This window comes from Gordonia sp. PvP123 (assembly GCF_040547295.1).
Lineage (GTDB): Bacteria > Actinomycetota > Actinomycetes > Mycobacteriales > Mycobacteriaceae > Gordonia > Gordonia terrae.
Genome location: NZ_JBEPPN010000006.1, coordinates 173015 through 288357 on the forward strand (window position 1 = coordinate 173015; position 115343 = coordinate 288357).

A 115343-nucleotide genomic window follows, 5' to 3' on the forward strand; every position below is an offset into this window, starting at 1 on the left:
CGATCCTGGCCGAGAAGGGCATCACCATCAACGCTGTGGCACCCGGCTTCATCGAGACCAAGATGACGGCGGCCATCCCACTCGCCACGCGCGAAGCCGGGCGCCTGATGAGCTCGCTGCAGCAGGGCGGCCAGACCGTCGACGTCGCCGAGACCGTGGCCTACTTCGCCAACCCGGCGAGCAATGCCATCACCGGCAACGTGGTCCGCGTGTGCGGCCAGGGATTCCTGGGGGCCTGATGGCGAAGACGATCACCCTCCCCGCCGCACCCGGCACCGCCGAGCTGTACGGCAAGGCGGTCACCGCGATGCTGCCCGGCATCGGCAAGCCGCCGCGGGTTCCGGCCGACGCCGTCGCTCCGGAGACCCGCTACCGACTCGACGGTGTGCGAGTGGACTCGGCTGCGCTGCAGGCGTATTGCCACGCGACCGGGCAGAGCTTCGGCGACACCCTGCCGCTGGCGTTTCCGTTCGTGCTGCAGTTCCCGGTGACCATGAAGCTCATGACCTCCGACGAGTTCCCGTTCGGCGCCGTCGGTTCGGTGCACATGACGAACACCATCGAGCGCAAGCGGCCCATCGAGGCCGGTGAGCCGCTCGACATCGTCACGCACGCGGAGAACCTCCGCGAGCACCGCAAGGGCATTCTGATCGATGTCGTCAGCGAGATCAGCGTCGGGTCGGAGCTGGTCACCACACAGACGGCGACGTTCCTCAAGCAGCAGCGCACCAGCCTGTCCGACGAACCGCGCGGTCCCGAACCGAAGTCGAAGACCCCGCCGCCGCCGGACGCCATCCTCGCCGTCGACCTCAAGCGGATCCGCGAGTACGCAGCCGCCTCGGGCGACCGCAACCCGATCCACATGGGCAACCTGCCCGCCAAGGCCTTCGGGTTCCCCAGGGCGATCGCCCATGGGATGTGGAGTGCTGCAGCGGCCATCGCAAACGTCGAGGCGCAGCTGCCCGACGCGGTCACCTACGACGTCAGGTTCGGCAAGCCGATCCTGCTGCCGGCCAAGGTGAACCTCTACACCCGCCGGATCGACGGCAAGGGCAACTTCGACATCTCGATCCGCGACCGTCGCAAGGGATTCCCACACCTCACCGCGACGACGCGGGAGGGCTGAGGGACTTTTCGCATTCCGTTCCCGCGGTCTCGTTTCCGTCCCGCTTATTGGATCCAATCAGCGGATAGGAAGCGGGGCCGCGGGAGCGTTTGCGTTGCACTGATTTTCGGCTCACCACAGGGAGCGGAAGGGTGGCCACCACGCAGGAGCTATGGGCGGGCCGGCTCAGGAGTCGGTACCGACACCCTTCAGGCCGCGCCAGGTGATGCCGACGAGGAGGTTGGTGGCCTTCTCGAGGTCGACGTCTCCTTCGGTGATGCGGTCGGCGACCGCCTCGGCGGCGCCGACGATCGAGACGGCGGTGAGTTCGAAGTCGATGTCGCTGGCACCTTCGACCGTGGTGCCCGCCTTGATCAGCTGGGCGACCATCTCGGTGACCCGCTGGCGGCTCTCGGAGACGATGCCGGCGAAACCGGCCGTGCCGATGGCGACGCGGTACAGCACCCGCCAGGACTGCCGGTGTTCGTGGACGAAGCGGAGGAACTCGCGGATCACCGTGACTGCCTGCTCGCGCTGCGAGAGCGAGGGATCGAAGCCGACGCTCATCGCGTCGATGAACAGGCCCGACTCACGGGCGATACACGCGCTGAACAGTTCGTCCTTGGAGCCGTAGTACAGATACAGCATCGGCTTGGAGATCTGCGCCTCGGAGGCAATCGCGTCCATCGAGGTCTCACGAAAGCCATTCTCCGAGAACACCTTGACGGCGGCATCGAGCATCTGCTGCTCGCGCACCGCGCGTGGCAGGCGCTTCGTTCCGCCCGACATGACCCCACCTCCGTTCACGACAACTGCTCCGACCGACGATATAACAACTTACCAATCGGTAAGGTGAAACCCCATTCACGGGGCGCAGCGGTCTCGGCGGTTCAGCAGTTCACCACACCCTTGGACCGCAGGATGCGCACGACCTTGTCATCCAGGCGGGCGGGCGCGAGGCGACCGGCCGAGACCGCGCGCTCGAGGTTGTCGAGCACGGAGGCGACACGGTCGGTGGAGAGCCACAACGCGACGTCGCCGCCCGCGAGGATGAACTTCTCGACCGCCTGCTCGATGGGGTACTGCGCGCTGATCGCCGCCATTCCCGACAGGTCGTCGGAGTAGATCGCGCCGTCGAACCGCGGCCCGTCGTAACCGACGCCGGTGCGCAGCATCTGGATCGCGGGCCGGCTGATGCTGGCGGGCAGCCCCTTCGTCAGGCCCGGGACGATCAGATGCCCGACCATCGCGCCTGCGGTCCCCGGGTCGCGCAGCAGGGTCCGGAACGGCACGAGGTCGCTGTCCTGGAGTTCCGCCAGCGACGGGACCGTCACGACACCCAGATGCGAGTCACCGGAGCCGTGGCCGTGCCCCGGAAAATGCTTGTACACCGGCGTGATTCCCGCGTCGGACAGCCCCGCGGCGTACGCACCCGCATACTCGGTCACGACCGCCGGGTCGTTGCTGAAAGACCGGTCGCCGATCACTTCGTCGTCCGATTCGTCGCTCACGTCGGCGACGGGGGCGAAGTCGACGGTGACCCCGAGACGCTTGAGCTTGCGGCCCACGTCGGCCGCGATCGCGCGCACCTGCTCGGGCGTCTTGGTCTGCGCCAGCTCACGCGGCGAGGCGTTGTCGATGCCGAGCGCGGACAGTCGCGACACCCGGCCGCCCTCGTGGTCGACGGTGACCATCAACGGAATCGACGAATTCTGCGAAATCCGTGCTGCCGCACCACTCGTCAGGATCGACTTGTCGGTCCAGCTCCCGACGAAGATGCCGCCGATCTCCTCGTTCTCGACGATCTGCTGCGCGTCGGCCGCCCCGGTCACGCCGACGACGATCAGCTGCGCCAGCTTCTGACGCACCGACAGCGTCGCGAGTTCGGTTGCGCCGCAGGAGTTCGCGACCGGTGTGGTGGTCGGCGCCGGAGACGACGACAGCGGCGACTCGGCGTTCACCGAGTACGAGGGCGTCGGCGGCGGCGAGTCCGTCGTCGAACCGGTGCAGGCCGCGAGCGCGACGCACAGAACCGTGACGGTTGCCGCGGTCAGCGTGTTCCGGTTCCATCGGGGTCTGCGAGTTGGGCCCATTCCCCGAGTCTGGCATGTAGTCTGAGCCAATGGACGTGGGGTCCGTTTCGTCCGGGTCCGCCACCGCCGGGAGCGGTAGCGGCGGTACCCGTGCCGCGCAAACTCTGATGATCGCCTACGACGGCTCGCCGAATGCAGACCGCGCCATTCGTTACGCCGGACACTTTCTCCGTGCGCAATCCGCGGTGGTCGTCACCGCCTGGCAACCCGGTGGCATGACGCCGGCGCGAATGTCCACCCTTGCCGGCGGGATGCAGCCGTTCATCGACGCCCAGCTCGACGCCGGCGTCGACCAAGCTCTCGAGGACGAGGCCGCCGCGATCAACGAGCGCGGCGTGACCCTCGCGGCCGAATGTGGGCTGACCGCTCGTGGGTCGCTCGTCGAAGTGGAGTCGACGGTGTGGGGTGCGCTCGTCGCCGCGGCCGAGGCGCTCGACGTCGACCTCCTGGTCACCGGCACGCGCGGGGCGTCGGGACTCAAGGCGCTGTTGCGCTCCAGCGTGGCGGAACGAGTCCTCAAACACTGCCACCGTCCGGTGTTCATCGTTCCGGCCAAGTGCGAGAAGGAGCCTCAGGTCACGCTGTAGGGGCCCTTTGCCGGCCGAGCGTCCCCCACCCGCCGGCCGAGCTTGTCGAGGTCACCAGGTGGCTTCGACACGGCGCCTCGCTTCGCTCGGAGCCGGCTCAACCAGCAGTGGGTCACCTCCCCTGCTCCGCTCGGAGCCGGCTCAACCCGTGGTGGGGGCTCAACCACAGGCGAGGCCGCCGCCCACCCCCTGCTGGCCGAGCAGCGTCGACCGAGCGCAGCGAGGCCGCCGCGCCCGTCGAGGTCACCAAGTGGCTTCGACTCGGCGCCTTGCTGCGCTCGGAGCCGGCTCAATCAGCCGGGGCCATGTCCTGATCTGTGGGATGCGTGGCCTGGACGCCACGCAGCGGGTCGGAAACGATGTGTTCATGAGTCGATCGGTGGTGATCCTGGGTTTTCCCGGGGTGCAGGCCCTGGATGTGACGGGTCCGGCCGACGTGTTCACCACCGCGTCGATCGCGCTCGCCGACCAGGGGTCGGAGGTGACCTACGACCTCCGCCTGGTGTCGAAGTCGGGCCTGTCGGTGGGCACCGGCGTCGGCTTGGAGTTCGTCGCGCACCCGCTGCCCGATCCGGCCGATCCGCTCGACACCCTGATCCTGCCCGGCGGCATCGGCGTCCACGACGCCGCGCGCGATCCCGAACTGATCGACTGGATCCGGCGGGCGGCGCACCGCGCACGACGGGTCGTCAGCGTGTGCAACGGCGCATTCCTCGCGGCCGAGGCCGGGCTCCTCGACGGCAAGCGCGCGACCACCCACTGGGCCGTCGCCGGACTCCTTGCCGAGCGTTATCCGTCGGTCCAGGTCGATGCCGAGGCCCTGTTCGTACGCGGCAGCGATCGGGTGTGGAGTTCCGCGGGCGTCACCGCCGGGATCGACCTCTCCCTGGCCCTGATCGAAGAGGACCACGGCACCGAACTCGCGCAGCTCGTCGCGCGATGGCTCGTCCTCTACATGCGCCGGCCGGGCGGCCAGAGCCAGTTCGCCCCGCCGGTGTGGATGCCGCGGGCCCGTCGCACCGCGATCCGGGAGATCCAGGAGCGCATCGAGGCCGAGCCGGCCCGGCCACACCGCGTCGACGACCTGGCCCGGGACGCGTCGATGAGTCCACGCCACTTCTCTCGCGTCTTCACCGACGAGACCGGCGAGGCGCCGGGCACCTACGTCGAGCGGGTCCGGACCGACGCCGCCCGTCGCGCGCTCACGCAGAGCGACGACACGATGCCGGTGATCGCCGGCCGATGCGGGTTCGGATCGGCCGAGACGATGCGCCGCACCTTCGTCCGCCGCCTCGGTGTACCGCCCGAGGCGTACCGCCGCACCTTCCGTTGAACGAGACAGAACGAGACATCCCGACAATCGAAAGGCCCTCATGACCCAGATCGCGATCGTCCTCTACCCGCAGTTCACCGCCCTCGACTTCATCGGTCCCTACGAGGTGCTGCGCGCCCTGCCCGACGCGGAGGTCAGATTCGTCTGGCACGAGCCGGGGCCGGTCGTCGCCGATTCGGGCGTGCTCGTGGTGGGTGCCACGCATTCGTTCGACGAGACACCGTCGCCGGACGTCGTCCTGGTGCCGGGCGGGCCCGGATTCCTGGCCGCGTCGCAGGACGAGAGGGTCCTCGACTGGCTGCGCGCGGTCCGGCCGGGCGCGCAGTGGACGACGTCGGTGTGCACCGGGTCGATCGTCCTGGCCGCGGCGGGTCTGCTCGACGGGAAGCCGGCCACCACGCACTGGTCGTCGATGGCCGGGTTGAGCCTGCACGGTGCGAAACCGGTGTCGGACGAACGCGTCGTGCGTGCGCTGCCCGACGGTGACCTCGTCACCGCCGCCGGCGTGTCCGCCGGGATCGATCTCGCGCTGTGGCTGTCCGAGCAGATCGCCGGGCGCGCACGCGCCGAGGCCATCCAGCTGATGATCGAATACGACCCGCAACCACACCTGGACTCCGGCATCGGTCCAAGGCGTCGGCCGGCACGATCGCCACGTCGACGATGCTGCTCAGCCGCGACGTCGACAAGCCCGAACTGCTGAAGACGAGTGCGCGCCTGCTGTGGGATCGCACCCTGACGAAAGTGCGGTCGCGTCGATGACCGCGGCCGGGTCGATCCGCTGGTGTCAGCGGGTGTCACCCGGAATCGGACTTCGGCGATGGTAGTTTCATCGCCATGACCAACAACCGCCTTGTCGCCGGAGCCGTCGCCGGGGTCGCCGGCATCCTGGTGGGACTCGGCGCGGTGTTCCTCGGCGGATTCCTGGCCTCCGAGAACAGCCCGTCCACCGACCTGAACAACATCAGCCCGAACAACGGATTCGTCCAGGGCTCGGTGGACTACGGTTCGCGCGGCGGAGCCGGCGAGACCAACTGACCCGTCCACGACGCCGCCGGTCCCGGCGTCCCCTGATCGACAGCAGCAGCAACTGAGTACCCCGCCTTCGCCACCGGATCAGTCCGTCCCGACCCGGTCTGGGCTGGGTCGGCGCGGCGTCGCCGTCGTCGCCGCGATCTCGCTGCTCATCTGTCTCCTGCAGTCACCCGGCCGCATCGCGGCGGACACCAAACTCGACCTCACCGCGAACCCGCTCGGTTTCCTCGCCCGCGCCGCGCATCTGTGGACGCCGAACGCGCCGATGGGGCAGGTACAGAACCAGGCCTACGGCTACTTCTTCCCGCACGGCGCGTTCTATGCGCTCGGCGATCTCCTCGCCGTCCCGCCGTGGATCGTCCAGCGTCTCTGGTGGGCGGTGCTGCTGACCGTCGGCTTCGTCGGCATCGTCCGCCTCGCCGAGACCCTGCGGCTGGGTTCGCCGGCCTCGCGGATCATCGCCGCCGTCGTCTTCGTCCTGAGCCCCCGGGTCCTGACCACCCTCGGCTCGATCTCGTCGGAGACCTTGCCGATGATGCTCGCCCCGTGGGTGCTCGTGCCGGTGGTGCGCGCGCTGGACACGCGCGCCGACGACGACGCCCCGCCGCTCTGGCGCGAGGCCGCCCGTACGGCGGCCGCGGTGGCGCTGATGGGTGCGGTCAATGCTGTCGCGACGCTGGCGGCCCTCGGGGTCGCCGTCCTGTGGTGGCTGCTGCACAGTCCGCGCGACCGTCGATGGCGGCGGTTCGGAGCCTGGACCACGGTCGGGCTGGCCCTGGCCTGCGCGTGGTGGGTGGTCCCGTTGCTGATCCTCTCGCGGGTGAGTCCGCCGTTCCTGGATTACATCGAGTCGTCCCGGGTCACCACGCAGTGGACGTCGCTCACCGAGGTGCTGCGTGGGGCGAGTTCGTGGACGCCGTTCGTGTCGGCGGAGCGCGTCGCCGGGGCGGTGCTGGTCACCCAACCCGCCGCAGTCCTGGCGACGGGGACGATCGCGGCCGCGGGTCTGGCCGGACTGTGTATGCGGCACATGCCGTTCCGCGGCCGGCTCGTCACCATCCTGGGCGTCGGTCTCGTCGTGATGTGCGTCGGCTACGCGGGCGAACTCGGATCGCCGGTCGCCGAGCAGATGCGCGCCTTCCTCGACGGGTCCGGCGCACCGCTGCGCAACATCCACAAATTCGAGCCGCTGCTCCGCATCCCCCTGGCGCTCGGCGTCGCGCACCTGCTGGCGCGGGTTCCCCTTCCGGGAACCGCCGGTCGCCGGGAGACGCTCTCCGCCTTCGCCCAGCCCCAGCGGTCGCGTCCGGTCGCCGCGGCGATCGTCCTGCTCGTCGCGGTGATCGGTGCCGGGTCGCTGATGTGGACCGGCCAGCTCGCACCGAACGGCACGTACGAGTCGATTCCGCGTCACTGGCTGCAAACCGCCGACTGGCTGGCCGAGCACAGCGAACGCGACGACGGCGGCCCACCTGCCCGCACGCTGGTCGTCCCCGGGGCGCCGTTCGCCGACCAGCTGTGGGGACTCACCCGCGACGAACCGCTGCAACCCCTGTCCGACACCCCGTGGGCGGTCCGCGACGCGATCCCGCTCACCCCGCCCGGCGCGATCCGGGCCCTCGACTCCGTGCAGCGCGAGATCGCCGCGGGCCGCGGCTCGCCGGGCCTGGCCGCCACCCTCGCCGGGCAGGGCATCGGATTCGTCGTCCTCCGAGCCGATCTCGATCCCGAGACCTCACGGTCGGCCCGCCCGCTGCTCGCCCAGCAGGCACTCGACGAGTCGCCCGGACTCCGCCGCGTGGCCGAGTTCGGTCCGCAGATCGGGCCGCCGAGTGTTCGAGGGGTGGTGCGCGACAACGGTCTGCGGCCCGCGATGCCCGCGGTGCAGATCTTCGCCGTCGACGCTCCCGGCTCGCCGGCCGCCGGCACCGGCCCCCGACTGGTCGACACCGCGGGACTCCCGCGGGTCGCCGGTGGCCCCGAGGCCGTCGCCGAACTGGCCGAGGTCCGAGCACGTCAGGGGCTACCGCCGCTCGGGCCGGTCGTCCTCGATGCCGATGCACGCCGCGCCGGGATCACCCACGGCCCGTTGATCGTGACCGACACGCCCAGCGACCGGGAGACCGACTTCGGCCGCGTCGACGATCACAGTTCGGCGATCCGGGCCCCGTCGGACCCGCGGCGCACACAGAACGCCGTCGCCGACTACCCCGTCGACGGTCAGCCGCTGGTCCACGGGGAGTGGTTGCTGGACAACCGGAGTGGCGAGGTCGAGGTGTCGACGTCGGGAGCGGCGGCCGACGCGGTCCAGCCCGGGCAGACCTCACCGGCCAACTCGGCGGCCGCGGCCTTCGACGGCAACCCGCAGAGCGCCTGGGTGAGCGGCGGGTTGGAGAGTGCGGTCGGACGATGGATGCGCATCGGTTTCACAACGCCGCGAACCGATCTCGCGCTGACCCTGACGACTGCGAAGGCACTCGGGCCCGATGTCACCAGCGCACTGATCACCACCGAAGCGGGCAGCACGGTGGTCTCGGGGCTCGAACCGGGTGAACCGATGACGGTGACCGCACCCAGTGGAGCCACCCGCTGGGTGCAGATCCGTGCGCTCCGCACCGACGACGGCTCGGCCGGAAACCAATTCGCGCTCGGCGAGGTCACGGTGTCCGATCTGCGGACGGCGACGCCTCTGCGAATCCGCCATCGCGTGGTGCTGCCCGAGCTCGAGGCCGGCACCGAGGTCGCCCAGTGGCTGCTCTACCAGGAGTTGTCCGGACGGGCGTCCTGCGTTTCCGACCCGGAGCGGCAGATGACAAGGTGCGCACCGGGACTCGGCCTGTCCCCGGAGACGACCGCGGTGTTCGGGCGCGCACTCTCGGTGCCGTCGGATGTCACCGTCTCCCCCACCGCGATCCTGCGACCCCGACCCGGCGATGCTCTCGACCGTCTTCTCGCCGATGATGATGGGGTCACGGCGCGCGGCCCGCGCCCGGTGACCGATCCCCGCGGCGGGCCCGCGGCCGCCGTCGACGGCGATCCCGGAACATCGTGGACCGCACCGGAGATCCCCGATGAGCGGACGTCGCGAGCGGGTGCCGCCGATTCCCCGGACGACGGGGACGCGGCGGCGAACGAGAACAGTCCCACCCTGGTCCTCGATCTCCCCCGGGCGCAACGGGTCGACGCGCTGACCCTCGTCGCCCCCCGGGGCTATCCCGCCGCACCCACCGAGGTCGCGGTGGACCTCGGCACCGGCGAGCAGATCCGCGAGGTCGACGAGAGCGGCATCGTCCGTCTCGATCCCGCGGTCACCGATCGCATCGAGATCACCATCCGCGCCCAGTCCGACCTCATCGACGTCAACAGCCTCGGGTTCGCCAGTCCCGCACCACCGGGGATCGCCGAGGTCCGCGTGTCACCGTCGCCTGCGACCGGTACGGACGCCGACCGGATCGTCGACATCGGTTGCGACGACGGAATCGGGCTGACCGCCGCGGGTCAGGTCGTCCGGATGTCCGTGCGCGCCCGCGCATCTGATCTGCGTAGCGGACAACCGGTGATCGGGCGCCCGTGCGGCGACGGTCGGCTCGCCCTGCCCGCCGGACAGCAGGAGGTGTCGGTCAATCCCGGCGACGCCTTCACCGTCGACGCCCTCTCGCTGGTGAACGGAGACCCGGTGTCGGCGCCGGCCTCGACGTCCCCCGAGGTGAGCGAGTGGTCGGCGGTGCGGCGCGCGGTGACCGTCGAGAGCGGACCGCAACGACTGCTGGTCGTGCCCGAGAGCACCAACCCCGGATGGCAGGCGCGGCTCGACGGGGTGTCGCTGCGGCCGGTCGTCGTCGACGGCTGGCAACAGGGCTGGATCGTTCCCGCCGGCGCTGCCGGAACCATCGACCTGACGTACCGGTTCGATTCGCTGTACCGCTGGTCGCTGGTGATCGGCCTGGCACTGATGGTGCTGTTGCTCCTCGCGGCCTGGTGGCCGTCGGCACGCCGTGCCCTGCCCGGGGAGCCCATCGTGGTCCCGGCCGGACGCGGCACCGTGCTCCTCGCCGGGGGTGCGGTGCTCGCAGCCGCGTGGCTGGTGTCGGGCTGGTGGGGGCTCGCGGCCGCCGTCGTGGTCGGCGCCGTCGCCGCCGCGCTACCGCGGAAGTCAAGCGTCACAACTGCATTCGTCGCGATGATGGCGGCGACGATCGGACTGGCGGCCGGACCGTGGCACGCCTCCGGCGGCTACCACGGCTCGCAGTGGTGGGTTCAGCTGCCGGCGCTGGTGGCGGTGTCGATGACCGCGTGGCTGGTGTTCTGGTCCGCCGTCGACGGTCGGTCCCCGACGGGTGGACTCGCGGCGTCGCGGCGCGAGCGGTTGCGACGACGACTCTCGCGGTTGCGCAGCCAGTTCCGCGTCGGCTCCTCGATGAAGGCGTAACTGGCCGCGGACACACCGATCGACAGGACGAGCGTGATCACCAGCACCAGGAGGGTGTCACCGCTGAACGGCACGATGCCGAACAGCGGGAAGACGACCGCCAGGACCGCGACGTGCCAGATGAAGATCCCGTACGACCATCTCCCGAGCGCCAGCATCACGCGCGAGGTGAGGATGCGGAACGGCCCCTCATTGCACACCAGCGGGGCGAGCAGCGCATACCCGCAGAGCGCGCCGAGCACCATCTTGGTGGCGAACTCGATCTCGGTGACGTCGCCGAGTCCGGTCGGTCCGGCGAGCCTGGTGCACGCCAGTGCATAGGCGACGGCGAGCACGCCCAGCATCAGCGGACGGTTGGCGCTGAGGCGGATCACACTCGCCATCCAGCGTCCCGAACGGGTGGTTCCGGACGCCCCGGAGGCCGAGTCGAGGACCCCGGCGATCTCGGCCAGGATCAGACCCGCGACGAACCACGGGAGGTGACCGAACACCCAGTTCTTGGTCTCCACACCGTCGGCCACCGGCAGCGAGGTACCGACCCAGGCCCAGCCCAGGCTCACCGCGCCCAGAACCACCAACGCCGGGACACGCGCACGCAGGCGACGACCACGCAGCCGCAGGAGCGCGAAGCCGATGAGCGGCAGCAGGGCGTAGAACGCGATCTCGACCGAGAGGCTCCACATCTGGGTCAGACCCGCGGTGAGCGTGAGTGGCACGAAGACCTGGGTCAACGTCAGGTTCGCCAACCAGACCTGGGCGTCGGCACCCTGCGCCTCGGGGAGCAGCAGGATCACCAGAACGACCACCACCACGTAGGCCGGCCAGATCCGCACCACCCGGTGGCGGAAGTACCTCGACACCGACGGATGTCCGCCACCGCGATGCGCGGCGTCGACCCACGGCCGCCACAGCAGGAAGCCGGAGAGCGCGAAGAACAGGGCGACCGCGAGGTCGAGGCGACCGAGTACCGGTCCGAGCACGGGGATCTCGACCGCCCGCGTCTGGAACGCCACATGGGTGACCAGGACCCCGATCGCGGCGATGGCCCGCATGCCCTCGAGCTGCGGATAGAACCGCCGGGCGGAGCCGGCGGCTGCCGGGGCGATGGGATCGGGGTCGGTGCTGGTCATGCTGCTGACAGGGTAGCCGGGACGCGTTGCGTACCCTCGCCTCCATGTCCTCGCCGTCCTCCTCGTCGCGATCAGGGCCGCCGTCCTCCGGGTTGTCGTCGGATACCGAGACCCGTCCGGAGCCGCATCGCTGGTCGGCCGCGGACCTCGCCGGCCCGACCCTGATCTTCGTCGGCGCGTTCTTGCTCGCGGTGACGATCGCCCTGCCGACGTTGCTTGTCGGCGGATTCCGCACCATCCCGCTGAGCACGGACTTCACCACGGTCGCCACCGCCGATGACGCGACGATCTTCGACCGGTGTTCGCTCGAGACCCGCTCGGCGCGCGCCGTCGACGCCGACCTCGTCCGCCAGCAACGCGTCGTCGCGGTGCAACCCTCCGACGAACACCGGGTGACCCTGCAGGCCGGGACGTCGATCCAGGCCCAGGCGCTGCGCATCGACGGCCGTGAGGTCGACCCGGGCGATCCGCGTCCCGGCGTCGACCCAGGGGGTTCTCAGGCAGATGATCCGGCGCAACCGTGCAACGACGCGACGGTCAACGCGATCAAGGACCGGGTGACGCTCGACCGGAAGAACGCGCTGCCCCGGCTCGCCGCGCGCGGGGCGTCGGAGATCCAGTACGACAGCGGTCAGGCCGCCGTCCTCGTCCCGGATCGGCGCGGCGTCACGTATCTCCTCCCGTTCGACACCGAACCGGCCGATCGGGAGTTCTTCGACGCCGTCACCCGCACCACCGTGCCGCTCGTCTACGACGACGACACCGAGGTGCACGGCCGCGACGTCGACCGGTTCCGCGCCGAGGTACCCGACACCGATCTCGCCCGCGCGGCGCTGGGCAGGCCGGTGGGCACGAATGTCACGATCACACGTCCGGCGTCGTGGTTCGGGGTCGGCGACACGAGTCGCCCGCTGACCGCGAACCTGCACCACCGCAGTTCGTGGGACCTCGCCGTCGATCCCCGGACCGGCACCATCGTCGACGCGACGATCACCGTCGACGAGGTGTACCGGTTTCCCGACGGCACGCCGGGTGTACCGGCCGACTTCGAATTGCCGCACCTGCGTGCGACATTCGCCTACGACGAGGACACCCAGACCCGGATGACGGACCTCGCCGACGATCTCGCGTCCCCGATCCTGATCTGGGGCAGGCTGGTACCGATCGGCACCGCCATCCTGGGCATCGTGGCGTTGGTGGCGGGGCTGGTGCTCACCAACCCGGCCTGGCTACCCGCCCGGTTCCGGCGCAGGGGCGCCGCGGGCGGGCAGCCGGAGTGACGAAGCGCTGCGTCAGGAAGCCGCCTCGGCGGCGAGCCTGCCGAGGGTGTCGTCGAGCTGGGCCTCGGTGACGAGCGGGAACTTCACCTTCTCGAGCAGGTCCTTGTCGGTGACCTTCGACCAGTCATAGGTGTGGCGCACGAGGGTTTCTTTGGGTCCCTGGGACTCCAGCTCCCACAGCCATTCCCACCCGGGCGGCTCGGTGCCCGCGGGCGCGGTCTTCCATGCCAGCAGCTTGTCCTTGGCGTAACCGGTGACATGATTGTCGGTCTTGTACTCGCCACCCATGTGGTCGCCGGCCATGTTCATCGTGAACACGTCCCCCACCTGCTGGATGCGGTCGGCGTGGTCGACGCCGCGGATGAAGCCCGACCCGTCGAGCGCCTGGTGCCGTTCAGGATTGGAGAGAACGTCGAACACCGCGTCGACGGGCGCCTCGATGATGCGTTGGACAGTGACCTGTGTGCTCTCGTTGTCGCTCATCACACAACACTGCCGAAACTTCGGGAACTCGGCAACGTCCGAGATGGACACGTGACTCAGCGCGCGACCGCCCACGTTCCCAGCGCGGCGATCGTGACGGCCACCGCCGCGGTCCCGGCCACCCCGATCACCGAGCCCGTGACCGTGACGATGACCAGCACCTCGACGGCGACCACCACCCAGGTGCCGAGCGCGACGCGCGTCCGGTCCCGCGCGATCGCCGACAGCAGGACGACCTGCAGGACCGCGAGTGCGGCGCCGATGTAGGCGAACAGCCACAGGATCGACACGAGGGCGTCGTAACCGTCCCCGAAGACGAACGGGACGATCGGACCGGCCGCACCGGCCAGCACGGTCAGCACCACTCCGATCCCGGCGACCACCGCGACCGCCTGTCGCAGCGAGGCCGCCGAACGCGCGGGATCGGCGAGGCGGGGATAGAAGACGACGCCGATGGCCTGCGGGAGCCAGAAGGCCACCTTGGTCGCGATCGCCCCGAGTGCGTACACCCCGACCGCCTCGGCATCGAGAACCCGGGGTGAGAGCAACAGGTCGATCGACGAGGCGACGATGAGCACCAGCTGGACCTGCGATGCGCGGACCACGCTGAGCACCCCGGCGGCACCCGACGGCGCGCCTGCGGGCCGCCCGACCGTCGCCACCGACCACACCACGAGCCAGACGACGACCGCCGAGGCCGCGGCACCCAGCGTCCCGGCCAGGAGTCCGCCCGCCGGCCCGGCGCCGGCCGCGAACGCCCCGATGATCGGCATCGACCGGGCGACACCGACCGCGGCCAGCACCCAGGACAGCACCTGGAACTCGCCGCGCCCCTGGAGAATCCCCTGACCTGCGGCGATGAGCGCGAGCAGCGGCGCCGAGGCGAGTGCTGCCGCCGTCGTCGCGACATCGGTGCGCAACAACAGCGCGACCAGCGGGGTGGCGACGGCGGTGAGCACGACGACCCAGAAGGTCGTCACCAGGCCCAGCCTGCGGAGCCGTCCTTCGTCGCCGCCGAGGACGATCTCCCGGGCGATCACGTTCTGCAGCGCCATCGCCGGCACGCCGAGCACGAGCATCGCCGACAGCAGGACCGCGAATTCGCCGTACTCGCTGACGTCGAGGAAGTGCGCACTCGCGGTGAGGTGCACCACGTACATGCAGACGTTGGCCACCATCGAACCGACCGCCACCGACCCGACGGCGCCGACCGTGCCCGTTCTCCGGCGCGTCTGCTGCATGGACCAAGTGTGCCGACCTCGACGTCGCGGCGTCGCACGGGGCGGGCACGAGGTAGCGCGGGGGACGCGGGCGATCTGCTTTGCACGTGCAGTCGTGCATAGGCAACGATGGGGCGGTTGCTGTTGCCGAGCGCGGGATCCACCGATCGCGCGTGTTCACCGGACCGAGAGACCCTGATGTACGACGACAACCCCACCTACGACGCCGAGTCGACCGACATCGGTTCGCGCATCGACCCGGTGCTGGCGCGGAGCTGGCTGCTGGTCAACGGCTCCCACTATGCGAAGTTCGAGCCGGCGTCCCGTTCGCGTGCCGACATCGTCGTGTTGGACATCGAGGACGCGGTGGCCCCCAAGGACAAGGTCGCCGCGCGCGACAACGTCGTCCGCTGGCTCGGGCCGAAGGACGGCACGCACGGCCCCGGCGCCGGAGACTGGGTCCGTGTCAACGGGTTCGGCACGCCGTGGTGGGCCGACGACCTCGACGCCCTGTCGCAGACCGCCGTCGGCGGCGTGATGCTGGCGATGGTCGAGTCCGTCGACCATGTCACCGAGACCGCCAAGCGCCTACCCGGCCTGCCCATCGTGGCGCTCGTGGAGACCGCGCGCGGACTCGAGCGCATCAGTGAGATCGCGGCCACGAAGGGCACGTTCCGTCTCGCGTTCGGCATCGGGGACTTCCGCCGCGACACCGGATTCGGCGACGACCCGCAGACCCTCGCGTACGCCCGTTCACGTTTCACCATCGCGGCGAAGGCCGCCCACCTGCCGAGCGCCATCGACGGGCCGACGGTCGGTTCGAGTGCCCTGAAGCTCAGCGAGGCGACCGCGGTGAGCGCCGAGTTCGGCATGACCGGCAAGATCTGCCTCACCCCGAGTCAGTGCGCCCAGGTCAACGAGGGCCTGTCCCCCTCGCAGGACGAGATCACCTGGGCCCGGGAGTTCTTCGCCGAGTTCGAGCGCGACGGCGGTGAGATCCGCAACGGTTCCGACCTGCCGCGGATCGCACGGGCGACCAAGATCCTGGACCTGGCCCGGTCGTACGGCATCACCGAATCCGACTACGACGACGATCCGGTGCACGCTCCCGCGCCGTCGGACACCCACCACTTCTGAAGGGGATCGCCGCGGTGACTCCCCGACGACTGCTGCCGGCCCTGTACGGCACCAGTATCGGTGCGACCGCGGTGATCCTGGCGCCGCTGCTGCCAGGGCTGATCGGCATCGGCGACCGGTATCTGCTGTATCGCGATGCGGTGTCCACGCCGCGCACCCACGTCACGGACACCACGCTCGGGATCGGCGACCTACCGCCACGCGCCGTGCCGCAGGACTGGTTCCTCGCGATGGCGAGCACCGTCGTCGACGGCGGCATCGTCGTGCTGGCGGTTCTCGCCGCGGCCCTGGTGTTCGCCGGTGTCGGCTACGGACGGCTGGCGGCCCGACTGGTCCCGGACGCCGGCCGCACGGGTGCCGCGGCCGCCGCGCTCGTCGCGGTGTGGAATCCCTATGTCGCCGAACGGCTCCTGCAGGGTCACTGGAGTCTGCTGGCCGGGTTTGCGGCACTGGGGTGGATTCTCGTCGCGGTCCTCGACCTGCGGGAACGCCCGCAGGGTGAGCCGGCACCAAGCGCAGCGAGGCGAGACAATCCGCTGGTTGAGCCGGCACCGAGCGAAGCCGCCGGGTCGAGTAAGCGACGAAGGAGCGCATCGAGATCGAGGAGCCGAGTCGAAGCCACCCGGCGACCGGACCCCCGAGCGCACACCGTCCGGCTTCTTCAGCTGGGCGGGCTGTTCGCCGTCGCCGGGCTGACGCCCACCGGTTCCGTCCTCGCCGGAATCGTCTTCGCGACAGCGCTTCTGGCACGACCGATCGGGCTGCGACCCACGGCCGTCGCCGTCGCGCTCTGGGTCCTCAGCGCCCTGCCCTGGTTGCTGACGTCCCTGATCACCGACGCCCCGACCACATCGGCGGCCGCCGGGGTCGAGGCGTTCGGCCTGCGGTCGGAGCCGTGGCTCGGGCCCGTGGGCACGGTCGGGTCACTGGGCGGGATCTGGAACGCCGACGCGGTGCCGGCGAGCCGGACCATCGGATGGGCCGCGGTGGCCACCATCTGCCTGCTCCTCGTCGTCGCGGTCGGCGCCGGCCACCTGTGGCGCCGTCGCCGGCAGCTCGATCCGCTCGTCCGCGCCATCGCCGTGCTGGCGTCGGTCACCGCGATCCTGTTGCTGCTGAGCACCTTCGGACCGGTCCGGGCCGGCCTGGGGTTCGTCGTCGAACACGTCGGTGGCGGTGGGCTCCTCCGCGACACCCAGAAGTTCTCGGCGCTCCTCGTCCCGGCGGTCGCGGTCTGCGTCGCGGCGGCCGTGGCGGCGGCGAGGCGGCGTGTCCCTTCGGGATTCGCGTTCGCCGCGGTCGCATTGCTCGTGGTGGCACCGCTCCCCGACCTCGCGTGGGGAGTCGGTGGTGCGGTGCGCGCGATCGACTATCCCGACGAGTGGCGGCAGGTCGCCGACATCGTCCCGCCGGAACGCGGTTCGGTCGCCCTGTGGCCGCCCGGCACGGTCCGCGAGTATCCCTTCGCTCGCGATCCGTCCCTCGATCCCGCCGCTCGGATGTTCCGCGCGCCGGTCGTCGAATCCGGTGAGCTCCGGGTCGACGGGGAAGTGATCGATCCCGCCGGAGAACACGCCGCAGCCGTGACGCGGGTACTGGAGTCCGGCGGGTCACCGGCCGCGCTCGCCGCGCTCGGCGTCGGGTGGGTGCTGGTCGAGAACGACGATCCGCCTGCGCAACTCGCCGTGTCGGGGCACATGGTCTTCGACGGGCCGTCGCTGCGGTTGTATCAGGTGACCGGCCCGGCGGATCGATCCGCCGACGACGCCGACCGCGCGATCGCGACCGGCGCGCACCTCGCGTGGGCCGCGCTGCTCGTCGCGGGCCTGATCAGCGCCGGCGTCGGCGTGGCGCGGACGACACGGCGTCGAACGTCGCCATGAATCCGTCGCACGTCGCCGACCACGAGTAGCGACTCGCCTTGGCTTGCGCGTTCCGTCCGAGCCGGCCCGACTCATCCGGATTGTCGATGAGTTTCCTCGTCGCACTGGCGAGTTCGTCGACACCGTCGACCAGCAGCCCGGTGTGTCCGTCGTCGATCGAGTCGGCGAGTCCGACCGCACTGCGATAACCGATCGTCGGGACACCGTGCTGAGCGGCTTCGACGACGGCGAGGCCCCATCCCTCCTTGCGCGACGGCATGAGGTGGACCCGGGCCCGGGCGAGGAGTTCGTGCTTGCGTCGTTCGTCCACGTGGCCGTGGAACGTGACCGCCCCGGTCACCGCGAGTTCGGCTGCGGCACGGTGCAGTTCGTCCGACCACCAACCGCCGCCGATGACATCGAGGTGGGCGTCGACCCCGTCGCGACGCAACCGTGCGAGCACGGTCAGCGCGTCCTCGACCTGCTTGTGCGGAACCAGCCGCGACAACACGCAGAGCCGAACCGGGTCGTCGAACATGGCGTCGCCGGCGCGATCGGGCGCCTCGATGCCCTCGGGCAGCGGATCGATCCCGTTGCGCACGACCGCGATCCGCTCGGCGTCCACCCCGAGTGCGACGAGCTCGGACTTCGACGGCGTGGAGACGGTGACGTACCGATTGCGACGATGGATCCGGGGCGACACCCGCGACTCGAGAAACCACCCGATGTGGCCGAGGAGGCGACCGGCCACCGGCCACTGCTCACGGTGACAGTGGTGGACGAGGACGACCGTCGGCGCCGGCGACACCAGCACCGAGAAGAACGGCACACCGTTCTGTGTGTCGACGACGACGTCCGGTCGGCACCCCGCCAGCGGTCCCAGACCGAACCGACCGCCGAGGATCGTCGCGAGCATGCGCGGATACACACTGATGCGTCCGCCGGCACGGATGAACCGCATGCCGTCCCGCTGCTCCTCGCGGACGGACCCGGGGTAGGCGGAGGTGAGGAAGGTGACGGTCGCGCCGCGTCGGGCCAGTTCGGCGCCCACGCGTTCCAGATAGGTCTCACTGCCGCCGCCCTGGGGGTGGCGGGTGTCCCGCCAGCACAGGAGCAGGACGTTCGACGGTGCGCGCATTGTCGGTCAGCCTACCGACCGGAGGGTGAACGCCGGTACCCGCCGCACTAGAGTGACCCGACGATGACGACTCCACTCTCCGGTGCGCGGATGGCCCGGCTCGCCACCCTGCGCCGCGCCGCGGGACTGCTGAACGACTTCCGCTTCGAGCAGTCCGATCCCGCGCGGTTCTACGGCGCGCTGGCCGCCGACACCGCGAGCATGGTCGAGGCGTTCGTGCCGGATCTCGCCGGCGCCGCTCCCGACGGGGCGGTGGTCCTCGATGTGGGCGGCGGCCCCGGGTACTTCGCCGACGCCTTCCGCGCCCGGGGCGCCCACTACGTCTCCGTCGAACCCGATCCCACCGAGATGCACGCCGGCGGGCTCGAGCATCGCGGGTCGGTCCGCGGATCGGGCCAGGCGCTCCCCTTCGCCGACGGTTGCGTCGACGTGTGCCTGTCGTCGAACGTCGTCGAACACACGCCGACCCCGTGGCAGATGGCCGACGAGATGCTGCGGGTGACGCGTCCCGGCGGCGTCGTGATCATCAGCTACACGCTGTGGTGGGGACCGTTCGGCGGTCACGAGATGGGCCTGACGCACTATCTCGGCGGCCATCGGGCGGCCCGGCTGTACACCCGACGCCACGGCCGCCCGCCCAAGAACCTCTACGGCACATCGCTGTTCGCGGTCTCGGCGGCCGACGGCCTGCGCTGGGCCCGTGCGGCAGCCGGCAGTGGTCGCGCCGAACTCGTCGCGGCGTTCCCGCGCTACATCCCGCGCTGGATGTGGTGGGTCATGCGCGTGCCGGTGCTCCGCGACGTCCTCGGTACCAATCTGGTGCTCGTCCTGCGGCGACGCTGAGGATCCGGTTGCGCTCGGTCCACTGCTGGTTGAGCCGGGACCGAGCGGAGCCGCCGGGCCGAGCAAGCGACGAAGGAGCGCGTCGAGGTCGAGGACCCGAGTCGAAGCCACCTCCGCACCCGGTGCCCGGACTACTCCGCAGCGAGGTCCGCAGTGCAGTTGAGGGTGCCGCCCTGGCTGGTGGCGGCGGCGAGCTGTTCACCGTCGGCGAGGATGGCGCACGACACCGGGCCGCGAACCACGATGGCGGACAGGCTCGCACGGGTCCCCTCGAGTTGCACCCGCTGCGACCAGGGTGACCCCGTCGCCGGGATCACGGTCGGCGACCCCGGGCCACGACGGAATGTGAGCGCGACGACGTCGCCGTTCCCGGTCAGCTGGTAGGTGATGGTTCCGGAGCGCTGCGTCGTCGTCGTGGTCGACGTCGTCTCCTCGGTGGTCGTGGTGCTCGACGGCGTCGTCGCGCTGGTCGTCGCCGGTTCGCTCGACTCGGTGATCGACGACGATGCCGCGCTGGTGGAATCACCATCGCCCGAGCGGATCACCAACACGACGACCAACCCGAGCACCACCAGCGCGATCAGGGCGGCCAGCGCCAGCCCGATCGTCCGCCCCTTCGATCCGGAGCCACGGGGCGGCTCACCACCGGCCGGCGCGTCGTACGGCGAGGACGCGTACGGCGCACCGCCGGTGTACTGGGGATCGGCGTACTGGGGATCGGTGTACGGGCCCGGATACGGCTGCCCGCCCTGGTGCGGCTCGGTGTACGGACCCGGTTGGTGCGGCTCGGTATAGGGGCCGGGATAGGGCTGCCCGGGCTGCTGCTCGGTGTAGGCCTGCGACGGCGGCGCCGACGGGTCGAAGTCCGGGTCGAACTGCCGGGTCTCCGGCGGGTCGTTGCGCGGATCGTTGGGATCGCCCTCAGGTGGTCGGGTCATGCGGACGATTCTGTCATCCGCGGATCGGTCCCGACCCGACCACCACGAACCTGCGTCAAATGTCGGCGATCGCTTCGAGCGGTCCGGTGCGCGCGGCACGAACGGCCGGCCACAGGGCGGCCAGCACGCCGACGATCGCCGACGCCACGAGAGTGATCACGATGAGCGACCACGGGATCACCGGTGCGCCCAGCCCCCATTCGGCGAGCGTGCGTACCAGCGCGACGCCGATGACGGTCCCCAGCAGCACACCCAGGACGGCACCGAAGATCGAGATCAGCACCGACTCGAGATAGATCGACCGCCGGACCTGGGCCCGGACCATGCCGATCGCCCGCAACATCCCGATCTCCCGTTTGCGTTCGACCACCGACAGCGCGAGCGTGTTGATGATGCCGAGCACCGCGATCAGCAGGGCCAACCCGAGCATCGCGTACAGCGTGCCGAGCATCTGGTCGATCTGCGACGAGATCTGACCCTTGAACTGGTCACGGTCCTGGATCTGGACCGTGAGGTATGCGGCCGTCGCCTCCTCGAGGTTGCTGCGCAGGGTGTCGAGATCTGTGCCCGGGGCAGCGTTCACGAAGAGCGTGACGTTGACCCGCGCGAAGGGCGGGACCAGTTTCTCGTAGACATCGGGACCCACCACCCACGGTTGCAGCGCCTCGTTGTCGGCGTAGACGCCGGCGATCGGAACCCGGACCTGATCGCCCGTCGCGGAGGTGAACGTGACCACGTCGCCTCGCTTCCAGCCGTTCGACTTGCCGGTCCGCTCGCTGATGAGCATCCCGTCGGCGGGCAGATCCGACGACGCGCCGTCCTGCATGTCCATCACGGTCACGCTGTTCAGCGGTCCGCCGAGCGCCGAGAAGCCGGTCTCCGACTTGTCGTCGACCTTGGCCTGGACGATGCCGAACGACACCACCTCGGCGACACCCGGCACACCGTCGATCGCCCCGGTCACCGCCGACGGCAACGGCGACTGGTTGGTGCCCGCGACGATGTAGTCGGCGGTGATACCCGCGTCGACGGCGTCGTCGACCGTGCCCTTGAACGACTGTCCGAGGGTGCCGATGATCGCGACCAGCATCAGTCCGAGCGTGAGCGCGAACGCCGTCGCGGCAGAGCGACGTGGGTTACGGACGGCGTTGGTCCGGGCCAGGCGACCGATCATGCCGAACGGTGCGCCGATGACGCGGCCGAGCACGCTGACGAACGGGCGGGCGATCGACGGGCCGATGAGGACGGCCGACAGCACCGCACCCGCGGCGCCGGCACCCACCGTGACCGCGGGACCCGCTCCTTCGCCCATCGCACCGATGACGATCGCGGCGATCGACGCGACGCCGATGACGGTCCCGAGGATGGTGCGGTTGCGCAACGAGGCCGACCCCTCGGCGGCCGATGCGCGCATCGCCTCCACCGGCGGCACCCGGGCAGCTCTCGCCGCGGGCACCCACGCGCTGACCATCGTCACCACGACGCCGACCAGGATGCCGGCCAGGATCGCTTCCGGACCGACGGCCAGCTCACCGTCGGGCAGGCCGGACGTCGCACTGGTGATCGCCTTCAGACCGGCGGCCAGCGCGATACCGATGGCGAGGCCGAGCGCGCCGCCGAGCACGCCGACCACGAATGCCTCGAACAGCACCGACCGCGACACCTGACGCTGGCTCGCGCCGACCGCCCGGAGCAGTGCGAACTCCCGGTTCCGCTGCGCGACGATCATCGAGAACGTGTTGTAGATGATGAAGGTGCCGACCACGAGACCGATCGCGGCGAACGCCAGCAGGATGTATTGGAAGATCTGCAGGAACTCGTTGACCTGCGCCTTCTGGTCTTCACGGACCTGATCGCCGGTGCGGACGTCGTAGAGATCCGCGTCGGCGCCGAGCGCGGCGATGATGCGTTCCTGCAACTGTTCCGGGGTGACCCCGGCGACGGCCGACATGTCGACGACCCCCACATGCTGACCGTCGGTGAACAACCGGGCCGACGTCGCGGCATCGAACTGCGCGTTGACGTAGCCGCCGGTCGAGCTGGGCGCGTCGACGAGACCGACCACGGTGACCTCGAGCGGTGTCGATTCGCCCTGGCCGACGACGACCTTCGTCTTCGACCCCACCGTCAGGCCGGCGGATTCGGCGGCCGACGTGTTCAACACGATCTCGCCGGCGTTCTCGGGGCCGCGCCCGCCCGGCAGGATCCGCGACTCGTCCGGGTCGAGGGCCTCCGCGGGCGGGATGTAGGTGCTGCCGACGCTCGGGGCGCCACCGGTCTGGATGGCCTTGCCGCCGGAGTCGGCGACCGTGATCAGGCCGTTGTTGTTGACGACGAGCTTGTCGATGCCGAACTGCGCGCGCTGATCCCGAAGTTGATCGACGATCGAGTTCGGCACTCCCGGTGACTGTCGGTCGGCGGGGGTCACCTCGACGGCCACGCCCTGGGCCGCGCTGTCGAAGATGTCGTTGAACGCCTTCGAGATGGACCCGGTGAACACCATCGACCCGGCCACGAAGGAAGTGCCGAGGACGATCGAGAAGAGCGTCAGGAAGAGTCGGAGCTTGTGCGCGCGCAGGTTTCGGAGCGAAACCCTGCGCATCACCGAGGAGGAGGCCACGGCTCAGTGCGCTCTGGCGGTGTCGGGCGCAGGCACGTTGTCCAGGTTCTTCATGACCTCGAAGACGTCGTCGGCGGAGGGCCGCGAGAGCTCCTGCACGATCTGGCCGTCGGCCAGGAACACCACGCGGTCGGCATACGACGCGGCGCGCGGATCGTGGGTCACGATGACGACGGTCTGCTTGAACTCGTCGGTCGCCGCCCGCAGGATCGACAGCACTTCGCCGGAGGACCGGGAGTCCAGGTTGCCCGTCGGCTCGTCGCCGAAGATGATCGACGGCTTGCCGATCAGCGCGCGGGCACACGCCACGCGCTGTTGCTGACCACCCGACAACTCACTCGGGAGATGTCCCAGCCGGTCGGTGATACCCAGCCGGGCCACCACGGCGTCGAACCATTCGGTGTCGACGGTCCGGCCGGCGATGTCGACCGGCAGCGTGATGTTCTCCTTCGCCGTCAGTGTCGGCACGAGGTTGAACGCCTGGAAGACGAAGCCGATGCGGTCGCGACGCAGCATCGTCATCGCCTTGTCCGACAACGCGGTGAGATCGGTGTCGCCGATGAACACCTTGCCGTCGCTCGCGACGTCGAGGCCGGCGAGGCAGTGCATCAGGGTGGATTTGCCCGACCCCGACGGCCCCATGATGGCGGTGAACTCGCCCTCTCGGAACGAAATCGAGACACTCTTCAGGGCTTCGACGGCGGTGTCGCCGACGCCGTACCGCTTGGAAAGGTTGTCGGCTCCGGCAGCCACCGCGTGCTTGGGCGCCCCGGAATCATCGCCACCGTCGTCTCGAGCGGCCACATCAGTCGTCGTCATGCCATCAACCGTGCCAAATCCTGCGCCGGTTGGCCATCAGGTATCACCCTGACCCCACCCTGAGGGCCAGTGACCTTGGGCACTACTTCGGGATCTGGACCTCGAAGGAGTGCACTCGGTTGGGCGATCCGACATTGTCCGACACCACGAGGAGGGTGCGGGTGCGGGTCTTGGCGAACGGGTTGTCGGGGTGCCAGTTGCCCCAGGCCAGACCGGACATGTTGCCGGTGAGCAGACGCGGGGTCGCGACCGTGGAGAAGATCCGACGCTTGGTCATCGCCTTCTCGCGCCCGCTCAGCTTCTTCTTGTTCGTCACCGAGGTGGCACCCCGGGTCGTCGTCCAGAAGATGTTCGCGAGGTTGCCCGGCCCGCGTTCGAGCACGAGGAAATCGGTCGAGTTGACGGCGAGCACATCGGCGGCCACCTTGTTGGCGTCGGTGCGGTAGACGAACTCGCGGTTGCTCTTGCCGAAGGTCAGCAGACGGGCCGACCGCGCGGCGTCCTGCCGGAGTCCGCCGGCCGTGAGGACGCTGACCTGCCCCTGGGGCCCGACGGCCGCGCCGGTCAGCCCGCGCTGGCCGGCCAGACCCGACTTCGGCGACGGGCGCCATGCCGACGGGAGGGGGAGGTCGCGGATGACCTGCCCGATGGGGCCGATCTGACGGACGAACTGGTTGTTGCCGCCGCTGACCACGGTGTAACCGCCGGCCGACTGCCGGATGCCCTCGAACTGGGCCTGGCCGGGCAGCAGCGGGAGGAACCACGGGCCGAGGACGGTGCCGCCGCCGTTGATCCGCGGTTGCCCGACAAACGACGCGTTGACCGATGTGTAGCCGATCGAGGCGGTGAAGAAGCGCGCAGGCAGCACGTCTTCGGCGATCAGCACGTAGCTGCCGTTACCGGTCCGGTCGATTCCGGAGATCCGGTTCACCGTGGGGAGGCCGTCGCCGATCGTCGTCGAATCGGTGAAGAACGCCGACACACCCGCCCCGGAAGGCGGTGTCGCCGAAGCCGGTTGGACCGCGATCGGGGAGGCCAGACCCAACACGCAGGCACCGGCGATCGAGGCGCCCCACACACGTAACTTCATGAGGGGCACGATACCTCAACCGTCACTTCTGACCCATCTGTTCATTCGGCCTCGGACCGCGGGCTGCAGTTCGGGTGTCAGGCCAGACGCTGCTTCAGGCCGTCCAGCTCGTCACGCAGTGAACTCGGCAGCTTCTCGCCGACGAAGTCGAAGAGCTCCTCGATCGACGGGATCTCCTCGCGCCACTCCTCGGGCTTGAAGGCGAGCGCCTCGGCGACGTCCTCGGCCGGCACGTCCAGGCCGCTGACGTCGATCGACTCGGGCTTCGCGACGATGCCGATGGGGGTCTCGATGCCCTCGGCCTCACCCTCGATGCGCTCGATGATCCACTTCAGCACGCGGCTGTTCTCGCCGAATCCGGGCCACAGGAAGCGCTTGTCGTCGCCGCGGCGGAACCAGTTGACGTAGAAGACCTTCGGCAGCTTGGACTCGTCGGCGTTCTTGCCGATGTTCACCCAGTGCTGCAGGTAGTCGCCGACGTGGTAGCCCATGAACGGCAGCATCGCCATCGGGTCGCGGCGCACCGTGCCGACCTTGCCCTCGGCGGCGGCCGTCTGCTCGGAGCCGACGGTGGCGCCCATGAAGACACCGGTCTGCCAATCGCGGGCCTCGGTCACCAGGGGCACGGTGGTCTTGCGACGGCCACCGAACAGGATCGCCGAGATCGGCACGCCCTTCGGGTCATCCCACTCGTCGGCCAGCGACGGGCACTGCGAGATCGGGGTGCAGTAGCGCGAATTGGGATGCGCGGCCTTGTGATCGGACTCCGGGGTCCAGTCGTTGCCGAGCCAGTCGGTGAGGTGCGCCGGCGCCTCACCGTCGATGTCCTCCCACCAGATGTCGCCGTCGTCCGTGCGAGCAACGTTGGTGTACAACGTGTTTCCGGCTTCGATGGTCTTCATCGCGTTGGGGTTGGAGTCGTAGCTGGTGCCGGGGGCGACGCCGAAGAAACCGAACTCCGGGTTGATCGCGTAGAGGCGGCCGTCGTCACCGAAGCGCATCCAGGCGATGTCGTCGCCGACGGTCTCGGCCTTCCAGCCGGGGATGGTCGGCTGCAGCATCGCGAGATTGGTCTTGCCGCAGGCGCTCGGGAACGCCGCGGCGATGTAGTAGACCTTGTTCGCCGGGCTGGTCAGCTTGAGGATCAGCATGTGCTCGGCCATCCAGCCCTCGTCACGGGCGATGACCGAGGCGATGCGCAGTGCGTAGCACTTCTTGCCGAGCAGTGCGTTGCCGCCGTACCCCGAACCGAACGACCAGATCTCGCGGGTCTCCGGGAAGTGGGTGATGTACTTCTCGGTGTTGCAGGGCCACGGGACGTCGGCCTGGCCGGGCTCGAGCGGCGCGCCGACCGAGTGCAGCGCCTTCACGAAGAAGCCGTCCTCACCCAGGATCTCCAGGACGCGGGGTCCGACGCGGGTCATGATCTTCATCGACAGCACGACGTACTCGGAGTCGGTGAGCTCGACCCCGAGCTTGGGGTCGTCGGAGTCCAGGGGGCCCATGCAGAACGGGATGACGAACATCGTGCGACCGCGCATGCTGCCGCGGTAGAGCTCGGTCATCGTGGAGCGCATCTCGGCGGGGTCGACCCAGTTGTTGGTGGGGCCGGCGTCCTCTTCGGCCTCCGAGCAGATGTAGGTCCGCGACTCCACGCGAGCCACGTCGGCGGGATCGGAGCTGGCGAGGAACGAGTTCGGCTTCTTCTCCTCGTTCAGCTTGACCAGGGTGCCGGCCTTCACGAGGTCGGCCGTCAGGCGCTCCCACTCCTCGTCGCTGCCGTCCGACCACACCACCCGGTCGGGCTGGGTCAGCTCGGCGACCTCGGCCACCCAGGCCAGCAGTCCCGCGTGCTTCGTCGGAGCGCTACTCGGGTCCAGTCCGGGAATGGTGGCTGCGGTCATCGTTGGGGCCTCCTCCGAGGTGGTGGCCGTTTGGAATGGCCACCTGTCAGGTCGTCTCGTCGTCCAGGATACGTACACCGAACAGGCGCTAGGTCACGGGGTTCGCGAGGTGCGGTCTACGCCACACTTGGGCAACAGATGACCAAAGTCCCTGGTGATCGCACGCGCTCCGGTCTCGGCGCGACGCGGACCGGTTCGAGGCGCGAGTCACCGGTCAGCCGATCCGTCCCGAACCGCCGGAGATCCAGTCGCCGGTGTCCGGGTCGAGCACCGCGGAACGGAACTCGCCGTCCGCACCGATCTCGGTGATCTTGTCGACCTGCCCATCCCGATCGCTGTCCGTGTACACGGTAAACCCGTCGGGACCGTTGCGGGTCAGGGAGTCGTTGATCCCATCATTGTCGGTGTCGACCTCGGCGGGCCCGAGATCCCAGATCCGGCCGTCGTCGTGCATCCACAGATGGTCGTCGAGGTCATCGACCACGGGTGACTCGTGCAGCGCGGCCACCGACTCGACAGATCGGGTGTCGTCGGCGGCCCCCACCCCACCGAACAGGGACGACTCGTCCGGACGATCCGGTTCCGGGGCGTCGTCGGGGAACATCGGGTCCATCGGGATCACTGCTTTCCGTCGTCGTGGCCGGCTCGGGCGGCCGTGACCGGTCCGTCGTCCGGCCGTCGGTTCTCTGGGCGCTCGGGAGTTGTGGGGTCCTCGGATTCTCGTCCCGGATCGGATTCTCGTCCCGGATCGTCGCCTCGGGCGGGGGACGCCCACAGCCGTCCCGACTGCGCCGCGAGGTCGCGGCGAACGGACTCGGCTCGCTCGCGCCGGACCCGGGCCGCGCGGACCTCGACCCCGCTGCGCAGCCGACGGATCTCCTCGTCGAGCCGCGCGATCTCCGCCGACACCTCTCGGCTGCGGCGTTCGTGGGCTCGGGCGATCTGCCCGGCGATCCGGGTCTCGGCCGCGGTGACGCGCAGGGCCAGCTGGTGATCGAGCGTCGCCCGCGCCTCGGCGAGGAACTCGGTGGCCCGCGCCGCCCGCTCGGAACGGTTCACCGCGGTCCGCCGGACGCGGATCACCCACGCCGCGACCGCCACGCCCAGGAGCAGGGCGAGCGGCATGCTGATCCACTGCAGCGTCTGGACCGACGCCATCGGTGCCACGACGAGGCGTCCGACACCGAGACCGGTCGACGCGCCGATGACGACGAGCAGCGCGTCTTCGGCGCCCGCGCGTCGCACCCGGGTACTCGGCCGCCCGGTGTCGAGGTCCACCGCGGGCCACGGCTCGTCCGGCGTCGGCTCGGCGTCCAGACCCACCAGCGCGGTCGCCCGCACGGCGTCGACGCGCTCGTCGGCACGCTGACGGATGCGGTCGGCAAGGGCTGCCCACCCGCTGCGGATCCAGGTGTCGTACTCGATGTCGGCGCTCGGAGCTCGGTCGGCGGCGGTGGCCGACAGATCCCGCACCGCGGCCATGAGCTCCGCCGACGACTGGGACCGGACACGGGACAGGCCCGCGCGGACGGCCGCCAATCGATCCGTACGCCCCCGATCGCGGGTGGCGACCAGCCGCCGGCGGGTGGCCAGGAGGCCATCGGCGTCGGCCTGCCCGGACGCCAGGTCGTCGACGTCGGTCCCACCGGACCGGAGAAGATGCTCGACCGCGCCCAAGCCCGCCGCCGTGCGTGCGCGCTCGCCGCGGAGCGCATCCGGCGCAAGGGTCACCTCGCGTACCCACTCCACGAGGGCCTCGACGCCCGACTCGTCCACTGCACCCCCGAGGGCCGCGACCGCGGACACCCCGAACAGCGGCAGCGTCGCGAACGGGTCGAGCGCGGCTCGGTGGGCACGCACGGTCCGCGGCCACTCCCAGAACGCGTCGATCTTGGTGCACACGATCGCGACCGTGCCCACCTGCGCACGCACCTTCTCCACGAGGAGTCGCTCCTCGTCCCCGACCGCCGACGACGGGTCCACGACCACGAGGGCGGCACCGGCCGGGGCCGCATCCCGGGTGGCGCGGGCGACGATGTCGAGATCCGGGGCCAACGCGCGACAGGCCTCGACCAGCGTGCGGACACCGACCCCGTCGGTGCCGACGACCAGCACGCCGGAGCCGGTTCCGACGCGGTCGGCGTCGAACCCGGTCAGCTCGCGTGCGGCATCCAGTGCGGTGTCGGTCATGGTGCGGCACCTGCCCCCGCGAGGAGTCGTTCGGCCCCGGCGCGGTCGAAGCCGGACGCGGCTGCCTCCTCCAGTCGGTTGCGCAGCTCGACTTCGCGCCAGTGCCGGATTCGTGCGACACGCTCCCTGATCGGTCCCGCCAGATCGGGCACCCCGGAGGCGCTCTGCAACGCCCGGCTCAGGTCGGTCGCGGTGGCGGCGACGGGCGCGCCGGACTGGATGAGGGCGAGCGCGGTGTCGATGCCGTAGGCGTCGATCCGGCGCAGCAGTCCCTGCCGCAGGAGCCGTTCGTCCGAGCCCGGGCGCCCGACCAGGAACCGGCCCGCCATGGACGGCATCCCGACACCCGCGGCCGTCATCGTCGTCAGCGCTGCGAACTCACCGTCGTCGAGGTCGGCGCAGGCCAGCAGCTGCGAGACGGGGTACACCGGCGTGCCGAGGGACGTGGCGCACGTCGATGCGACCGCGACCGCGGAGTCCCAGTCGCCGTGGGTGTCGGCCTTGCCGAGCACCACCAGCACGCGATCGGACGGAAGTGAGGAGAACAGTTCGTGGTCGGCCTGCCGGGGCAACCCGGCCAGGACCAGGAGCCACAGATCGGCGTCGGCGGCTTCCTGCGCGTCCTCGCCGGGCCCGATCACGCTGAGCGACAGTCGTTCTCGAAGCGCACGCACCATGGTGTCGCGCCCGGTCCCGGGCCGGCCGACCACCCGGACGTGGAGCGGACGGAGGAACCGTCGGCCCGCGACGGTCAGGATCGGTGCCAGCGGCGAGCTCGGCTCGACGAGGTCGGTGAGACGCCCCTGCTCGGCCGCGAGCGACAATTCGTCCCCGCCGCGCACGTCGCGCCACCCTCGGTTCACCGGTGCCCCCACCGCAGCCTCCTCGTCATCGGCCCCCTGCGCGTCACGCCACCGTCCGCGCGCACCGACGACCTCCGGGCCATCAGTACACGTGAACCGCGGCAGGGCCGAGACTAATCGGGATCCGCGCCGACGGCGGAGCCACCTCCACACCCCCGTCAGGGGCGGATCCGGCCCACGCCCGAGCCGGCCCGGATGCCCGTGACCGCAGCCGCAATCCGCCCGCGACTTCGTGGAAACGGCGCGATGCGCAACCATGGACGCGTGAACAACAGCCCCGACAGGTCCCGGTTGTACCCCCGCGTGACGAGCTTCCGCTTCCGCCGCGGCACGTTGACGACCGGTCAGCAGCGCAACTGGGAGACGCTGTGGCCGGTCCTGGGCCGCGACCTGGAGATCGGGCCCGAGCGGATCCCCGAGCCGCGACTCGACCTGACCGACCTGTTCGGGCGCGACGCCCCGAAGGTCCTCGAGATCGGCAGCGGGACCGGCATCTCGACCGCGGCGATGGCCGAGGCGGAGCCCGACGTCGACGTCCTGGCCGTCGAGGTCTACAAGCCGGGCCTCGCGCAGCTGCTCGGCCTCGTCGACCGCAACGGGCTCACCAACGTGCGCCTGATCCGCGGCGACGCCGCCATCGTCCTCACCGAACTCATCCCGCCGTCGAGCCTCACCGGTGTCCGGCTGTTCTTTCCCGATCCCTGGCCCAAATCGCGTCACCACAAGCGGCGCTTCGTCCAGACCGGCACACTGGAGCTGATCGCCGACCGTCTCATCCCGGGCGGAGTGCTCCACATCGCGACCGATCACGCGGGTTACGCCGAGTGGATCGCGGAGGCGCTCGCCACCCAGGACGCCGATCGTCCGCACGTCGTCCAGCTGACCCGCGAGTCGCCGATCCTGCTGGAACGGCCGACGACGAAGTTCGAGGGACGCGCCGAGCGCGACGGCCGCTACGTCAGCGAGTTCGTGTACACGCGGCCCACCCCGCCGGTCAGCTCGACCGGCGACACCCCGACGGGAGCCCGCCATGAGTGACCACAGCCCGACCGGTTTCGCCGACACCATCGCCGGCCAGACCGGGACGCGCCGCATGCTGTTGGTGTGGGACGCGCCCAACATGGACATGGGTCTCGGTGCACTGCTCGGCGGGCGCCCGACCGCCGCACACCGCCCCCGATTCGACGCTCTCGGCCGGTGGTTGCTGCAACGGACCGCAGATGTGTCCGCTCTCACCGACGGCGGCGCGGTCGAGCCCGAGGCCACCGTCTTCACCAACATCGCCCCTGGTAGCGCCGACGTTGTCCGGCCGTGGGTCGACGCGCTCCGAAATGTCGGTTTCGCCGTCTTCGCCAAGCCGAAGCTGTCCGACGACAGCGACGTCGACTCCGACATGCTCGACCACATCGAACTTCGCAGGCACACTGTGGGACTAGCCGGCGTGATCGTGGCGTCCGCCGACGGCCAGGCATTCCGCGAACCACTCCTCGACGTGGTCGGCGACGGCGTGCCCGTCACCGTCATCGGATTCCGTGAGCACGCCAGCTGGGCACTGAGCACCGAAGAGCTGGAGTTCATCGATCTCGAGGACATCCCCGGTGTGTTCCGCGAGCCGCTGCCACGCATCGGCCTGGACTCCCTGCCCGACGAGGGTGCGTGGCTCACGCCCTTCCGTCCGCTCAGCGCGCTGCTGCGCTGACCTGCGGCGTCGTCGTTCGCGGGTGTCACCGGACGGCTGTCGGCGACCCGTGGTCGGGCGCCGGCGTGGGGATGCCCGCGGGTGATCCGAGGCCGACGCCTCAGGGATCACTCAGGCAACACTGTCAGGATCTTTCGGGAAACTGACAGAATCGCCACCGGCGCTCCGCAACGGCGGGCGACCAGAGTGCCCGACTCGACGTCGTACACGAAAGGACATCAGCGTGTTCCGGTTCATCGGCACATTCGTCTATCGAATGCGCTTCCTCGTCATCGCGGTGATGATCGCGATGATGGCCGGACTCGGACTGTACGGTCTCGATCTCGGCAAGCACCTCAGCCAGAGCGGATGGTTCGACCCGACATCGGAGTCCGACACCGGTGCGCGGTACGCCGACCAGGCGCTGGGACGCGACCACACCTCCGACGTCATCCTGATGATCACGCCGCCCGAGGGCACCCGCGTCGACGACAAGGCCTTCGGGACCAAGGTGGAGACGTTCGTCGAGGACCTGATCGCGACCCATCCCGACATCGTCGGTCGCGCCGATCCGGGCCTGTACGACCCGTTCCTCGTCCAGCCCGCCCAGAGCACGCTGCAGGACCGGCTGTTCACCGAGGACGGCCGACACGCCTTCATCAGCATCGGCGTCGCCGGCAACGACGACACGACGGTCTTGAACAACTACAAGACCATCGAACCGTTCTTCGACGACATTCCCGAACGTTTCGATCTACCCGGTACGACCTTCGAGCTCGCCGGCCTGCAACCGGTCGCCGGTTCCATGGCCGAGGGCATGGACAAGGACATCCATCGGGCCGAGGTGCTCGCGCTACCGCTGGTGGCGATCATGCTGTTCTTCGTGTTCGGCGGCGTCGTCGCCGCCTGTCTCCCGGTCCTCATCGGCGGTCTGACGATCGCCGGCTCGCTGGGCATCATGAAGATCCTGGCGCTCACCACCGAGCTGAACATCTTCGCGCAGTCGGTGGTCACGCTGATCGGCCTCGGCATCGCGATCGACTACGGCCTGTTCATCGTGTCGCGTTTCCGCGAGGAACTCGGTGAGGGGTATTCGACGAAGGCCGCGGTCCGAAGAACCGTGATGACCGCCGGCCAGACGGTGGTCTTCTCCGCGACGATCATCGTCGCCGCCCTGGCGTGTCTGCTGATCATGCCGCAGGGCTTCCTCAAGTCCGTCGCCTACGGCGCGATCGCCTCGGTGTCCCTCGCCGCGATCCTGTCGATCACGGTCCTCCCGGCGATCCTGGGCATCCTCGGGCCCCGCGTGAACATGCTGTCGATCAGCACGATCATGAAGTACACCGCGGTGCCGCTGGCCCGCCGCTTCTCCGGCGACGAACGTGCCGCGGCGATCGAGAGCCGGTTCAGCGGCCGCATGAAGACCAGCCAGGAGGTCGAGAACGGCTTCTGGGGACGCCTCGCGACCTGGGTGATGAAGCACCCGGTCCGGACCGCCGTCCCTACCGTGCTCCTGTTGCTCGCGCTGATCATCCCGTTCGGCAGCATCCAGTTCGGCGGTATCAGCGAGAAGTTCCTGCCGCCGGACAACCCCAACCGTGTCGCGCAGGAGAAGTTCGACGAGTACTTCCCGCAGGAGCGGACCGAGGCCATCAAGCTCGTCATCGTCTACGACGAGTCGAGCCAGGCCGACCAGAACAAGCTCGACGCGATCGCCAAACGCGCCGACGAGGTCCCCGGCTTCACCAACAAGTTCAGCGACGCCGACAAGTCCGACTTCGGCTCCTTCGACGCCGAGCGGTATCCGAACGTGGGCGTGTACCAGGTGTCTGCGGGTCTTCAGGACCGGAACACCGCAGCCAAGGCGATCGAGCAGTTGCGCGCGATCGACACCGAGGGTCTCACCATGTACGTGTCGGGCACCCCGGCACTCACGCAGGACTCGATCGACGCCCTCATGCAGCGACTTCCGTTGATGGCGGTCATGCTCGTCCTGATCACCGGCTTGTTGATGTTCCTGCAGTTCGGCTCGATCGTGCTGCCCATCAAGGCGGCACTCATGACGGCCCTTGGCCTCGGTGCCACGCTCGGTATCCTCACCTGGATCTTCGTCGACGGCCACGGCGCCGAACTGGCCAACTTCACCCCGGGCCCGCTGTTCGCCGCCGTGCTGGTGCTGATCATCGCCATCGTGTTCGGCCTCTCGACCGACTACGAGGTGTTCCTGCTCTCTCGAATGGTCGAGGCCAGACAGAAGGGCGCGAGCACGACCGAGGCGATCCGCAGCGGCACCGCGCACACCGGCGGCATCATCACCGCGGCCGCCGCTATCCTCGTCGTCGTCACCGGCGCGTTCAGCCTGTCCGAGATCGTGATGATGAAGTACATCGCGTTCGGCATGATCGCCGCGCTGATCCTCGACGCCACGGTCATCCGCATGCTGCTCGTGCCGTCCGTGATGAAGTTGCTCGGCGACGACTGCTGGTGGGCACCGCGATGGATGCGAGTGGTCCAGCGCAAGATCGGTCTCGGCGAGACCGTTCTCGACGACGAACCCGACGAGCAGCGCGACGCCGGTGCGGGCGCCCGTCCGATGAGCGCGGGCACCGTGGTGGCCGAGGCCCCGACCTCGGTGATGGCCGCGGCTCGCAGGCAACCGGTCCCGGCGGGCGCCGTCCCCGGCCGGGGTCGGGCACCGGCCGGCACCAGTCGGTCCGCCGCACCGGCCCGGTCCGCTCCGGACCGACCGCTCGGCACCGCCCGCCCCGGACCGGTACCGGGCCCCCAGGGCGCCCCGGTGGGTCCGCCGACGACCACGGGACGCCCGAACCCCGGGCCGACCCCGCCGCGCACCCCGCCGGCTCGTGTCGGACCGTCCCCCGCGCCCACGGCGCCGAGTCCCGAACCGGCCGAACGCCGTCCGGCGACGCCGTATCGCCGCTCCGCGCTGTCGAAGAGCGATCGTCCCGACACCGGCGGCTGGAGTTTGGGCGAGGGCGGAATCCGACTCGGTGACGCCGCACCCAGGTCGACGAACGGCGACCGTCCGACGGTCACTCCCCCGTCGGGCCCGTCACGGGTGCCGGAGACCGGTGGGCGGCCGAACCCGACCCCGCCCCCGGGCCCGGTCCGCCCGAACCCGGAGCCGACCGGACAGCGGTCGCCCCTCGGCCGCCGACCGGCCCTCGACGAGACCGGCCGCCGCCCGCTCGCGGCGTCGGTGAGTCCGGAGACCGCGACCCCCTCGTCGCGTGGGCGTCGCAGCAACGGTCCGTCGCCGATGGAGCGCGGCCTCAGCGCCGACGCCACCCCGGCGGCCGCCTCGCGACCCGACGCAGGCCCCGCCTCGGGCGAACAGGACCGTCCGGCGGACGAGTCCACCCGGCGCCGTCGCCCCCGCACGGACCGGCACGCACGGTCCGACGAGACCGGTGACGACGGTCAGATCAGCGTCCAGGAGCTGCTGAAGCGGAGTCGCTCGCAGAAGTGACCGTTCGGTCGAATAGCGTTGGTACGGAACCGAACAGAGTGACCACGGCCTCGAGGGAGTTCACTCCTCCTCGAGGCCGTGTTCGATGACGTAGCGGGTCAGTTCCACCCGGTTGCCGAGCTGGAGCTTGCGGAGCGTGGCCTGGACGTGGTTCTCGACCGTTCGGTGACTGAGGTCGAGGCGCCGCGCGATCTGCTTGGCGCTCAATCCTTTTGCGACCAGACGCAACACCTCGGTCTCACGCTCGGTGAGCACGGGTGCCGCGGGCGCGGCGTCGGGCTGCTGCGACATGCGTCGGTACTCGCCCAGCACCAGCCCCGCGAGCCCCGGCGTGAAGACCGCCTGGCCGTCGGCGGTGGCGCGCACCGCCTCCACCAACTCTTCCCGGGATGACGACTTCACCAGATAGCCACTGGCCCCGGCCTTCACGGCTTCGAGCACGTCGTCGCGCTCGCCGGAGGCCGACAAGACGAGGATGCGCGTGTGGGGCGAGACCGCGAGGACCGCGGCCGTCGCCTCGGTGCCGGTGCCATCGGGTAGTTGCATGTCCATCAGCACGACGTCGGGCGTGACGGCGGCCGCACGCCGGCCCGCACTGCCCACACCGTCGGCGGTGGCGACGACGTCGAATCCCTCGTCGGCGAGATCACGGGCCACCGCCTCCCGCCAGATCGGATGGTCGTCGACGACCATGATCCGCAGCGGCGCCTGTTCTCCGTCACTCCGGCCTGCACTCATCCCGTTGCTCCCCTCGACCTTCCGCTCTCGTCCCGCGGGACCGTGAACTCCCACTCCGTGCCCGCACCCGTTTCGGTGTCGAGTCGCGCTGTGCCGCCGAGGGATTCGATCCGCCCGACGATCGACTTCGACACCCCGACGCGTCCCTGCGCGACCGCCTCGGCGAGCCTGCCGTCCGGGATGCCGATCCCGTCGTCGCGCACACTCACCACCACATCCGATCCCAGATCCTCCACCAGGATGTACGCACGCGCACCGGGACCGGCGTGATTGACCACGTTGTCGAGTGCGTTGACGACCGCCGCACGGATCTCGGCACCCCGATGCGCCGGGATCATCACCGGGTCGGCGGGAGCACTGACCGACACCCGGCCGTCGCCGAAGACGCGGAGGGCGGCGGCCAGATCGACGCTGCGTTGCGCGTCGGGGTCGCTTGCGACGGGGTCGTCGGTATCCGAGATCAGTCGACGCAGCGCTCGCTCCTGCTCCGCCGCGAGCCTGGCCAGTTCGTCTGTCGGACCGCCGATCTCGCGACCGCGTCGAGCGATCAGCGCCAGGACCTGGAGGACACCGTCGTGAACCTCGCGCGAGAGCCGCTCGCGTTCCTCGGCGGCTGCCGCGATACGCGCGGCCCGCGACAGCTGCTCCTGGACCCGGCGGGCGTTCGCGGCCGCGAGTCCGACCGCCATGCCGGTCGCGACGATGACGATGATCGTGGCGTTGCGCCCGAAGTCGAGGTTGAGTTCGCCCTTGACGAAGGTACTGGTGCCGCCGACGATCAGACCCGCCACGATCCCGCCGACCGGGCCGGTGAGGATCGCGACCGAGATGACGGCGTTGGTGGCCCACAGGGTGGTGGGCCAGGTCTGGTTGTGCCACGCCCAGTCCGCGCCGGCGACATACGACGTCGACAGCATCAGCGCGCAGACGACGACCACCTCGGCGCCGACCCACACCCGGTTGCGCGTGAACCCGACGAAGTAGCCGATGCCGCTGACCAGCGTCCACGCGGACAGGAGACCGAAGAGGACCCAGGCGACGCCGCTGCGGTCGAGGTCGGGGTTGACGGCGATCTGGAAGCCGAGCGCATACAGGTACGACAGCAACCGGAAGATCTGCGCACCCCGCCACAGTGGGCCGACCGGATCGTGGTCGACGACCCGCGCCGGTCGGGCCGGTTCGCGCGTCCGGTCCCGCTCGGTGACCGCACCCGGCAGCGGCCGGCGGGTCACGTCGCGCCGCCCCCGTCGCGGTCGGGTCCCGCCCGGTCCGGCCCGGTCTGCTCGCTCCGGGTGAGACCCGGCTCGGAATCCGCCTGGTCGCCTGGTTCGGCGTCCCGGCGCGAGTCGGTGCTCGACACCTCCTGCGCGAGCGTCTCGGCCGCGGCGTCGGGATCGTCGGTGTCCCAGACCGGCGGATCCGGCTCGGCGACAACCCCCGGGCGTCGGTCGTCGTGGGCGCCGTCGGCCTCGCTCCCCTTCAGACGCCGGATCGCGGTGTTGAAGAACGCGATCAGGGGCACGGCGAGCAGGCCACCGATGATGCCGGCCGACACGAGGCCGGCCGCGATGCCGAGCACCACCGCGACCGGGTGCAACCGCACCGACCGGCCCAGCAGGAACGGCTGCAGCACATGACTTTCGAGTTGCATGACGCCGACGACGATGGCGAGGGCGACGACTGCCGCGATCCAGCCCTGGGTCACCAGGGCCACCAGCACCGCCAGGGTGCCGGTGACCAGGGCGCCGACGATCGGGATGAACGCGCCCAGGAAGACCAGCGACGCCAACGGGAGCGCCAGGGGTACTTGCAGGATCGCGAGTCCGATGCCGATGCCGCAGGCGTCGACGAAGGCCACCGCGACCGTCGCCCGGACATAGCCGACGAGGGTGCCGAACCCGGCGATACCCGCCTCCCACACCCGATTCCGGTTGGCCTGCGGGATCAGCTTGACGGAGAACTGCCAGATCTGGCCCCCGCCGTAGAGGAAGAAGATCAGCAGGAACAACGTCAGAAGTGCACCGGTGATGATCTCGCTCGCCGTGGTGGCCGTGGCCAGCGCGCCGCTGGTGACACGGTCCTGGTTGTGCTGGATGAAGTCGAGGGTGTCGGTGCCGAAGTTGCGCACCTGGTCCCGGTCGAGCCCCAGGGGCCCGTTGATGAGCCATTCCCTGGTCTTCTCGACGGTCACCCGAACCTGCTCGGCGAGTTCGGGGACGCCGTCGATGAACTCGCGGACCACGAACGTCATGACCGCCGCGAGCAACCCGATCGCCAGGACGAGGTTGACGATCACCGCAAGCGACCGCGGCAACCCACGCCGGTCGAGTGCATCGACTCCGGGGACCAGCATGGCCGCGATCAGGATGGCGAGGGCGACCGGGACGAGGACCTCTTCGAACTCCCGGAACACCCTGGTGGCGACGTATCCCGCCGCAACCAGGAGCAGCAACCGCCACGCCCATTCCGCCGCCGCCCGTACCTGGGGGTGCACCTTGGCCCGGTCGATGGACGCAAGGTCGCGGACATCGCGCGGCCGCTCGGCTCGTTCGGCTTCGGTCACGACAGTCACACTAGACAGTGCAGGTGGCCGACGGGGGTCGTCATCGACACCGGGCCCCCTACCCTAGGGTGGCACGTATGTCGTCGGAGGATGTTGGCTCGCCGGGGGGCGCGGCAGCCCCGGCCACCCGTCCTCGGTTCTGGTGGGTGCGTTGGGTCCTGCTCGCCGTCGTCCTCGTCATCCTCGCCGTCGAAGTCGTCCTCATCTGGCCCGAGCTCAAGGGCGCCTGGTTCCGCATCGGCGAGATCCAGTGGCACTGGGTGGCGGCCTGTCTGGTCGCCGCGATGCTGTCGATGGACAGCTTCGCGCAGGTCCAGCGCGCCCTCTTGCGGTCCGCGGGCCTGCGCGTCACGCAGTGGAAGTCACTGTCGGTCATCCTGGCGGCCAACTCGCTGAGCCAGACGATGCCGGGCGGCCAGGTGCTCGCCCCGGCGTTCACCTACCGCGAGACCCGCAAGTGGGGTGCGACGCCGGTCATCGCGTCGTGGCAGGTCGTGATGTCGGGCCTGCTCGCCGGTATCGGTCTCGCCGTCCTCGGATTCGGCGGCGCCCTGCTGGCCGGCGCGAAGACCAGCCCGTTCTCGGTCGTCTTCTCCGTCGCCGGGTTCCTCGCGGTCGCGGTGGTGCTGCAGTATCTGGCCAGCCACCCGGAGTCGTTGAAGAGCACCGGGATTCGTGTCCTCGGCTGGGTGAATCAGCTCCGCAACAAGCCGGAGGACCACGGGACCGAGCGCCTCTTCGAGACCCTCGAACAGCTCCGGGCGGTGCAACTCACCAAGCGCGACACCTCGGTGGCCTTCGGCTGGAGCCTGTTCAACTGGGTCGCCGATGTGGCCTGCCTGATGTTCGCCTGCTGGGCGGTCGACGCGCACCCGAGCATCTCGGGCCTGATGGTCGCCTACGCGGCGGGCAAGGCCGTCGGTTCGGCGATCCCCCTGCTGCCGGGCGGTATCGGTGTCGTCGACGCGGTGCTGGTGCCCGCACTCACCAGCGCCGGGATGCCCGCGGCCGACGCGATCACCGCGGTCCTCATCTACCGTCTGATCAGCTACGTCATCGTCTCGGCGATCGGCTGGGTGGTCATCGGCCTGATGTTCCGCAACCGCATCAAGCGCGACGACACGTTCATCGACGAGGTGGAGCGCGACGCCGAGGTTCTCGAACGCGCGGCCGACGAGCCGTCGCCGACGATGCCCGACGGCCCCACCCGGCCCGACCCCCCGCCTCCCGACGGCATCGGCCCCGACACCTCGGGCAGGTCGCCCGCCGACGAGCCCGACGGCCGGTTTCCCGGGGACTCCGGCCGAACGTCCGACACCGATCCGCCGTCGGACCCGGTACGGTAGTCCACCATGCTGAGCTCGAAGACGGATCGGGGCTCCGACACGGCGGAGACGGGGACCTCGCCTGCGCGCGGAACGGCGACGGCTCCCGTCGCAGCCCTGTTCGACGCCGTGGCGATCGCGGTCTTCGTCCTGATCGGCCGGGCCAGCCACGAAGAGGGGTATGTGCTGACCTCGGTGCTCCACACGCTGTGGCCGTTCCTGGCCGGCTGCGCGGCCGGTTGGTCGATCACCTACGTGTATGCGCACGTGCGGTCGAGCGATTTCTTCGGGCACGACTACCGTCCGGACCGGGTCGTCCCGGTCGGCCTCGTCGTCTGGTTCTGCACGGTGACCGTCGCGATGATCCTGCGGTTCATCCTCAGCCAGGGGGTGGCGGTCAGTTTCGTGATCGTCGCGGCCGTGGTGCTCGCCGCCTTCCTGCTCGGCTGGCGAGCCGTCTTCGCCGTGCTGGGTCGGCGCGCCGCCGCCTGACCGACCCCTGACCTGGCGGGGAGCTACTTGATCGTGAAGTACTTCTGCGCGACCTGGAGCGCGGCGGTCCCCGACTTCGGTCCCTCGGTGTAGATCACGACGACCTGGCCGCCCTGCAGACCCACGAACCATCCCGGCCCCTCCGGACCGTTGGTGCCCACCAGGGCGCGCAGTCCCGGGGCCCGGGTCAGGTCACTGGCATCACCGGTGGCGGCCGTCGAGGTCATCGCCTGGAGAACCGGCCGGACGACGGCCGGGTCGAGGCCGCCGAGGTCGCCTCCGGAGACCTTCGTGGGCACGTTCTTCAGTACGAACGGCGGTACCGAGGACGTCTGGCCGGCGGCGCTGCGCGCCATGGCGACACCGAAGGCGGCCATGTTCGTCATCGACATCATGCTCTGACCGGGCCGGAAGTCGATGGTCGCGATACCGGGACGATCCGGGGTGGGAACGCTTGCGCCCGGCACCGTGAACTGGACGCCGAGTCCGAGCCGATCGAGGAGTTCGTCGCCGCGCTCGTGCTGCGGCCCCGCAGCTCGCCCGATCGCGTCGAAGACCGGGTTGAGCGTCGTACCGACCGGATAAGGGCGGTCGATGTCGACACCGTTGTCGATCGCGTACGAGTTCTGCGCCATCCCGAGGATCGCGCCGGTCTGCGCGTCGAGGGTCAGGATGGTCGCCGGCTGGCCCACCTCGACGGCCGCATCGCCCAGGGTCAGCTGGATGCCCTGATCGACGGTCGTCGGCACGTCCGGCCCGGGCGGCCCCTGCTCGCCCGCCAGTTTGCGGGGTGCCGCCCCCGGACCCAGCATCTCGACCTGCCACCCGGCGGTGGCATCGCGGATGGCCTGCCAGTAGTTGGTCAGTCCGTCCTCGAGGGGCGAGGAGAGCCGCCGGTCGGCCATCACGAGCTGGTCGGACCGATTGACCGTGACGCCGGGTACGCGCCGCGGGTCACCCGCGAGGACCTCCATGTCGGAGTCACGCAGTCCGACCGCGGTGATCGCCTTGCCGGGGGTCGCGTCGAGCTTCTCGCGGATCACCTGCCCGGTGATCATCGGGGCGATGGGTGCGATCACCCCGGCCAGCGCCCGCACCGAGGCGTTCAGATCGGCGGTGCGGGTGGGGTCGAGGACGATCTCGTTGACCGGCTGGGCGTACATGAAGACCTTGCCGGAACGGCTACGCACGGTCGGCGCCGGCTTCGCATCGGTGCGGATCTCGCGGAGGGTGCCACCGGCGGTGAGACCGGCATGCAGGATCGCGGGGTCCCAGGTGACCTTCCAGCCCGATGAGAGTTTGCGCGCGGTGCCGCCGCTGGTCGACTCGTACTCGCGGCCCTTGTCCCAGTTCCAGGTGGTGGTGACCGAGAACGTGGCCGTCCCGTCGCTGTATTCGACGGGGTTCTCGACGTCGACGTCGACCCGCTGCGCGGACATCTGTTTCAAAGTGGTGGTGAGACTGTCACCGGCCTGTCCCGGCGCGGTGGTGAACGTCGCGGCCCCGCCGGCGTCCTGACGGCTCAGTGCGGCGGCGAATGCATCGATGGCGGCAGCGGCACCCGTGTCCGACGAACCGGCGAATCCACAGGAACTCACCATGACCGCGCACGTGACCGCGGCGCAAGCGGCTGACGTCGCGCGCTTGACCCAGATCTTCATGACACCAATTTTCACTCGTGTAACACTCGAAATCGACGCCGCGAGCTTCCATTCGGGGATCAAGCCGGTCACGAACTCATCTCGTCGCCGGGACCTTTGACACTTCGCGAACGTGCGAGATCGTCGTCCGGCTTCGGCATCGACACCGCCGGACCCGGTCGTCCCCGACCGTCCTCAGCTTGCCGGACTGCGACAATGAATACATGGTTTTCACCGTGTTCCGCAGTGACGATCGTGCCGTCACCGCCACCGACTGGCTGACCTCGCGGCACTGCTTCTCGTTCGGCGACAACTACGACCCGTCGAACACCCATTTCGGCGCATTGCTGGCGGTCAACGACGAGGTCGTCGCGCCGGGCGCTGGCTTCGACCTGCACTCCCATCAGGAGAGCGAGATCGTGACCTGGGTGGTCTCGGGGACGCTGGTCCACCGCGACTCTGCGGGGCACTCCGGGGTCCTCTACCCCGGCCTGGTCCAACGGATGAGCGCGGGTACCGGGGTGGAGCACTCCGAGCGCAACGACGCCTGGCCCGATCTCGCCGGTTCCGGCAGCGAGCCCGTCCGGTACGTCCAGATGTGGTTGATGCCCGACCGCCACGGCCTCGCTCCCTCGTATGAGCAGGCCGACGTCCGCGAGCGTCTCGCCGCCGGTGGTCTCGTACCGATCGCGTCCGGCGACCCGGGCCGCAACCCGGCGATCTCCGTCGCCAACTCGGGCGCCACCCTGTACGCGGCTCGACTCCGGTCGGGCGAGACCGTCGAGGTACCCGGTTGCCGGTTCACCCATCTGTTCGTCGTGGACGGACAGGTCGGCACCGACGAGATCGGTGTACTCGGTCCGGGTGACGCCGTGCGGGGCGCCGACGCGGAGCCGTTCTCGATCACCGCCGACACCGACGCCGAGGTGCTGGTGTGGTCCATGGCTGCCGGGCTGGGCGGTGGCTAGCGCCGGCTGATCAGCTCGACCCGCCGCCGAGCCGGCGCGCCATCTGCGCGTACCCCTCCCACACCGAGTGATAGTGCGGCTGCCATCCACCGGCCGACCGAAACCGCTTGTTGGACACCCGGAGCGATCGGGTCAGCGACGTGGTGCGCTCGCCGAGCAGCAGTGCAGCACGACCGGGTCCGGTCACCACGGGATGCCTGCCGACCGCGCCGGCCAGGGCAGCCGTGTGGTTCCGCTTGGTGACCGGTAGATCGTCGACGATGTTGTAGGTGCCGGAATCGACGTGGAGCGCAGACACCACGGCTGCGGCCGCATCGGCGAGATGGATCGAGGAGATGTAGGCATCGGGACGGCCCGCCCGGAAGCCGACCCGACGCCGCGCGAGCGACATCAGTTGTTCGCTGTGAGCGGCGCCGGCACCGTAGAACAGTCCGAACCGGAGCACGACGCCGGAGCCACCGGAATCGGTGAAGCGATGGGCCGACGCCTCGGCGGCATGATTGCCGGTCGCGATCGGATAGTGATCGACGGGCGATTCCTCGTCGATCCAACGGTCCCCGGAACCGGTGTACACCATGACAACCGACTCCTGCAGCACTCGCGGCACGCCGGCGGCGATGGCCGCATCGACCACCGCTGCCGATCCCTCCCGTCGGATGCGGTGGCAGTCCGTCCAGGCCGACAGCCGGACGAACGACGCCGTACCCGGGAGCGCCGAAGCGAGATTGACCACCGCGGCGCAGTGGTCGAAGCTCTCGGCGAGGCCGTCACGATCGAACAACGACACCCGAACCGGGGTGGCGCCGTGAGCACGCAATGCGGACGCGGCGGCATCCGTTCGCGCGAGGGCGCGCACGTCGTGTCCGGCGGCGATCATTGCGGGCACCGCGTATCCCCCGATGGCCCCCGTACCGCCGGTCACGAATACCCGCATGCGCGAAAGTCTCCCGAATCAGGTTGCGCTTTGTCCCGGTTACCGGGACAAAGCGCAACCTGACGGAGTTCCCGGTCAGTCCCCCGACTGCGTCAGCGCATGTAGATCTTTTGCGGTGGGGGACTTCTCGACCGTCTCGGGGTCGGGATAGGTGTGCAACAACCGGTCCGCGGTGCCTGCCGTGGTGACCGCGAACCAGTAGTGTTCGTTGCGGTAGTGGTGGAAGCGATGATTCCGCCACAGCCGGCGATAGTAGGCGTGGCGCGGCCGGTAGTCGGAGTGGATCAGATAGTGCGTCCATTCATAGACCAGTCCGATCGCCGCGAGCGTCACCATGAACGTGAGACCCCGTTCTGCACTGGCGAATACGACGAGCCCCACCGCGACGGCCGCGAGGACGACCGTGACCAGCACCTGCCACGGAATGAACACCAGCGGGATGTTCCGAGGGTTCGCGTGATGTTCCCGATGCTTCCGCGCGACCAGGGGATCGATGGTGATGGGACCCCACCGCTTCGGCCGCCAGTGCAACACGAAGACGTGGATCAGCCATTCCGCCAGCGGGAAGGTCGCGATCATCACGACGGGGACCAGTAGGTCGGCAATACCCCAGCCGCTCAACCACAACCGCGCCGCGAGCGAGGTCAGGAAGAAAGCGGCGATCATCCAGGGCGATGGGTGTCGCAGGAACTCGGCGAATGCGCCGCGCAGGGTCGTCGATTTGCGGGACCGCATGCGTCGTTCTTCGGCGGCGACTTGCCTGCGGGCGGTGGCGTCGATGTCGTCGGCAGACATCAGCTCTCCTCTCCGGGAACGGATTCGGTGTCTTCGAGCGCCCGGCAGAGGTCGAGTAGGGACGCCGTCGCGGGAGCGAGCAGTTCACGAGCGGCGGTCGCCGCGCGTTCGGGATCGTGTGTACCGACCGCATCGACGACCGCTCGATAGCCCTCGATGTTCCCCACCTCCGGCTCCAGCATCGATGCGAGCGCGGGAACCGCAGGCTCGTACGCGGCGCGGAGCGAGTTGTACATGAGACGGAAGGCGATGGAGTCGGCCGCGTCGACGACCGTGCTCCAGAATTCGAGTGCGACGACCTGTTGGGCGACCGGGTCCGGTTCGACGGCGAGGTCGGCGAGCACCGACGACAGCCTCTCGATGTGGTCGCTTGTCGCCCGCTTCGCGGCGAGACCCGCGACGTCCGGCCCCACCGCCGCGCGCGCCTCGACGATCGAGCGCGCAACGCTCGGCACAAGCGCACCGCCCCGGATGAGCAAGCGCGGCAACAGATCGAGACCGCCCGTGCGTGCGATGTCCTGGACCCGTGCGCCATCGCCCTGGCGGATGGAGACCAGGCCTGCGGCTGCCACCCGCTTCAACGCTTCCCGCACGGTGGGCCGCGACACACCGAGGATGCGCGCCAACTCGCGTTCGCTGGGCAGAGCCTCACCCGCCGGCAGATCACCGGACAGGACACCTTCGACGATCTGGTCGAAGACGATCTCGGGGGCGCTCTGCTGGGACACGGGCTCGAACGGCATGCGCCGACCGTAAACCGCCGCAGGCCTGGTGGTCAAGTGGTCAGACCAATGCTCTGGCGGTCATGGAATGATCGGCCGCCGCGCGGGTTGTACCGACCATGAGCGACACCACTGCGATCTCCTCGGACACCCTCGGCACCGACGACCTCGAGTTCCTGGCCCGCCCCCTCCTCGGCTTCTTCTCGACGGCCACCGGCCCGACTCCCCCGCAGCCCCGCCCCGTCTGGTTCGAGGCGACGCCAGAGGGTGAGGTCCAGCTCTTCACCGGCCCCGATTCGCTCAAGGTCCGCCGACTCGCCTCCGACCCGCGCGCCTCGATCGTGGTCGCCACACCGGCCGACGAGCGCGAACGCTGGATCGCCATAGCCGGTCCGGCGCGGGTCGAGACCGACGGCGACGCCGCACGCGACCTCGCGACCCGACTCGCCGACCGCTACTGGGACCTCGACGACCCCACCCGCGCCCAGGATCTCGCCGAGATCCTCGCCGATGACTGGGTGCGGATCGTCATCCGGCCGGACAAGATCCGGCGACTGAGCTTCTGACCCGCGGATCGGGCCCCGGCCTCAGCCCACCGGGCCGCGGTTCATCGCAGCTGATCGAGCAGCCGCAGCCACACCTCACTGATCGTCGGATACGACGGGACCGCGTGCCACAGCCGCGACAGCGGGACCTCACCGACGATCGCCACGGTCGCCGAATGCACGAGTTCCGCTGTCTGCGGCCCCACGAACGTCGCCCCCACGAGGACGTCGCGGCTCGCGTCGACGACGAGACGGGCGTGGCCCGAGTACTCCGGATCGGTCAGATACGACCCCGCGACCGAGATGTCCCCGTCGGCGATCCGCACGTCGACCCCGGCGTCCTTCGCCTGTCTCTCGGTCAGGCCGACCGCTGCGATCTCCGGCCGGGTGAACACCACCTGCGGAACCGCGCCATGGTCCGAGGCCGCGGCGAACCGTGGGCCGTCGAGGCCGCGGCCCTCCGCGCGCGCGGCGATCACGTCGCCGGCCACCCGCGCCTGGTACTTGCCCATGTGCGTCAACGCATTACGGCCGTTCACATCTCCCACCGCGTAGAGCCACGGATGGTCCGCCACCGTCAGGTGGTCGTCGACGCGGAGCGGGCCGCCCGCCTCGAGACCCACCGACTCGAGACCCAGATCCCGCGTCGCGGGCGAGCGTCCCGCGGCCACCAGGATCTCGTCGACGACGATCCTGCCGGCCCCGTCCCCGGCCAGGTGGACGGTCGCGGGCCCGCCGTGGATGCGTCCGTAGCCCGTGTCGGCGACGTCGGGCCGATCGACGGACTCGATCGTCGTGCCGAACCGGATGTCGACGCCGCGACGGGTGAACGACTCCGCGATCAGCTGCGGGACGAACGACTCCATCTTGGGCAGTAGCCGGTCGCCCCGGATGGCCATCACGACCTCACGCACCCCGAGATCGAGCAACCAGGTCACCGCCTCGCAGGCCACCACGCCGCCGCCGAGGACCAGGACGCGATCCGGTACGTCGACGAGATTCGTCGCGTCGCGGGACGTCCAGGGGAGCGCGTCCGCCAGACCCGGCGTCGGCGGGATCGACGCCGTGCTGCCGGTTGCGACGACCACTGCCTCGCGCGCCGTCAACACCGTGTCACCGACGGTCACCTGGCGCTCCCCCGTGATCCGCCCGTGTCCGCGGATCACGTCGATCCCCGCACCTTCTGCCCACCGCACCTGACCGGCGTCGTCGTGCGTGGCACCGGGTCCCTCGCGGCGCCCGGTCACGGTGTCGCGCCACCCGAGAACGCCGGCGGCGTCGGGCAGTTCCCCGCTCACACGTTCACGCGCGCCCGCCAGGGCACGAGCCTCCTCGAGCGCCGACCCCGGACCCAGCAGCGCCTTGCTCGGCATACACGCCCAGTACGAGCACTCACCGCCCATGAGTTCGTGCTCGATGACGGCAGCGGTTCGATCACTGCCCCGGATCGCGTAGTCGGCGACGTTCTCGCCCACCGGACCGCCACCGATCACGACGACGTCGAAGGTTGACTCCATGGGTTCAGCGTAGGCGGATTCGTACCCGCGATCGCCGAGTCTGCGGAGACGACGCCGGCGGGTTTCGCCTACGGCGGAGGCGGCTGACGAATCGCCGATCCGGTGACAGGATGGAGCGCGTGACTGCATCGAATACTGACCTCAACTCCGGACTCGACCTCGAGTGGGTCGACGATTCCGTCCGCATCCAGGACGATCTGTTCGCCCATGTGAACGGTAAGTGGCTCGAGTCGCATGTCATCCCCGAGGACCGTTCGGTCGACGGCGCCTTCCACGTCCTCCGCGACAACTCCGAAGAGCACGTGCGCGACATCATCACCGAGTGCGCCGCCTCGAGCCCGGAGAGCGGCTCCGACGCGCAGAAGATCGGCGATCTGTACGCCTCGTTCATGGACACCGACCACATCGAGGCCCTCGGGATCGGCCCGATCACCGGCGAACTCGAGAAGATCGCCGCCATCGACTCCATCGAGGCACTCGCCCGGCGGATCGGCCGGCTCCAGCGGCACGGCACGGGTGGTCTGTTCGGCTACTACGTGGACACCGACGCGAAGCAGTCCGACCGTTACCTCGTGCACCTGACACAGTCCGGCCTCGGACTTCCCGACGAGTCCTATTACCGGGAGGACAAGCACGCCGAGACCAGGACGGCGTATGTCGCGCACGTCGAGCGCATGTTCGCGCTGGCCGGGTTCGACGACGCGGCCGCTCGGGCAGCAGTGATCCTCGACCTCGAGACAGCCATCGCCGGCCGGCACTGGGATGTGGTTCGACGCCGCGATGCCGAGCTGACCTACAACCTCATGTCGCTGAACGAATTGGCGTCCACCGCAGATGGATTCCCCTTCTCCGAGTGGTTCGGCGGGCTGGGCACCAGCGGCGATGCCACCTTTGCCGAGGTCGTCGTCGCGCAGCCGTCCTTCGTGTCGGGCGTCGGCGAGCTCGTCACCAGCCGCCCGCTGGACGAGTGGAAGACCTGGCTGACGTGGCGCCTGCTGCGCTCGGCGGCGCCGTACCTGTCGTCGCCGTTCGTCGACGAGAACTTCGACTTCTACGGCCGCACCCTCACCGGTGCGGAGACGAACCGGGACCGGTGGAAGCGCGGTGTCGGCTTCGTCGAAGGCGCGATGGGCTTTGCGGTCGGCAAACTCTATGTGGCCAAGCACTTCCCGCCCGAGGCCAAGGCTCGGATGGACGAACTGATCGCCAACCTGGTGGAGGCCTACCGCCGCAACATCTCCGACCTGCCGTGGATGACCCCGGAGACCCGGGAGAAGGCCCTTGTCAAACTCGGCAAGTTCAACCCGAAGATCGGCTACCCGGCCAAGTGGCGGGACTACAGCTCGCTCAGCGTGGACCGTGGTGACCTCATCGGGAACGTGGCGCGCGCCTCGTCGTTCGAGCAGGATCGCGAGTTCGCCAAGATCGGTTCGCCGGTCGACCGCGACGAATGGTTCATGACGCCGCAGACGGTCAACGCGTACTACAACCCCGGCATGAACGAGATCGTGTTCCCCGCCGCGATCCTCCAGCCGCCCTTCTTCGACCCCGACGCCGACGACGCGGTCAACTACGGGGGCATCGGTGCGGTCATCGGTCACGAGATCGGGCACGGCTTCGACGACCAGGGCGCCAAGTACGACGGCGACGGCAACCTCGTCGACTGGTGGACCGACACCGACCGCACCGAGTTCTCCTCGCGGACACGCAAACTCATCGACCAGTACGGGGAGTTCACGCCGACCGGGCTCGATCCCGAGCACAAGGTCAACGGCGACTTCACCATTGGCGAGAACATCGGCGACCTCGGCGGGTTGTCGATCGCTCTCGTCGCGTACCAGATCGCGACCGAGGGCGCCGGGAGCGAAGCGAGCGGGCCCGATGGCTCCGGCGCCGGCTCCGAGCCACCGGTCATCGACGGCCTGACCGGGACGCAGCGCGTGTTCTACAGCTGGGCGCAGATCTGGCGGACCAAGACCCGTGATGCCGAAGCCATCCGGCGCCTCTCGATCGACCCGCACTCACCGCCGGAGTTCCGCTGCAACGGCGTCGTCCGCAACATGGATGCGTTCTACGACGCCTTCGACGTCGAGCCGGGGGACGCGCTGTATCTCGACCCGGCCGAGCGCGTGCGGATCTGGTGAACGACGTTCCCGGCGGCACGGGTCCGCGAGACACGCCTGCGCCGGGCACGGCCGCATCACTGGGTCTGGTGCGGGGGCGCGATCTCACGATCGCGCTGCTGCGGCCGATCGGCGCGGCGGTCCTCCTGCTGACGGGTTATTTCCTGCTGCCCATCAACAAGGCCAGTGACGTCAACTACCTGGGTCTGATCATCGGTGCCGTGGCGTTGATCTGGTTCTGCGTCTGGGAGGTCCGCCGGTTCAGCCACTCGGACCGGCCGGTCGCGACCGCGATGGAGATGCTCGTGGCACTGGCGAGCTTCTACATCGTCGCGTTCGCGACGACCTATTTCCTGTTCTCCGAGTACGACACCGGGAGTTTCAACGAGTCCCTGACACGCGTCGATGCGCTGTACTTCTGTCTGACGGTCTTCACCACGACGGGGTTCGGCGACATCGCACCGGACTCGCAGGGCGCCCGGGTCGCGGTGTCGATCCAGATGGCCAGCACGCTGGTGCTACTCGGACTGGGACTGCGATTCCTCAACCTGCTGATCAACGAGCGACGCCAGACCACCGTGCGGTGATCTGGCGTCGCTTGCTCGCCGTGGCGATGTCGTGAACCCTGGCCGGTCGGCTCAGTAGTCGTCGTCGCCGTAGACGATCATGCCGCGGATGTTGTTGCCCGCCAGCATGTCGTCGTATGCCTCGTTGATCTGATCGAGACGGTAGGTCTTGGTCACCAGATCGTCGAGATTGAGCTTGCCGGCGCGGTATTCGTTGAGCAGCGCCGGAACCTGGGTGCGGGGGCTCGCTCCACCGAAGATCGCACCCTGCACGCGCTTCTGCATGAGGGTGAGGTCGAAGAGGTTCATCTGGGCGTCCATCGACTGGAAGTTGCCCATACCGACCACGACGACCTGCCCGGCCTTACCTGTGAGGGCGAGGGCGGGAGCGATCATCGAACCGTCGATCTCGCCCACGGTGAGGATCGTGGTGTTGGCCATCTTGCCCCACGTGATGTCGCCGATCGCCTCGAGCGCAGCCTCCATCGACGGGAACGTGTGTGTCGCACCCAGCTTTTCGGCCATCTGCAACTTGAACGGCACCGGATCGACGGCGATGACGTTGCGTGCGCCGGCGGCGGCCGCACCCTGGATCGAGTTGATGCCGACACCACCGATGCCGACGACCACCACGGTGTCACCGGCGTGGGTGCCACCGATCTCGACGGCCGAACCCCAACCGGTCGCGACACCGCAACCGAGCAGCGCGGCCGCCTGCAGCGGGATGTCGTCTTCGATCTTGACCAGCGACGCCTGATTGACGGTGATGTAGGGCGCGAATGTCCCGAGCATGCACATCTGCACGAGGGGTACCCCGTCGTGCGTGTACGCGCGGTTGGTGTCGTCGGCGATGGACAGACCGGTCAGCAGGCGAGCACCCTCGTCGCAGATGTTCTGCTGACCGCGCGAGCACGGCTCGCATGTTCCGCAGGCCGGGATGAACGCGGTGACGACGTGGTCGCCCTCCTTGAGGCGGGTGACACCGGGACCCACCTTGGTCACGACTCCGGCGCCCTCGTGACCGCCGAGTACCGGCATCGGCGCCGGGCTGTCGCCGGTCCGCAGGTGGTGATCCGAGTGGCACAAACCCGAGCTGACGAGTTTGACCTGGACTTCGCCCGCCACCGGATCGCCGAGCTCGAACTCCTCGATCTTCCACTCTTCGCCCGGATTGCGCAGAACTGCACCTTTGGTCTTCATTCGTGCTCCTCGCTCGTGCTGCCCCGGCACCGGGGCGTCAGATATCGCCGTCTGCTTATGCGACGTAGGTCACATGGTGGTCCACCGCCGACACTCTCGCAGGCGTTTCACGCGATCCATGGCACAGGATTGCGGTGACGTTCCAGGCCGGGTTCGAGCGGTCGTCGACCCAAGCTCCGGACAGTCTCGGTCACGACCGCACACCCGACGAGCCAGGCCGCACGGTCGACGGCGTCGGCCGCACAGCCGACGCCACCGGGTTCGACGATGACGACATCGCCCACCGATCGGCGTCAGGCCGGAAACCACTCCGCGACAACAGAGTTGGTCGATCTCATATCTCCGGATCGAGGAAGGGGTTAGCGTCGGGGTACTCCACTTCCGAAGTGTCTGGCTGGTGATCTCATGACTCTCATCGAACACAAAGCGGAGGGCCGGGCCGACTTCTCGTCATTGCGACAGGGCGGTCTCAACTGGGACTCGTTTCCGTTGCGGCTCTTCGTGAAAGGCAATGCTCGGTTCTGGGATCCGATCGCCATCGACTTCTCGCAGGACGCACAGGACTGGGCCGAGCTCACCGACGAGCAGCGCCGGAGCGCCACCTACCTGGTGAGTCAGTTCATCGCCGGCGAGGAGGCGGTCACCCAGGACATCCAGCCGTTCATGAAGGCGATGGCGACCGAGGGCCGGTTCGGCGACGAGATGTACCTGTCGCAGTTCTGTTTCGAAGAGGCCAAGCACACCCAGGTGTTCCGGCGGTGGATGGACGCGGTCGGCCTCACCGGCGACCTCCAGAGCTTCGTCAGCGCGAATCCCTACTATCGCCAGTTGTTCTACGAAGAGCTGCCCGCGTCCCTGCACGTCCTCGACCACGACCCGTCGCCCCGGAACCAGATCCGCGCCAGCGTCACCTACAACCACGTGATCGAGGGCAGCCTGGCGCTGACCGGCTACCACGCGTGGCAGAAGGTGTGCACCAGGCACGGGATCTTCCCGGGGATGCAGAAGCTGATCCGGTTCATCGGCGACGACGAGCGGCGGCACATGGCGTGGGGAACCTTCACGTGTCGCCGGCACGTCGCGGCCGACGACTCGCTGTGGGACGCCGTCGGCGAACGCATGAACGAACTGTTGCCGCTCGCGCTGGGCATGATCGAGTGGGTCAACCAGCAGTTCGAGGTCCAACCCTTCGGCCTCGACAACGACGAGTTCCTCGCCTATGCGGCCGACCGCGCCCAGCGTCGGCTCTCGGCCATCGAGTCCGCCCGAGGACGCCCGGTCGCCGAGATCGACCTCGACTACTCCCCCGAGGTGCTGGAAGACCAGTTCGGCGAGGACGACGCCGTCCGCCTGCAGATGTGACGGGGCATCACCCCTCCGCTGGTTGACACCACCTCACCGAGTGGCCTCGACGGACGCGGCGTCCTCGCTACGCTCGGTCGACGCTGCTCGACCAGCAGAATCCCCGTCCACCGAGCGAAGCGACGCTCCTCTGCTGGTTGAGCCGGCACCGAGCGAAGCGACGCCCCTCCGCTGGTATGAGCCGGCACCGAGCGAAGCGACGCCCCTCCGCTGGTTGAGCCGGCACCGAGCGCAGCGACGCCCCTCCGCTGGTTGAGCCGGCACCGAGCGCAGCCGCCGGGCCGAGCAAGCGACGAAGGAGCGCGTCGAGGTCGAGGCGCCGAGTCGAAGCCACTCGGCGACCCGAACAGCGGCCGCAACCGTCAGCGCCGGTCGAGGTCGATGACGTCCCGGCTGCGCGATTCCACCAGCCGTCGGTCGTGGCTCACCAGCAGCAGGCCCGCCCCGTCGGCGACGAGGTCGTCGAGCAGCGACGTCACGGCCCGAGACGCGACCGGATCCAGCATCGCGGTCGGTTCGTCGCACAGCACGACCCGCGGCTGCTGCACCACGAGCCTGCCGAGGCACGCGCGCTGGAGTTGACCGTCGCTCACCTGTGACGGATAGCGATCCAGCAAGGCCGGATCGAGGCCGACGCGATCCGCGGCTCGTTCGACGTCACAGTCTCGTCTCGCGATCGTCGCGGGTTCGGCGACGATCCGGCGCAGCGTCCACCGTGGGTTGGCGACGAGGCGCGGATGCTGGGCGAGGAGGGCGATGTCGCCGGGGCGACGCCCGGCCGGCCACGCGACTCTTCCGGCAGCCGGCGCGGCGAACCCCGCGAGGACGCGCAGCAGCGTCGTCTTGCCGCTCCCCGACCGCCCGACCACTCCGGTGACCGTTCCGGCACCGACACCGACGTCGAGGCCCTCGAACACGAGGGTGTCGCCGAAGCGGGCCGACAGGCCCGTGCCGACGAGAAGGTCCCCCGTGGTCACGGCACTCTTTCGAAGAACCCGGCGACATAGGCGTCGTCGGAGGCAACGATCTCTTCGAGCCGACGATGATCGACGATCCGTCCCGCGCGCATGACCGCCACCGAATCGCACCCGCGCCGCATCGTCTCGACGTCGTGGGTGATCACGAGCACCGCCGCGCCGGCACTCGCGGCTTCGGCGAGGAGCTCCCAGATGTCGGCTGCGAGTTCGGCGTCGAGCGCCGAGGTCGGCTCGTCGGCGACGATCGTGTCCGGATCACCGGCCAGGGCTGCGGCGATCGCGGCGCGCTGCGCCATCCCGCCGGACAGCTCGTGCGGATACAACCGGAGTGCGGCGGGGTCGAGGTGCACGCGTCGGCACAGCTCGACGGCATCGTGTGACCCGCCGACAATGCCGATCACCTCGTCCAGCTGCGCGCCGACACTGCGCACAGGCGTGAACGAGGTCGACGCCGACTGGGGAACGGAGCCGATGCGGCGCCCGCGGAGTCCTCGCCACCGGCGGTCCGCGCCGGCGAGTTCACGATCGGTGAACACCTCGCCGCCGATCCGCAGTCGACCCGTCGGCACGGACCCCGGCGGGAGCAGACCGGACAGGACCGACGCGACCATCGACTTGCCGCAGCCGGACTCACCCACCAGTGCGGTCATCGACCCGGCCGGCAAGGGCAGCGTCACATCGTCGAGCACTCGGACTGCTGCCCGGTTCCACCGATTCCGGGCCACGATCTCCACTGTCACCCCGTCGAGCCCGGCGTTCATCGCCACACCTCACCGGCGGGCGGCGACGTGGCACGACGCAGCGACGACGCCGCGGCCGCACACGCGAGCGCGGTGACCATCAGGGCGACACCGGGCACGACCAGCGTCCACCACGCGCCGGTGAGGATGTCACCGCGCGCCTGCCCGAGCAGCGTGCCGAGACTCGCGGCGTCCGGGGAGAGCCCGACACCCAGGAACGACAGCGTCGTCTCGTGCCAGACCGCGTGCGGCAGCAACACGGTCATCGCCACCAGCACCTGCCCGCTCACTGCGGGCAGCAGATGGCGGACGGCGACGAAGGTGCGGGACGCACCGGCCAAGCGGGCGGATTCGACCCACCCCGACGACGTCGCCTCGAGTAGTTCGGCGCGTACCACCCGCGCGACGGACGGCCAGTGGGTCAGCGCGATCGACGCGATGATCGCGACCGGCTCACCGCGCCACATCGCGGCGATGACCACTCCGACGACGAGGTGCGGCAAGGCGTTGACCCCGTCGACGACGCGCATCACCACCGCGTCGAACCACCCGCCCATCGTCACCGCACCGATTCCGACGAGGACGCCGAGGGCCGTCGCCAGGACCGCGCACGCCGCGGCGATCAGCAGCGAGATCCGCAGTCCGGCAGCAGTTCTGACACCGAGGTCGTACCCCGAGTGGTCGGTCCCGAGTGCCGCACCGGAACCCGGAGGCAGCAGTGAACGCGCGAAGTCGGCGGTCTGTTCGCCTGCGAGAACGGGCCACCCGACCGCCATGACGACCATGACCGTCAGCACGACCCACGGTGTGACGAGGGCGGCGCGGTGACCGATCGCGGCCCGACGGCTCACGACCCCGACGCCCGTCGTGTCACCGATGGTCGTCATGCGGTCAGTCCGATCCGCGGATCGATCCACACGGCCGCCGCATCGGACAGGGCCGACCCGAGCAGCACGAGGACGGCCGATCCGACCGCGAGCGCGGCCAGCAACGAGAAATCCAGTGCCACGGCCGAATCCACGAGCGCCGCGGCGAGGCCGGGCCAGCCGAAGACGGTCTCGACGATGGCGGCGCCGGCGATGATCTCGGGCAGGCGGGTGCCGAGGAGCGCGAGGGTGGGCAGTACCGACACCGGCACCACGTGCCCGCGCAGGAGCGCCCACCCGTCGACACCGCGGGCCCGGGCGGCCCGGACCGCATCGGAGGCGGTGGCGTCGACGACGGCCGCGCGCATGGTCAGCAGCAACCACGGGACCATCGACACGGTCAGGGCCAGGTACGGCAACACGGCGTGGGTGAGCAGACCGTCGAGGGAGTAGTCGTCGCCGGGGCGTCTAGCACCGGAGGTCGGAAACCACCCCAGCGTCACCGCGAAGATGCTGACCAGCACCAGTGACACCACGAAGGGCGGGGTCGCGGCCAGCATGGCCGCCAACGCCGTACACGCCCGGTCGACCAGCCCGCCCCGCCGCATACCGATGACGGCCCCTCCGACGACGGCGAGCAACGCAGCGGAGGTCAATGCAGCCGTCGACATGCCGAGGGTGAACGGAAGACGTTGCGAGATCACTTCGTCGACCGCGCGGCCCTGGGTCGAGGACCAACCCAGATCACCGTGGAGCAGCGCACCCCACCAGTTCCACCAGGCGCTCAGCCAGTACTGGTCCACGTCATAGGCGGCCGCGGTCGCCGCCCGCTGGGCGGGGGTGGCCGACTGGTAGTTGTCACCGAGATGAGCGGTGAGCGGATCGAACGGCGACGCGGCGGCGACGGCGAAGATCCCGAGCGACACCAGGATCGTCGTCGGGATCATCAGGAGGACGCGCCGGAGCAGGAGTCGTCCGGCTCGCCGCGTGCGCGAGTCCGGCCGCCTCGTGCGCCGGCGCCGCGGGTGCCGCCTGTCGGTCCGATCGTCGGCGTCGGTGCCGGCCGGCCGGATCGACCGCACCGACGAGGCGAGGGAGGTCATGAGATCGGTTGCCACGACGGCACGTTCCACCACGGACCCCAGGTGACGCCGTGCGAATGCGGTTCGAGGATCGGGTCGTCGTGCCGCCAACCCTCGCCCCGAGAGGCGTAGGTGTGGTGCAGGAACGCCAGGAAGACGTACGACGGCGCAGCCGCGTAGATCTGCTGGATGCGCTGATACCGCTGGTCATTCGCCGGCCCGGGCGCGCTCGCACGTGCCTCGTCGAGAAGGGCGTCGAGCCCGGGGGCGGTGAGGTCGCCCGGGTTGGAGTACGGCGACGAGTTCGCGACGCGCGTGTGCAGGGTGTCGTAGACCTGCGAGTCGATGCTGTACGGCGTCGCGCCGCCACCCAGAAGCACCGCTGCCGAGGTCAATTCGGAATCGATCTCGTCCCAGCTGGTGCCGCGGGTGAGGACCTCGACACCGATCCGTTTCATCGACGCGGCGAACGCCACCGCCAGATCACGGCGAAGAGTGTCCTCGGCGTTGTAGAGGAGGGCGAACGACGCCCGGTCGGCCCCGCGGGCCCGGATACCGTCGGGAGCCGTCCGCCACCCGGCGGCGTCGAGTGTCGCCCGTGCACGATCGGCGTCGAAGCCGAACTGCGCCTGCTCGTCGTAGACGTCAGCCCCGTATACCGAGGCGATCGGCGTGCTGGCGGGTTCACCGTCGCCGGTCAGCACGTCGTCGACGACGGCCTGCCGGTCGATGCCGAGGTTCATCGCGAGGCGAGCGGCCGGGTCGGCGGTGAACGGGTTCGTGCTCGGCAGTGAGATGCCGCGCCAGTCAGCGGATTTCACCGACACCACGTCGATGCCGTCACGCCCGTCCAGGCTCTCGGCGAGCCTCGGTGGCAGGTTCGCACCGTCGATCTCACCGGCCGCGATCCGTTGCGCGCGGGTGTTGTCGTCGGGAACGTGGGTGTAGACGATGCGTTGTACCGCCGGCTGGTTTCCCCAATAGTTTTCGCGCGCAACGAGAACGGCCTGGTCCGGCTCGAGCGAATCGAGCCGGTACGCCCCGGTGCCCACGGGCTCGGTGTTCAGGGCCCACTCCGCCGCCGGCGCATCCTCCACCCGCTCGGCGGGCACGACACCCACGAGCAGGTACGGCGACGGGTCCGCGTCGGTGTTCATCCGAACGGTCACCGCCCCGGGCCCGTCGGCCTCGACCGAGACGATCGGCTCGAAGTCGGTCGAGATCTGCGACGCGACCCGTGGATCGACGACGGCCCGGTAGGTCGCGACGACGTCGGCGGCGTCGAAGGCGGTGCCGTCGGAGAACGTGACGCCACTCTTGAGCGGCACCCGCCACGTCCGCGGCGCGACACGCTCGGGGCGGGACGCAGCGAGCGCCGGGACGAGGTCCGGAACGCGGTCGTCGCCGTCGGCGGCCGGGATGAGGAGGCCGTCGTAGATGGGCGAGACGCCGAGCTGTGCATAACCGAGCATCGGGTTGAAGTCACCGAGGTCCTGTCCCTCGCCGAGGACGATCTGGTCGGTCGCCGTTGCCTGATCCGACACCGAGCAACCCGCGAGGGCGACCATCGCGAGAAGAACGGCGGCTCCGACCGTGGCGACTCCGCGAACAGCCGACGACGCTCCCTCAACACGTGTGTGCACAAACATATGTTCTCTCAGACACACATTTGCCGCCACCGGGGCCGTGAGGAACGATGAGCTGGTGTCCATCGACGAAGTGACGAGGAGGGGCCGGTGACCGACTTCGACCCACACTCATTTCACGCGGACTCGTTCGACGCGGACTCCTGGGCCGCACGTTTCATGCTCCTGAGCGACCCCAACCGCCTCCGACTCGTCGCGGAGATGCATGCGCGGCCGGGTTCCACGGTCGCCGAACTGGCCACCCGTATCGGCATCACCGAGAACGCCGCCTCCCAGTCGATCCGCAAGCTGCGCGACCAGGGGTGGGTCCGTTCGGAGAAGGTCGGCCGGATGGTCCACTACGAGGTCGTCGGCGACGCGATAGTGCATCGCATCCTGCACGACATCATCGGTGTCGGGCACCTCACCTCCGCAGATCGGTCGGATCACGCCCACCCGGTGACAACGGATTAGAACACGTTCTAGTCTGGTCGACGTGGATGTCACCTTCGATGCGACCAAACGGGAACTGACGACCGATCAGGGCACACTGCGCTATCACGAGGCCGGCGACGCCGACGCACCGCCGCTGATCCTCTTGCACGGATCCGGGCCCGGCGTGACCGGCTGGCGCAACTACCGCGGGAACCTCGGGCGCTTCGCGCAGACACACCACTGCTTCGTCATCGAATTCCCCGGCTTCGGGGTGAGCGACGCCGTCGAGGGCCACCCGGTTCTCACGGCCGGCGGCTCGGTGCTCCGGTTCATGGATGCACTCGGCATCGACAAGGCCGCGATGATCGGCAATTCGATGGGTGGGGTCGTCGGCGTCAACCTGGCGATCAAGAAGCCCGAGCGCGTCGAGAAGCTCGTCACCATCGGCGGTATCGGCCCGAATGTGTTCAGCCCCAGCCCCAGTGAGGGCCTGCGCCTCCTCCAGGAGTTCACCGACGCCCCGGACAAGGACAAGCTGGTCCGCTGGCTCACGTCGATGGTCTTCGACCGCTCGCTGGTGACCGAGGAACTCATCGAGGAACGGTGGCAGGCCGCCATCAACCCAGACGCGCAGAAGACGGCGCAGATGATGTACGGCTCAGCGGCTTTCGAGATGCAGCAGCAATTCATGGCCGCGTCGGACAACCCGCCGTACTGGGCGTCGATGCACAAGGTCGCCTGCCCGACGCTGCTGACCTGGGGCCGCGACGATCGAGTCAGCCCACCCGACATGGCGATGGTCCCGATGCGCCTCATCCCCGACGCGGAGCTCCACATCTTCCCGAAGTGCGGGCACTGGGTGATGATCGAGGCCAAGGCCGCCTTCGAGGCGACGGTGGGGGCCTTCCTCGCGCGATGATCCACTAACCTCGCCACCATGGATGGTGTCGACGTCATCGTGTCCCACTGGGCCGTCGCCCGGCCCGAGCTCGACGTCTCGGCGCTCAAGGTGTTCGGCCGGCTCCACCGCAGCTTCCTCGTCTACAAGGCGCGTATCGCCTCGACCTTCGACGAGCACAACATCACCGACTCCGGCTTCGACGTCCTCGCGTGTCTGCGCCGAGCCGTCCCCGACCATCGCCTGACGGCAGGCGAACTCGCCGAGCAGACACTTGTCACCACCGGCGGTCTGTCCCTGCGCGTCAAACGCCTCGAGGACGCCGGGTTCGTCACGCGCACCCGAGATCGGGCCGACGCACGAGTGGTCTACGTCGAGCTGACCCCCGAGGGCGCGGCACTCGTCGACCGCATCGCCGACGAGCACTTCGCGAAGCTCCGCGTGATGCTCGCCGAACTCTCCGAGGACGAGGCAGCCGACCTCGCCCGACTCCTGGGCGCGCTCGAGCACTCCGCTCGTTTCGCGGTGCTCGGCGATGGCCTCGATCCCGGCGAAGCGGACCCCATCGCCGCGGTCTGACGCTGCGATCGAAACTTTTTCCGCGGCGGTCGTGATGGCCGACACACCGTGTGTGACCTGCATCTCTTCCATTTCGGACGCGTAAATCCCACGTAACGAGGTCCTGTAGTGGGGTTCTTCGAGGTTGACCTCTTAGCGCTAAGGCTTTACAACTGTCTTAGCGCAAAGATATTTGGTTCGGCCCTCGGCCATCACCTCCGAACGGATTCACATGACCCTCGTGACGAGCACCTCCACCCATCCCGGGATCGACGCCCGTGACCTCGACGACCGCATCTTCGTCGGCGGTCACTGGGAGGTCGGCGCCGGAGATCTGATCGAGTCCGTGAACCCGGCGACGGGTCGGGTCTTCGCGACCCTGCACGGGGCCACTCCCGCCGACGTCGACACCGCGGTCCGCACCGGGCTCCGCGCCGCCCACGAGAGCGGCTGGGCGAGTGCGCTTCCCCACGAGCGCGCGGCAGTCCTGCACCGGATCGGCGACGGTATCGACGCTGCGCGAGATCGCATCGCGCGGCTGCAGACCCTCGACACCGGCAAGACCCTCGGCGAGACATCGGCTTTGGCGGCGAGTGCGGCGAACACCTTCCGGTACATGGCGGCGGCGGCGGAGACCTCCGACGGCACGCTCACGACCCCGCGCGGCCCGTGGCTCACGATGTCCACGCACCGCCCGATGGGTGTCGTCGGTGCCATCACCCCGTGGAACTCGCCGATCGCCTCCGACGCGCAGAAGTTGGCCCCCGCGCTGGCCGCGGGCAACGCGGTGGTCAGCAAGCCGCCGGTGTGGGCGCCCTGGGTGACCTTGCTCCTGGCCCGCATCTGCGAAGAGGCCGGCCTGCCCCGCGGTGTCCTGTCCGTCCTCCCGGGCCCGGGCCGGACCGTCGGCGAGGCCCTGGTCCGCCACCCCGACGTCGCGAAGGTGACCTTCACCGGCGGGACGAGCACCGGGCGTCACCTCGGCCGGATCGCCGCCGACAAGCTCATGCCGATCACCCTGGAGCTGGGCGGCAAGTCACCGACCATCGTCTTCGCCGACGCCGACCTCGAACGCGCCGTACAGGGCGTGCTGTACGGGATCTTCTCCTCCAGCGGCCAGAGCTGCATCGCCGGATCACGAGTGTTCGTGCAGCGCAGCGTATTCGATGCTTTCACGGACGATCTGGTGGCACGCGCCGGCCGGTTGCGGATGGGTCCCGGCACCAACCCGGACACCGACGTCGCCCCGATGATCTCGGCCGCGCACCGCGACTCGGTGGCCGACACGGTAGCCCGAGCGGTGCCCGACGGTGCCCGAGTGCGGTGCGGTGGCGCGGTTCCCGTCGACGGTGCGCTGGCCGACGGCTGGTACTACCCGCCGACCGTACTGACCGGCGTCGCCAACACCGACCGGATCAGCCAGGAGGAGATCTTCGGGCCGGTCGCGGTGGTCATCCCGTTCGACGACGAGGCCGACGTCATCGCGCAGGCCAACGACACCGTCTACGGCCTGGCCTGCGGCGTGTGGACCGAGGACTACCGGCGTGCGCTGCGGATCGGTGACGCCGTGGACGCCGGAACCGTCTGGGTCAACACCTACAAGCAGTTCTCCATCTCGACCCCGTTCACCGGGCTCCGCGACAGCGGGCTGGGCACCGAGAAGGGCCGTGAGGCGATCCGCCAGTACTCCGACCAGAAGAGCATCTACCTCGACCGCAGCGACGAGCCGATCGCGTGGGGTCGCCATCCGTGACCGGCCGGACCGTGCACGCGCCCACTTCGACGAAAGGAACCACATCCATGACCGCAACTGCCGCAACCGACTTCGCCGCACAAGACCAGAGCACCGCGCACCCGTACAGTCCCGCATTCGCCGTCGCCGGTTTCGGCTTCGTCTCCGGCGCACTGTCGGTGGATGAGAACGGGGTGGCCGTACCGGGTGTCGACGCCGCCCTCGACGCGGCGATGGCCCGGCTCGGCGAGCGCCTGGCCACGATCGACATGAGACTCGCCGATGTCGTCAAGACCACCTACTTCGTCACCGACGTCTCGCTGCGCGACGCCGCGAACCGGCACTACGAGAGCGTCTTCGCCACGCCTCGTCCGGCCCGCTCGTTCGTCGAGGTCGCCGCGCTGCCCTACGGCGCGACCGTCGAGATCGAAGCCATCGCCCACACGTCCTGACCGCACGCCCGCCACCCCACGAACCCGCCAGAACACCGAGAGGAACCGCCATCATGACCGCACCAGAGAAGACCATCGCCGATCTCGAGCAGCAGATCGACTCCTGCATCGCCAGCCGCGAGACCCGGCACGAGGACTGGGACACACTGGGTTTCCAGGCCGCCGCCGGCGGCGATCGCTTCAAGCGTGCCCAGATCCGCTACATCGGCTCGGGCGCCACCGGCAACCACGAGAACGACAGCCGGACTCTTCCGTCGGATCACTTCACGTTCTCCAACATGCGTCTGCCCGCCGGTGCCGTCGGTCCCGAGCACACCCACCACGACGTGGAAGAGGTGTTCTTCGTCCTCGAGGGCGAGCTCGAGGTCGCCGTCCATGACGTGGAGGACGGCACCAAGAAGGCCGTTCGTCGCCTCGGCTACCGCGACCTGATCCGGGTGCCCGCAGGCGTCCCCCGCAGCCTCGCCAACGTCGGCGACACCGACGCGCTGTTCTGCGTGATCATCGGCGCCGAGAAGCCGCAGCTGCCCACCTACCCGCCGAGCTCGGAGATGTTCGGCGTCACCCGCTGAACCTCGTTCCACCCGAACCGAACCCGAGAGGTGTCCACCATGTCCGCAGACACGACGAGAGTCCTTCGCGTGCACCAGAAGACCTGGGAGGCCGACGGCGTCACGAGCATCACCCTCGTGGATCCGTCCGGCGCCGAACTCCCGCGCTGGGAACCGGGATCGCATGTCGCGCTTCGTCTGCCGGACGGACTCGTTCGGGAGTACTCGCTGTGCTCGGCGCCGGAGGACTCGTCACGGTGGTCTGTGGCGGTCCTCCGGGCCGAGAAGTCGCGCGGCGGTAGCAGCTACGTGCACGATCGGCTGTCCATCGGCGCCGAGATCGAGGTCGACGGCCCGCGCAATGCCTTTTCGATCGACCCCGACGCCGCGCACCACATCCTGATCGCCGGCGGCGTCGGTATCACCCCCATCGTCGCGATGATGCGCCGGCTGGAGTCCGAGGGCCGATCGTGGCAGATGCTGTACGCGGGCCGGTCCCGACGGTCGATGGCCTTCGTCGACGAGGTGTCCGCGCACTCGACGTCCGTCATCCACGCCGACGACGAGCGAGGCGGGTTGCCCGATCTGTCGGCGCTGTTCGCGGGAGCGCCATCCGGGTCGGTGGCGTACTGCTGCGGCCCGGCCGCCCTCCTCGACGCCGTCGCCGGCGTCGTCCCGCCGGAGATCCCGCTGCGCAGCGAACGTTTCGCCGCACCCGTCGTGGAGGTGGACCCCGGCGGGGACACCGCATTCGACGTCGTCCTCGAACGGACCGGACAGCGCATCGCAGTACCGGCCGACATGTCCGTGCTCGACGCCCTGGCCGACGCCGGCGTCGACGTGCCCAGCTCCTGCACGGAGGGCATCTGCGGCACCTGCGAGATCGGGGTCGTCAAGGGCGATCTCGACCACCGCGACTTCGTCCTCACCGACACCGAACACGCGAGCGGTCAGACGATGCTTCCCTGCGTCTCGCGTTGCCGCTCAGCCGAACTCGTACTCGACCTCTAGGGGAACCCCGTGCTCTACTCCCAGCTTCCCGTACTCACCGAGCAACCGGTGTGCCGTCTGCGCAGCCTGCGCTCGGTCACGCTGAGCGTGCCCGATCCCCTGGCCTCCCGGGACTTCTATCACGAGGTGTGGGGACTGACCACCGTCGAGGAGGACGGTGACCGGTTCTGGCTGCGCGCCACCGGCACCGAACACCATGTCCTCGATCTCCGCCCCGGTGACGCGAATGCCCTGGGCGGCTTCAGCTTCGCACTGGGGACGCCGCGGGAGGTCGACGATGCCGCCCGGGCACTCGAGCGGATCGGCGTGCCGCTGCTCCGTGAACCCGGACCGCTCGACGACGCCGGGGGCGGATACGGCCTGGCCCTCGTCGACCCGGAGGGGCGCACCGTCGAATTGTCGGCGGACGTGCACGCGGTGTCGTCGCAGGAACCCGCGGGTCGTCGTGCCATCCCGCGCAAGATCGCGCACGTCGTCCTGAACACCACCGACATCGAGCGGATCACGGCGTTCTACACCCAGGTCCTCGGGATGCGGGTGTCGGACTGGTCCGAGCGCCAGATGTCGTTCCTGCGCTGCAACTCCGAACATCACGTCATCGCGCTGAACCAGGCGCCCTGGCCGGCCCTGAACCACGTCGCCTACGAGATGACCTCCATCGACCACTTCATGCGCGGCATCGGCAACCTGCGCTCCCACGGGATCAGCCCGCAGTGGGGACCGGGCCGCCACGGCCCCGGCGACAACACCTTCTCCTACTTCACCGATCCGGCGGGTCTGGTCTGCGAGTACACCTCCGAGGTCGCCCAGATCGACGAAGACGCCTGGCTGTGCCGGACCTGGCGCCGCACACCCGAACTGTCCGATCAGTGGGGTACCGCGGGCCCGCCGACGACCACCGTCCGCACGGCCATGGCCGGCATCCCCGACCACGGCGCGAGCTCCCTGGTGACCCCGCGCGACCCGGACTACTTCATCCATCTGCCCCAGACGGTGGGCGTGGCATGACCACCACCGTCACCGTGCTCGACCGCGTGCACGTCGTCGCGCACCCGTCGAGCCGCGAGATCCGGAGCCGGCACAGCGTGGTGCTGCTCCACGGGATCGGCGGCGGCGCCACGTCGTGTGGCCCACTGGCCGCACGGCTGGCCGCCGCCGGTCGCGACTGCTGGTGCCCCGACGCCCCCGGTTACGGGCGTTCGGCCGATCCCCGGCCGGGTATCGGCCCCGTCGAGGAGATGGCCGAACTGATCGAAGCGCTCGCCCCCGGACAGCCCGTTGTTCTCCTCGGCACGTCCTGGGGCGGTGTGATCGCCATGGATCTGGCGCTGCACCGGCCCGATCTCGTCGCCGCGCTCGTCATCGCCGACAGCACCCGCGGTTCCGGGGTCACCGCCGAGCGGGCCGCCGGCATGCTCGCCCGCATCCCCGACCTCGTCGACCGGGGTGCCGCCGCAGTCGCTGCCGACCGCGCCGACGCGCTCACGGCACCCGACTGCGACCCGGCGGTCACCGCCGAGGTCCGCGCCACCATGGCGGAGGTCCGCGAGCCCGGCTTCGCCGCCGCGGCCCGGTACATGGCCACGACCGATCTCGGACCCGACCTCGCCCGACTCGCCCGCCCGGCCCTCGTTCTCGTCGGTGAGCGCGACACCATCACCGGCGTCGACGAATCACGACTCCTCGCCGACCAGATCCCCGGCGCTCAGCTGCGGATCGTCCCCGATGCCGGCCACGCCGCGATCCAGGAACAACCCGACGTCGTCGCCGGCCACGTCCTGGACTTCGTCGGGATGCTGTCATGAGCGCCGGGACGATGGTGGTGACCGGCGGCGGCCGCGGACTGGGCCGTGCCATCGCCGAACGTCTCGGCGCCGACGGGCACCGACTGGTGATCGCCGAACGGGATCCGGAGACCGCGTTCGCGGCCGAGGCCGCATTGCGCGACGCCGGTCACGACGCCCGCGCGATCGTCACCGACATCGCCGACGTCGACGCCGTCCGCGCACTCGCCGACCGTCTCGACGCTGACGGCGATCACGTGATCGGCCTCGTCAACAACGCGGCGATCGCCGACGGCGTGGGCGGCGCGACGTTCTTCGAGCTCGCCGACGACGAGTTCGGGCGGCTGACCGATGTCAACGTCCGCGGCACCTGGTCGGTCACGAAGTACCTGTGGCCGTTGCTGTCCCGCTCGCGGGGCGCCGTGGTCAACATCGCCTCCGATGTCGCGATGTACGGGTCGCCGCGACTCGTGCACTACGTGTCGTCCAAGGCGGCGGTCATCGGGATGACGCGCTCGATGGCCCGCGATGCGGGGCCGCACGGAGTTCGCGTGAATGCCGTTGCGCCGGGCCTGATCCGGGTCGAGGCCACCGAAGGCGTTCCCGAAGACCGGTACCGCACCTACGCCGCAGGGCGTGCACTCGACCGCGAACAGACCCCGCAGGACGTCGCCGGAGTGGTCCGCTTCCTACTGTCCGAGGACGCCGCCTTCGTCACCGGTCAGACCATCGTCGTCGACGGTGGATTCATCTTCCGCTGAGCGACGCATCCACTTCGACTCCAGCCCCCAGCCCCCAGCCCCCAGCCCCCAGCCCCCAGCCCCACCGAACACCAGCCCCGAGGAGTACCCATGGACCTGCAGCTCGCCGGTCGCCGAGTGTTGATCACCGGCGCGAGCTCCGGGATCGGCCTCGCCACCGCCCGGTTGCTCGCCGAGGAAGGCGCCCGCCTGGCGCTCTGTGCCCGTGACGAGGACCGTCTTCGTTCCGCGACAGCCGATCTCGCCGCGATCACCGACGTGGTCACCGCGTCATGCGATGTCACCAGCCGCGCGTCCGTCGATGCCTTCGTCGCCACCGCCGTCGACCGGCTCGGTGGTCTCGACGGCGTGGTCTGCAACGCGGGGCGGTCGCTCATGCGCACCCTCGACGAGACCACCGACGAGGAGATCCGCGACGAGTTCGACCTGAAGATCTTCGGTGCGCTGCACGTCATACGCGCCACCCGCGCCGCGCTCGCGGCGTCGGACCGCGGTGCCGTGGTGATCGTCAACGCCATCCTGTCCCGGCAACCCGAAACCCGCCTGGCCGTCACGTCGGCGGCCCGGGCGGGCCTGCTGAACCTGTCGAGCTCGCTCGCCGAGGAGCTCGCGACCGACGGGACACGGGTCAACTCGGTGCTGCTCGGCCTCATCGACACCGGACAGTGGCAGCGCCGGTTCGTCGAGAGCGGCGCCGACGACTTCGCGGCCTGGAGTGCCGAGATCGCCGACGACCGGGGAATCGCACTGGGCCGCTTCGGTTCCGCCGACGAACTCGCATTCCCCATCACCACCCTGCTCTCGCCGCGGAACAGCTACACGACCGGCGCCACGCTCGAGGTCGGCGGCGGGGTGCACCGCTATGTCTGACCCCGGCAGAGCCCGACCAACCCAGCCCAGCAACAGGAGAACCAGCCGATGACCGAACACACCGGAAGCCGCCGACCGACCGGCGGTGACGTCCTCGTCGATGTGCTCCGCCGGCACGGCGTCACCACCGTCTTCGGGGTGATCAGTATCCACAACCTTCCGCTCGTCGAAGCCGTCGACCGCGACCTGCGGTTCGTCGAGATGCGGCACGAGGCGGCCGCGGTCAACGCCGCCGACGGATTCGCCCGTGCGTCCGGCGGTCTCGGCGTTGCGCTGACCAGTACCGGTACCGGAGCAGGTAACGCTGCCGGTTCGATGGTGGAGGCCCTGACCGCGGGCAGTCGCGTCCTGCACATCACCGGCCAGATCGAGAGCGAGTTCCTCGCCCCCGGGCGTCCGGCCGCGAGTCGCGGTGTCATCCATGAGTTCCCGGGTCAGCCGCAGATGCTCGACGCGATCTCGGCGTACTCCACGACCATCACCGAGGCCAAGGACGTCGAGGCCGAACTCGAGTCCGCGATCGCGCATGTCCTCGCCGCACCCACGGGACCGGCCAGCGTCGAATGGCCCACGGACCTCCAGTATCTCGCCTCCCCGGACGCCCAGCGACCGGCGCCGTCGGTCACGGTGACGACGCCCGTCGCCGACGCGGAGTCCGTCGCCCGCGCCGCCGATCTGCTCCGCACCGCCGAGCGGCCCCTGCTGTGGCTGGGCGGCGGTGCGGCCGGCGCCGGTGAGCAGATCGCCGAGTTCGCTCGATTCCTCGGCGCGGGCATCGTCACCAGCAACTCCGGGCGCGGAATCGTCGCCGAGGACGTCCCACTCGTCATCGGCAACTTCGCGACCACCCCCGCGGTGCGGGCTCTGCTCGACGACGCCGACGTGCTCCTCGCCGTCGGTACCCACTTCCGGTCGAACGAGACCGCGTCCTACTCACTCTCACTCCCGGAGAACATCATCCAGATCGACGTCGAACCGACGACGATCGGGCGGGTCTACCCGGCCGCGGTCGGACTCGTCGGAGACGCCGCACCGACGATCACTGCTCTGCTGGCCCAGCTGGACGCGGTCGCGACCGCCGACGAGTGGCCGCGCCGCGTGACCGCCGTGCGCGAGGAGGTCCGCGACGATCTCACGACCTACATCGGTGGCTACGCCGAGGTCTGCACGGCGATCCGCGATGCGCTACCGCGTCGCTCGGTGATCGCCCGCGACGTGACGATCCCGTCGAGCCAGTGGGGCAACCGCCTGCTCCCGATCTACGAGCGCGGCACCAACATCTTCCCCCTCGGCGGCGGGATCGGACAGGGACTCGCGATGGGGATCGGTGCGGCCCACGCCCGGCCCGACGCCCCGACCCTCGTCGTCGCCGGCGACGGTGGGTTGTCGGTGCACCTCGGCGAGCTCGCCTCCCTGGCCGGCTCGGGTGCGCACGTCATCGTGCTGGTGTTCAACGACGGCGGGTACGGGGTGCTGCGGAACATGCAGCAGAAGAACGGTTTCCGGCGCTCCGGCGTCGACCTGCACACGCCGCGCTTCGACCTGCTCGCGGCAGCGATGGACATCCCCTACCGGCTCGTGCGCGGCCCGGGCGTCATCGCCGACGCCCTCGAGGCCGCGGTCAACCGCGGCGGCCCGTCGTTCATCGAGGTGGATGTCGAGGCCGTCGACCCCGCCCCCGGGCCGTTCGTCCCGCCGGTGCACGTCCCGTCTGAGCTCCATTCCTCTGGGCTCGATTCCTCTGGGCTCGATTCCTCTGGGGCCCACTGATGACCGCCCCGGCCCTTTGGTGGGACGACGACATCGCGACGCGGGTCCGGTCCGGGGACCAGGCCCATGTCTTCGCCTCCGGCACCGACGTCGCCGACGCGATCGCCCTGGCCGTCGAGAACCCCGACCTCGTGCTGAGCCTGATCCTGGCCGAGCCCGCGCCGCTCACCGCAGAGACAACGAATCTACTCCCGTCCGTTCGGGTTCCGACCCTGGTTCTCGCGTCGGCGCCAAACGCCGACACCGATCTCGATGCGGCGCAGACGCTCGCCGGCGACATTGACAACGGCGTCTTCGTCGTCCTCGACGGCGCGCCCGTCCCCGCGCATACCGAGTGCCGGGAGTCCTTCGAGGAGTGGACCGTCTCGTTCGTCGCGATCGCCGAGGGCCTCGCCGCCCGTGACGGCCGCCTCCTCGCCCAGCCCACACCACTCATCGACGAAGGAGTACTCCGATGATGACTCGCCCAGCCCGCGAGCCCTACCTCGAGACACACCAGACCCATCCGGAGCCGCTGACACCGTATGAGCTCAAGCTCGCCGGGTCCGTCACCGAGATCTTCACCGCCGGGGCAACGACTCTCGACGAGGTCACCGACGGCCTGAACGCCCTCGGCCTCCACGGACCCGACGGTGGTCCGTGGACCGCCGAGGCCTTCCGCGCCGAGATGCGCAGATTGGGGAAATGACATGACCACCACACAGCCCACCCCCGGCACCCGGTCCGCAACCCGCGAACGTCCCGCGCGACGCACACCGACCTACGCCGTCGGCACCCGTCGTCACCTCGACGCCGACGAGATCGCGGCGACGGGCCTCCGGGACCGCTGGTACCCGATCCTCCCGTCGCGCATGCTCGAACCCGGCGCCATGGTCCCGGTCCGCCGACTCGAGGTCGACTGGGTGCTGTTCCGCGACGCCCAGGGACGGGTCCGCATGCTCGAGGACCGGTGCCCACACCGCAGCGCTCCGTTGTCGGTCGGCCAACACCTCGGCGACCGCATCGCCTGCGCGTACCACGGCGTCCAGGTCGACGGCGAGGGCACCGTGGTGTCGGTGCCGGGCATGCCGGGATGTGCCCTCGAGGGCCGCCGGGCGACGGTGTCGCTCGAGGTGGTCGAGGCCGCCGACACGATCTTCGCGTTCCTGCCGCTGACCGCGGATTCGGTGCCGACCCCGTTCGTGTTGCCCGACCGGCTGTCCGATCCCGAGGTGTCCTGGTTCGGCAACTTCGCCGAGTGGGCGGGCCCGTGGCGGTTCTACATGGACAACGTCCTCGACCCCATGCACGGCGCCTTCCTGCACCGCAACTCCCATTCGATGTTCGGTGGCGACACCTCCGCACGGTTCCGCATCCGGGAGACCGACCGCGGCTTCTTCTTCGAGAAGACCGACCAGCGCGGCGTGAACTTCGACTGGGTGGAGTTCGTCCGCGGATCGATGGACTACGTCGACCTCGAGATCCCGTACGGCCCCGGCGCCGGCCCCGGCGGTGTGTTCGGGATCGTCGGGATGAGCACGCCCATCGACCGGTCGACGTCGGCCATCTTCCATTGGCGCACCCGGCGGGTGAGCGGATGGGAACGTGAGACCTGGCGGTTCCTCTACCGCACGACGCTGGAGGCCAAGCACTGGGAGGTCCTCGAACAGGACCGGCTGGTCCTCGAGGCGCTCGCCGGTGACGCCGATCGTGAGGAGCACCTGTACCAGCACGATCTGGGTGTCTCCCGGATTCGACGGATCTACCGCGCCGACGCCGTCGCGCAGGCCGAACAACTCGTCGCAGCGAACGCATGAGCACCGACGGGTCGATGCTGCTCACCGTGGTGCTGCGCCACGATCAGAGCCAGAACCTCGACCAGTTGCAGGGTCGGCTCGACGAGAACGACTGGTGGCACGGCTTTCCGCCCGAGGGATGCGAGGTCGTCTCCTGGGTCGTGGCCATGGGTATCGGTCAGATCGTCACCCTCCGCCTACCGGCGGACCGGCTGCCCGCGGTGAACGTCGAACTGGAACGCCGGGCGTGGGGCACCTTCGCCACCGACTTCTACCCGACGTACGACTTCCTGCCGGTCCGCGAACGACTGACGCGTGAGTCCGATGCGCGACGTTCGGCGGTGACCTCATGACCCGGGTCGGACACCCCGACGTCGCGGAGCCGCCCCGTCGGGACATGTTCAGCAACGCCCGCGTCGTCGGCGACCAGTTCTTCCTCTCGGGGATGCACGCCGGCGGGCCGGACGGTCCGGTGGGTGGCGACGACACCCACGCGCAGGCGGTCGAGACCTTCCGCCGCGTGCGCGCACTGACGGAGGCGTGCGGCGCTTCCGTCGACGACATCGTCGTGTTGCGCATCTACGTCACCGACATCGCCGACAAGGCAGCTGTCGGACGCGCCCGGAGCGCGGTTTTCTCCGGGGACTTCCCGTGTTCGACCCTCGTCGAGGTGTCGGCACTGGTCGAGCCTGGCCTCAGCGTCGAGGTCGAGGCACAGGGATTTCTCCCGAAGGCCGCGCCCGCGGCCGACTAGTATCACTCGAACCGGCGTCAGCCACGCCGACTACACCCCGAGGACGCCATCGTGAGCGGACCAACTCTCAACTCCAGCCCGAACAACTCAGCACCGGCCGTCGACAGACCCAACTGGCCGGTCCTGATCCTCGCCTTCATCGCCGTCGTGCTCGACGGCTACGACACCATCGCCCTCGGCCTCTCCGTGCCGGCGCTCAAGGAGGACTGGGGTGTCCCCGCCTCCCACTTCACCCCCGCCCTGTCGCTGACCAGCCTCGGTGTCGCCCTGGGTTACATCGCGGTCGGCCGGCTCACCGCACGGTTCGGCTGCCGCAAGGTCATCCTCGCCGCGGTCATCGTGTTTACGATCGGCAGTCTGCTGACGGCATGGGCCGGCAACATCGTCGAGCTGAGCGCGCTGCGCCTGATCACCGGCTTCGGTCTCGGCGCGGTCATGCCGGCGGCCGTGGCGCAGGCGACTGCACTCAACCCCGCCCGGCACCGGCAGTCGATCGCGGTGTTCGTCACGATGGGCATCTCGATGGGTGCGCTCATCGCCGGACTGCTGGGTACTCGGCTGGTGTCGGCATACGGTTGGCCGTCGGTGTTCGTCGCGGGCGCCATCGCCTCTGCGGCCCTGTTCCCCTTCCTGTGGGTGTGGCTGCCCGACGAGCGCACGCTGACCGGTGTGACCCCGGGCTCTGAGGCCCGCCACCACGCGGCCGTGGCACGGTTGTTCGACCCCGAGGTCCGCGGTCGGACCCTGCTGCTCTGGGGCTTCGCCTTCATGGTGTTCTCGGTCTTCTACATCTTCTCGTCCTGGCTGCCCACCCTCCTGACGAGTTACGGCTTCAGCACGGGTCTGGCACCACTCGGGTCGGCGGCACTGGGCGTCGGCAGCATCGTCGGTGCGGGTGTGCTGATCCTCGGCGCGACCCGGTACCGGATGAGCTCGATCCTCGCCGGCACCACGGTGGCGGCCATCGTGTTCCTGATCCTGTCCGCGTTCCTCGGCGCCGACAAGGCGTTGCTGCTCTTGGTGTTCGGCGGCGTCGGGCTCGGACTGCAGGCCGGCATGATCGGGCAGGCCGCCGTGGCGGTGTCGATCTACCCGCAGGCCACCGCCGCGACGGGAGTCGGTTGGGCCTCCTCGATGGGTCGCCTCGGCTCGGTGGTCGGCCCGATCGTCGGCGGCGCCCTGATCGGACTCGGTCTGTCGACGAGCGCCATCGTGCTGATCGCGTGCGCCCCGGTCGCGGTGGCGCTTGCACTCGTCCTGCTGCTCCGCCGCACGGAATCGAAGGTGCCCGAAGATGCCGCCGCGACGGGACGGCTCGACGGTCCGGAAGCCGGGGACCGCACGACGGTCGGCGGACCGGCGATGACCAGCCAGACGATGAACGGCCACGCGATCGGCAGGCAGGCCTGACGCGTCGAACCCATTCGACGAGCGGTGCACCGGGTATCACCCCGGTGCACCGCTCGTCGTCCCACCCACGTCGTGACGGACCGGTCGCCGAACGCGATCAGCACGCGCGCGACCACAGCAGATAACCGACCGCGAGCGCGAACACGCCGGGACCGAGACACACCAGGTGATCGCGGGTCACCGCCTCGTCGAGGTCGGCATCGGAGAGTCCGGCACGCACCGCGTTCTCACGCAGGATCAGACCGGAACGATCCGTGGGTATCGGGATCACGAACACTTGGACGTGTCGCGGCGCCCATCGGTTCCATCGGATTCGTGGCGGCCGATGATCCGTTGCACCCCAGCGTACGACGCCCCACCCAGGTGCCGAAGCCGAGGATGCGCGCCGAGTAAGTGCTCGGGCCCGCGACCGGTGCGTGCGCCGCCCCTCCGCTCCCTGAGGAGCGCCCGGAGCTTGCGGAGGGCGCGTCACGAAGGGTCTCCCACGCATCTCACCAGGACCCTTCGTGACGCTCGCAAGCTCGCTCCTCAGGGAGCGAGGCGATGCTCGATAATCCGTTGCGCCCCACAGCACGACGCTGGCATAGTGCCCGTTCGGCACGAGGACCAGCAGACCGGAGCGGGATACCGCGAAGTGTTTCTGCGCGTCGGAATCCTCGTCCGCCTTCAGATGGCAAGGGATACCTCCCGAGCAGGTTCGAGTCCTGACACGGCACTGCTCCCGGGAGCACGGGCCCGGTCGGTTCTGCGGTCGTCGTCCGGGTCGTGCGCGACCCCGCGTCGCACCCCATCGGCCGGCCCGCCCGCGAGCGGTGTCGCCATCCGAATCCTCACACCCGACAAGCATTGCGACGCAACGGAAAGGAGGATCGCCATGCTGTTCCACAATCGAATCACCGTCCCACCGGGCCACACCGTGCTGGCCTACCGGGGTACCGAGGTCCAGACGCTCCCCACCGGTCGTCACCGCGTGCGCAAGCCCGACGCCACGCTCAGCGTCGACCTGCGAGAGCGCCTGATCCAGGTCTCGCCGCAGGAGATCCTCACCGCCGACTCGATGGCCGTCCGTATCTCGATGACGTTGCGCGCCCGCGTGATCGACGCAGTCGCCTTCGTCGAACGAGCCTCCGATCCGATCGGCGCGGTCTACCTGGCCGCCCAGATCGCGCTGCGTGAGGTCTGCGCCGGCGTCGAGTCGGACGACCTCGTGCGTCGCGGCGACTCCGTCGACGTCGAGCCGATCCGCGTCGCAGCGGCCCGGGCCGCGGGCACCGTGGGCATGGACGTTCTCGAAGCGGTCGTCCGCGACGTCATCGTCCCGGCCGAGGTCCGCAGTGCCGCACTCGAGGTCATCACCGCCAAGACACGCGGTCTGGCCAAGCTCGAGGCGGCTCGCGCCGAGACCGCCGCGCTGCGCGCGCTGGCCAACGCGGGCCGGTTGCTCGACGCCCACCCGGCGCTGGCGCAGCTGCGCCTCGTCGAGTCGGTGCCATACGGCGCCCGCGTCGTGCTCAGCGTCGGGGGCGCCGAGGCGCCGCCGGACGACTGAGCTCCCGCGGCCTCGTTTCCGTCCCGCTTATCCGATCCAATCAGCGGGACGGAAACGGCGACGCGGGAGCGACATTGGTGGTCCGGAGAACACAAGAGCCCCGGCCGGAACGAATCCGGCCGGGGCCCTTGTTGTCTGCTGGTCACCCAGCGAAAGCCCTACTTCGCAGCGAGGTTCTCGTTGGTCAGCTTGGTGACACCCTGCTCGGCCTTCTCGACCAGCGAGGCCGGCGGCTCGAAGTGCTTGCCGTACTTGCCGGCGAGGTCCTTGGCGCGCGCGACGAAGCCGGGCACGCCACCCTCGTAGCCGTTGATGTACTGGATGACACCACCGGTCCACGCGGGGAAGCCGATGCCGAAGATCGAACCGATGTTGGCGTCCTCGACCGAGGTGAGCACACCTTCGTCGAAGCACTTGACGGTCTCGAGCGACTCGGCGAAGAGCATGCGCTCCTTCATGTCCTCGAGCGGGATCTCCGTGGTGCCCGACTTGAAGTGCTCACGCAGGCCCGGCCAGAGCTGGGTGCGCTTGCCGTTCTCGTCGTAGTCGTAGAAGCCCTTGCCGTCCTTCTTGGCAGTGCGACCGTTGTCGACCATCCAGTCGACGACGGCGTTCGAGCCGTGCTGCGGGAAGTCCTTGCCCTCGGCCTTGGCCGCTGCCTCGGTCTCCTTGCGGATCTTCTGCGGCAGGGTCAGGGTCAGCTCGTCCATGAGCTGCAGCGGCGCGGCCGGGTAGCCGGCCTGGGTGCCCGCGTGCTCGATGAACGCCGGCTCGACGCCCTCGCCGACGGCCGCGATGGCCTCGTTGACGAAGGTGCCGATGACGCGGCTGGTGAAGAAGCCACGGCTGTCGTTGACGATGATCGGGGTCTTGCGGATCGCCAGCGTGTAGTCGATGACCTTGGCCAGCACGGCATCCGAGGTCTTCTCACCCTTGATGATCTCGACCAGCGGCATCTTGTCGACCGGCGAGAAGAAGTGGATTCCGATGAAGTCCTCGGACCGCTTCACACCCTCGGCGAGGATGGTGATCGGCAGGGTCGAGGTGTTGGAACCCAGGACGGCATCGGGCTCGACGATGTCCTCGATCTCCTGGAACACCTTGTGCTTGACCTCGACCGACTCGAAGGCGGCCTCGATGACGAGGTCGACACCCTTGAAGTCGGCGGCGTCGACGGTCGGGTGGATGCGGGCGAGGAGTGCGTCGCTCTTCTCCTGGGTGGTCTTGCCCTTGGCGAGAGCCTTCTCCTCGAGCTTCTCCGAGTACCCCTTGCCGCGCTTGGCAGCGTCGAGGTCGATGTCCTTGAGGACGACCTCGATGCCGGCCTTCGCCGACACGTAAGCGATTGCCGCGCCCATCATTCCGGCGCCGATGACGCCGACCTTCTTGGCGGTGAACTTGTCGTAACCCTCGGGGCGCGAGCCGCCGCCGTTGATGTGCTGGAGGTCGAAGAAGAACGCCTTGATCATGTTCTGCGCGACCTGACCGGTGACCAGCGAGACGAAGTAGCGGGTCTCGATGATGTCCGCGGTGTCGACGTCGACGTAGGCACCCTCGACCGCGGCGGCCAGGATGGCACGCGGCGCAGGCATATTGGCGCCCTTGATCTGCTTGCGCAGCAGGGCCGGCAGCGCCGGGAGGTTGGCCGCGAACGCCGGGTTGGTGGGAGCACCGCCCGGGATCTTGTAACCCTTGACGTCGAACGGCTGCTGGGCCTCGGGGTTCTCCTTGATCCAGGCCTTGGCGGCGGGGATCAGTTCCTCGATGGAGCCGACGACCTCGTTGACCAGGCCGGTCTCCTTGGCCTTGGTCGGGTTGAAGCGCTGACCCTGGAGCAGAACACCCATGAGGGCGTTCTGGATACCGAGCAGACGGACGGTACGCACGACGCCACCGCCGCCGGGCAGCAGGCCGAGGGTGGCCTCGGGCAGACCGATCTGAACACCCTTGACGTCCGCGGCGATGCGGTAGTGGGTGTGCAGCGCGATCTCCAGGCCGCCACCGAGTGCGGCGCCGTTGATCGCGGCGACGACCGGCTTGCCCAGGGTCTCGAGCCGACGCAGCACCTTCTTCATGCCGTTGGTCGTCTCGGTGATCTGCGTGGCGATCTCCTCCTTGGAGACACCCGTGCGATCGCTGGTCATGTCCTTCAGATCGCCACCGGCGAAGAAGGTCTTCTTCGCAGAGGTGAGCACGACACCGGTGATGTCGTCCTTCTCGGCCTCCAGGCGGTCGACGGTCGCGGCCATCGACTCCTGGTAGAGCGCGTTCATCGTGTTGGCGCCCTGGTTGGGGTCGTCCATGGTCAGGATGACGACGCCGTCGGCGTCCTTCTCCCAATTGATCATGTTGTCACTCATGGTGATTCGCAGAGTTCTTTCTCGTGAAGTGGTGGTCGCTGCCCCCTGAGGAGCGAGCGAAGCGAGCCGTTCACTGCCCCCTGAGGAGCGAGCGAAGCGAGCCTCGAAGGGTCAGAGACGCTCGATGATGGTCGCGACGCCCATGCCGCCACCGATGCAGAGGGTGATCAGGCCGTAGCGGCCGCCGGTGCGCTCGAGCTCGTCGAGGCAGGTGCCGTAGATCATCGCGCCGGTTGCACCGAGCGGGTGACCCATGGCGATCGCGCCACCGTTCACGTTGACCTTCTCGTGCGGGATCTTCAGGTCCTTCATCCACTTCATGACGACGGAGGCGAAGGCCTCGTTCAGCTCGAACACGTCGATGTCGTCGACGGTCAGGCCGGCCTTCTTCAGCGCCAGCTCGGTGGCCGGGGTGGGGCCGGTGAGCATGATGGTGGGCTCGGAGCCGATCTCGGCGAAGGAGACGACGCGGGCACGCGGGGTGAGGCCGTTGCGCTTGCCTGCCTCTTCGCTGCCGATGAGCACGAGGCCCGATCCGTCGACGATGCCGGAGCTGTTACCACCGGTGTGGACGTGGTTGATCTTCTCGACGCTCGGGTACTTCTGCAGCGCGACGTCGTCGAAGCCGGCCATGTCGGCGAGGGCGGCGAAAGCGGCCTTCAGCTTGCCGAGGCTCTCGACGGTCGAGCCCGGGCGACGGTGCTCGTCGTGATCGAGGATCGTGACGCCGTTGATGTCCTTGACGGGCACCACGGACTTGGTGAAGTAGCCGCTGTTCCAGGCCTTTTCAGCGCGAGCCTGCGACTCGGCGGCGTAGGCGTCGACGTCCTCGCGCGAGAAGCCCTCGATGGTGGCGATCAGGTCGGCGCCGATGCCCTGCGGGACGATGTAGTGGTCGTATGCGGTGGCCGGATCGGTGAAGAGTGCGCCACCGTCGCTGCCCATGGGTACGCGCGACATCGACTCGACGCCACCGGCGAGAACCAGGTCGTCGAAGCCCGAGGCGACCTTGGCCGCGGCGAGGTTGGTGGCTTCCAGGCCCGAGGCGCAGAAGCGGTTGATCTGGGTGCCGGGGACGGTCTCGGGGAGACCGCTGTTGAGGGCGGCGGTGCGCGAGATGACCGCGCCCTGCTCGCCGACCGGGGAGACGACACCGAGGATGACGTCGTTGACGTCGGCCGGATCGAGGCCGCCGTGACGCGACAGGACCTCGTTGATGAGACCGGAGACCAGGTCGACCGGCTTCACGCTGTGCAGCGAACCGCCGCGCTGCTTGCCACGAGGCGTACGGATCGCCTCGTAGATGAATGCTTGATCAGGCACGAAAGTGTTCCTTTCACACGAACCACTGGTTGGTTACCCACCGAGGCTAACGCGGAATAACTTATTTGGCTATACCCGGTGGTCAAGAGGTCTGGCGTTCTGTCGAATGTGCGCTATGGTCTGTTCACCATGCCTGACCGGAAACCCACCTCTCGCACCCGGGGCGCCGACCGCAAACGACAGCTTGTCGACTCCGCGGCCGCGCTCTTCCTGCAGCGTGGGTATGCGCAGGTCTCGCTTGCCGACATCGCGCGCTCGGCCGGCGTCACCGCGCCGTCGGTGTACCGGCACTTCGACGACAAGCAGTCCCTGCTGGCGGCCGCGGTCCTGGCCGGTGTCGACGACCTCGAGTCCTGCACCGATCGGGCGCTCGCCGACGGCATCGACGCGAACTCGCTGATCTCGACGGTCTGCGACCTGGCCGTGCAGCGACCCCAGGCGGCGTCGTTGTGGCGATGGACCAGCAACTACCTCACCACCGAGCAGAACAAACTGGTCGCGGTTCGTACTCGCGAGGTGATCGGCCACTGGGCGTCGGCGCTCGCGGCCCGTCGGACGGATCTCTCCGAGCGCGAGGCCGTGCAGTTGGCATGGGCCGTGTTGAGCGTGAGCGGTAGCCTCACCGTGCATCACACCCGCATGTCCGGCGCGCGTGCCCGCGACGAGATCGAGAAGCTCATCCGACGGATTCTCGCCCTGAGCCCCGCTGCGGCACCGCCCTTCGCGACCTCGCCGACGGTCAGCTCCGTGCCGGGTTCGCGTCGCGACGAGATCCTCGACGCGGCAGCCGAACTGTTCGCCGACCGCGGGTACACCGACGTCGGCGTCGACGAGATCGGTGGAGCCGTCGGTATCGCGGGTCCCAGTGTCTACAAGCACTTCCCGTCGAAGCTCGCCATCCTCGTCGCGATCGGCCAGCGCAGCGGCGCCCGCCTGGAGGCCGGGGTGATGGCCGTGTACGGGGCGACGTCCGATCCTGCGAAACTCCTTGCCGGTCTGGTCGATTCCTACGTCGAGACCATCACGAGCACCCCGGATCTGTCGGTGAGCTTCAACAACTCCCCCGCGCTCGCCGGCCAGGCCAGCGCCACCGACCTCGTCGATGTCCAGCGCCGCTATGTGGCGCGCTGGGTGGATCTGCTCATGCAGGTCGACCCGGAGATCAAGCGCGATCAGGGTGCGGTCGCCGTGCACGCGGCACTCTCGATCGTCAACGACGCCGTGCGCATGCGACGCGGCTCGGAGAGTCCGCAGTTCGCCGCGCGGATGGCCTACCTCATGAAGGGCGTGCTCGCGCTCTGATCCGCGCCGACGGGTATGCGCCGGTTCCTTTCCCACGAACTGAACTTACTTCACTTTAGTTTTGCGGTCCACTCCGCCGTCGGGCGTTGACCCGGCGACAGACGCCTGGTGTACTGAACTGATATCAGTTTGTTGACCGATGCGATGGAGCCCTGATGAGCCACACAGACGACCTGTCGACGAAGCCGTGGCTCGTCGACAGCTCGGTCCCGGTGCTGCCCTCCGAGGAAGAGGAGGATCTGCGTGCGGCCATGCGCGATCTCCTCGGAACGGGCGACATCGACGAGGTGCGACGGGTTGCCGCCACCGCGCTCGGATACTCACCGGAGATGTGGTCCGCTCTGACCGGGTCGATGTCGGTGACAACCATGGCGGTACCGGAACCGGTCGGTCTCGGATACGGACTCGCCGAACTGTGCACGGTGATCGAGGAGTGCGGCCGGGCGCTGCGGCCCGAGCCGGTGGTCTTGTCGGCCGCGATCGGTGTCCACGCGCTACTCCTCGGATCCGGTGAGCAATCAGGCGAATTCCTCACCGGCGCTCTCGACGGCAGCCGGATCGTGACGACGACCTCGCTCACGCCGGAGTCCGACGACCTGACCGCCGCATCCAACGGTGAGCGGTGGCTCGTCACCGGGCGTGCACCGGCCGTCGCCTCCGGGGCCGCCGCCGACATCGTTCTCGTGACGGCCGAAACCGGCGCCGGCCGAATGCTCTTCGCGGTCCCCACCGACGACCACGTCGAGCGGACGTCGCTGGATTCCCTCGACCCGACCCGACCGATCACCGCTCTGCGCTTCGACGACGCATCGGCGATCGCGCTCACCGATCCCGACGAGCCCCCCCGAGCCGTGGCGACCCTGCGCGACCGCGCCGTCATCGCCCTGGCGGCCGAGAACGTCGGGATCGCCGGCGCACTGGTGGACATGACGCTCAACCACACCAAGACCCGCAGGCAGTTCGGGCGGCAGATCGCGTCCTTTCAGGCGATCAAGCACCGACTCGCGGACATGTACGTCGACCTCGAACGGGCACGGTCGGCCGCCCGATACGCCGCCGCCCTCCACGACATCGATCCGGCCCGGGCCGGACTCGCCGCGGCGGTTGCCGGGGCGGTCTGCGGAGACGTCGTCGTCCGCGCGTCCACGGAGGCGATCCAGTTGCACGGCGGCATCGGATTCACGTGGGAGCACGCCGCGCACAACCACTATCGGCGTGCGCTCACCAACGAGACATTGTTCGGCGACACCGCTGCTCACCGGCGGCGGATCGCGCAGATCCTCGCACTGCTCCCGTCCGCAGCTTGACCCGAGTTCAGCTCATTCGACGTATACTTCGGCAACGAACAGAAGGGGGTCACCATGCCAGTGGCTACGGAGGTGCGCGAGGACGGTCCCCGTTCCAAACGCGCGCGAATACTCACCGTCGCGATCGAGCAGTTCGGCAGAGTCGGTTACGAGCACACGAAGTGGGCCTCGGTCGCCGGCGAGGTCGGCATCGGCCAGACGGCGCTGTATCACTACTTCGAGTCGAAGGCGCACTGCCTGCTGACCATCATGCGGCTCGAACTCACCGACTCGGTCGAGCGATTCCGCGTGGGCACCGCCGGAATCCCCGACCCCGCACAAGCTCTCCGATCGGCCATCGACGCCTCGCTGCGCGGCGAGCCGATCGACGCCCTGCAGCGTCGAATCCTGCAAAATCACATGGACATCCTGAGCACCCCGCGTCAATCGGACAAGGAAGAGGCCGAACGTCTCCGGTCGCGGGAACTCGTCGCCGAGATCGAGAAGAACTGGGCCGACCTGATCAAACGCGGCATGGACGAGGGCAGCTTCGTCCAGGGCGACCCGGTGGTCTATTCCCGTCTCGTCCTCGGCGCCCTGGTGAGTGTGTGGCGCTGGTATCGCCCCGGCGGTCCGCTGTCGCTCGACGACCTCATCCGCACGGTCTCCGACTCGGCGATCCGGATGGTGACCGCGCCCTAGCGGCTTCTCAGACCGTGAACCGACCACCGTTGCTCAGCAGCACGGCCCCCACGACGTTCGCCGCGCCCGGGGACGCGAGGTAAAGGATCGAGTCGGCGAGTTCCGCCGCGGTCGCGTATCCCCGAGCAGGTCCCGACGCCATCGCGGCTCGCAGGTGGGCCGGGGTGCGCGCGGCCATCCCCGTGTCGACCGGACCCGGCGCCACCGTGTTGACCCGAATCCCGAAGGGCAGGACCTCTTTGGCGACCGACTGGGTCAGTGCATGCACGGCTGCCTTCGACGCCGAGTAGTGCGGGTAGCCGATCAATGTGTCGAATGCCGACGACGAACCGACGGTGACGACGGATCCGCCGCCCCGGCCCCGCATACTCCGGACCGACTCGCGCAGAACGTGAAACGTGCCGTCGAGGTTCACCGCCATCACCCTCCGCCACGCCTCGTCCGACAGTCGCGAGAGAACGTCGACGGGATCCCCCGATTCGGCGGCCTCCTGTATCCACGCCTTGCTCACCGGATCGTCGACGCCGGCGGCATGCACCACGACGTCGACCCGCCCGGTGTCGGCGATCACGGTGTCGAACACATCGGCCACCTGTACCGGATCGGCGACGTCGACGGCCACCGGGACCGCACCGGTGACGGATTCGGCAATTGTCCGCGCGCCGGTCTCGTCGAGATCGAGGACGTATACCCGACTCGCGCCCCGCCGGCCCAGCGCGTGGGCCGTTGCCGCGCCGATCCCCGACCCGGCGCCCGTCACGACCGCGATGGCACCCTGAAACTGACCGTCCACCAGCATCTCTCCTGAATTCGGGGAATCAGATCTCACAACCGGCGCGATAGCCCTCGGCGATGGCATGCCCGATACGGCGAGGGGTCACGCAGTCGCCGACGAGGTCGATCGTCTCGTCGGCGGCGTGGACCCCCAGGTCGAGTACCGGTTGCCGCGGCCCGTGCCAGACGATCAGGGACTCGTCGAGAGCCGTGGCCTCGCCGCCGAAGACCGGTTGCAGCAGTGGCGATCTCCCATCTGATCCGGCTACGACGGCGTGCGCCACCCGCAGCCGAACTCCGGCGTCACCGAGCCTGCTGAGCAGGGGACCGACGCTCTCGGCGGGCACCCGGGAACACAGCGCGGTGAGCGGAGTGGCGAGTGTGACCTGCCATCCGCGCAAAGCCAGTGCCTCGGCGGCGTTGTACGCCGGCCAGAAGCCGTCGCCGTCGTCGACGACGACCGCCTCGCCCGCCGAGATCCCCGCCGGATCGCCGATGATGACCTCGTCGACGGTCGCGGTCGGGTGTCCGTCCAGCCATTCCGGTGCGGGCGCCGTCCGAGAACCGGTCGCCACCACGACATGGTCTGCGATGGAACGGATCTCGGCGAAGTCGTCGGCGTCGATACCGGCGGCGAGGTTCACCTCGACCTTGAGTCGGCGCATCTCGTTGCCCAGGTAGTCGATGACATCGATCAATGTGCTGCGGTGCGGCGCGGCTGCCGCGACGCGCACCGATCCGCCCAGTGCGGTGTCCTTGTCGAAGACAGAAACGCGGTGCCCCCGTTCTGCAGCGACGCGCGCCGCCTCCAGTCCAGCCGGGCCACCGCCGATGACGTAGACGTCCTTGGTCACCGGCGCCCTGACCCCCGCCTGCCGATGCCGGCCACGGCCGACCTCCGCGTTCACCGCACAGTGCAGGTGTGGATCGAACGCCCGGCAGTCCTGGTTGACTCCGAGGCACCCGCGGATCTCGAGCAGTCGGTTCTCGGCCGACTTGTTCGGCAGTTCCGGGTCGGCGATCAGCGCGCGAGCCATGCCGACCAGGTCGGCATGGCCGTGCTTGACGATGTGCTCGGCAGTGGCCGCATCGCGAATCCGCTGTCCCACCAGTGTCGTCAGCCCCGTCACCGCACGCACACGGGAGGCGGAGGGAACCGCCACGGCATCGGGCTGGGTGGAGTCCTTCACATACGCACCTCGCGTGCCGTGGGTGATGCTCAGGTAGTCGATGCCCAGCCCGGCGTAGAACTCGGCGATGGGCAGGCAGTCCTCGATCGTCATACCGCCGGGGATCTCTTCTTCCCCGCTGAGCCGGACGCCGAGGATCTTGCCCGCAGGCATGGCCGAGCGCATCGCCTCCACTATCATCCGTCCGAAGCGCATGCGGTTGTCGAATGATCCACCGAAGCAGTCGCTCCGACGGTTCGTCAGCGGAGACATGAACTGTGCGACCAGGTATCCGTGCGCGGCGTGGACCTCGAGGCCGTCCACCCCCGCGGCGATCAGGTTCTCCGTGGACACCCGCCAGCCCTCGACGATGTCCTCGATCTCGCCGATGGTGAGCTCATGCGGTGGGTAGGCGTCGCGGACCGTCTTGACAGGCGACGGCGCTACCGGGGGTGAGTCGGACTCACCACCGATGAACTCCCGCCCGAGGTGGACCAGCTGGGTGACCAGCCGAGAGCCGTGACGGTGTACCGCCTTGACCTTCTCTGCGGTCGCGGGGATGACGGCCTCCTGGTAGGCCTCCACCAGCTTTCGCGAGCGAAGCGTCGTGGTCGGATGGACGACGGTCGCCCCGCCGACGATCATCCCGACGCCGCCCGCGGCAAGCCGCTCGAAATGCTCGACGTCACCGTGGCCGGGAATCCCCTCCTGCACCAGGCTGGTGCCGGCGGGCAGCGCCACCAGGCGGTTCTTGAGTGTGGTGCCCCCCAGTGCGAGCGGACTGAACAGTTCCGGGAACGGGGTAGTCTGCGACGTCACGGCATGAACTGCTCGCGCCAGTCCTGCTGGAATCGCGAGACCGAGTCCGCCGTCAGGGTGTTGGTGTCGGGCAGCGGTATGTCCTGCGCCCGCGCGACCGCCCCGGGGATGTTCGGCAGAGCCGATCCATATCCCGTGGACAGCGCCGTCTGCCCCTTCTCGGTCACCAGAAAGTCGGCGAGAACCTGGGCGGCGTTCGGATGCGGCGCCGACGTGAGCACGTGGCTGTACCACGGGGTCCCCCAAGCCGGTTGCGGCAGAACCCAACCCACCGGAGCGCCGGCCGCCTGCTCCCGGACCAGTGGCTGCACCATCGGTGTCGCCGCGATCTCGCCGGAGTTCAGCGCCTGCGCGACACCGAGCGCACTCGGATAGACGCGCGGCTGCAGCGCCGCGAGGCGGCTGTTGAAGTCGGGAGACCAGTTCTCGTCGAAGAACCGGTACTCGTCGACCACGGCCGCGAATCCAGCCGGGTTGACGACCCCGATCTTCCCGCGCAGCGACTCCGTCAGCAGGTCGTCCGGTGTCCGCAGACCTCCCGGCAGTGCGGTGGTGTTCCACCCGAGGGCGAAGACAGCAGCGCTCACCAGGAAGAACCGATCGTCGAGGACACTGCGATCGCGTTCGTAGGCAGGAGCATCGAAGGCGGGGCCCACGACCGGCATCGAGTACGTGCCCGATTCGGCGGCGGTGGTGATCCAGGCCGGATCGGACGTCATGTGCACGTCCGCCGTGCCCTTGCCCGTCCGGTTCTCGGTCTCCACGCGAGGATTGATCTCGACGTCGGTCCCTCGGACGAAATCCAGCGTGATGCCCGGGTATTCGGCCTCGAAGGCGGTCTTCAGTTTCGCAAGGTTGTCGGGGTGTTGCGTCGAGTAGAGGAAGACGCTGCCCTCGTCCTCGGCGGCCGCAACCACCTCGGACCAGTCACCCTCGACCGGGCCGGTGGGGGCCGACGACGAGCCACACGCGGCGATCGCCATCGATACGACGGCCGCCATCGTCGTTCCGACCAGTGTCTTCACGCGCATGTCCAACCACCGTCCACGAACAATTCGGTCCCGGTCACGTAGCGGGCATCGTCCCCGGCGAGGAATGCCACTGCGGCAGCGACATCCGCAGCCTCACCCAGTCGCCCCATCGGAGTGTTCGCCACCATCGCCGCGTACCTCTCCGTGCCCTCGTACCTTTGCCGGAGCTGCTCGGTGCCGATGAACCCCGGGTGCACGGAGTTGACGCGAACGCCCCGCTTCGCCCAGTGGAGCGCGGCGTTCTTCGTCATGGTCGCCACCGCACCCTTTGCGGCCGCATAGGCCACGCTGTTTCCCAGTCCGCCAACGCTTCCGAGGATGGAGCAGAGGTTGACGATCGACCCACCGCCGGAACTCTCGATCAGTGCACCAGCGTGCTTCATACCGAGCCATGTGCCGGTCTGACTGATGTCGACAACCCGCCGGTAGTTGTCGAGTGTCTCGTCGACGACGCTACCGAGACTGCCGATGGCCCCGTTGTTCACGAGGATGTCGAGGGTGCCGAAGCGTTCACCCGCCTCGGCCACCACTCTCTCCCAACCGGATTCGTCGGCGATGTCCAGGTCGGCGATCGCGTGCCGGTCCGGGTCGCCGAGGCCGTCCCTCAGTTCGTCCCCGGGTGTACCGGGAACGTCGGTGATCATCACCGCGGCCCCCTCGTCGGCGAGTCGGCGGACGATCTCGACGCCGATCCCGCCCGAGGCGCCGGTCACCAGCGCCACCTTGCCCGCCAGGCGTGACGTGCCCACGCTCATCTGGATGTGTCTCCGTTCCTAGAGATTGCTCAGGACGTTGCGGCCACCGACGACCATCGCGGCACCAACCCCGACCGTGGTCACCGCGGTCATCAGCAGAGCCATCGCGGCGACCTGCGGGTACGAGCCGTTCTGCCACATGTCGTAGAGCAGCGTGCCCATCACCTGCGTCGTCGACGCCCGGACCAGCAAGGAGGCGGCGAACTCGTGGGTCAACAGAATGAACATCAGCGCGACCGCCGAGAGGATCGCAGGGCGCATGAGCGGCAACATGATCCGGAGGTTCGTCACCATCGGTGACGCACCGCTCGTGGCCGATGCTTCGGTGTAGGCATTGCCCAGTGAGAGCATCGCGGTCATCTGCATGCGGGTGGCGAACGGCAACATGAGCACCACATAGACCAGGACGATCACGGTACGGGTGCCGTACAGGATCAGCGGCGGTTCGGTGTAGGTCAACAGGAATCCGACGCCGAAGATAACGGCGGGGATACCCAACGGCAGCGCGGTGATCAGGTCACCGGTCAGGGATAGGACCCGGAAGCGCCTGCCCCGCACCAGGAGATTGGCCATGATGTAACCGATCGGCACACAGATCAGCACCGCGCCGAACGAGGTCACCACGCTGGTCACCACGGATTCGATCACCGCCGTGGTGGCGAAGAGCTCGCGGAAGTTGTCCAGTGTGAACAGACTCCATGACAACGCGCCCGACCAGTAGGGGGTCAGCGACACGATGATGAGTCCGACCAGCGGGATCACCAGGGCGACCAGGGCGTAGATCACCAGTGTCGCCGTCGCCCAGCGCGCACGGCCGCCACTCGGCGCGAAGGCCTTGCCCCCGTGGGTCACGAAACGGTTCTGGTTGCCCAGCAACAGCTTCTGGATGAGGACGACCGCGATCCCGAGGATCACCAGCGGAGAGCCGGCCGCGGCGGCGGCAGCGAAGTCCGACGGGGATTCCGACACACGCCGGTACATGTCGGTCGTCAGGACGTTGACGCCGGTGTTCTGGCCGAGCAACAGCGGGCCGGTGAACTGGCCCAGCCCGAGCAGCAGAGCGATCCCGCCGCCGTAGATGAGGGACGGGCGGAGCAGCGGCAACACGACCCGGAAGAAGACACCGATCGTCGACGATCCGCTGACCTGCGCCGCCTCGAGGTGCTCGGAACTGATGTTCTGCATCCCCGCGCTGACGAAGAGGTAGACGAAGGAGGTCAAGCCGAAGCCGGTGAGGATGATGATCCACGGCACGGTGTAGACGTCGATCGGACCGCTGTCGCTCCCACTCCACCATGGCAGCTTGCGCAACAGGACGTTGAGATACCCGGGGCCCGGTGACAGCAGGAACGCCCAGCCGACGATGTTGGCCACCGCGGGCATGACGATCGGCAGGATGGGCACGATCTTCAGGAACCCCATCCGGGCCGGCAACCTGCTGGCCGCGAAGGCCAGCAGGGTCCCGAGCACCATGGCGATCACGAGCGACCCGATCGCCAGCGCGATCGTGGTCCGGATCGTCTCACCGATGTCGAATCGCCCGTATTGGCTCTGATACCCCTGTGCACCGTTCTCGAAGGCGAGTGCCTGCAGCCTGATCATCGGCAGCACGACGAGGTAGGCGAGCAGCGCGAGGAGCGCCAAGTAGCCGATCCGCGCGCGCCAGTGGGCGGGAATCGTGAACGAACGCATCGACTCCGACGCCATCGGCCCGGCCGGGACGGTCGCGGTCATGATGGCGACCCCGCGCGTTCTGCCTCGATCACCGGCGCGTCGTTCCGCCCGGTGGCACGCGTCTTGGCCGAGTTCGACACCCGGTCGACGGTCGCGCCGGCCTCGTCGGCGAACACCCGCAGCGCCGACGGCGCGAAACTCACGATCATCTTCTCACCCGGTCGGCTCTTCTTCAGGGTGCTGCCGTGTTCACCGGCCGGTGTGCGCAACATGAGCGTGTCCTCACCGCTGCGAACGGTCACGTCGTAGTAGCGACCGCCGTATTCGTGGTCGACGAGTTCGGTGTGCAACAACACGTTTCCGGAGGGGACCTCGTTCTCGCCGACATGCAGCAGCAGATCGTCAGGCCGCAGACGGGCCACCGCTTCGGTCCCGCGGTCGGGTACGCCCCGGACGACGGCGCGCGACAGATCGACGGCGTCGCCCTTCGTCGTCTCCCAGCCACGCTGCCCACGACGCAGTTCGATGCGGTTCGACATGCCGATGAACGCCGCCACGTACTCCGACACCGGGAACTCGAAGACCTGGTCGGGTTCGTCGTACTGTTCGATCTTGCCCGCCTTCATGATCGCGATCCGGTCACCGAGGGCGAACGCCTCGGACTGATCGTGGGTGACGAAGACCGCCGTGAAGCCCAGTTGCCGGTGCAGTTGATGGATCTGCGAGCGCACTTGATCACGAAGCCGCGCATCCAGATTGGACAGCGGCTCGTCGAACAGCACCAGGTCGGGCCGAGAGACCAGACCGCGGGCGACGGCGACTCGTTGCTGCTGTCCGCCGGAGAGCTGCGACGGGTAGCGATCGAGGAGACCCTCACAGTCGACCATGCGAGCCGCCTCGTCGACCGAGCCGTCCCGCAACGCGTCACGCATCTTGCGGACCTTCAGCGGGTAGCCGATGTTCCTGCGTACGGTCATGTGCGGCCAGAGGGCGTACGACTGGAAGACCATCCCGATGTTGCGCTTGTGCGCAGGAACATTCAGTTTGCGCTCGGCATCGAAGACCACCTGGTCCTTGAAGCTGATGGTACCGCCCTGCGGCGTCTCCAGGCCGGCCAGACAACGCAGCGTCGTGGTCTTGCCGCACCCGCTCGGTCCGAGCAGGACCAGGAACTCGCCGTCCTCGATGGGCAGATCCAGATCGTCCACGACGGTGTTGTCACCGTATTTCTTGACCAGTCCGGATACCGCGAAATGTGATGTCACGTCAGACTCTCCGCATTCTTCTTCGGGGTGCGGACGCCGGCCCCGGTGCCGCCGTCCACGAGCAGGTCCACGCCGGTGATGTAGCTGCTGCGCGGATCAGCCAGGAACCGGATCACCTCGGCGACCTCGGTGGGCGATCCGCGTCGTTGCATCGGGATGCTGCGCACGTAGCTGTCCACGTCGTCGGACGCGAAGTCCGGCACCGCGGTGATCTCGGTCTCGATGCTGCCGGGGCACACGTCGTTCACGCGGATTCCTTTGTCGGCGAGTTCGATCGCCGCGACCCGGGTCAGCGCCCGCACACCGAACTTCGACGCTCCATAGGCGCCGAGTTCCGCGGTGGCGAGCACGCCGCGCAGCGAGGAGATGTTCACCACCGCGCCGCCGGGCCGCATGTGTCGGGCCGCGGCGCGCACGCCGAGGAACGTCCCGACCAGATTGAGTTCGAGCATGTGCCGGAAGCCGTCGAGTGTGGTCTCGGCGAGCGGCGCCTTGATGGCTGCGCCCGCCGAGTTGACGAGGATCTGCAACGGCGCCCCGTCGGCCGCCATATCGGCCACGACGGCTTCCCAGGCGTCCTCGTCGCGGACGTCGAGCACCCGGAAGCGTTCGGCGGCACCGTACTCCGCGGCCGATGCGACCCCGGTCACCGAGTCGACGTCCGTCGGGTAGACGCGGGCCCCGTGCTGGGCGAGCAGCGCCGCCGTCGCCGCGCCGATACCCTTCGCGGCACCGGTGACGAGGACACCCGCGCCGTGGAAGTCGTCGGCCGAGGTCACGGCTGGAACTCCTTGGCCCAGTCCTGTGAGTACTCACGGACCTTGTCCGGAGTGAGGTCGGCCGTCTGGGGCAGCGCGATGTCCTGGGCGCGGGCGACGGCGCCGGGGATGTCGGGGAGCACGGCGGCGTACCCGGAGTTGAGCGCCACCTGTCCCTCTCGACTGATCATGAAGTCGACGAGCACCTGCGCCGCGTTGGGGTGCGGTGCGACCGACAGCGCCTGGGTGTACCACGGTGTGCCCCAGGGCGTTTCCGGGAGACTCCAGTTGACGGGGGCCCCGGCCTCGACCTCGGTGACGAGGGGTTGCACGGACGGTGTCACCGAGATCTCACCCGAGGTGAGTGCCTGCGCCACGCCCAGCGCGCTCGGGTACACCCGCGGCTGGAGTTCGGCGATCTGCTGCCAGTAGTCCTCGCCGTAGGTCCTCGCGTAGTAGCGGTACATGTCGACATACGACGCGATTCCGGTCGGGTTGACGACGCCGATCTTGCCCCGGTACGCGGGATCGATGATGTCCTGCGGTGACTTCAGACCACCGGGGACGGCATTCGTGTTCCACCCCAGGCCGAACACGGCGGCGCTGGTGAGTGCGAACTTGTCGGCGATCACGCTCTTGTCGCGGTCGTAGTCGGGCGCGTCGAGGGCCGGACCCACGAGATCGGTGGAGTAGGTACCCGATTCGGCGGCGGTGTCGATCCACGCCGCGTCGGTGAGCATGTGAACGTCGGCGATGCCCTTACCGGTCTTGTTCTCCGTCTCGACCTTCGGGTTGATGTCCGGGTCGGTACCGCGGACGAACTCGAGGGTGATCTCGGGGTACTTCTGCGTGAAGGCGGTCTTGAGCGCTTCGAGGTTCGCCGGCTTCTGGCTCGAGTACAGCATGACGCTGCCCTCTTCCTTGGCCGCCGCGACGACGTCCTCCCAGGTTCCGTCGACGGGTCCACTCGAGCCGGAGCCACCCCCACCACAGGCCGCGAGCACGGTGGCCGCCGCCGCGGCGATGGCCACCGCCGTCATTCTCTTCAGGCTCTTCATCTCTCACATACCTTTCGTGCGGCCGTCGGCCGTGGAATCGGTGGTGGCTCGCCGACCGGCGATCTGGTTCAGCAGATCGGCGAGCTGTTCGGGGATCGACACCATCGCCATGTGCCCGGAGTCGAGGTGCGCGACGTCGCCGCCGACAAGGGCGGCCGACCGTTCTTGGAGATCAGGTGTGTAGCAGTGGTCGTCGGTCAGGCGGATGTAGGTGCGGGCGACCGGCGCGGTCAGGCCACCGAGGTCGACGGGCTCCTCGAGCAGCGCCGCCGAGTCGTCGACGACCTGCTCGGCGGTCCACGCCGTCTGGGACGCATCCATGTCGTTGCAGAGCATCGCCTCTACCGCGGCCCGGTCCTGGTGATAGATGCCGTCACCGATGGATGCCCGAACCGCTTCTCGGACGCCCGGATCGATCTGATCGAGAACGCGGGTGCCATCCGGCGGAACGACGGCCGAGAGGAAGACGACCGCTCGCAGCCGTGGCGCGAGGACCGGCATGACCCTGGGCACCGACACACCGGCGAACGAATGCGCGACGAGGACGATCTCGTCGTCGAGCCCGGCGGTGTCGACGTCGTCCAGGATGGCCTGGGCGCAGTCGCCGAGGGTCACCCCGCGCAGGTCGATGTCAGCTCGCCGGCCGCGGCCGGGGAGATCGACGGCAACCGCCGGTCCGTCGAGTAACGGGACGAGGCGGTCCCAGCACGAACTCCCCATCCCCGCTCCATGAACCAGGACGACACTCATGTGAACCCCTCCGGACCGAACTGAACTGATCTCAGTTCTGCAATTTAGTGAGATATGCAAGTGATGTCAATCACTAACGTGTTCGAGTCTGTGACCAGGACACCCGCCGAGAACGCGAGGTGCCCCGCGCCCACACGACGGCGGACACGGGGCACTTCGACGGACAACTCAGCCGAACGAGACCTCGGGAGTACGCGCGATGAGCAACCGACGCACCGAGCCGGCGGCGTCGACCTGTGCGATGGCGGAGAACGATGCCTCGAAGGCGCCATTCCTCGTCGTGCGGCCGAGCACCATCTCGTGACCGGCCTCGGTCACGCCGACATCGATGTTGTGGACCAGCGTGCTCTTCTCCCGCTGTGCGAGGTAGCCGACGAGGCCGGCCCGGTCCCCGACGAATTCGGCGGACTCCCCGCCCCCCTTGGAGAACTGCACGGACATCACGAAGTCGTCGGCGATCATGCCGAGCACGCGGTCCGGGTCATCGGAATCCATGTACTCGAACCAGCGGGCGAGAGTCGGGGTCGGGGCGGTGGTCATCGTTCCTCCTGCTCATCGGGAATCAGGGCAAAGTCCGGACTGAAGGTCACCTGATAGCGGGCGACGAGTCCGTCGCCGTCCAGATGCATGACACCCACGAAGAAACCCGTTGTGAGGCTGCCGTTCTCGGTCACCTTGCCCTGGGCGAACTCGAGATCGCGGTCACCCGCGGTCCGCTGCACGACGTGCTTGCGGTTGACCGGTGGCCGATTGCGCAGATACTCGAGCATGCGGTCGCGGCCACGGCCGCGGTTCTCGCCACCGGGCAGGACCATCGTGAACTCGACGTCGGCGGCGAGCAGGGCCATCGCATCCTCCAGCCGCCCGCTGTCGACCGTGGCGTAGTACTTTTCGATCACAGTCATAAAGTGAACTTAGTTCAGTAGGCTTTCCGGTGTCGAGTGTTGACTTCCACCCTGCTCGGCCGATAAAACTGAAGTGAATCCAGTTCAACTTGCTCGTCCGTCAAGGAGAAACTCAATGATCGACACCGACCACATCATCCTCGAGAAGGACGGTCCCGTCGCCCGCGTGTGGCTGAACCGCCCGCACAAGAAGAACGCCGTAACCCCGGAGCTGCTGCACCGTCTCGACGAGATCATCGTCGAGGTCGACAACGACCCTGATCTGCTCGTACTCGTCCTGCGCGGCAAGGGAAACCAGTTCTGCTCCGGATTCGACCTCGACATCCTGCTCAGCGACTTCGTCGGCACCACCAACGCCATGGACGTCGCCGTGCTCTCGGCCAAGGTGTGCGACCGCCTGTACTCGATGAACACCCCGTCGGTCGCGGTCCTCGAGGACTACGTCACCGCCGGCGGTTTCGAGCTGATGATCTCGTGCGACTTCGCCATCGCCGCCGACGACGCCCGGATCGGCGACTTCCACATCCGCCGTGCGCTGTTCGGCGGCGCAGGCCCGATCTACCGCCTCCCCCGCATGATCGGCATCCGTAAGACCAAGGAGCTCATGCTCACCGGCAAGCTGCTGTCGGGCAAAGAGGCGACCGACTGGAACCTGATCAACGCCTCGGCGCCGGCTGCCGAGCTCGACCAGCTCGAGGCCGACTTCATCGCGCCACTCATCGACAAGAGCCCGTTCGCGATGAAGCTCACCAAGATGACCATCGACCGTGGTCTCGACGCCGACATCCAGTCGCTCATGGTCATGGAGCACCTCGCGGTCGGCAACGCGCTGCAGTCCGAGGACGCCAAGGAAGGCGTCAACGCGTTCCTGAACAAGCGTGAGCCGAAGTGGGTCGGTCGCTGACCGGTTCGGCCGACTGATTTCTCGAGACGGAACGGATGGGAGGGACATGACGGAGAACGATCGCGTACTCATGGGTTCCGAGTGCAGTACCTGCGGCACAGTCGGTTTCCCGGCCACCGCGCACTGCGCGCGGTGCGCGACCGCGACGGCGGCGCCCCGGGCACTGAGTACCCAGGGCACGGTGTGGACCTACACGGTCCAGCGGTTCGCACCGAAGTCGCCTCCGTATGTCCCCCCACCCGAGGGCTTCTCGCCCTTCGCGATGGGTTATGTCGAACTGCCCGAGGGCATTCGCGTCGCGGGCATCCTCGACTGTGAGACCTTCGACGGACTCATGGGTGCCCCTGCCGTTCTCATCGCCACCGAACCCGTACCCCGTTTCGCCGTTCACGCGGACGAATCGGCTGACGCGACGATCCAGGAAGGGGAGACCCGATGAGCGACGTGAACATCATCGGCGCCGGGCTGTCGAAGTTCGGACGCCAGCCCGGGACGAGTGGCCGGCAGATGGCCGTCACCGCCATCGGAACCGCCCTCGACGACGCCGGGATCTCCTGGCCCGACGTCCAGGTCGCCTTCGGCGGCAGCGACGGAGCCGGTTTGGCCGACACCCTCGTCGCCGAACTCGGTTTCACGGGAATTCCGTTCACCAACGTCAAGAACGGTTGCGCCACCGGCGGGAGCGCCTTGGTGTCTGCCGTGAACGCGATCCGGTCCGGCGCGGCCGACATCGCACTGGCGGTCGGTTTCGACAAACACCCACGCGGCGCGTTCGATCCGATGCCCGCGGAATGGGGCCTCGACGACGGTTACGGCGACGCGGGCCTGATGGTCACCACGCAGTTCTTCGGCTCGAAGATCGCACGCTACATGGGCATATACGGCATCACCCCGCCCACGCTGGCGAAGGTCGCCGAAAAGGCCTACCGCAACGGCGCACTCAACCCCAACGCGTGGCGGCGGGAGCCGATGACCGCCGACGAGATCGCCGGTGCCGCGATGGTCAACGATCCACTCACGCGATACATGTTCTGCTCCCCGGGTGAGGGTGGCGCGGCGGTCGTCGTCGCGAGCGCCGAGGCCACCCGCCGCCTGGGCGCCCGTGGCGTGCAGGTCCGCGCGATCAGCCATCGGACACGACGCTTCGGATCGTTCGAGGTCTTCAGCCCGGCCGTGCAGGGCACGGGCGAACCGGTCAGCGTCACCGCCGATGCCGCGACCGCCGCCTTCGAACAGGCCGGCATCGCTCCCGGCGACGTCGATGTCGCGCAACTCCAGGACACCGAGAGCGGTGCCGAGATCATGCACATGGCCGAGTGCGGCTTTTGTGAACATGGTGCGCAGGAGCAGTGGATCACCGAGGGGCGCACCGAGATCGGGGGTGCCTTCCCGGTGAACACCGATGGCGGTTGTATCGCCAACGGTGAACCGATCGGCGCGTCGGGATTGCGTCAGATCCACGAGATCGTCACTCAGCTCCGCGGCGACGGCGGCGACCGTCAGGTACCCGGAGCGCCGAAGGTGGGTTTCACCCACGTCTACGGGGCACCGGGCATCAGTGCCTGCACTGTGCTCACCGTCTGAACCACAGCACTCGCGATCGGATCGAGATGACCACCACCCTCCCCGACCTGGCCACCTTCACCGCCGAGGCCCGGACGTGGCTGCGCACCGTCGCCTCGCCGACCACCGACACCGGGTGGGGCGAGGGCAGCGACTCCGTCGCGGTCTTCGAGAACTGGACCACAGCGGAGGAACGAGCGCACACCGACGCGGTCGCGGCCTACGAGAAGGCGAAGTTCGACGCCGGATGGGGCGCGCTGACCTGGCCCGAGACATTCGGCGGCCAGAACCTGCCGGTCGCCCACGAGCTCGCCTTCCGCGCCGTCGAGGAGGAGTTCGATGTCCCGCGTCGGACCGAGATGTTCTCGGTCACCCAACAACTCGTCGCCCCCACGATCGCGCAGTGGGGAACCACCGACCAGCAGGACCGTTTCGTCCGGGCGATGCTCCGCACGGATCTGATAGCGTGCCAGCTCTTCTCCGAGACCGAGGCCGGTTCGGACCTGGCGGCGGTCCGCACCCGGGCGGTCGCACGCGACGGCACCTGGGTTCTGAACGGACACAAGGTCTGGACCTCCGGAGCACGCGTCGCCGATTACGGGGTGGCCGTCTGCCGCACCGATCCGGCCGCCCCCAAGCACAAGGGACTGACCGTCTTTCTCGTTCCGATGGACGCACCCGGGGTCACCGTCCGGCCCATCAGGCAGATGACCGGCGGTACGTCGTTCAACGAGGTCTACCTGGAGGACGTGCGACTCACCGACGAGCACCGACTGGGGCCGATCGGTTCGGGTTGGCCGGTTGCCCTGACCGTCCTGGCCGCCGAGCGACTCGACGGTGCCGGTCTCGGTCTCGCCAACGCCGATCGGGCCGTCGAACTGGCCCGGCAGCTCGGCCGGCCTCTGACCGACTTCGAAGCAGACCGGGTCGCCGACCTCGTCACCCGGGGATTCGTCCAGCGCATCGCGGGCATGCGCGTCGCGCAGACAATGGTGAGTGGGGCCGAACCGGGTCCCGAGGCGTCGATGGGCAAGCTCCTCGCCACCGACACCATGGCACGTACCTCTGAGGTGGTCCGGTTACTACTCGGACCCGAACTGGTCGCCGATCACGGCGGATGGGGTCGATATGCATGGACCGAGCACGTACTCGGCGCGCCCGGTTATCGCATCGCCGGCGGTACCGACGAGATCCAGCACAACATCATCGCCGAGCGCGTGCTCGGACTCCCGAAGGAACCGCGACTGTGACCCTCTACACGACTACCTCTCTGGAACAGCGCGTCTCGACCCGACTGCGGACGGCACACGGACTGGCCGTGACGTCGTTCGCCACCCTGCCCGGCGGTCACTCCGGCCTCACCTACCGGGTGGAGACCGACGGCGGCAACTTCGTCGTCAAGGCGGTACCCGAGGGACAGCGGTCGGTGGGCCGCCACGACATGATGCGGCAGGCCGCCATCCTGGCCGCGCTCGCCGACACCGACGTACCGGTGCCGAAGGTCCTGCAGATCGACCGCGACGAGCCGGCCTGGTTCGCCATGGAACTCGTGGCCGGCGAGTCATTGGAACCGGTTCTCGACGACCCGCCGGTGCTCCCCGATCTCGCTGCCGCCCGGATGTTGCGGGCTGCGGAGATCCTGCCCCGACTGCACGCCGTGGATTACCGACGCATCCCCGACACCGGTGATGTCCTCTCTCCCGCAGACGAACTCGAGCGCTGGGCTCGCACGCTGCGCGCGGTGCCGGCCGAACTGGTCGACGGCGGCGAGGAACTGCTCGCACTGCTGACCCGGTGCATCCCGAAGGCGATCGATCCGGTTCTGGTCCACGGCGACTACCGCCTGGGCAACATCATCTCGGCCGGCCCCGAACCGGTCGCCCTCATCGACTGGGAGATCTGGAGCATCGGAGACCCCCGCGTCGAACTCGGATGGTTCCTCGTCTTCGCCGACGGGGCCAACTTCCCGGGTGTGGGACGCGAGGTCGCCGGCCTCCCCTCCGCCGGCGACCTCGTGGCCGCCTACACACGGGACGCCGGAGTCGAGCTGCCCGATCTGACCTGGTTCGACGCCCTGGGCCGTCTCAAGATGGCGGCGATCATGGGCCACAACCTCCGTCGACATCGGGAGGGGCGCCATCACGATCCAGATCAGGAGAAGCTGCCGGACACCATTTCCCGTCTCATCGAGACCGGCACCGAACTGATCCCCCGACAGCGTTGATCCCCAGCCGATGACACCGATCTCCTGACCGGATTCGTCCGGCATCACCGACCACCCAGCCTGGAGGCTTCACCGTGGACTTCTCCTACTCCGAACGGACCCGCGAGCTCGCCGCACAGCTCGAGGAGTTCATGACCGACCACGTCTATCCCGCCGAGCGGGTGTACGACGAGCAGATCGCCGAGAACTACAACCCGCACGAACAGCCACAGATCATGCGCGACCTGCAGAAGCTCGCCCGCGATCGCGGCCTGTGGAACCTCTTCATGACCCACGACGGACTGGGCGCCGGGCTGACGAACCTCGAGTACGCACCGCTCGCCGAGATCGTCGGCCGGTCCATCATCGGCAACGAGGCGATCAACTGCTCCGCGCCCGACACCGGCAACATGGAGATCCTCGCCATGTACGGCACCAAGGCGCAGAAGCAGCAGTGGTTGAAGCCGTTGCTGGACTGCGAGATCCGGTCTGCCTTCGCGATGACCGAACCGGCCGTCGCATCGTCGGACGCAACGAACATCACGTCCACGATCGCGCGCGACGGTGACGACTACGTCCTCAACGGCCGGAAGTGGTACACCTCAGGCGTTCTCGACCCCGACTGCAAGCTCATCATCTTCATGGGCAAGTCCGATCCCACGGGTCCCACTTACCGTCAGCAGAGCATGATCCTGGTGCCGTTCGACACCCCGGGTATCGAGGTGCTCCGCGATCTGCCGATGTTCGGTTTCACCGACCGCCTCGGTCACGGCGAGGTGCAATTCACCGACGTGCGCGTGCCGGCCGAGAACATGCTCGGCGCGGAGGGCGACGGGTTCGCCATCGCCCAGGGGCGTCTCGGCCCGGGCCGCATGCATTATGCGATGCGAGCGGTCGGCATGGCTGAGCGGGCGCTCGACATGATGTGCAAGCGTTCGCTGGAGCGGCACGCGTTCGGAGGACCGCTCGCCCACCGCGGGGTCGTCCGGGAGTGGATCGCGCGCAGCAGGATCGAGATCGATCAGATCCGGCTGCAGGTCCTGTACTCGTCGTGGCTGATGGACACCCAGGGCAACGCCGCCGCAAGGTCCGAGGTCGCCGCGATCAAGGTCTCCGCCATGGAGGTCGCGCACCGCGTCGTCGACCGCGCCGTGCAGACCTTCGGCGCCGCCGGGGTCAGCAACGACACCGTCCTCGCCCGTCTCCACGCGATCACGCGTGCCCTGCAGATCGCCGACGGCCCCAACGAGGTCCATCTCCGCACCATCGCCCGACTGGAGGTCAAGAAGCACTCATGAGTACCGATCTCACCGGGAAGGTCGCCCTCGTCACCGGCGCGAGTCGCGGACTCGGGCTCGCGATCGCCCGCGGCCTCAAAGAGGCCGGCGCGACCGTGATCGTGTCCAGCCGCAAGCCCGACGCCTGCGCCGACGCCGTCGACGCTCTCGAGGACGTCCCCGGACAGGCCCACTCCCTCGCCTTGCACGTCGGTCGTTGGGACGAGCTCGAGCCCGCCGTCGACGGCATCATCGAACGTCACGGCAGCCTGGACATCCTCGTCAACAACGCCGGGATCGCCCCGCTCGCCGACAACCTGGTGTCGGTTTCGGAATCGCTGTGGGACAAGACCATCGAGGTGAACGTGAAGGGGCCGTTCCGACTGATGGCCGTCGCGGGCGATCGGATGCGCGCCGCGGGAGGCGGTTCGATCATCAACATCTCGAGTATCGGTGCCGTCCGGCCCAGTCCCGCGGAGGCGATGTACGCCGCGGCGAAGAACGGACTGAACGCCCTGACCCAGGCCTTCGCCCAGGAGTACGCGCCGACCGTCCGCGTGAACTGTGTCATGCCGGGCAGTTTCGCGACGGACATGGCCGAGAACTGGGATGACGAGTTCATCGGGCTCGTCACCGACCGTCTGCCTGCCGGCCGGCTGGGACGGCCGGAGGAGATCGCGGGACTCGTCACGCACCTCGCGAGCGACGACGCCGGTTACACCACCGGCGCACTCATCCCGGTCGACGGCGGCCGCACCGCGGTCTACTGAGGAGGCCACAGTGACCACCACGACCACCACTGAACACGCTCTGTCGGACCTGTTCGGACTCGCCGGGCGCACCGCGATCGTCACCGGCGCGTCCTCCGGACTGGGCCTGGGCTTCGCCACGACGCTGGCGTCCGCCGGCGCAACAGTTTTCGCGGCCGCGCGTCGCCTCGATCGGCTCGAACAACTCGCAGAGAAGTACCCGGCGATCGTCCCTGTCCGGTGTGACGTCACCGACGATGCGAGTCGCCGCAAGCTCGTCGACGAGGCCTTCCTCGCCACCGGGCGGGCCGACGTGCTGGTGAACAATGCCGGGATGGCCGGTCCGCCCGACGCCGAACAGGAGACGCCGGAGGGGTTCTCGGCGATTCTCGATCTGAATCTGCTGGCCGGTTTCCACCTCTCGACGTATCTCGTCGGCCGGCTCGACGAGGACGCCACGACGTCGATCATCAACATCGCGTCGGTCATCGGCCTGGTCTCGACGGCCCCGATCGGTGGCGCCTCCTATGCCGCGTCGAAGGCCGGGACCCTGGGCATGACACGCGAGCTGGCGGGGCAGTGGGGCCGGCGCGGCATCCGTGTCAACTCCGTCGTGCCCGGCTGGTTCGACACCGAGATGACCGACGGATTGTTCACCAACGACAAGTCGGCCGGGTGGGTCCGGCGCAACACGATGTTGGGACGCGGTGGTCGCGACGGTGAGGTCGACGGGGCGGTCCTGTTCTTGGCGTCCGACGCCGCCTCGTATGTCACCGGCCAGACCCTCGTGGTCGACGGCGGCTGGACGGCCCGATGACGGCAACCCGGATCGGCTCGGGCCCGAGAGGTCGAAGAGTTACGTTGGAGATGTTCGGAGGTGAGGTGAGATGAGGACACTGGCAACAGAACTGATCGATCGTGCCGCCACGGCGCCGGACCAGGTCGCGGTCATCGACCGGTTCGGGGAGCACCGGCTCGGCGACGTGGTCGACACCGCCCGGGCGATCGCCGATGCGCTCGCCACGCACGACGCGGCCGCACCCACCGTGATCGTCCAGGCCGACAACACCTGGCACACGCTGGCCTGCGCGGTCGGCGTCGGTCTTCGTGGCGGTCTCGTCGCCGTGTTCAGTCCACATGCCACGGCGTCGGAGTTCGACCTCGCGGTGGAGGACATCGCCCCCGACGTCGTCATCGCCGACGACGATGTGCTGGCGCACTGGGGTGCCGACGACGGACGTTTCGGTTCCCGACTCGCCGCTGGGTCGCATCGCACGGTACTGGCTCGACCGGACTTCGGTCCCATCGCTCGCTGGTCGGGCGGCACCGCCATCGCGATGACTTCCGGTTCCACCGGACGGCCGAAATGCGTAGTGCAGTCCGAGGAGGCGATTCGGTACGCGGCCCAGAGCACCATCGACGCAGTCGGTCTCCGTGCCGGCGACGCGATCGGTGCCTTCGTGCCGCTCTCCTCGGTCGCGGCCTTCTGCTTCGGTATGTACCTTCCCGCGTTCCTGGGCGGCACGATGGTCTGTATCGATCGGTGGACACCGGCGGGTGCGCTGACCGCCATGCGCGACCACGAGGTCGCCTGGACCATGCTCGTTCCCACGATGGCACTCCAGTTGTCCATCGCCGATGGTTCCGACACTCCCCTCACGGCGCTGCGGGCCATGACCGTCGGGGGCGGACCCATGAACGTCCGCGCACTGTCCGAGGCCGAGGAGACACTGGGCACGACGTTCCTCCGCGTGTTCGGGATGTCGGAGTGCCTCGGGCACACCACACCACTCCCCTCCGACCCTCGCGAACGCCGGCTCGGCAAGGACGGCAAGCCATTTCCCGGTACCGTGGTCCGCGCCGTCGACGCATCCGGCGCCACCCTGCCCGCCGGGGAGATCGGCGATGCACAGGTTCGCGGACCGTCGTTGTTCGTCGGCTACGCCCGGGACGGGAAGCCGCACCCGCCGGAGCTGACCGCGGACGGATTCCTGCCGACGGGCGACCTCGTGGAGGTCTCCGACGACGGTTTCATCCAGGTCATGGGACGCCAGAAGCAGATCATCATCCGCGGTGGGCGCAACATCGACATCAACGAGGTCGAGAGCGCCATCGCCGGCATCCCGGGTGTCGTACAGGTCTGCGTCGTACCCGTACCCGATGACATGCTCGGTGAACGCGCCGCGGCCCTCGTCGTGGCAGGCGGAGCCGAGATGACCCTGGCGGCGGTCACCGACGAGCTCGACCGATCCGGTTTCCCCAAGTTCAAATGGCCCGAGTACGTGTTCGCCGTCGAGGACCTTCCCCAGAATCGAGTCGGCAAACTCTCGCGGCCCGACGCCATCGCGCTTGCCACCCGGCTCGCCGGCCAGGCCGTGTGAAAATCTTCAAGAGGAGCAACAATGTTCAACCTCATGGTGCTGGCATCGCGCCCCAGCGACTGGACCCACGACCAGTTCATCGAGTGGTGGCGCGACGAGCACGCCGACGTCACCTACCCGTTGCCGGGTCTGCTCCGATGGCAGCACACGGAGATCGTGGAGGGTATCGACGAGAAGTCGTCGGGATGGGACGGATTGTCGGTGCTGAGCTTCGAGTCGCGAGAAGCACTCGACGCCGCACTCGCGAGCCCTGAGTGGAAGGCGGCCGTCGCCCACGTCGGCAGCATGCGCGGGCGTCGGATGATCTGGTACGGCGACGAGATGACCATGGTGCCGCTGACCGAACCGACGTCGTGACCGTCGGGAGTTCCTCGACGACGTGGCTCGAGGCGGGATGCCACCCCGTTGTCGATGGCGTTCACCGGATCCCGCTGGCTCTACCGCAGGACGGCCTGCGAGCGGTCAACATCTATGTGCTCGAGACAGATTCGGGTATCGCGCTCATCGACGGCGGCTGGCACCGGCCGGACACCCACCGCGAACTCACCGAAGCACTGTCCGTCATCGGGCGTACACCCGACGAGATCCACGACGTCTTCGTGACCCACATCCATCGCGACCACTACACCTTCGCGGTGGAGCTACGTCGACGACACGGATGTCGTGTCCACCTCGGGGCGGCCGAGGCCCCGGGCCTGGCCGAGATCGCCCGCGTCGACAGCAACGTCCCGACGTCGTCCCTGCGTGAGGTCCGGCGGGCCGGTGCTCTCGAGCTTGCCGACACCGTCCACGCGATGACGATCGACGAACCGTTCTCCATCGCGGACTGGGAGCAGCCCGACAGTTGGCTCGAGCCAGGGCTCCTCCCTCTTCCCGGCCGACGTGTCGAAGCGGTTCACACGCCCGGCCATACCAAGGGACACATCGTCTTCCACGATCACGATCACCGGCTGTCGTTCACCGGCGATCACATCCTGCCGACCATCACGCCCTCGATCGGTTTCGAGCTCGGCGACTGGGAGATGCCACTCGCGAAGTTCCTCCGGTCTCTCGAACTGCTCGTCGACGATCGCGATCACACCATCGCGCCCGCGCATGGCGCCGTGGGTGGCCAGATCCGCGCTCGCGCAGAGGTTCTCCTCGCACACCATGAGCACCGGTTCACCCAGATCGTCGATCTGCTCGCGGGTCACGGACGACCACTACCGGGACATGCGGTGGCACAGCGTCTGCCGTGGACTCGACACAATCGCCCCTTCGGCGCACTGGACACGTTCAATCAACTGATCGCCGTATGCGAGACGATGGCGCACCTCGATGTACTGGTGGACCGCGAGGTGGTACGCGTCGATGCTCGCGACGGAGTGGAGCACTTCGGCGTCCGCGGCTCCCACCGCAGCGAAACCCCGACCCCGCTCTGACCGGACTCACGTCCGGCCGCCGCAGCTCACCGTAGGAGAACGCAGGAGATCATGGCCAACCGACAGCTGTGTCTGGCACGCCGGCCGGAGGGCGCGCTGCGCGTCGACGACTTCGACATCGTCGAGACACCGGTGCGCACGCTCGCCGACGGCGAGGTCATGGTCCGCAACACCTGGCTGTCGATCGACCCGTCGCTACGCATCCGGCTGGAAGCCCAGACGCCGGACGGATATCTCCCGCCGTTGGCCATCGGTGAGCCGCTGGCGGGTCTCGCCCTCGGCGAGGTCGTCGAGTCCCGGTCCCCCGATTTCACGGTGGGCGATCTGGTCTCGCACACGCAGGGGTACCGCGACCTCGCGATCCTCGGTGGCGACGCCGGCACCCTCGGTGGGTACGGCGCCCCCACCCGGATCGAGCCGAGCGGCTTCCCCGACCACTGGTTCCTCGGTCCCCTCGGTAGTTCCGGCCTCACCGCCTACGTCGGCGTGACCGTGATCCTCGACGTGGAGGCCGACGACACGGTCTGGGTGTCCGCGGCCGCGGGGGCGGTCGGCAGTCTGGTCGCGCAGCTGGCACGGCAGCGCGGTGCCACCGTCATCGGATCGGCGGGCAGCCCGCCGAAGGTGGATCATCTGCTCTCCCAGCTCGGCCTCGACGCGGCGTTCGACCATCGCGCGCGGCCTCTCGCCGAGTCACTCGCCGAGGCTGCTCCCGCGGGCATCACCGCGTACTTCGACAGCGTCGGCGGCGCCCATCTGACCGCCGCGCTCGACGCGATGCGGGCCGGCGGCAGGATCGCCGTGTGCGGCGCCATCTCCGGTTACGACGCCGGGGACCCGGTTCCCGGCCCCCACAACCTGTTCCAGTTGGTGGCCAAGAGCATCCGCATGGAGGGCTACCGGGCCGGCTCGTTCAACCACCTCACCCCGGCGATGCAGGAGGAACTCGGCGATCATCTGTCCGCCGGACGGATACGGTTCGACGAGAAGGTCTTCGACGGCCTGGAGTCCGCCCCGGCAGCCATGATCGCGATGCTGCACGGCGATCACCTCGGCAAGACGCTCGTGACGCTCGACGAGAGGAACTGATCATGCGCGCCGTTCAGCTCGTCGAATGGGGAACGCCACCAGAGGTCCGGGAGATCGACGACCCCGAACCCATCGGCGCCGAATTGGTCCTGCGCGTCGACGCGGCGGGGCTGTGCCTGTCGGACATTCACGTGATGGACTCCGGCGCGGGCATTTTCGACTATCCGCTCCCACTCACCCTCGGCCACGAGACCGCCGGCACGGTCGTCGGGGCTGGGCCGTCCGCGGACTCGTCCTGGCTCGGCAGGCGCGTGGTGGTGCACGGCATCTGGGCCTGCCGGCGATGCCGCAATTGCCTTCGCGGACGGGAGAACTACTGTCTGCACCTGGCGCGGGTCCCGGGCGAGCCCCTACCGCGTATCGGAAATGGCCTGGGCCACCATGGTGGACTCGCCGAGAAGCTGCTCGTGCCGTCGGATGAGGTCCTCGTCCCGACCGGCGACCTCGACCCGGGGCTCGCCGCTCCCCTCGCCGACGCCGGATTGACGGCCTTCCACGCTATTCGGATGAACCTGGACGTCGTGGACGAGTCGACCGTCGCGGTCGTGATCGGCGTCGGCGGGCTCGGCCACATGGCCGTGCAGATCCTCTCGGCATTGGGCGTCTCCGCGGTGATCGCCGTCGATCAGCGTCCGGACGCGCAGGCCCTCGCGTCGACGCTGGGGTGTATCTCCGCCCACGCCTCGGTCGACGAGGCTCATCCGACTGTGCGCGGTCTCGGCGGCGCCGACCTCGTTCTCGACTTCGCCGGCGCACCATCGACGGTGGAGACTTCCCTGGAGCTCCTCGGACCCGGTGGGCGGCTCGTGGTGGTCGGCACGGCAGGCGGACGCGTACTCGTGGGCAAAGACCTCGGACTCGCCCAGGGATGGCAGGTGGGTGCACCGTTCTGGGGCACGCGATCGGACCTGTCGGCGGTGGTCGAGCTCGCCGCTGCCGGCCGTTTGTCCGCGGAGACGGTGGAATTCACGCTCGAGGATGCGCCGAGGGCTTACGAGCTGCTTCGGCGTGGGGAGGTCGCCGGGCGGGCCGTGGTGCGTCCGAACGGATGACCCTCTCGGGGCGCCTGCGGCCCGCGACTCCCCGCCCGTGACCGCTAGGCCGAAGCAGCGGTGTCGGCCGCGGCGAGACCAAAGACCAGGGCTGTCGCCAACCCGCCGCCGTAGGCGCGGTACCACAGACCGCCGGTGTCCGACCCGGCGGCGAGCAATCCGGGGATCGGATCACCGGACCCATCGGTCACGCGGGCGTTCTCGTCGATCCGGATGCCGACGAACGGGAAGGTGACCGCCGGGACGGTCTCGATGACGTAGTACGGCGGCTCGTCCAGCGGCATCGGGTCCAGCGCACGCGGGACCGATAGCGTGCCGTCGCGCACAGCCGTGTTGTACGACTCGATCTCGGCGGCGATGACCGCGCCGTCATAACCCCATTCCTCCGGGAGATACTGCAGTTCGTCGAGGGATTCCGCGACCCCGACGCGGCCGCCTCGCTTGCTCGCCAGCGCGAACTTGTCCGGTGCGATCGCACCTTCGACGTACGCCGTCGTCATCCAGTCGCGATGGACTCGCGCGTCGCCGATCAGCAGGCCGCGCGCCTCCGGTTGCGCGAGCAACTCCATCGTCGTCAGGTGGTCGGCGAGCGACTCGTCGGTGAACCGCTTGTTGTCGAGGTTGAACAGCAGCGCGTGCTCGCTGTAGTACAACGCCAGTTCGACGTAATCCGCGTCGGTGAACGTGATCTCGCTGGGGATGAGATGGCCGTAGAAGCCCGCGCCGGCGGTGCCGAAAGCCGCCCCGGCCGCGGCCGCGAGACGCAGCCCGCCGCCGCGGCTGTTCGGATTCGATCGAAGTGCGGTGTTTCGCGCCGATGGATGTAGGTGACGCGCACGCAGATCCGGGTCGGCCTGGAACCCGCCGGTGGCGATGAGCGTGTGCCTCGCCTCGATCTCGCGGGTCCACTCCCCGGGGCGCCGGACGACGGCACCGACGACCGCGCCCGCCGACATCAACAGTTCTTCGATGTCCGTGCCCAGGAGCATCTCGCCACCGTGGTCCGTCACGGTCCTCCGACACAGGTCGACGTAGTGGTTGGTGTCGAACCGATGACCGCGGCCGTAGCTCAGAATCCGCTGCGCGGGACCGACATCGGCGCCGAACTCGCGCAGCCAGTGGACGGCGGGACCGAAGCCGTCGACCAATCGCCGACGCAACACCGGGTCGCCATCCGGGTTCTGCTCGGCCATCACCTCGTGGTCGGGCATCGTCCACGCGTAACCCGCGTACCGGGCGGACCCGCCCACATCGTCGGCGACGTCGACCAGACACACAGACAGGCCCTGGGTCGCAGCCCTGGCCGCCGCGGTGCAACCAGCCATACCCGCGCCGATCACGAGAAGGTCGACGCCGTTGTCTGTCATGTCTTCTCCTCGCTCGGAAACCGTTCGCGGCTTCTGCCCATGTCCGCCCCTTGACTCGGCGCGTACCTGCCACCTTAACTGAGTTCACTTCACTATGTCCCGGAAAGGGGTGGATCGTGTCCGACGGCAAGGTCGCGCCGGAATTCCCCCTCGACGGGGTTCATCACTCTCACCGTCCGACATTCCTCGTTCTCGCGGTGGCTGTTTCGTCGATGGCGATGCTGCAGTCGGTGGTGATCCCGGTGCTACCGGCACTCCAGCGGGAGTTGGGCACCGACTCGGTCGGCATCACGTGGGTCCTCACGTCGTTCCTGCTGTCGGCATCGGTGTGCACCCCGATCATCGGACGGTGCGGGGACCTGTTCGGCCGCAAGAGAGTGTTCGTCTGGTGCCTCGTGGTCCTCGCGATCAGCACTGTGATGGCAGCATTCGCCACCACTCTGGCGGCCATGATCGTCTCGCGCGTGCTGCAGGGAGTCGCCGGCGGTCTGTTGCCCGCCGCGTTCGGCATCGTGCGCGACGTCTTCCCTCCGGCGCGTGTGGCAGGTGCAATCGGGTCCATCGCCGCACTGATCGCGGTCGGTTTCGGGATGGGGATCGTCATCGCGGGACCAATTGAGTCGACGTTCGGCGTCAGGTGGCTGTTCGGCCTGCCGTGTGTGGTGATCGCGCTGGCGGCGGTCTGCGCGGCAATCGTGGTCGCACCGGACAGCACACGCTCGTCGGACGCGCGGGTGAACTGGCCCGCCGCAGTCGTTCTCGCGGGTTGGCTCCTCACGCTGCTGGTCGCCATCAGCCGGGCGCCCACGATCGGGTGGGTGTCGTGGCAGTTCGCCGGGCTGGTCGCCATGGCGATTCTGCTCTTCGGACTGTGGCTCGCCGTCGAACTCCGAAGTGCGGTACCCCTCATCGACGTCCGGATCATGCGGGAGCCGACCGTGTGGGCGGGCAACCTGTCGTCCTTCCTGCTCGGGGTCGGGATGTTCGCCGCGTTCACGGCGTTGCCGCAGTTCCTCCAGGCTTCCCAGACGGACGGGTTCGGGTTCAGTGCGTCGAGCACGATCGCTGGACTGATGATCATGCCCATCTCGGCCGGGATGTTCGTGCTGGGACTGTTCGCCGGTCGCCTGACCCGACGATTCGGCGCCCGACTCCTGCTGATCAGCGGCTCCCTCGTCGCATCTGTCGGCTACCTGGCCCTCGCGGCCGCGCACACCGCTGCCGGCCTGATCTACGTCTGGTGCACAATCGTCGGTGTCGGACTGGGACTGGCGTTCTCCGCGGTCTCCAACCTGGTGATCGCCGCCGTTCCGCCGGACCAGACGGGCGCCGTCAGTGGGATGAATGTCAACATCCGAACAGTCGGCGGCGCGGTGGGTGCCGCACTCATGGCCAGCCTGGTCACCGTCGGTGGCGACGCCCCCGGCGCACCGTCGGACGTCGGATACACGCTCGGGTTCGTCATGATCGGTGTTGCCGTCGCCCTGTCCGCGGCGGCTGCGGCGGCTGCACCTTCTGCGTGACGAGGGGTCGGGCGCCCCCGTCTGCCGCTATGCTGAGCCGACGCCGGAGATGGGACTCGGATCGGATGAACGACGCCTCGGAAGCGCGGGACCGCCCCCGCTACACTCGCGACGAACTGGTCGCCGAACTCGGGCTGTCCGCCGATTTCGCCGAGAAGGCTTGGAATGCATTCGGTTTCGTGCGTCAGCCTTCCTCGGACAAGGTCTTCTCCGATCGCGACCTCGCCGCCCTGCGCATGTTCGCGTCCTCCTCGTCGGCGATGCCGGAGACCAGCCAGATCGCGATGGCCCGAGCCATCGGACAGACGATGTCCCGGCTGGCAGAGTGGGAAGCCGACCTGCTGCGTGACATCGTCGACGACCCCGCGGTGCCGTGGGACTTCGACCAGATGAGTCTCGCGCTCGGCCAGATCCAGCAACTCATCTGGCGTCGGCACATGGCGCAGGCGATCGAGCGTCACACCGATCACTCCGACGACGAGGAGATCGACCTGATCGTCGGCTTCGCCGACATCGTCGGTTATACAAGTCTTTCCCGGCGCATCGATCTGAATGACCTGGAGTCCCTGCTCGGCTCGTTCGAGGACGACACCTTCGACGTGGTCGTGGATCATGGTGGGCGCGTCATCAAGACCCTCGGCGACGCGGTCATGTTCACCTTCGACGACGCCCCCGCCGCGGCGAGTGCAGCACTGGAGATCCATCAGCTGTCCACGGACGACAGTCTTCCCCCGTTGCGGGTCGGCATGGCGCGAGGTTCCGTCCTCGCCCGACTCGGAGACGTCTTCGGCGAGCCGGTGAACATCGCCTCGCGTCTCGCCGGGTCGGCCCGTCCCGGAACCACACTCATCGACGACGCGATCGCCGACCAGCTCGGTGGTGACGACCGCTTCTACCTCAAATCGATGCCGACACTGCGCGTCCGGGGCTACAAGCATCTCAAGGCCCGCGTGCTCGAAGCCCACCGCGACGGGCCGCTCGGGGAGTGAGAGCCACCCGACGAACCTCGACCCGCAAGGCGCGGGTCAGAGCGAGCCGGGGCCCACGGCGCTGATCCGCACCTCGCTCGCCTTCACCACCAGGTAAACCGCGAGTCCGGTGACGAGCCCGAGGTCGGCGACCGCCGCCCAGGTGACCTCGGCCGCGACGAGTTGCTTCCCCACCTCGGCGGTCACCACGGCGTGGTCACCCCGGGGCGCGATGTCACGGACGCCGGCGGCCAGCGTGGTACGCGGACTACCGTGGGGCGCTTCGAGGTAGACGGCGACGGCCCGTGGCGAGAACGTGGCAGCGGCGCCCGCACCCGGTTGTGGCCCGTCGTCACCGGCGCTGCCGACGACCCGATTGCCTGACGGGTCGACGACGGCGTCGTCCGCGTCCAGGATGCCCACGAACAGGTTGAGCCCGGACAACGACGCCGCGAAACGACTTGTGGGACGTGTCAGAACATCGCGCGCGGAGCCGGATTCGACGACGCGGCCGCCCTCCAGGACCATGATGTCGTCGCACAGCCCGAGGGCGTCCACCGGGTCGTGGGTGACCATGATCGTCGTGCGGTCCCGGTCGGCGAGAAGAGTACGCAGCAGTGCTCGCAACCGGCTCGCGACGTCGACGTCGAGTGCACGGAAAGGCTCGTCCAACAGCAGTATTCGCGGTTGCGCGGCGAGGGCCCGAGCGATCGCGACGCGTTGTGCCTGCCCACCGGAGAGCTGGTGCGGCTTGCGGTCGGCGAGGTCGGCGACCTCGGTTGCCGACAGCCAGCGTTCCACTCGTTCCCGGATCTCCGACCTCGCCAGACGCTGCGCCGCAGGCGCGAACCCCACGTTGTCGGCGACCGTCAGATGCGGGAACAGGCGAGCATCCTGCGACAGCAGTGCGATTCCGCGCCGGCTCGGCGGCACGAACGTCGTGGTGTCGCTGAACACCTTGTCGCCAAGAGTGATCCGGCACCGGTCATCTCGGCGCAGCAGGCCGGCGACAACGCGCAACATCGTCGATTTGCCCGCCCCGTTGGGCCCGACGACCGCGGTGGTCGTGCCGGCGGCGAAACGGTGCTCGACGCGCAACGCGGGCACCGTGAGGTCGATGGACACCTCCAGATCCACTCCGGTCACAAGCCACCCCCGAGACGCGACCGGCGGCTGTGCACTCCCACGACGACGACCAACGACACGGCGACGAGGATGAGCGACAACGGGATCGCGGCCTGTGGGTCGTCGATGGCCGACACATAGATGGCCAGCGGCGCGGTCTGGGTCACCCCGGGCGCATTACCGGCGAACGTGATCGTCGCACCGAACTCCCCCAGCGCCCGCGCGAAAGCGAGTACCAGGCCCGCGACGAGAGACGGCAGGACCAACGGGAGGGTGACCCGCCACAGGGTCCGGGTCGGACCGGCACCCAGGGTCGCGGCGACCTCCTCGTATCGCGTCCCGACGACGCGCACCGCGCCCTCGACGCTGATCACGAGGAACGGCAGCGCCACGAAGGTCTGTGCGAGCACGACAGCCGTTGTCGTGAACGCGATGTCGAGGCCGGCCGCGTGCAGGCGCTCGCCGACGATCCCGAGCCGGCCGAAGGTGTACAGCAATGCGAGACCGCCGACCACGGGCGGTAACACCAAGGGCAGCAACACCAGTGCGCGGAGCACTCGGATGACCGGACCGTCGTGTCGCGCGAAGATCAGCGCCATCGGCACCCCGACGATCAGGCAGATGACGGTGCTGGCACCGGCGGTGATCAGCGACAATCGCAGTGCGTCGAGCGACGAGGGTGACGAGATCTGCTCGACGAAGGTGGCCCACGGCGAACGGAGTAGGAGCGCCAGCGGAGGGAGGACGATCAGTCCGACACCGATCAGTGCCAGGCCGTACGTCCACCCGGGCAACCCCGCGGGGTCGCGTCGTGAGCGGATGAACAAACTGATGGTCAAGGCGCTCCGAAGCCGGCCTCGCGCAGGATGCGTTGACCATCCGCGCCGCGGACGAGGTCGACGAATTGGTTGGCGAGGTCGGCATTCCGGGCCCCGGTGAGGGTCGCGATGGGATAGGAGTTCACGACGGCCGCGAAGGCCGGGTCGGTCACGGTGGCCACCTTGTCACCGGCCCCTCGGGCGTCGGTCACATAGACCACACCCGCGTCCGCCTGGCCGGTCGTCACCTTGGTCAACACCGCGCTCACCGACTGTTCCTCGGAGGCGGCGTCGACGGTGACACCGGTGTTGCGCTCGACGGTCTCGGTCGCGGCACCGCACGGCTGAGCCGACTGGCAGATGACCGCCGTCACGTCGGGCTTGTTCAGGTCGGCGAACGACGCGATGCCACGGGGATTGCCCGGCGCCGTAACGATCACGAGTGTGTTCGTGGCGAAGACCGCCGGGCCGACGGCGAGATCGCCGAGTTTGTCCATGTTCTTCTCGTCGGCACTCGCGAACACGTCGGCCGGCGCGCCCTGCTCGATCTGGTTGGCCAGCGTGGACGAACCGTCGAACGAGATGCGCACCGTGACCCCGTCGTGCTGTTGCTCGAACTCGTCGGCGATCGCGGTGAACGTCTTCTTCAGCGAGGCCGCCGCCGACACGTCGAGGGTCGTCGTGGCGGTGGATTCGGTGGAGTCGGTGTCCGTTCCGCCGGACGACGAGCACCCCGCCACGAGCAGCAGTCCGGTCGTCGCGACCGCGACGGCAAGCCTTCTCATCTGTTCTCCCGGTTGGTCTCGACGATCACGGTCGTCGCCTTGACGACGGCCGTGGCCACGACGCCGGGCCGCAGATCGAGTTCGCGAACGGCGTCCGCACTCATCAGCGACGTCACTTCGAACGGTCCGCACTGCAGGGTCACCTGGGCCATCACCACATCCGTGCGGACGTCGGTGACGAGCCCGGTGAACCGATTGCGAGCCGAGCGTCCGACCGATGCCCCGTCGTCCGGTGCCACCGCGCGCTCGCGGGCGAGGGCGGCGAGCCGCGCCCCGTCGACGGTGGCGACGGGTCCGTCGTCGGAGGCCTCCAAGACGCCGGTCGCGACCCAGCGCCGGACGGTGTCGTCACTGACGCCCAGCAGCGCGGCGGCGTCCCTGATTCGAATTGCGGTCACTGCAACACCGTACCCGCATCAGCGGAGATATGAGCGCTCTATCTCCGCGCGCGAGCAAACCAGCGACGTTGACCTCAACCGAACTTGAGGTTCTACGCTCGAATTCGATCCGGCCGTCGGATTCCTGGTGCCGATACCGATGAGTTCGGTGCGGGAGGACGGTCTGACCTCTCGACGATGACCACCACACCCCGAAGGTGCCCTGAATTGTTCCCCGACGTCACCCGAACGCCACGAAATTCGGTCGCGGCTGTCACACCCCATAGATACCGTGGAGAATCATGAGCTCAGTCACAGTTCCCGCCACCGCACCGGGAGAAGTCGCGACGTCCGACGTCGCCATCGAAGCCATCGACCTGGTGAAACGCTTCGGCGATTTCACGGCGGTCGACGGTGTGAGTTTCACCGTGCCGCGAGGCTCCGTGCTCGGCCTGCTCGGCCCCAACGGCGCGGGCAAGACCACCACCGTCCGCATGATGACCACGCTCTCACCACCCACGAGCGGCACGGCGCGCATCGCAGGCTACGACGTCCGCGAGCAACCCGGTATGGTCCGGCAGAACATGGGCCTGACCGGACAGGCCGCCACGGTCGACGAGATCCTGACGGGTCGCGAGAACCTGCGCATGATCGGCGGCCTTTACGGCATCGGACGCAAGACCCTCGCGCGACGATCCGACGAGCTCCTCGAGCAGTTCTCGCTCGCCGACGCCGGTGACAAACAGGTCAAGTCGTACTCCGGCGGCATGCGTCGTCGACTCGACCTCGCGGTCAGTCTGCTGGCCACGCCGCCGGTGCTCTTCCTCGACGAGCCGACAACCGGCCTCGACCCGCGCAGCCGCTCCGAACTCTGGGAGGTCCTGCGCGAACTCGTCGCAGACGGCACCACGTTGCTGCTCACGACGCAGTATCTCGAGGAAGCAGATCAGCTCGCCGACGACATCGTCGTCATCGACAAGGGCACGATCATCGCGCACGGCACGTCACTGCAACTCAAGGAGCAGGCGGGCTCGGCCAGCCTGGTGCTGACCGTTTCGCACGCCGACGATCTACCCGCCGCGGAGGCCCTGCTGCGCAAGAACGGTGCGGAGGTGTTCGTCGACGTGGCGGCCCGCCGGCTCACGACCGCCGCCGCCGGCCTGGGCGACCTGCCGCGCGTTGCGGCCTGGTTCGACGAGAGCGGCATCGCCGTCGACGACTTCGGGCTCTCCCGTCCGAGCCTCGACGACGTCTTCCTCTCGCTCACCGGCCACCGTGCGGAGGAGTCCAGCAACGCCGAGGACACCGACAACACCACCGACGAGGAGCGTTCCTGATGACGACCACGGCACACACCCACGCGGTGGTCGCGGACAAGCCGCGGATCCACCCGACCACGATCTGGCAACAGGCCTGGATCATGGTCAAGCGCAACATGATCCACACCAAGCGGATGCCGGAGATGCTCTCCGATGTCACCATCCAGCCGATCATGTTCGTGCTGCTGTTCGCCTACGTGTTCGGCGCGTCGATCCAGACCGACTCGGCGTCGTACAAAGAGTTCCTGCTCCCGGGCATCATGGGCCAGACGATCGTGTTCACCGCGTTCATCGTGTCCACCGGTATCACCGCCGACCTGGAGAAGGGCATCATCGACCGGTTCCGATCACTGCCCATCCAACGGTCGTCGGTGCTGATCGGACGCAGTATCGCGAGCCTGCTGCACAGCTCGATCGGCATCGTCGTCATGGCTGTGACCGGCTTGGCCATCGGCTGGCGGATCCGCGGCTCGTTCGGTGAGGCGGTCCTCGCGTTCGCGCTGCTCCTGCTGTTCGGCTTCGCGATGATCTGGTTCGGCATCCTCATCGGATCGTGGCTGCGGACCGTCGAGGCCGTCAACGGCTTCATGTTCTCGGTCCTGTTCCCGATCACGTTCCTGTCGAACGCGTTCGTCCCGACCGAACCGATGCCCACCTGGCTGCGGACGATCGCCGAATGGAATCCGATGTCGTCACTGGTCCAGTCGTTGCGTGTGCTGTGGGGCAACGGCCCGGCCTTCGGTTCGGACGCGGCGCTCCCCATGCAGTATCCGGTTGTGGCCACCCTGATCTGGACGGTTGCGCTGACGCTGATCTTCGGTCCGTTCGCGCTGCGCGCCTACAACAAACGAACCTCGGACTGACCCACCACCCGACCGGGGTTCGTCGACGCGACCCGCTCAGGCAGTCAACGTGATTGCCTGCAGCGGGTCGCTGTATATCGCGTCGAGCGATACCGCGCCGGCGGCCTGCTGCTGCACGGTCGCCCCCGAATGGGAGACGCGCACATCGCGTTTGGACACTATCGAGGTCTCCCGCACGGCACGAGCCACCGTGGGCAGTCCGGCCGCGTAGTCGGTGAAGGCCTGACCGCCCAGGATGATGTGGTCCGGGTTGAAGATGTCGGCGATGAGCCCGACTGTCCGTCCGAGCACCTCCGCGCGCTCTTCGAGCAGACGACGCGCCGTCACGTCACCGTTGCGCGCCAGAGCATGCACGTCCTCGACGTCGACCACCGAGAGACCAAGCGCCCGAGCTGCTTCCACGACACCGGTGTCGCTGACCGCGGGTTCCAGACGACCGGTCCGATTCGGATCGAGCAGAGTTGTCGAGCCTGTCGGGAAGTGCCCGATCACCGGCGGACCGGCGGTCGGGGTGTGCACGGTCCCGCCGACGCTGAAGGCGATGCCGAGCATCTCGCGCGCGTAGAAGTAGAGGAAGCTCGACTGCTGATCGTCGGGATTGAGTACGAGTTCGGCGGCGGCCATCGCCTCCACGTGGGACGCCACCGACACGGGCAGTCCGACGGCCTCGGCGATCGTCCGGCCGACCTGGGCACCCTCCCAGCCGAGCCGGGGGTGGTCGACGACACCGCCGTCGGCCACGCGTCCACCGAGCGCGACGCCCACCCACAGCACCCGCCGGCCCGTCCAGCGCTCGGCGAAACGCCGGGCGCTGACGCCGATGGCGGTGAGCGCTTCCTCCGGCGAGTCGGCGTGCGGGGTCGGGATCTGGATGGCACCGACGACGCGGTGCAGCAGGTCGTGGGTCGTGATCGCGGTGACCTTGTAGCCGATGTGGATGCCCAGCGTGAGGAACTCGGAGATGTTGACCTCGAAGGGCAACCGCGGCCGTCCGATGGCGCCCGACGGCGCGAGGTCGGCCCGTTCACGGATCAGGCCCGCCTTCAGCAGCGCGCTCACCTGACGATTGACCGTGGAGATGCTGAGCCCGGTGCGCTCGGCCGCGTCGTCGCGGAACAGCGGGCCGGACAGTCGGGCGGCCCGGAGGACGAGTGCCGCGGGTTTGGTCGACAACTCCAGGCGCGGCGTTGCGACGTGCACCCGCTGGTCCCCCTTCACTGGTCCGCGTCGGTCGGCGACCGGACCCGGGGTCCGAGTCGGCGGTACGGAAG

106 protein-coding genes and 2 pseudogenes (1 of these 108 cut by a window edge) are annotated in these 115343 nt (G+C 68.8%); 60 read left to right on the plus strand and 48 right to left on the minus strand.

Annotated elements, in window-relative coordinates:
* Both ABIC25_RS13295 and ABIC25_RS13300 read left to right on the plus strand, forming a co-directional pair.
* Positions 1-239: the 3' portion of a 3-oxoacyl-ACP reductase gene (locus ABIC25_RS13295; protein WP_354561814.1), read on the plus strand. It extends 1126 nt beyond the left edge of the window; only the last 239 of its 1365 coding nucleotides appear in the window; the start codon falls outside the window, past its left edge; it ends in the stop codon at positions 237-239.
* Positions 239-1126, plus strand: coding sequence for a MaoC/PaaZ C-terminal domain-containing protein (locus ABIC25_RS13300; RefSeq protein WP_354561815.1), 888 nt, complete (start codon positions 239-241; stop codon positions 1124-1126). Before ABIC25_RS13295 ends, ABIC25_RS13300 begins: the two co-directional genes overlap by 1 nt.
* Positions 1127-1291: 165 nt before the next feature.
* Here the strand turns inward: ABIC25_RS13300 and ABIC25_RS13305 are convergent, their stop codons facing one another.
* Positions 1292-1894 carry a TetR/AcrR family transcriptional regulator gene (locus tag ABIC25_RS13305; protein WP_004023740.1) on the minus strand — a complete coding sequence of 201 codons (603 nt, stop codon included), beginning with the start codon at positions 1892-1894 and terminating at the stop codon, positions 1292-1294.
* A 101-nt stretch (positions 1895-1995) separates the two neighbouring features.
* Positions 1996-3198 carry a glycoside hydrolase family 3 N-terminal domain-containing protein gene (locus ABIC25_RS13310; RefSeq protein WP_354561817.1) on the minus strand — a complete coding sequence of 401 codons (1203 nt, stop codon included), beginning with the start codon at positions 3196-3198 and terminating at the stop codon, positions 1996-1998.
* Between the two features lie 29 nt (positions 3199-3227).
* Between ABIC25_RS13310 and ABIC25_RS13315 the strand changes: the two genes are divergently transcribed.
* The 5 genes and pseudogenes from ABIC25_RS13315 to ABIC25_RS24945 all read left to right on the plus strand — a co-directional run.
* Complete coding sequence (locus tag ABIC25_RS13315) at positions 3228-3785, plus strand: universal stress protein (RefSeq protein WP_354561818.1); 558 nt, start codon at positions 3228-3230, stop codon at positions 3783-3785.
* Between the two features lie 367 nt (positions 3786-4152).
* Positions 4153-5118 (plus strand): GlxA family transcriptional regulator, encoded by a 966-nt coding sequence (locus tag ABIC25_RS13320; RefSeq protein ID WP_354561819.1) that lies wholly within the window; start codon positions 4153-4155, stop codon positions 5116-5118.
* A gap of 40 nt (positions 5119-5158) precedes the next feature.
* Positions 5159-5880: pseudogene (locus ABIC25_RS13325) on the plus strand (DJ-1/PfpI family protein).
* 75 nt (positions 5881-5955) lie between these two features.
* On the plus strand, positions 5956-6156 hold the full coding sequence (locus ABIC25_RS13330; protein ID WP_004023745.1) for a DUF2613 domain-containing protein: 201 nt from the start codon (positions 5956-5958) through the stop codon (positions 6154-6156).
* 148 nt (positions 6157-6304) lie between these two features.
* Positions 6305-9565: pseudogene (locus tag ABIC25_RS24945) on the plus strand (alpha-(1->3)-arabinofuranosyltransferase); the annotation flags it as partial.
* 845 nt (positions 9566-10410) lie between these two features.
* Here ABIC25_RS24945 and ABIC25_RS13340 read toward each other — a convergent pair.
* Positions 10411-11712: an acyltransferase family protein gene (locus ABIC25_RS13340; protein WP_354561820.1), complete on the minus strand. Its 1302-nt coding sequence runs from the start codon at positions 11710-11712 to the stop codon at positions 10411-10413.
* Positions 11713-11756: 44 nt separating this feature from the next.
* Here ABIC25_RS13340 and pgfA point away from each other — a divergent pair, with 44 nt between their 5' ends.
* Positions 11757-12992, plus strand: coding sequence for a cell envelope lipid trafficking protein PgfA (gene pgfA, locus ABIC25_RS13345; protein WP_354561821.1), 1236 nt, complete (start codon positions 11757-11759; stop codon positions 12990-12992).
* 12 nt (positions 12993-13004) lie between these two features.
* On the opposite strand, the gene ABIC25_RS13350 is transcribed toward pgfA, so the two are convergent.
* Both ABIC25_RS13350 and ABIC25_RS13355 read right to left on the minus strand, forming a co-directional pair.
* A complete protein-coding gene (locus ABIC25_RS13350) occupies positions 13005-13475 on the minus strand; it encodes an SRPBCC family protein (RefSeq protein ID WP_354561822.1) in 471 nt (156 codons plus the stop codon).
* 56 nt (positions 13476-13531) lie between these two features.
* Positions 13532-14716 carry an MATE family efflux transporter gene (locus ABIC25_RS13355; RefSeq protein WP_354561824.1) on the minus strand — a complete coding sequence of 395 codons (1185 nt, stop codon included), beginning with the start codon at positions 14714-14716 and terminating at the stop codon, positions 13532-13534.
* Positions 14717-14893: 177 nt separating this feature from the next.
* Between ABIC25_RS13355 and ABIC25_RS13360 the strand changes: the two genes are divergently transcribed.
* Positions 14894-15832, plus strand: a complete 939-nt coding sequence (locus ABIC25_RS13360; RefSeq protein WP_101820836.1) for an HpcH/HpaI aldolase/citrate lyase family protein — start codon at positions 14894-14896, stop codon at positions 15830-15832.
* Positions 15833-15846: 14 nt separating this feature from the next.
* A complete protein-coding gene (locus tag ABIC25_RS13365) occupies positions 15847-17715 on the plus strand; it encodes an MmpA family trehalose lipid delivery protein (protein ID WP_354561825.1) in 1869 nt (622 codons plus the stop codon).
* Here ABIC25_RS13365 and ABIC25_RS13370 read toward each other — a convergent pair.
* Positions 17663-18832: a glycosyltransferase family 4 protein gene (locus tag ABIC25_RS13370; protein WP_354561826.1), complete on the minus strand. Its 1170-nt coding sequence runs from the start codon at positions 18830-18832 to the stop codon at positions 17663-17665. The two genes, ABIC25_RS13365 and ABIC25_RS13370, sit on opposite strands and share 53 nt — an antisense overlap.
* A gap of 63 nt (positions 18833-18895) precedes the next feature.
* On the opposite strand from ABIC25_RS13370, the gene ABIC25_RS13375 reads away from it, so the two are divergent.
* Entirely contained in the window at positions 18896-19675 is a 780-nt protein-coding gene (locus ABIC25_RS13375) for a class I SAM-dependent methyltransferase (protein WP_248643898.1), read from the plus strand.
* Between the two features lie 131 nt (positions 19676-19806).
* Here the strand turns inward: ABIC25_RS13375 and ABIC25_RS13380 are convergent, their stop codons facing one another.
* From ABIC25_RS13380 to ABIC25_RS13415, 8 genes are all read right to left on the minus strand, one after another.
* The gene (locus ABIC25_RS13380) at positions 19807-20613 is read right to left on the minus strand and encodes a hypothetical protein (RefSeq protein WP_354561827.1); all 807 of its coding nucleotides are present in this window, start codon (positions 20611-20613) and stop codon (positions 19807-19809) included.
* A gap of 55 nt (positions 20614-20668) precedes the next feature.
* Positions 20669-23215 (minus strand): ABC transporter permease, encoded by a 2547-nt coding sequence (locus ABIC25_RS13385; protein ID WP_354562031.1) that lies wholly within the window; start codon positions 23213-23215, stop codon positions 20669-20671.
* Between the two features lie 21 nt (positions 23216-23236).
* Positions 23237-24052 (minus strand): ABC transporter ATP-binding protein, encoded by an 816-nt coding sequence (locus ABIC25_RS13390; RefSeq protein WP_101820766.1) that lies wholly within the window; start codon positions 24050-24052, stop codon positions 23237-23239.
* 82 nt (positions 24053-24134) lie between these two features.
* Complete coding sequence (locus ABIC25_RS13395; RefSeq protein WP_064569386.1) at positions 24135-25142, minus strand: esterase-like activity of phytase family protein; 1008 nt, start codon at positions 25140-25142, stop codon at positions 24135-24137.
* Positions 25143-25219: 77 nt separating this feature from the next.
* Positions 25220-27046 carry a phosphoenolpyruvate carboxykinase (GTP) gene (locus ABIC25_RS13400; protein WP_004023759.1) on the minus strand — a complete coding sequence of 609 codons (1827 nt, stop codon included), beginning with the start codon at positions 27044-27046 and terminating at the stop codon, positions 25220-25222.
* 214 nt (positions 27047-27260) lie between these two features.
* The gene (locus ABIC25_RS13405; RefSeq protein ID WP_354561829.1) at positions 27261-27659 is read right to left on the minus strand and encodes a DUF6802 family protein; all 399 of its coding nucleotides are present in this window, start codon (positions 27657-27659) and stop codon (positions 27261-27263) included.
* A 5-nt stretch (positions 27660-27664) separates the two neighbouring features.
* Positions 27665-29236, minus strand: a complete 1572-nt coding sequence (locus tag ABIC25_RS13410; protein ID WP_354561830.1) for an amino acid adenylation domain-containing protein — start codon at positions 29234-29236, stop codon at positions 27665-27667.
* Positions 29233-30111 (minus strand): hypothetical protein, encoded by an 879-nt coding sequence (locus tag ABIC25_RS13415; RefSeq protein WP_354561831.1) that lies wholly within the window; start codon positions 30109-30111, stop codon positions 29233-29235. The genes ABIC25_RS13410 and ABIC25_RS13415 overlap by 4 nt, the downstream gene beginning before the upstream one ends.
* A gap of 234 nt (positions 30112-30345) precedes the next feature.
* Here ABIC25_RS13415 and trmB point away from each other — a divergent pair, with 234 nt between their 5' ends.
* From trmB to ABIC25_RS13430, 3 genes are all read left to right on the plus strand, one after another.
* Positions 30346-31137, plus strand: a complete 792-nt coding sequence (gene trmB / locus ABIC25_RS13420) for a tRNA (guanosine(46)-N7)-methyltransferase TrmB (RefSeq protein WP_354562033.1) — start codon at positions 30346-30348, stop codon at positions 31135-31137.
* Complete coding sequence (locus ABIC25_RS13425) at positions 31130-31798, plus strand: NYN domain-containing protein (protein WP_354561832.1); 669 nt, start codon at positions 31130-31132, stop codon at positions 31796-31798. Before trmB ends, ABIC25_RS13425 begins: the two co-directional genes overlap by 8 nt.
* 223 nt (positions 31799-32021) lie before the next feature.
* Positions 32022-35267: an MMPL family transporter gene (locus tag ABIC25_RS13430; protein WP_354561834.1), complete on the plus strand. Its 3246-nt coding sequence runs from the start codon at positions 32022-32024 to the stop codon at positions 35265-35267.
* A 60-nt stretch (positions 35268-35327) separates the two neighbouring features.
* Here ABIC25_RS13430 and ABIC25_RS13435 read toward each other — a convergent pair whose 3' ends face one another.
* Genes ABIC25_RS13435 through ABIC25_RS13445 form a run of 3 tightly spaced genes read right to left on the minus strand, consistent with a single transcriptional unit; the run spans position 35328 to position 38568 of the window.
* Positions 35328-36005, minus strand: coding sequence for a response regulator (locus ABIC25_RS13435; protein ID WP_064572022.1), 678 nt, complete (start codon positions 36003-36005; stop codon positions 35328-35330).
* Complete coding sequence (macS, locus tag ABIC25_RS13440; RefSeq protein ID WP_435529080.1) at positions 36002-37237, minus strand: MacS family sensor histidine kinase; 1236 nt, start codon at positions 37235-37237, stop codon at positions 36002-36004. Before macS ends, ABIC25_RS13435 begins: the two co-directional genes overlap by 4 nt.
* The gene (locus ABIC25_RS13445; RefSeq protein WP_354561836.1) at positions 37234-38568 is read right to left on the minus strand and encodes an AI-2E family transporter; all 1335 of its coding nucleotides are present in this window, start codon (positions 38566-38568) and stop codon (positions 37234-37236) included. The genes macS and ABIC25_RS13445 overlap by 4 nt, the downstream gene beginning before the upstream one ends.
* A gap of 77 nt (positions 38569-38645) precedes the next feature.
* On the opposite strand from ABIC25_RS13445, the gene ABIC25_RS13450 reads away from it, so the two are divergent.
* Together ABIC25_RS13450 and ABIC25_RS13455 are read left to right on the plus strand one after the other, a co-directional pair.
* Positions 38646-39914, plus strand: coding sequence for a lysylphosphatidylglycerol synthase transmembrane domain-containing protein (locus ABIC25_RS13450; protein WP_248643907.1), 1269 nt, complete (start codon positions 38646-38648; stop codon positions 39912-39914).
* Between the two features lie 6 nt (positions 39915-39920).
* A complete protein-coding gene (locus tag ABIC25_RS13455) occupies positions 39921-40385 on the plus strand; it encodes a DUF3054 domain-containing protein (protein ID WP_004023770.1) in 465 nt (154 codons plus the stop codon).
* Between the two features lie 23 nt (positions 40386-40408).
* Here the strand turns inward: ABIC25_RS13455 and ABIC25_RS13460 are convergent, their stop codons facing one another.
* Complete coding sequence (locus tag ABIC25_RS13460; protein WP_354561837.1) at positions 40409-42046, minus strand: NTF2-like N-terminal transpeptidase domain-containing protein; 1638 nt, start codon at positions 42044-42046, stop codon at positions 40409-40411.
* Positions 42047-42249: 203 nt separating this feature from the next.
* On the opposite strand from ABIC25_RS13460, the gene ABIC25_RS13465 reads away from it, so the two are divergent.
* Positions 42250-42993, plus strand: a complete 744-nt coding sequence (locus ABIC25_RS13465) for a pirin family protein (RefSeq protein WP_354561839.1) — start codon at positions 42250-42252, stop codon at positions 42991-42993.
* A 10-nt stretch (positions 42994-43003) separates the two neighbouring features.
* On the opposite strand, the gene ABIC25_RS13470 is transcribed toward ABIC25_RS13465, so the two are convergent.
* From ABIC25_RS13470 to ABIC25_RS13480, 3 genes are all read right to left on the minus strand, one after another.
* Complete coding sequence (locus tag ABIC25_RS13470) at positions 43004-43927, minus strand: NAD-dependent epimerase/dehydratase family protein (RefSeq protein ID WP_354561840.1); 924 nt, start codon at positions 43925-43927, stop codon at positions 43004-43006.
* Between the two features lie 75 nt (positions 43928-44002).
* Positions 44003-44722: a sterol desaturase family protein gene (locus ABIC25_RS13475; protein WP_137809612.1), complete on the minus strand. Its 720-nt coding sequence runs from the start codon at positions 44720-44722 to the stop codon at positions 44003-44005.
* Positions 44722-45465 (minus strand): FadR/GntR family transcriptional regulator, encoded by a 744-nt coding sequence (locus ABIC25_RS13480; RefSeq protein ID WP_354561842.1) that lies wholly within the window; start codon positions 45463-45465, stop codon positions 44722-44724. The genes ABIC25_RS13475 and ABIC25_RS13480 overlap by 1 nt, the downstream gene beginning before the upstream one ends.
* Positions 45466-45563: 98 nt before the next feature.
* Here ABIC25_RS13480 and ABIC25_RS13485 point away from each other — a divergent pair, with 98 nt between their 5' ends.
* Positions 45564-46010 (plus strand): pyridoxamine 5'-phosphate oxidase family protein, encoded by a 447-nt coding sequence (locus tag ABIC25_RS13485; RefSeq protein ID WP_354561843.1) that lies wholly within the window; start codon positions 45564-45566, stop codon positions 46008-46010.
* A 41-nt stretch (positions 46011-46051) separates the two neighbouring features.
* Here the strand turns inward: ABIC25_RS13485 and ABIC25_RS13490 are convergent, their stop codons facing one another.
* Complete coding sequence (locus ABIC25_RS13490; RefSeq protein ID WP_354561845.1) at positions 46052-47506, minus strand: dihydrolipoyl dehydrogenase family protein; 1455 nt, start codon at positions 47504-47506, stop codon at positions 46052-46054.
* 110 nt (positions 47507-47616) lie between these two features.
* On the opposite strand from ABIC25_RS13490, the gene ABIC25_RS13495 reads away from it, so the two are divergent.
* Entirely contained in the window at positions 47617-49650 is a 2034-nt protein-coding gene (locus tag ABIC25_RS13495) for a M13 family metallopeptidase (protein ID WP_354561846.1), read from the plus strand.
* Entirely contained in the window at positions 49647-50216 is a 570-nt protein-coding gene (locus ABIC25_RS13500) for a potassium channel family protein (RefSeq protein WP_354561848.1), read from the plus strand. The genes ABIC25_RS13495 and ABIC25_RS13500 overlap by 4 nt, the downstream gene beginning before the upstream one ends.
* A gap of 51 nt (positions 50217-50267) precedes the next feature.
* On the opposite strand, the gene ABIC25_RS13505 is transcribed toward ABIC25_RS13500, so the two are convergent.
* Entirely contained in the window at positions 50268-51395 is a 1128-nt protein-coding gene (locus ABIC25_RS13505; RefSeq protein WP_101820746.1) for an NDMA-dependent alcohol dehydrogenase, read from the minus strand.
* A gap of 405 nt (positions 51396-51800) precedes the next feature.
* Here ABIC25_RS13505 and ABIC25_RS13510 point away from each other — a divergent pair, with 405 nt between their 5' ends.
* Complete coding sequence (locus ABIC25_RS13510; RefSeq protein WP_101820745.1) at positions 51801-52757, plus strand: R2-like ligand-binding oxidase; 957 nt, start codon at positions 51801-51803, stop codon at positions 52755-52757.
* Between the two features lie 362 nt (positions 52758-53119).
* Here the strand turns inward: ABIC25_RS13510 and ABIC25_RS13515 are convergent, their stop codons facing one another.
* From ABIC25_RS13515 to ABIC25_RS13535, 5 genes are read right to left on the minus strand one after another with little or no spacing between them, the layout of a single operon-like run.
* Positions 53120-53734 (minus strand): ABC transporter ATP-binding protein, encoded by a 615-nt coding sequence (locus ABIC25_RS13515; RefSeq protein WP_354561850.1) that lies wholly within the window; start codon positions 53732-53734, stop codon positions 53120-53122.
* Positions 53731-54495: an ATP-binding cassette domain-containing protein gene (locus ABIC25_RS13520; protein WP_354561851.1), complete on the minus strand. Its 765-nt coding sequence runs from the start codon at positions 54493-54495 to the stop codon at positions 53731-53733. Before ABIC25_RS13520 ends, ABIC25_RS13515 begins: the two co-directional genes overlap by 4 nt.
* On the minus strand, positions 54492-55361 hold the full coding sequence (locus ABIC25_RS13525) for an ABC transporter permease (protein WP_239402275.1): 870 nt from the start codon (positions 55359-55361) through the stop codon (positions 54492-54494). Before ABIC25_RS13525 ends, ABIC25_RS13520 begins: the two co-directional genes overlap by 4 nt.
* Positions 55358-56458 (minus strand): ABC transporter permease, encoded by a 1101-nt coding sequence (locus tag ABIC25_RS13530; RefSeq protein ID WP_354561852.1) that lies wholly within the window; start codon positions 56456-56458, stop codon positions 55358-55360. The genes ABIC25_RS13525 and ABIC25_RS13530 overlap by 4 nt, the downstream gene beginning before the upstream one ends.
* The gene (locus ABIC25_RS13535) at positions 56440-58071 is read right to left on the minus strand and encodes an ABC transporter substrate-binding protein (protein WP_354561853.1); all 1632 of its coding nucleotides are present in this window, start codon (positions 58069-58071) and stop codon (positions 56440-56442) included. Before ABIC25_RS13535 ends, ABIC25_RS13530 begins: the two co-directional genes overlap by 19 nt.
* A gap of 156 nt (positions 58072-58227) precedes the next feature.
* Here ABIC25_RS13535 and ABIC25_RS13540 point away from each other — a divergent pair, with 156 nt between their 5' ends.
* The 18 genes from ABIC25_RS13540 (at position 58228) to ABIC25_RS13625 (ending at position 72808) form a co-directional block, all read left to right on the plus strand.
* Positions 58228-58521 (plus strand): helix-turn-helix domain-containing protein, encoded by a 294-nt coding sequence (locus ABIC25_RS13540; RefSeq protein WP_051987019.1) that lies wholly within the window; start codon positions 58228-58230, stop codon positions 58519-58521.
* 22 nt (positions 58522-58543) lie between these two features.
* Entirely contained in the window at positions 58544-59401 is an 858-nt protein-coding gene (locus tag ABIC25_RS13545) for an alpha/beta fold hydrolase (RefSeq protein ID WP_239402280.1), read from the plus strand.
* An 18-nt stretch (positions 59402-59419) separates the two neighbouring features.
* Positions 59420-59959 (plus strand): MarR family winged helix-turn-helix transcriptional regulator, encoded by a 540-nt coding sequence (locus ABIC25_RS13550; protein ID WP_239402282.1) that lies wholly within the window; start codon positions 59420-59422, stop codon positions 59957-59959.
* Between the two features lie 211 nt (positions 59960-60170).
* The gene (locus tag ABIC25_RS13555; RefSeq protein ID WP_239402284.1) at positions 60171-61691 is read left to right on the plus strand and encodes an aldehyde dehydrogenase; all 1521 of its coding nucleotides are present in this window, start codon (positions 60171-60173) and stop codon (positions 61689-61691) included.
* Between the two features lie 47 nt (positions 61692-61738).
* Positions 61739-62122, plus strand: a complete 384-nt coding sequence (locus tag ABIC25_RS13560; RefSeq protein WP_239402286.1) for a RidA family protein — start codon at positions 61739-61741, stop codon at positions 62120-62122.
* Between the two features lie 53 nt (positions 62123-62175).
* Positions 62176-62694, plus strand: a complete 519-nt coding sequence (locus ABIC25_RS13565) for a cupin domain-containing protein (RefSeq protein WP_004018942.1) — start codon at positions 62176-62178, stop codon at positions 62692-62694.
* Between the two features lie 39 nt (positions 62695-62733).
* Positions 62734-63684 (plus strand): PDR/VanB family oxidoreductase, encoded by a 951-nt coding sequence (locus ABIC25_RS13570; protein WP_239402289.1) that lies wholly within the window; start codon positions 62734-62736, stop codon positions 63682-63684.
* Positions 63685-63693: 9 nt separating this feature from the next.
* Positions 63694-64692: a VOC family protein gene (locus ABIC25_RS13575; RefSeq protein WP_238423239.1), complete on the plus strand. Its 999-nt coding sequence runs from the start codon at positions 63694-63696 to the stop codon at positions 64690-64692.
* Positions 64689-65489, plus strand: coding sequence for an alpha/beta fold hydrolase (locus tag ABIC25_RS13580; protein WP_354561856.1), 801 nt, complete (start codon positions 64689-64691; stop codon positions 65487-65489). Before ABIC25_RS13575 ends, ABIC25_RS13580 begins: the two co-directional genes overlap by 4 nt.
* Positions 65486-66229: an SDR family oxidoreductase gene (locus ABIC25_RS13585; RefSeq protein ID WP_239402294.1), complete on the plus strand. Its 744-nt coding sequence runs from the start codon at positions 65486-65488 to the stop codon at positions 66227-66229. Before ABIC25_RS13580 ends, ABIC25_RS13585 begins: the two co-directional genes overlap by 4 nt.
* A 90-nt stretch (positions 66230-66319) precedes the next feature.
* Entirely contained in the window at positions 66320-67099 is a 780-nt protein-coding gene (locus tag ABIC25_RS13590) for an SDR family oxidoreductase (protein WP_004018947.1), read from the plus strand.
* 48 nt (positions 67100-67147) lie between these two features.
* Entirely contained in the window at positions 67148-68869 is a 1722-nt protein-coding gene (locus ABIC25_RS13595) for a thiamine pyrophosphate-binding protein (RefSeq protein WP_354561857.1), read from the plus strand.
* Positions 68869-69327, plus strand: a complete 459-nt coding sequence (locus ABIC25_RS13600) for a hydrolase (protein WP_238423244.1) — start codon at positions 68869-68871, stop codon at positions 69325-69327. Before ABIC25_RS13595 ends, ABIC25_RS13600 begins: the two co-directional genes overlap by 1 nt.
* A complete protein-coding gene (locus ABIC25_RS13605) occupies positions 69324-69557 on the plus strand; it encodes a recombinase-like helix-turn-helix domain-containing protein (RefSeq protein ID WP_354561858.1) in 234 nt (77 codons plus the stop codon). Before ABIC25_RS13600 ends, ABIC25_RS13605 begins: the two co-directional genes overlap by 4 nt.
* Position 69558: 1 nt before the next feature.
* Positions 69559-70665, plus strand: coding sequence for a Rieske 2Fe-2S domain-containing protein (locus tag ABIC25_RS13610; protein ID WP_004018952.1), 1107 nt, complete (start codon positions 69559-69561; stop codon positions 70663-70665).
* The gene (locus tag ABIC25_RS13615; protein WP_004018953.1) at positions 70662-70997 is read left to right on the plus strand and encodes a hypothetical protein; all 336 of its coding nucleotides are present in this window, start codon (positions 70662-70664) and stop codon (positions 70995-70997) included. The genes ABIC25_RS13610 and ABIC25_RS13615 overlap by 4 nt, the downstream gene beginning before the upstream one ends.
* On the plus strand, positions 70994-71398 hold the full coding sequence (locus ABIC25_RS13620; RefSeq protein WP_064570455.1) for a RidA family protein: 405 nt from the start codon (positions 70994-70996) through the stop codon (positions 71396-71398). Before ABIC25_RS13615 ends, ABIC25_RS13620 begins: the two co-directional genes overlap by 4 nt.
* 51 nt (positions 71399-71449) lie before the next feature.
* Positions 71450-72808, plus strand: coding sequence for an MFS transporter (locus ABIC25_RS13625; RefSeq protein WP_239402301.1), 1359 nt, complete (start codon positions 71450-71452; stop codon positions 72806-72808).
* Positions 72809-72905: 97 nt separating this feature from the next.
* On the opposite strand, the gene ABIC25_RS13630 is transcribed toward ABIC25_RS13625, so the two are convergent.
* Complete coding sequence (locus ABIC25_RS13630; RefSeq protein WP_167550902.1) at positions 72906-73079, minus strand: hypothetical protein; 174 nt, start codon at positions 73077-73079, stop codon at positions 72906-72908.
* A 603-nt stretch (positions 73080-73682) separates the two neighbouring features.
* Between ABIC25_RS13630 and ABIC25_RS13635 the strand changes: the two genes are divergently transcribed.
* The gene (locus tag ABIC25_RS13635) at positions 73683-74357 is read left to right on the plus strand and encodes a slipin family protein (protein ID WP_239402302.1); all 675 of its coding nucleotides are present in this window, start codon (positions 73683-73685) and stop codon (positions 74355-74357) included.
* Between the two features lie 158 nt (positions 74358-74515).
* On the opposite strand, the gene ABIC25_RS13640 is transcribed toward ABIC25_RS13635, so the two are convergent.
* Positions 74516-76717 carry a 3-hydroxyacyl-CoA dehydrogenase NAD-binding domain-containing protein gene (locus ABIC25_RS13640; protein WP_354561861.1) on the minus strand — a complete coding sequence of 734 codons (2202 nt, stop codon included), beginning with the start codon at positions 76715-76717 and terminating at the stop codon, positions 74516-74518.
* A 111-nt stretch (positions 76718-76828) separates the two neighbouring features.
* Positions 76829-78040, minus strand: coding sequence for an acetyl-CoA C-acetyltransferase (locus ABIC25_RS13645; protein ID WP_004018964.1), 1212 nt, complete (start codon positions 78038-78040; stop codon positions 76829-76831).
* A gap of 129 nt (positions 78041-78169) precedes the next feature.
* Here ABIC25_RS13645 and ABIC25_RS13650 point away from each other — a divergent pair, with 129 nt between their 5' ends.
* The 3 genes from ABIC25_RS13650 (at position 78170) to ABIC25_RS13660 (ending at position 81330) form a co-directional block, all read left to right on the plus strand.
* Positions 78170-79342: a TetR/AcrR family transcriptional regulator gene (locus ABIC25_RS13650; protein WP_248643924.1), complete on the plus strand. Its 1173-nt coding sequence runs from the start codon at positions 78170-78172 to the stop codon at positions 79340-79342.
* 155 nt (positions 79343-79497) lie between these two features.
* Entirely contained in the window at positions 79498-80649 is a 1152-nt protein-coding gene (locus ABIC25_RS13655) for an acyl-CoA dehydrogenase family protein (protein WP_354561863.1), read from the plus strand.
* A 54-nt stretch (positions 80650-80703) separates the two neighbouring features.
* Positions 80704-81330 carry a TetR/AcrR family transcriptional regulator gene (locus ABIC25_RS13660; RefSeq protein ID WP_064570458.1) on the plus strand — a complete coding sequence of 209 codons (627 nt, stop codon included), beginning with the start codon at positions 80704-80706 and terminating at the stop codon, positions 81328-81330.
* Positions 81331-81337: 7 nt separating this feature from the next.
* Here the strand turns inward: ABIC25_RS13660 and ABIC25_RS13665 are convergent, their stop codons facing one another.
* From ABIC25_RS13665 to ABIC25_RS13715, 11 genes are all read right to left on the minus strand, one after another.
* Positions 81338-82129, minus strand: coding sequence for an SDR family NAD(P)-dependent oxidoreductase (locus tag ABIC25_RS13665; RefSeq protein ID WP_308219779.1), 792 nt, complete (start codon positions 82127-82129; stop codon positions 81338-81340).
* 19 nt (positions 82130-82148) lie between these two features.
* Positions 82149-84092, minus strand: coding sequence for an oxidoreductase (locus ABIC25_RS13670; RefSeq protein WP_354561864.1), 1944 nt, complete (start codon positions 84090-84092; stop codon positions 82149-82151).
* Complete coding sequence (locus tag ABIC25_RS13675; protein ID WP_064570460.1) at positions 84089-85123, minus strand: ABC transporter substrate-binding protein; 1035 nt, start codon at positions 85121-85123, stop codon at positions 84089-84091. Before ABIC25_RS13675 ends, ABIC25_RS13670 begins: the two co-directional genes overlap by 4 nt.
* A complete protein-coding gene (locus tag ABIC25_RS13680) occupies positions 85114-85878 on the minus strand; it encodes an SDR family NAD(P)-dependent oxidoreductase (RefSeq protein ID WP_239402309.1) in 765 nt (254 codons plus the stop codon). Before ABIC25_RS13680 ends, ABIC25_RS13675 begins: the two co-directional genes overlap by 10 nt.
* Before the next feature lie 18 nt (positions 85879-85896).
* Positions 85897-87585, minus strand: coding sequence for an ABC transporter permease (locus tag ABIC25_RS13685; protein WP_064570545.1), 1689 nt, complete (start codon positions 87583-87585; stop codon positions 85897-85899).
* 23 nt (positions 87586-87608) lie between these two features.
* A complete protein-coding gene (locus tag ABIC25_RS13690; RefSeq protein ID WP_354561865.1) occupies positions 87609-88817 on the minus strand; it encodes an ABC transporter ATP-binding protein in 1209 nt (402 codons plus the stop codon).
* Positions 88814-89596 carry an SDR family NAD(P)-dependent oxidoreductase gene (locus ABIC25_RS13695; protein ID WP_354561866.1) on the minus strand — a complete coding sequence of 261 codons (783 nt, stop codon included), beginning with the start codon at positions 89594-89596 and terminating at the stop codon, positions 88814-88816. Before ABIC25_RS13695 ends, ABIC25_RS13690 begins: the two co-directional genes overlap by 4 nt.
* The gene (locus ABIC25_RS13700; RefSeq protein WP_064570464.1) at positions 89593-90633 is read right to left on the minus strand and encodes an ABC transporter substrate-binding protein; all 1041 of its coding nucleotides are present in this window, start codon (positions 90631-90633) and stop codon (positions 89593-89595) included. Before ABIC25_RS13700 ends, ABIC25_RS13695 begins: the two co-directional genes overlap by 4 nt.
* 3 nt (positions 90634-90636) lie before the next feature.
* Positions 90637-91383: an alpha/beta fold hydrolase gene (locus ABIC25_RS13705; protein ID WP_354561867.1), complete on the minus strand. Its 747-nt coding sequence runs from the start codon at positions 91381-91383 to the stop codon at positions 90637-90639.
* A gap of 168 nt (positions 91384-91551) precedes the next feature.
* Positions 91552-91923 (minus strand): hypothetical protein, encoded by a 372-nt coding sequence (locus ABIC25_RS13710; RefSeq protein ID WP_354561869.1) that lies wholly within the window; start codon positions 91921-91923, stop codon positions 91552-91554.
* On the minus strand, positions 91920-92288 hold the full coding sequence (locus tag ABIC25_RS13715; RefSeq protein ID WP_064570467.1) for a nuclear transport factor 2 family protein: 369 nt from the start codon (positions 92286-92288) through the stop codon (positions 91920-91922). The genes ABIC25_RS13710 and ABIC25_RS13715 overlap by 4 nt, the downstream gene beginning before the upstream one ends.
* 115 nt (positions 92289-92403) lie before the next feature.
* On the opposite strand from ABIC25_RS13715, the gene ABIC25_RS13720 reads away from it, so the two are divergent.
* From ABIC25_RS13720 to ABIC25_RS13780, 13 genes are all read left to right on the plus strand, one after another.
* Positions 92404-93192, plus strand: coding sequence for an enoyl-CoA hydratase/isomerase family protein (locus tag ABIC25_RS13720; RefSeq protein WP_064570468.1), 789 nt, complete (start codon positions 92404-92406; stop codon positions 93190-93192).
* Positions 93193-93238: 46 nt separating this feature from the next.
* Positions 93239-93631: a Zn-ribbon domain-containing OB-fold protein gene (locus ABIC25_RS13725; RefSeq protein WP_354561871.1), complete on the plus strand. Its 393-nt coding sequence runs from the start codon at positions 93239-93241 to the stop codon at positions 93629-93631.
* Entirely contained in the window at positions 93628-94776 is a 1149-nt protein-coding gene (locus ABIC25_RS13730; protein WP_064570470.1) for a thiolase family protein, read from the plus strand. The genes ABIC25_RS13725 and ABIC25_RS13730 overlap by 4 nt, the downstream gene beginning before the upstream one ends.
* 26 nt (positions 94777-94802) lie before the next feature.
* Positions 94803-96005, plus strand: coding sequence for an acyl-CoA dehydrogenase family protein (locus ABIC25_RS13735; RefSeq protein WP_239402318.1), 1203 nt, complete (start codon positions 94803-94805; stop codon positions 96003-96005).
* A complete protein-coding gene (locus ABIC25_RS13740) occupies positions 96002-96979 on the plus strand; it encodes a phosphotransferase family protein (protein ID WP_354561873.1) in 978 nt (325 codons plus the stop codon). The genes ABIC25_RS13735 and ABIC25_RS13740 overlap by 4 nt, the downstream gene beginning before the upstream one ends.
* A 74-nt stretch (positions 96980-97053) precedes the next feature.
* Positions 97054-98256, plus strand: coding sequence for an acyl-CoA dehydrogenase family protein (locus ABIC25_RS13745; RefSeq protein ID WP_354561875.1), 1203 nt, complete (start codon positions 97054-97056; stop codon positions 98254-98256).
* A complete protein-coding gene (locus tag ABIC25_RS13750; protein ID WP_354561876.1) occupies positions 98253-99005 on the plus strand; it encodes an SDR family NAD(P)-dependent oxidoreductase in 753 nt (250 codons plus the stop codon). The genes ABIC25_RS13745 and ABIC25_RS13750 overlap by 4 nt, the downstream gene beginning before the upstream one ends.
* Positions 99006-99015: 10 nt before the next feature.
* Positions 99016-99801, plus strand: coding sequence for an SDR family NAD(P)-dependent oxidoreductase (locus ABIC25_RS13755; protein ID WP_354561878.1), 786 nt, complete (start codon positions 99016-99018; stop codon positions 99799-99801).
* Between the two features lie 70 nt (positions 99802-99871).
* Positions 99872-101365 (plus strand): class I adenylate-forming enzyme family protein, encoded by a 1494-nt coding sequence (locus tag ABIC25_RS13760; protein ID WP_354561880.1) that lies wholly within the window; start codon positions 99872-99874, stop codon positions 101363-101365.
* 21 nt (positions 101366-101386) lie between these two features.
* Positions 101387-101722: an EthD family reductase gene (locus ABIC25_RS13765; protein ID WP_354561881.1), complete on the plus strand. Its 336-nt coding sequence runs from the start codon at positions 101387-101389 to the stop codon at positions 101720-101722.
* Complete coding sequence (locus ABIC25_RS13770; protein WP_354561883.1) at positions 101719-102786, plus strand: MBL fold metallo-hydrolase; 1068 nt, start codon at positions 101719-101721, stop codon at positions 102784-102786. The genes ABIC25_RS13765 and ABIC25_RS13770 overlap by 4 nt, the downstream gene beginning before the upstream one ends.
* 51 nt (positions 102787-102837) lie before the next feature.
* A complete protein-coding gene (locus ABIC25_RS13775; protein ID WP_354561884.1) occupies positions 102838-103875 on the plus strand; it encodes an NADP-dependent oxidoreductase in 1038 nt (345 codons plus the stop codon).
* 2 nt (positions 103876-103877) lie between these two features.
* Complete coding sequence (locus ABIC25_RS13780) at positions 103878-104927, plus strand: NAD(P)-dependent alcohol dehydrogenase (RefSeq protein WP_354561885.1); 1050 nt, start codon at positions 103878-103880, stop codon at positions 104925-104927.
* Between the two features lie 44 nt (positions 104928-104971).
* On the opposite strand, the gene ABIC25_RS13785 is transcribed toward ABIC25_RS13780, so the two are convergent.
* Positions 104972-106294, minus strand: a complete 1323-nt coding sequence (locus tag ABIC25_RS13785) for an FAD-dependent oxidoreductase (protein WP_354561886.1) — start codon at positions 106292-106294, stop codon at positions 104972-104974.
* A gap of 116 nt (positions 106295-106410) precedes the next feature.
* Here ABIC25_RS13785 and ABIC25_RS13790 point away from each other — a divergent pair, with 116 nt between their 5' ends.
* Positions 106411-107817: an MFS transporter gene (locus tag ABIC25_RS13790; RefSeq protein ID WP_354561888.1), complete on the plus strand. Its 1407-nt coding sequence runs from the start codon at positions 106411-106413 to the stop codon at positions 107815-107817.
* A 65-nt stretch (positions 107818-107882) separates the two neighbouring features.
* Positions 107883-108806, plus strand: a complete 924-nt coding sequence (locus ABIC25_RS13795) for an adenylate/guanylate cyclase domain-containing protein (RefSeq protein WP_354561889.1) — start codon at positions 107883-107885, stop codon at positions 108804-108806.
* Between the two features lie 36 nt (positions 108807-108842).
* On the opposite strand, the gene ABIC25_RS13800 is transcribed toward ABIC25_RS13795, so the two are convergent.
* Genes ABIC25_RS13800 through ABIC25_RS13815 form a run of 4 tightly spaced genes read right to left on the minus strand, consistent with a single transcriptional unit; the run spans position 108843 to position 111911 of the window.
* Positions 108843-109931, minus strand: a complete 1089-nt coding sequence (locus tag ABIC25_RS13800; protein ID WP_354561891.1) for a sulfate/molybdate ABC transporter ATP-binding protein — start codon at positions 109929-109931, stop codon at positions 108843-108845.
* Complete coding sequence (locus tag ABIC25_RS13805) at positions 109928-110749, minus strand: ABC transporter permease (RefSeq protein WP_354561893.1); 822 nt, start codon at positions 110747-110749, stop codon at positions 109928-109930. The genes ABIC25_RS13800 and ABIC25_RS13805 overlap by 4 nt, the downstream gene beginning before the upstream one ends.
* On the minus strand, positions 110746-111513 hold the full coding sequence (gene modA, locus ABIC25_RS13810; RefSeq protein WP_354561894.1) for a molybdate ABC transporter substrate-binding protein: 768 nt from the start codon (positions 111511-111513) through the stop codon (positions 110746-110748). Before modA ends, ABIC25_RS13805 begins: the two co-directional genes overlap by 4 nt.
* Complete coding sequence (locus tag ABIC25_RS13815) at positions 111510-111911, minus strand: TOBE domain-containing protein (RefSeq protein WP_004018975.1); 402 nt, start codon at positions 111909-111911, stop codon at positions 111510-111512. The genes modA and ABIC25_RS13815 overlap by 4 nt, the downstream gene beginning before the upstream one ends.
* Before the next feature lie 281 nt (positions 111912-112192).
* On the opposite strand from ABIC25_RS13815, the gene ABIC25_RS13820 reads away from it, so the two are divergent.
* The gene (locus ABIC25_RS13820) at positions 112193-113227 is read left to right on the plus strand and encodes an ATP-binding cassette domain-containing protein (protein ID WP_004018976.1); all 1035 of its coding nucleotides are present in this window, start codon (positions 112193-112195) and stop codon (positions 113225-113227) included.
* A complete protein-coding gene (locus tag ABIC25_RS13825; protein WP_004018977.1) occupies positions 113227-114072 on the plus strand; it encodes an ABC transporter permease in 846 nt (281 codons plus the stop codon). The genes ABIC25_RS13820 and ABIC25_RS13825 overlap by 1 nt, the downstream gene beginning before the upstream one ends.
* Before the next feature lie 36 nt (positions 114073-114108).
* On the opposite strand, the gene ABIC25_RS13830 is transcribed toward ABIC25_RS13825, so the two are convergent.
* Complete coding sequence (locus tag ABIC25_RS13830; RefSeq protein ID WP_033206251.1) at positions 114109-115272, minus strand: ROK family transcriptional regulator; 1164 nt, start codon at positions 115270-115272, stop codon at positions 114109-114111.
* Between the last annotated feature and the right edge of the window lie 71 nt (positions 115273-115343).

Bases quoted from the DNA above. Each gene is read 5' to 3' on its own strand.
- ABIC25_RS13725 (WP_354561871.1), top strand. From the start codon at position 93,239: ATGACGGAGAACGATCGCGTACTCATGGGTTCCGAGTGCAGTACCTGC.
- ABIC25_RS13640 (WP_354561861.1), bottom strand. From the start codon at position 76,717: ATGAGTGACAACATGATCAATTGGGAGAAGGACGCCGACGGCGTCGTC.
- ABIC25_RS13320 (WP_354561819.1), top strand. From the start codon at position 4,153: ATGAGTCGATCGGTGGTGATCCTGGGTTTTCCCGGGGTGCAGGCCCTG.
- ABIC25_RS13520 (WP_354561851.1), bottom strand. From the start codon at position 54,495: ATGAACGCCGGGCTCGACGGGGTGACAGTGGAGATCGTGGCCCGGAAT.
- ABIC25_RS13305 (WP_004023740.1), bottom strand. From the start codon at position 1,894: ATGTCGGGCGGAACGAAGCGCCTGCCACGCGCGGTGCGCGAGCAGCAG.
- ABIC25_RS13405 (WP_354561829.1), bottom strand. From the start codon at position 27,659: ATGGACCCGATGTTCCCCGACGACGCCCCGGAACCGGATCGTCCGGAC.
- ABIC25_RS13710 (WP_354561869.1), bottom strand. From the start codon at position 91,923: ATGACCACCGCCCCGACCCCGACTCTCGCCCGCTGGTTCGAGTACATG.
- ABIC25_RS13435 (WP_064572022.1), bottom strand. From the start codon at position 36,005: ATGAGTGCAGGCCGGAGTGACGGAGAACAGGCGCCGCTGCGGATCATG.
- ABIC25_RS13615 (WP_004018953.1), top strand. From the start codon at position 70,662: ATGAGCACCGACGGGTCGATGCTGCTCACCGTGGTGCTGCGCCACGAT.
- ABIC25_RS13535 (WP_354561853.1), bottom strand. From the start codon at position 58,071: ATGTTTGTGCACACACGTGTTGAGGGAGCGTCGTCGGCTGTTCGCGGA.
- ABIC25_RS13470 (WP_354561840.1), bottom strand. From the start codon at position 43,927: ATGCGGGTATTCGTGACCGGCGGTACGGGGGCCATCGGGGGATACGCG.
- ABIC25_RS13370 (WP_354561826.1), bottom strand. From the start codon at position 18,832: ATGCGCGCACCGTCGAACGTCCTGCTCCTGTGCTGGCGGGACACCCGC.
- ABIC25_RS13355 (WP_354561824.1), bottom strand. From the start codon at position 14,716: ATGCAGCAGACGCGCCGGAGAACGGGCACGGTCGGCGCCGTCGGGTCG.
- ABIC25_RS13395 (WP_064569386.1), bottom strand. From the start codon at position 25,142: ATGAAGTTACGTGTGTGGGGCGCCTCGATCGCCGGTGCCTGCGTGTTG.
- ABIC25_RS13310 (WP_354561817.1), bottom strand. From the start codon at position 3,198: ATGGGCCCAACTCGCAGACCCCGATGGAACCGGAACACGCTGACCGCG.
- ABIC25_RS13300 (WP_354561815.1), top strand. From the start codon at position 239: ATGGCGAAGACGATCACCCTCCCCGCCGCACCCGGCACCGCCGAGCTG.
- ABIC25_RS13590 (WP_004018947.1), top strand. From the start codon at position 66,320: ATGGACCTGCAGCTCGCCGGTCGCCGAGTGTTGATCACCGGCGCGAGC.
- ABIC25_RS13490 (WP_354561845.1), bottom strand. From the start codon at position 47,506: ATGGAGTCAACCTTCGACGTCGTCGTGATCGGTGGCGGTCCGGTGGGC.
- ABIC25_RS13505 (WP_101820746.1), bottom strand. From the start codon at position 51,395: ATGAAGACCAAAGGTGCAGTTCTGCGCAATCCGGGCGAAGAGTGGAAG.
- ABIC25_RS13555 (WP_239402284.1), top strand. From the start codon at position 60,171: ATGACCCTCGTGACGAGCACCTCCACCCATCCCGGGATCGACGCCCGT.
- ABIC25_RS13465 (WP_354561839.1), top strand. From the start codon at position 42,250: ATGGTTTTCACCGTGTTCCGCAGTGACGATCGTGCCGTCACCGCCACC.
- ABIC25_RS13485 (WP_354561843.1), top strand. From the start codon at position 45,564: ATGAGCGACACCACTGCGATCTCCTCGGACACCCTCGGCACCGACGAC.
- ABIC25_RS13765 (WP_354561881.1), top strand. From the start codon at position 101,387: ATGTTCAACCTCATGGTGCTGGCATCGCGCCCCAGCGACTGGACCCAC.
- ABIC25_RS13340 (WP_354561820.1), bottom strand. From the start codon at position 11,712: ATGACCAGCACCGACCCCGATCCCATCGCCCCGGCAGCCGCCGGCTCC.
- ABIC25_RS13330 (WP_004023745.1), top strand. From the start codon at position 5,956: ATGACCAACAACCGCCTTGTCGCCGGAGCCGTCGCCGGGGTCGCCGGC.
- ABIC25_RS13705 (WP_354561867.1), bottom strand. From the start codon at position 91,383: ATGAGTGTCGTCCTGGTTCATGGAGCGGGGATGGGGAGTTCGTGCTGG.
- ABIC25_RS13580 (WP_354561856.1), top strand. From the start codon at position 64,689: ATGACCACCACCGTCACCGTGCTCGACCGCGTGCACGTCGTCGCGCAC.
- modA (WP_354561894.1), bottom strand. From the start codon at position 111,513: ATGAGAAGGCTTGCCGTCGCGGTCGCGACGACCGGACTGCTGCTCGTG.
- ABIC25_RS13620 (WP_064570455.1), top strand. From the start codon at position 70,994: ATGACCCGGGTCGGACACCCCGACGTCGCGGAGCCGCCCCGTCGGGAC.
- ABIC25_RS13565 (WP_004018942.1), top strand. From the start codon at position 62,176: ATGACCGCACCAGAGAAGACCATCGCCGATCTCGAGCAGCAGATCGAC.
- ABIC25_RS13570 (WP_239402289.1), top strand. From the start codon at position 62,734: ATGTCCGCAGACACGACGAGAGTCCTTCGCGTGCACCAGAAGACCTGG.
- ABIC25_RS13650 (WP_248643924.1), top strand. From the start codon at position 78,170: ATGCCTGACCGGAAACCCACCTCTCGCACCCGGGGCGCCGACCGCAAA.
- ABIC25_RS13685 (WP_064570545.1), bottom strand. From the start codon at position 87,585: ATGGCGTCGGAGTCGATGCGTTCGTTCACGATTCCCGCCCACTGGCGC.
- ABIC25_RS13385 (WP_354562031.1), bottom strand. From the start codon at position 23,215: ATGCGCAGGGTTTCGCTCCGAAACCTGCGCGCGCACAAGCTCCGACTC.
- ABIC25_RS13375 (WP_248643898.1), top strand. From the start codon at position 18,896: ATGACGACTCCACTCTCCGGTGCGCGGATGGCCCGGCTCGCCACCCTG.
- ABIC25_RS13455 (WP_004023770.1), top strand. From the start codon at position 39,921: ATGCTGAGCTCGAAGACGGATCGGGGCTCCGACACGGCGGAGACGGGG.
- ABIC25_RS13475 (WP_137809612.1), bottom strand. From the start codon at position 44,722: ATGTCTGCCGACGACATCGACGCCACCGCCCGCAGGCAAGTCGCCGCC.
- ABIC25_RS13680 (WP_239402309.1), bottom strand. From the start codon at position 85,878: ATGAGCGTGGGCACGTCACGCCTGGCGGGCAAGGTGGCGCTGGTGACC.
- ABIC25_RS13655 (WP_354561863.1), top strand. From the start codon at position 79,498: ATGAGCCACACAGACGACCTGTCGACGAAGCCGTGGCTCGTCGACAGC.
- ABIC25_RS13720 (WP_064570468.1), top strand. From the start codon at position 92,404: ATGATCGACACCGACCACATCATCCTCGAGAAGGACGGTCCCGTCGCC.
- ABIC25_RS13820 (WP_004018976.1), top strand. From the start codon at position 112,193: ATGAGCTCAGTCACAGTTCCCGCCACCGCACCGGGAGAAGTCGCGACG.
- ABIC25_RS13585 (WP_239402294.1), top strand. From the start codon at position 65,486: ATGAGCGCCGGGACGATGGTGGTGACCGGCGGCGGCCGCGGACTGGGC.
- ABIC25_RS13610 (WP_004018952.1), top strand. From the start codon at position 69,559: ATGACCACCACACAGCCCACCCCCGGCACCCGGTCCGCAACCCGCGAA.
- ABIC25_RS13510 (WP_101820745.1), top strand. From the start codon at position 51,801: ATGACTCTCATCGAACACAAAGCGGAGGGCCGGGCCGACTTCTCGTCA.
- ABIC25_RS13730 (WP_064570470.1), top strand. From the start codon at position 93,628: ATGAGCGACGTGAACATCATCGGCGCCGGGCTGTCGAAGTTCGGACGC.
- ABIC25_RS13595 (WP_354561857.1), top strand. From the start codon at position 67,148: ATGACCGAACACACCGGAAGCCGCCGACCGACCGGCGGTGACGTCCTC.
- ABIC25_RS13665 (WP_308219779.1), bottom strand. From the start codon at position 82,129: ATGCTGGTGGACGGTCAGTTTCAGGGTGCCATCGCGGTCGTGACGGGC.
- ABIC25_RS13410 (WP_354561830.1), bottom strand. From the start codon at position 29,236: ATGACCGACACCGCACTGGATGCCGCACGCGAGCTGACCGGGTTCGAC.
- ABIC25_RS13795 (WP_354561889.1), top strand. From the start codon at position 107,883: ATGAACGACGCCTCGGAAGCGCGGGACCGCCCCCGCTACACTCGCGAC.
- ABIC25_RS13360 (WP_101820836.1), top strand. From the start codon at position 14,894: ATGTACGACGACAACCCCACCTACGACGCCGAGTCGACCGACATCGGT.
- ABIC25_RS13315 (WP_354561818.1), top strand. From the start codon at position 3,228: ATGGACGTGGGGTCCGTTTCGTCCGGGTCCGCCACCGCCGGGAGCGGT.
- ABIC25_RS13775 (WP_354561884.1), top strand. From the start codon at position 102,838: ATGGCCAACCGACAGCTGTGTCTGGCACGCCGGCCGGAGGGCGCGCTG.
- ABIC25_RS13675 (WP_064570460.1), bottom strand. From the start codon at position 85,123: ATGCGCGTGAAGACACTGGTCGGAACGACGATGGCGGCCGTCGTATCG.
- ABIC25_RS13760 (WP_354561880.1), top strand. From the start codon at position 99,872: ATGAGGACACTGGCAACAGAACTGATCGATCGTGCCGCCACGGCGCCG.
- ABIC25_RS13350 (WP_354561822.1), bottom strand. From the start codon at position 13,475: ATGAGCGACAACGAGAGCACACAGGTCACTGTCCAACGCATCATCGAG.
- ABIC25_RS13660 (WP_064570458.1), top strand. From the start codon at position 80,704: ATGCCAGTGGCTACGGAGGTGCGCGAGGACGGTCCCCGTTCCAAACGC.
- ABIC25_RS13495 (WP_354561846.1), top strand. From the start codon at position 47,617: ATGGAGCGCGTGACTGCATCGAATACTGACCTCAACTCCGGACTCGAC.
- ABIC25_RS13460 (WP_354561837.1), bottom strand. From the start codon at position 42,046: ATGAAGATCTGGGTCAAGCGCGCGACGTCAGCCGCTTGCGCCGCGGTC.
- ABIC25_RS13425 (WP_354561832.1), top strand. From the start codon at position 31,130: ATGAGTGACCACAGCCCGACCGGTTTCGCCGACACCATCGCCGGCCAG.
- ABIC25_RS13750 (WP_354561876.1), top strand. From the start codon at position 98,253: ATGAGTACCGATCTCACCGGGAAGGTCGCCCTCGTCACCGGCGCGAGT.
- trmB (WP_354562033.1), top strand. From the start codon at position 30,346: ATGCGCAACCATGGACGCGTGAACAACAGCCCCGACAGGTCCCGGTTG.
- ABIC25_RS13600 (WP_238423244.1), top strand. From the start codon at position 68,869: ATGACCGCCCCGGCCCTTTGGTGGGACGACGACATCGCGACGCGGGTC.
- ABIC25_RS13480 (WP_354561842.1), bottom strand. From the start codon at position 45,465: ATGCCGTTCGAGCCCGTGTCCCAGCAGAGCGCCCCCGAGATCGTCTTC.
- ABIC25_RS13550 (WP_239402282.1), top strand. From the start codon at position 59,420: ATGGATGGTGTCGACGTCATCGTGTCCCACTGGGCCGTCGCCCGGCCC.
- ABIC25_RS13390 (WP_101820766.1), bottom strand. From the start codon at position 24,052: ATGACGACGACTGATGTGGCCGCTCGAGACGACGGTGGCGATGATTCC.
- ABIC25_RS13735 (WP_239402318.1), top strand. From the start codon at position 94,803: ATGACCACCACCCTCCCCGACCTGGCCACCTTCACCGCCGAGGCCCGG.
- ABIC25_RS13700 (WP_064570464.1), bottom strand. From the start codon at position 90,633: ATGAAGAGCCTGAAGAGAATGACGGCGGTGGCCATCGCCGCGGCGGCG.
- ABIC25_RS13825 (WP_004018977.1), top strand. From the start codon at position 113,227: ATGACGACCACGGCACACACCCACGCGGTGGTCGCGGACAAGCCGCGG.
- pgfA (WP_354561821.1), top strand. From the start codon at position 11,757: ATGTCCTCGCCGTCCTCCTCGTCGCGATCAGGGCCGCCGTCCTCCGGG.
- ABIC25_RS13450 (WP_248643907.1), top strand. From the start codon at position 38,646: ATGTCGTCGGAGGATGTTGGCTCGCCGGGGGGCGCGGCAGCCCCGGCC.
- ABIC25_RS13715 (WP_064570467.1), bottom strand. From the start codon at position 92,288: ATGACTGTGATCGAAAAGTACTACGCCACGGTCGACAGCGGGCGGCTG.
- ABIC25_RS13785 (WP_354561886.1), bottom strand. From the start codon at position 106,294: ATGACAGACAACGGCGTCGACCTTCTCGTGATCGGCGCGGGTATGGCT.
- ABIC25_RS13400 (WP_004023759.1), bottom strand. From the start codon at position 27,046: ATGACCGCAGCCACCATTCCCGGACTGGACCCGAGTAGCGCTCCGACG.
- ABIC25_RS13540 (WP_051987019.1), top strand. From the start codon at position 58,228: ATGCTCCTGAGCGACCCCAACCGCCTCCGACTCGTCGCGGAGATGCAT.
- ABIC25_RS13525 (WP_239402275.1), bottom strand. From the start codon at position 55,361: ATGACGACCATCGGTGACACGACGGGCGTCGGGGTCGTGAGCCGTCGG.
- ABIC25_RS13635 (WP_239402302.1), top strand. From the start codon at position 73,683: ATGCTGTTCCACAATCGAATCACCGTCCCACCGGGCCACACCGTGCTG.
- ABIC25_RS13780 (WP_354561885.1), top strand. From the start codon at position 103,878: ATGCGCGCCGTTCAGCTCGTCGAATGGGGAACGCCACCAGAGGTCCGG.
- ABIC25_RS13380 (WP_354561827.1), bottom strand. From the start codon at position 20,613: ATGACCCGACCACCTGAGGGCGATCCCAACGATCCGCGCAACGACCCG.
- ABIC25_RS13560 (WP_239402286.1), top strand. From the start codon at position 61,739: ATGACCGCAACTGCCGCAACCGACTTCGCCGCACAAGACCAGAGCACC.
- ABIC25_RS13605 (WP_354561858.1), top strand. From the start codon at position 69,324: ATGATGACTCGCCCAGCCCGCGAGCCCTACCTCGAGACACACCAGACC.